Annotated in this window: 99 protein-coding genes and 5 pseudogenes (1 of these 104 cut by a window edge); 80 read left to right on the top strand and 24 right to left on the bottom strand. The window is 49.9% G+C overall.

All coding sequences use genetic code 11. The features are described from left to right. Window positions 1–358, bottom strand: partial view of a U32 family peptidase gene (locus JZI27_RS08000; protein ID WP_251243556.1) — the 5' portion only. 2,135 nt of this gene lie to the left of the window's left edge; only the first 358 of its 2,493 coding nucleotides appear in the window; the start codon lies at window positions 356–358; its stop codon lies beyond the left edge, outside the window. Window positions 359–587: 229 nt separating this feature from the next. Next, a complete protein-coding gene (locus JZI27_RS08005; RefSeq protein WP_122908716.1) occupies window positions 588–1,181 on the bottom strand; it encodes a TetR/AcrR family transcriptional regulator in 594 nt (197 codons plus the stop codon). Window positions 1,182–1,423: 242 nt separating this feature from the next. Between JZI27_RS08005 and JZI27_RS08010 the strand changes: the two genes are divergently transcribed. From JZI27_RS08010 to JZI27_RS08045, 8 genes are all read left to right on the top strand, one after another. After that, window positions 1,424–1,897 (top strand): N-acetyltransferase, encoded by a 474-nt coding sequence (locus JZI27_RS08010; RefSeq protein WP_122908715.1) that lies wholly within the window; start codon window positions 1,424–1,426, stop codon window positions 1,895–1,897. Between the two features lie 120 nt (window positions 1,898–2,017). Then, window positions 2,018–4,117 (top strand): methyl-accepting chemotaxis protein, encoded by a 2,100-nt coding sequence (locus tag JZI27_RS08015; protein ID WP_280207232.1) that lies wholly within the window; start codon window positions 2,018–2,020, stop codon window positions 4,115–4,117. 112 nt (window positions 4,118–4,229) lie between these two features. Further along, window positions 4,230–4,961, top strand: a complete 732-nt coding sequence (locus JZI27_RS08020) for a GTP pyrophosphokinase (RefSeq protein ID WP_251243554.1) — start codon at window positions 4,230–4,232, stop codon at window positions 4,959–4,961. After that, a complete protein-coding gene (gene pepV, locus JZI27_RS08025) occupies window positions 4,945–6,384 on the top strand; it encodes a dipeptidase PepV (RefSeq protein WP_280207233.1) in 1,440 nt (479 codons plus the stop codon). The genes JZI27_RS08020 and pepV overlap by 17 nt, the downstream gene beginning before the upstream one ends. 188 nt (window positions 6,385–6,572) lie before the next feature. Next, window positions 6,573–8,051 carry a DEAD/DEAH box helicase gene (locus JZI27_RS08030; protein WP_251243552.1) on the top strand — a complete coding sequence of 493 codons (1,479 nt, stop codon included), beginning with the start codon at window positions 6,573–6,575 and terminating at the stop codon, window positions 8,049–8,051. Between the two features lie 208 nt (window positions 8,052–8,259). Beyond that, on the top strand, window positions 8,260–8,640 hold the full coding sequence (locus JZI27_RS08035; protein ID WP_280207234.1) for an Lrp/AsnC family transcriptional regulator: 381 nt from the start codon (window positions 8,260–8,262) through the stop codon (window positions 8,638–8,640). Between the two features lie 4 nt (window positions 8,641–8,644). Next, the gene (locus tag JZI27_RS08040; RefSeq protein ID WP_122908709.1) at window positions 8,645–9,262 is read left to right on the top strand and encodes a LysE family translocator; all 618 of its coding nucleotides are present in this window, start codon (window positions 8,645–8,647) and stop codon (window positions 9,260–9,262) included. A gap of 74 nt (window positions 9,263–9,336) precedes the next feature. Further along, complete coding sequence (locus JZI27_RS08045; RefSeq protein WP_251243550.1) at window positions 9,337–9,573, top strand: hypothetical protein; 237 nt, start codon at window positions 9,337–9,339, stop codon at window positions 9,571–9,573. Window positions 9,574–9,683: 110 nt separating this feature from the next. Here JZI27_RS08045 and JZI27_RS08050 read toward each other — a convergent pair whose 3' ends face one another. After that, window positions 9,684–11,096 (bottom strand): RsmB/NOP family class I SAM-dependent RNA methyltransferase, encoded by a 1,413-nt coding sequence (locus tag JZI27_RS08050; RefSeq protein ID WP_122908707.1) that lies wholly within the window; start codon window positions 11,094–11,096, stop codon window positions 9,684–9,686. Window positions 11,097–11,180: 84 nt separating this feature from the next. On the opposite strand from JZI27_RS08050, the gene JZI27_RS08055 reads away from it, so the two are divergent. The 4 genes from JZI27_RS08055 (at window position 11,181) to JZI27_RS08070 (ending at window position 13,659) form a co-directional block, all read left to right on the top strand. Next, window positions 11,181–11,942 carry a hypothetical protein gene (locus tag JZI27_RS08055; RefSeq protein ID WP_280207235.1) on the top strand — a complete coding sequence of 254 codons (762 nt, stop codon included), beginning with the start codon at window positions 11,181–11,183 and terminating at the stop codon, window positions 11,940–11,942. Window positions 11,943–11,962: 20 nt separating this feature from the next. Beyond that, window positions 11,963–12,916 (top strand): methyl-accepting chemotaxis protein, encoded by a 954-nt coding sequence (locus tag JZI27_RS08060; RefSeq protein ID WP_280207236.1) that lies wholly within the window; start codon window positions 11,963–11,965, stop codon window positions 12,914–12,916. Between the two features lie 91 nt (window positions 12,917–13,007). Further along, window positions 13,008–13,337 carry a C45 family peptidase gene (locus tag JZI27_RS08065; RefSeq protein ID WP_280207237.1) on the top strand — a complete coding sequence of 110 codons (330 nt, stop codon included), beginning with the start codon at window positions 13,008–13,010 and terminating at the stop codon, window positions 13,335–13,337. Then, entirely contained in the window at window positions 13,258–13,659 is a 402-nt protein-coding gene (locus tag JZI27_RS08070; RefSeq protein WP_280207238.1) for a carcinine hydrolase/isopenicillin-N N-acyltransferase family protein, read from the top strand. The genes JZI27_RS08065 and JZI27_RS08070 overlap by 80 nt, the downstream gene beginning before the upstream one ends. Before the next feature lie 68 nt (window positions 13,660–13,727). Here JZI27_RS08070 and JZI27_RS08075 read toward each other — a convergent pair. Next, window positions 13,728–14,616 (bottom strand): annotated as a pseudogene (locus JZI27_RS08075) (glycerophosphodiester phosphodiesterase family protein). A gap of 195 nt (window positions 14,617–14,811) precedes the next feature. Here JZI27_RS08075 and JZI27_RS08080 point away from each other — a divergent pair. Beyond that, window positions 14,812–16,236: a hypothetical protein gene (locus JZI27_RS08080; RefSeq protein ID WP_280207239.1), complete on the top strand. Its 1,425-nt coding sequence runs from the start codon at window positions 14,812–14,814 to the stop codon at window positions 16,234–16,236. A gap of 92 nt (window positions 16,237–16,328) precedes the next feature. Then, window positions 16,329–16,430: pseudogene (locus tag JZI27_RS08085) on the top strand (sigma-70 family RNA polymerase sigma factor); the annotation flags it as partial. 271 nt (window positions 16,431–16,701) lie between these two features. Here JZI27_RS08085 and JZI27_RS08090 read toward each other — a convergent pair. The 4 genes and pseudogenes from JZI27_RS08090 to JZI27_RS08105 all read right to left on the bottom strand — a co-directional run. Beyond that, entirely contained in the window at window positions 16,702–16,920 is a 219-nt protein-coding gene (locus tag JZI27_RS08090; RefSeq protein WP_280207295.1) for a YbaK/EbsC family protein, read from the bottom strand. A 62-nt stretch (window positions 16,921–16,982) separates the two neighbouring features. Beyond that, window positions 16,983–17,153, bottom strand: a complete 171-nt coding sequence (locus tag JZI27_RS08095; RefSeq protein ID WP_280207240.1) for a hypothetical protein — start codon at window positions 17,151–17,153, stop codon at window positions 16,983–16,985. Window positions 17,154–17,180: 27 nt separating this feature from the next. After that, window positions 17,181–17,867: a class I SAM-dependent methyltransferase gene (locus JZI27_RS08100; protein WP_280207241.1), complete on the bottom strand. Its 687-nt coding sequence runs from the start codon at window positions 17,865–17,867 to the stop codon at window positions 17,181–17,183. Between the two features lie 47 nt (window positions 17,868–17,914). Next, window positions 17,915–18,076 (bottom strand): annotated as a pseudogene (locus JZI27_RS08105) (suppressor of fused domain protein); the annotation flags it as partial. 221 nt (window positions 18,077–18,297) lie between these two features. On the opposite strand from JZI27_RS08105, the gene hppD reads away from it, so the two are divergent. Next, window positions 18,298–19,389 (top strand): 4-hydroxyphenylpyruvate dioxygenase, encoded by a 1,092-nt coding sequence (gene hppD, locus JZI27_RS08110; RefSeq protein WP_280207242.1) that lies wholly within the window; start codon window positions 18,298–18,300, stop codon window positions 19,387–19,389. 167 nt (window positions 19,390–19,556) lie between these two features. After that, window positions 19,557–20,171 (top strand): MerR family transcriptional regulator, encoded by a 615-nt coding sequence (locus JZI27_RS08115; protein WP_280207243.1) that lies wholly within the window; start codon window positions 19,557–19,559, stop codon window positions 20,169–20,171. Between the two features lie 69 nt (window positions 20,172–20,240). Here the strand turns inward: JZI27_RS08115 and JZI27_RS08120 are convergent, their stop codons facing one another. Then, entirely contained in the window at window positions 20,241–21,674 is a 1,434-nt protein-coding gene (locus JZI27_RS08120; RefSeq protein ID WP_280207244.1) for a sigma-54 interaction domain-containing protein, read from the bottom strand. A 268-nt stretch (window positions 21,675–21,942) separates the two neighbouring features. Here JZI27_RS08120 and JZI27_RS08125 point away from each other — a divergent pair, with 268 nt between their 5' ends. The 14 genes and pseudogenes from JZI27_RS08125 to JZI27_RS08190 all read left to right on the top strand — a co-directional run bounded on the left by JZI27_RS08125 (window position 21,943) and on the right by JZI27_RS08190 (window position 35,399). Further along, window positions 21,943–22,608 (top strand): CoA transferase subunit A, encoded by a 666-nt coding sequence (locus JZI27_RS08125; protein WP_280207245.1) that lies wholly within the window; start codon window positions 21,943–21,945, stop codon window positions 22,606–22,608. Then, window positions 22,608–23,270 (top strand): 3-oxoacid CoA-transferase subunit B, encoded by a 663-nt coding sequence (locus JZI27_RS08130; protein ID WP_280207246.1) that lies wholly within the window; start codon window positions 22,608–22,610, stop codon window positions 23,268–23,270. Before JZI27_RS08125 ends, JZI27_RS08130 begins: the two co-directional genes overlap by 1 nt. 87 nt (window positions 23,271–23,357) lie before the next feature. Continuing rightward, entirely contained in the window at window positions 23,358–24,176 is an 819-nt protein-coding gene (locus JZI27_RS08135) for a transporter substrate-binding domain-containing protein (RefSeq protein WP_280207247.1), read from the top strand. An 83-nt stretch (window positions 24,177–24,259) separates the two neighbouring features. After that, window positions 24,260–24,922, top strand: a complete 663-nt coding sequence (locus JZI27_RS08140) for an amino acid ABC transporter permease (protein ID WP_280207248.1) — start codon at window positions 24,260–24,262, stop codon at window positions 24,920–24,922. Between the two features lie 12 nt (window positions 24,923–24,934). Beyond that, window positions 24,935–25,675 (top strand): amino acid ABC transporter ATP-binding protein, encoded by a 741-nt coding sequence (locus JZI27_RS08145; protein ID WP_280207249.1) that lies wholly within the window; start codon window positions 24,935–24,937, stop codon window positions 25,673–25,675. A gap of 126 nt (window positions 25,676–25,801) precedes the next feature. Next, on the top strand, window positions 25,802–27,529 hold the full coding sequence (locus tag JZI27_RS08150; protein ID WP_280207250.1) for a LytS/YhcK type 5TM receptor domain-containing protein: 1,728 nt from the start codon (window positions 25,802–25,804) through the stop codon (window positions 27,527–27,529). After that, window positions 27,504–28,307 (top strand): LytR/AlgR family response regulator transcription factor, encoded by an 804-nt coding sequence (locus tag JZI27_RS08155; RefSeq protein WP_122908690.1) that lies wholly within the window; start codon window positions 27,504–27,506, stop codon window positions 28,305–28,307. Before JZI27_RS08150 ends, JZI27_RS08155 begins: the two co-directional genes overlap by 26 nt. A gap of 34 nt (window positions 28,308–28,341) precedes the next feature. After that, on the top strand, window positions 28,342–28,518 hold the full coding sequence (locus JZI27_RS08160; protein ID WP_280207251.1) for a hypothetical protein: 177 nt from the start codon (window positions 28,342–28,344) through the stop codon (window positions 28,516–28,518). Window positions 28,519–28,672: 154 nt separating this feature from the next. Continuing rightward, the gene (locus tag JZI27_RS08165) at window positions 28,673–30,763 is read left to right on the top strand and encodes a carbon starvation CstA family protein (RefSeq protein ID WP_122908688.1); all 2,091 of its coding nucleotides are present in this window, start codon (window positions 28,673–28,675) and stop codon (window positions 30,761–30,763) included. Next, entirely contained in the window at window positions 30,760–30,972 is a 213-nt protein-coding gene (locus JZI27_RS08170) for a CstA-like transporter-associated (seleno)protein (protein WP_122908687.1), read from the top strand. The genes JZI27_RS08165 and JZI27_RS08170 overlap by 4 nt, the downstream gene beginning before the upstream one ends. 189 nt (window positions 30,973–31,161) lie before the next feature. Beyond that, window positions 31,162–31,983 carry an inositol monophosphatase family protein gene (locus JZI27_RS08175; RefSeq protein WP_280207252.1) on the top strand — a complete coding sequence of 274 codons (822 nt, stop codon included), beginning with the start codon at window positions 31,162–31,164 and terminating at the stop codon, window positions 31,981–31,983. A 96-nt stretch (window positions 31,984–32,079) separates the two neighbouring features. Continuing rightward, complete coding sequence (locus JZI27_RS08180) at window positions 32,080–33,171, top strand: glycoside hydrolase family 15 protein (RefSeq protein WP_280207253.1); 1,092 nt, start codon at window positions 32,080–32,082, stop codon at window positions 33,169–33,171. A gap of 159 nt (window positions 33,172–33,330) precedes the next feature. Further along, a pseudogene (locus tag JZI27_RS08185) lies at window positions 33,331–34,702 on the top strand (peptide MFS transporter). 154 nt (window positions 34,703–34,856) lie between these two features. Continuing rightward, complete coding sequence (locus tag JZI27_RS08190) at window positions 34,857–35,399, top strand: nitroreductase family protein (RefSeq protein WP_122908683.1); 543 nt, start codon at window positions 34,857–34,859, stop codon at window positions 35,397–35,399. A gap of 511 nt (window positions 35,400–35,910) precedes the next feature. On the opposite strand, the gene JZI27_RS08195 is transcribed toward JZI27_RS08190, so the two are convergent. The 3 genes from JZI27_RS08195 to JZI27_RS08205 are packed head-to-tail and all read right to left on the bottom strand — an operon-like array spanning window position 35,911 to window position 38,202. Continuing rightward, a complete protein-coding gene (locus JZI27_RS08195; RefSeq protein WP_280207254.1) occupies window positions 35,911–36,657 on the bottom strand; it encodes an amino acid ABC transporter ATP-binding protein in 747 nt (248 codons plus the stop codon). Window positions 36,658–36,677: 20 nt separating this feature from the next. Beyond that, window positions 36,678–37,373 (bottom strand): ABC transporter permease subunit, encoded by a 696-nt coding sequence (locus JZI27_RS08200; protein ID WP_481752803.1) that lies wholly within the window; start codon window positions 37,371–37,373, stop codon window positions 36,678–36,680. After that, window positions 37,360–38,202 (bottom strand): amino acid ABC transporter substrate-binding protein, encoded by an 843-nt coding sequence (locus JZI27_RS08205; protein WP_280207256.1) that lies wholly within the window; start codon window positions 38,200–38,202, stop codon window positions 37,360–37,362. Before JZI27_RS08205 ends, JZI27_RS08200 begins: the two co-directional genes overlap by 14 nt. Window positions 38,203–38,494: 292 nt before the next feature. Between JZI27_RS08205 and JZI27_RS08210 the strand changes: the two genes are divergently transcribed. The 6 genes from JZI27_RS08210 (at window position 38,495) to JZI27_RS08235 (ending at window position 44,960) form a co-directional block, all read left to right on the top strand. Next, on the top strand, window positions 38,495–38,896 hold the full coding sequence (locus tag JZI27_RS08210; RefSeq protein ID WP_280207257.1) for a hypothetical protein: 402 nt from the start codon (window positions 38,495–38,497) through the stop codon (window positions 38,894–38,896). A 15-nt stretch (window positions 38,897–38,911) separates the two neighbouring features. Beyond that, the gene (locus JZI27_RS08215) at window positions 38,912–39,850 is read left to right on the top strand and encodes an AEC family transporter (RefSeq protein ID WP_280207258.1); all 939 of its coding nucleotides are present in this window, start codon (window positions 38,912–38,914) and stop codon (window positions 39,848–39,850) included. A gap of 186 nt (window positions 39,851–40,036) precedes the next feature. Next, entirely contained in the window at window positions 40,037–40,834 is a 798-nt protein-coding gene (locus JZI27_RS08220) for a stalk domain-containing protein (protein ID WP_122908677.1), read from the top strand. An 84-nt stretch (window positions 40,835–40,918) separates the two neighbouring features. Beyond that, window positions 40,919–41,080: an RAxF-45 family protein gene (locus JZI27_RS08225; RefSeq protein WP_183184936.1), complete on the top strand. Its 162-nt coding sequence runs from the start codon at window positions 40,919–40,921 to the stop codon at window positions 41,078–41,080. 153 nt (window positions 41,081–41,233) lie between these two features. Then, window positions 41,234–43,138 (top strand): ribosomal protection-like ABC-F family protein, encoded by a 1,905-nt coding sequence (gene abc-f / locus JZI27_RS08230; RefSeq protein WP_280207259.1) that lies wholly within the window; start codon window positions 41,234–41,236, stop codon window positions 43,136–43,138. 169 nt (window positions 43,139–43,307) lie between these two features. Beyond that, window positions 43,308–44,960: a peptide ABC transporter substrate-binding protein gene (locus JZI27_RS08235; protein ID WP_481752804.1), complete on the top strand. Its 1,653-nt coding sequence runs from the start codon at window positions 43,308–43,310 to the stop codon at window positions 44,958–44,960. Window positions 44,961–45,048: 88 nt separating this feature from the next. Here JZI27_RS08235 and JZI27_RS08240 read toward each other — a convergent pair whose 3' ends face one another. Beyond that, on the bottom strand, window positions 45,049–46,065 hold the full coding sequence (locus JZI27_RS08240) for a S66 family peptidase (protein WP_280207260.1): 1,017 nt from the start codon (window positions 46,063–46,065) through the stop codon (window positions 45,049–45,051). 124 nt (window positions 46,066–46,189) lie between these two features. Next, window positions 46,190–47,359 carry an MFS transporter gene (locus JZI27_RS08245; protein WP_280207261.1) on the bottom strand — a complete coding sequence of 390 codons (1,170 nt, stop codon included), beginning with the start codon at window positions 47,357–47,359 and terminating at the stop codon, window positions 46,190–46,192. A 258-nt stretch (window positions 47,360–47,617) separates the two neighbouring features. Here JZI27_RS08245 and JZI27_RS08250 point away from each other — a divergent pair, with 258 nt between their 5' ends. Then, on the top strand, window positions 47,618–48,016 hold the full coding sequence (locus JZI27_RS08250) for a hypothetical protein (protein WP_122908673.1): 399 nt from the start codon (window positions 47,618–47,620) through the stop codon (window positions 48,014–48,016). After that, window positions 48,013–48,213, top strand: a complete 201-nt coding sequence (locus tag JZI27_RS08255; protein WP_122908672.1) for a YqgQ family protein — start codon at window positions 48,013–48,015, stop codon at window positions 48,211–48,213. Before JZI27_RS08250 ends, JZI27_RS08255 begins: the two co-directional genes overlap by 4 nt. A gap of 71 nt (window positions 48,214–48,284) precedes the next feature. On the opposite strand, the gene JZI27_RS08260 is transcribed toward JZI27_RS08255, so the two are convergent. Continuing rightward, complete coding sequence (locus JZI27_RS08260) at window positions 48,285–48,725, bottom strand: NUDIX hydrolase (RefSeq protein WP_280207262.1); 441 nt, start codon at window positions 48,723–48,725, stop codon at window positions 48,285–48,287. Between the two features lie 13 nt (window positions 48,726–48,738). Beyond that, window positions 48,739–48,900 carry a hypothetical protein gene (locus JZI27_RS08265; protein WP_183184934.1) on the bottom strand — a complete coding sequence of 54 codons (162 nt, stop codon included), beginning with the start codon at window positions 48,898–48,900 and terminating at the stop codon, window positions 48,739–48,741. A 119-nt stretch (window positions 48,901–49,019) separates the two neighbouring features. Here JZI27_RS08265 and tkt point away from each other — a divergent pair, with 119 nt between their 5' ends. The 4 genes from tkt to def all read left to right on the top strand — a co-directional run bounded on the left by tkt (window position 49,020) and on the right by def (window position 54,934). Then, window positions 49,020–51,026 (top strand): transketolase, encoded by a 2,007-nt coding sequence (gene tkt, locus JZI27_RS08270; RefSeq protein ID WP_280207263.1) that lies wholly within the window; start codon window positions 49,020–49,022, stop codon window positions 51,024–51,026. Window positions 51,027–51,246: 220 nt separating this feature from the next. Next, window positions 51,247–53,790 carry a transglycosylase domain-containing protein gene (locus tag JZI27_RS08275; RefSeq protein WP_280207264.1) on the top strand — a complete coding sequence of 848 codons (2,544 nt, stop codon included), beginning with the start codon at window positions 51,247–51,249 and terminating at the stop codon, window positions 53,788–53,790. A gap of 99 nt (window positions 53,791–53,889) precedes the next feature. Further along, on the top strand, window positions 53,890–54,240 hold the full coding sequence (locus tag JZI27_RS08280; RefSeq protein WP_122908668.1) for a hypothetical protein: 351 nt from the start codon (window positions 53,890–53,892) through the stop codon (window positions 54,238–54,240). A gap of 115 nt (window positions 54,241–54,355) precedes the next feature. Further along, complete coding sequence (def, locus tag JZI27_RS08285; protein ID WP_280207265.1) at window positions 54,356–54,934, top strand: peptide deformylase; 579 nt, start codon at window positions 54,356–54,358, stop codon at window positions 54,932–54,934. A gap of 90 nt (window positions 54,935–55,024) precedes the next feature. On the opposite strand, the gene JZI27_RS08290 is transcribed toward def, so the two are convergent. Beyond that, window positions 55,025–56,452 (bottom strand): L,D-transpeptidase, encoded by a 1,428-nt coding sequence (locus tag JZI27_RS08290; RefSeq protein WP_122908666.1) that lies wholly within the window; start codon window positions 56,450–56,452, stop codon window positions 55,025–55,027. A gap of 123 nt (window positions 56,453–56,575) precedes the next feature. On the opposite strand from JZI27_RS08290, the gene JZI27_RS08295 reads away from it, so the two are divergent. The 4 genes from JZI27_RS08295 (at window position 56,576) to JZI27_RS08310 (ending at window position 60,197) form a co-directional block, all read left to right on the top strand. Next, window positions 56,576–57,148: an RNA polymerase sigma factor SigX gene (locus JZI27_RS08295; protein ID WP_280207266.1), complete on the top strand. Its 573-nt coding sequence runs from the start codon at window positions 56,576–56,578 to the stop codon at window positions 57,146–57,148. Beyond that, entirely contained in the window at window positions 57,145–58,317 is a 1,173-nt protein-coding gene (locus JZI27_RS08300; RefSeq protein ID WP_280207267.1) for an anti-sigma factor family protein, read from the top strand. Before JZI27_RS08295 ends, JZI27_RS08300 begins: the two co-directional genes overlap by 4 nt. Window positions 58,318–58,399: 82 nt before the next feature. After that, complete coding sequence (locus JZI27_RS08305) at window positions 58,400–59,359, top strand: ABC transporter ATP-binding protein (protein WP_280207268.1); 960 nt, start codon at window positions 58,400–58,402, stop codon at window positions 59,357–59,359. Next, window positions 59,331–60,197, top strand: coding sequence for an ABC transporter permease (locus JZI27_RS08310; protein WP_280207269.1), 867 nt, complete (start codon window positions 59,331–59,333; stop codon window positions 60,195–60,197). The genes JZI27_RS08305 and JZI27_RS08310 overlap by 29 nt, the downstream gene beginning before the upstream one ends. 163 nt (window positions 60,198–60,360) lie before the next feature. Here the strand turns inward: JZI27_RS08310 and JZI27_RS08315 are convergent, their stop codons facing one another. After that, on the bottom strand, window positions 60,361–61,812 hold the full coding sequence (locus JZI27_RS08315; protein ID WP_280207270.1) for a sensor domain-containing diguanylate cyclase: 1,452 nt from the start codon (window positions 61,810–61,812) through the stop codon (window positions 60,361–60,363). 103 nt (window positions 61,813–61,915) lie between these two features. Further along, window positions 61,916–62,560 (bottom strand): tRNA (guanosine(46)-N7)-methyltransferase TrmB, encoded by a 645-nt coding sequence (gene trmB / locus JZI27_RS08320; protein WP_122908661.1) that lies wholly within the window; start codon window positions 62,558–62,560, stop codon window positions 61,916–61,918. A gap of 406 nt (window positions 62,561–62,966) precedes the next feature. Here trmB and JZI27_RS08325 point away from each other — a divergent pair, with 406 nt between their 5' ends. Further along, on the top strand, window positions 62,967–63,473 hold the full coding sequence (locus JZI27_RS08325) for a C40 family peptidase (RefSeq protein WP_280207271.1): 507 nt from the start codon (window positions 62,967–62,969) through the stop codon (window positions 63,471–63,473). 529 nt (window positions 63,474–64,002) lie between these two features. On the opposite strand, the gene ilvD is transcribed toward JZI27_RS08325, so the two are convergent. Continuing rightward, window positions 64,003–65,682 (bottom strand): dihydroxy-acid dehydratase, encoded by a 1,680-nt coding sequence (gene ilvD / locus JZI27_RS08330; RefSeq protein WP_251243520.1) that lies wholly within the window; start codon window positions 65,680–65,682, stop codon window positions 64,003–64,005. 208 nt (window positions 65,683–65,890) lie between these two features. On the opposite strand from ilvD, the gene JZI27_RS08335 reads away from it, so the two are divergent. Continuing rightward, window positions 65,891–66,361, top strand: a complete 471-nt coding sequence (locus JZI27_RS08335; protein ID WP_122908658.1) for a PaaI family thioesterase — start codon at window positions 65,891–65,893, stop codon at window positions 66,359–66,361. Between the two features lie 70 nt (window positions 66,362–66,431). On the opposite strand, the gene JZI27_RS08340 is transcribed toward JZI27_RS08335, so the two are convergent. Continuing rightward, window positions 66,432–66,809 (bottom strand): hypothetical protein, encoded by a 378-nt coding sequence (locus JZI27_RS08340; RefSeq protein ID WP_251243518.1) that lies wholly within the window; start codon window positions 66,807–66,809, stop codon window positions 66,432–66,434. Between the two features lie 110 nt (window positions 66,810–66,919). Between JZI27_RS08340 and JZI27_RS08345 the strand changes: the two genes are divergently transcribed. Further along, the gene (locus tag JZI27_RS08345) at window positions 66,920–67,696 is read left to right on the top strand and encodes an inositol monophosphatase family protein (protein ID WP_348521357.1); all 777 of its coding nucleotides are present in this window, start codon (window positions 66,920–66,922) and stop codon (window positions 67,694–67,696) included. 66 nt (window positions 67,697–67,762) lie between these two features. Here JZI27_RS08345 and JZI27_RS08350 read toward each other — a convergent pair whose 3' ends face one another. Then, window positions 67,763–69,052, bottom strand: coding sequence for a hypothetical protein (locus JZI27_RS08350; protein ID WP_280207273.1), 1,290 nt, complete (start codon window positions 69,050–69,052; stop codon window positions 67,763–67,765). Between the two features lie 165 nt (window positions 69,053–69,217). Between JZI27_RS08350 and JZI27_RS08355 the strand changes: the two genes are divergently transcribed. The 16 genes from JZI27_RS08355 (at window position 69,218) to JZI27_RS08430 (ending at window position 88,463) form a co-directional block, all read left to right on the top strand. Further along, window positions 69,218–72,091 (top strand): DNA translocase FtsK, encoded by a 2,874-nt coding sequence (locus tag JZI27_RS08355; protein WP_280207274.1) that lies wholly within the window; start codon window positions 69,218–69,220, stop codon window positions 72,089–72,091. 167 nt (window positions 72,092–72,258) lie between these two features. Continuing rightward, the gene (locus JZI27_RS08360; RefSeq protein ID WP_251243514.1) at window positions 72,259–72,660 is read left to right on the top strand and encodes a hypothetical protein; all 402 of its coding nucleotides are present in this window, start codon (window positions 72,259–72,261) and stop codon (window positions 72,658–72,660) included. Between the two features lie 184 nt (window positions 72,661–72,844). Then, window positions 72,845–73,846 carry an LCP family glycopolymer transferase gene (locus tag JZI27_RS08365; RefSeq protein WP_245996733.1) on the top strand — a complete coding sequence of 334 codons (1,002 nt, stop codon included), beginning with the start codon at window positions 72,845–72,847 and terminating at the stop codon, window positions 73,844–73,846. Window positions 73,847–73,998: 152 nt separating this feature from the next. Beyond that, window positions 73,999–74,769, top strand: a complete 771-nt coding sequence (locus JZI27_RS08370; protein ID WP_280207275.1) for a YveK family protein — start codon at window positions 73,999–74,001, stop codon at window positions 74,767–74,769. After that, a complete protein-coding gene (galU, locus tag JZI27_RS08375) occupies window positions 74,766–75,668 on the top strand; it encodes a UTP--glucose-1-phosphate uridylyltransferase GalU (RefSeq protein WP_280207276.1) in 903 nt (300 codons plus the stop codon). Before JZI27_RS08370 ends, galU begins: the two co-directional genes overlap by 4 nt. Window positions 75,669–75,675: 7 nt before the next feature. Beyond that, window positions 75,676–76,287 carry a sugar transferase gene (locus JZI27_RS08380; protein WP_251243511.1) on the top strand — a complete coding sequence of 204 codons (612 nt, stop codon included), beginning with the start codon at window positions 75,676–75,678 and terminating at the stop codon, window positions 76,285–76,287. Between the two features lie 8 nt (window positions 76,288–76,295). Beyond that, complete coding sequence (locus JZI27_RS08385; protein WP_183184930.1) at window positions 76,296–77,630, top strand: oligosaccharide flippase family protein; 1,335 nt, start codon at window positions 76,296–76,298, stop codon at window positions 77,628–77,630. Then, window positions 77,608–78,936 carry an O-antigen ligase family protein gene (locus tag JZI27_RS08390; RefSeq protein WP_251243510.1) on the top strand — a complete coding sequence of 443 codons (1,329 nt, stop codon included), beginning with the start codon at window positions 77,608–77,610 and terminating at the stop codon, window positions 78,934–78,936. Before JZI27_RS08385 ends, JZI27_RS08390 begins: the two co-directional genes overlap by 23 nt. Next, window positions 78,933–79,859: a glycosyltransferase family 2 protein gene (locus tag JZI27_RS08395; protein WP_251243509.1), complete on the top strand. Its 927-nt coding sequence runs from the start codon at window positions 78,933–78,935 to the stop codon at window positions 79,857–79,859. Before JZI27_RS08390 ends, JZI27_RS08395 begins: the two co-directional genes overlap by 4 nt. A gap of 42 nt (window positions 79,860–79,901) precedes the next feature. Beyond that, window positions 79,902–80,867, top strand: a complete 966-nt coding sequence (locus JZI27_RS08400) for a GDP-mannose 4,6-dehydratase (RefSeq protein ID WP_251243508.1) — start codon at window positions 79,902–79,904, stop codon at window positions 80,865–80,867. A 20-nt stretch (window positions 80,868–80,887) separates the two neighbouring features. Beyond that, window positions 80,888–82,294 (top strand): UDP-glucose dehydrogenase family protein, encoded by a 1,407-nt coding sequence (locus JZI27_RS08405; RefSeq protein ID WP_280207277.1) that lies wholly within the window; start codon window positions 80,888–80,890, stop codon window positions 82,292–82,294. Further along, on the top strand, window positions 82,291–83,874 hold the full coding sequence (locus tag JZI27_RS08410) for a N,N-dimethylformamidase beta subunit family domain-containing protein (RefSeq protein WP_251243506.1): 1,584 nt from the start codon (window positions 82,291–82,293) through the stop codon (window positions 83,872–83,874). Before JZI27_RS08405 ends, JZI27_RS08410 begins: the two co-directional genes overlap by 4 nt. Further along, window positions 83,874–85,397 carry an asparagine synthetase B family protein gene (locus JZI27_RS08415; RefSeq protein WP_280207278.1) on the top strand — a complete coding sequence of 508 codons (1,524 nt, stop codon included), beginning with the start codon at window positions 83,874–83,876 and terminating at the stop codon, window positions 85,395–85,397. Before JZI27_RS08410 ends, JZI27_RS08415 begins: the two co-directional genes overlap by 1 nt. Beyond that, window positions 85,394–86,596, top strand: coding sequence for a glycosyltransferase family 4 protein (locus JZI27_RS08420; RefSeq protein ID WP_280207279.1), 1,203 nt, complete (start codon window positions 85,394–85,396; stop codon window positions 86,594–86,596). The genes JZI27_RS08415 and JZI27_RS08420 overlap by 4 nt, the downstream gene beginning before the upstream one ends. Beyond that, entirely contained in the window at window positions 86,584–87,660 is a 1,077-nt protein-coding gene (locus JZI27_RS08425) for an NAD-dependent epimerase/dehydratase family protein (RefSeq protein WP_251243503.1), read from the top strand. Before JZI27_RS08420 ends, JZI27_RS08425 begins: the two co-directional genes overlap by 13 nt. Then, the gene (locus JZI27_RS08430; protein ID WP_280207280.1) at window positions 87,657–88,463 is read left to right on the top strand and encodes a WecB/TagA/CpsF family glycosyltransferase; all 807 of its coding nucleotides are present in this window, start codon (window positions 87,657–87,659) and stop codon (window positions 88,461–88,463) included. The genes JZI27_RS08425 and JZI27_RS08430 overlap by 4 nt, the downstream gene beginning before the upstream one ends. A 102-nt stretch (window positions 88,464–88,565) precedes the next feature. Here the strand turns inward: JZI27_RS08430 and JZI27_RS08435 are convergent, their stop codons facing one another. Further along, window positions 88,566–90,914, bottom strand: a complete 2,349-nt coding sequence (locus JZI27_RS08435; RefSeq protein ID WP_280207281.1) for a GH39 family glycosyl hydrolase — start codon at window positions 90,912–90,914, stop codon at window positions 88,566–88,568. Between the two features lie 132 nt (window positions 90,915–91,046). On the opposite strand from JZI27_RS08435, the gene JZI27_RS08440 reads away from it, so the two are divergent. The 6 genes from JZI27_RS08440 to JZI27_RS08465 all read left to right on the top strand — a co-directional run bounded on the left by JZI27_RS08440 (window position 91,047) and on the right by JZI27_RS08465 (window position 99,267). After that, a complete protein-coding gene (locus JZI27_RS08440) occupies window positions 91,047–92,267 on the top strand; it encodes a glycosyltransferase family 4 protein (protein ID WP_280207282.1) in 1,221 nt (406 codons plus the stop codon). Continuing rightward, on the top strand, window positions 92,261–93,982 hold the full coding sequence (locus tag JZI27_RS08445; RefSeq protein ID WP_280207283.1) for a glycoside hydrolase family 9 protein: 1,722 nt from the start codon (window positions 92,261–92,263) through the stop codon (window positions 93,980–93,982). Before JZI27_RS08440 ends, JZI27_RS08445 begins: the two co-directional genes overlap by 7 nt. A 220-nt stretch (window positions 93,983–94,202) precedes the next feature. Then, window positions 94,203–95,480, top strand: coding sequence for a diaminopropionate ammonia-lyase (gene dpaL / locus JZI27_RS08450; RefSeq protein ID WP_280207284.1), 1,278 nt, complete (start codon window positions 94,203–94,205; stop codon window positions 95,478–95,480). Then, the gene (locus tag JZI27_RS08455) at window positions 95,477–96,634 is read left to right on the top strand and encodes an ArgE/DapE family deacylase (protein ID WP_280207285.1); all 1,158 of its coding nucleotides are present in this window, start codon (window positions 95,477–95,479) and stop codon (window positions 96,632–96,634) included. Before dpaL ends, JZI27_RS08455 begins: the two co-directional genes overlap by 4 nt. Window positions 96,635–96,707: 73 nt before the next feature. Next, window positions 96,708–98,492 (top strand): sigma-54-dependent Fis family transcriptional regulator, encoded by a 1,785-nt coding sequence (locus tag JZI27_RS08460; RefSeq protein WP_280207286.1) that lies wholly within the window; start codon window positions 96,708–96,710, stop codon window positions 98,490–98,492. A 40-nt stretch (window positions 98,493–98,532) separates the two neighbouring features. Beyond that, on the top strand, window positions 98,533–99,267 hold the full coding sequence (locus JZI27_RS08465) for a hypothetical protein (RefSeq protein ID WP_280207287.1): 735 nt from the start codon (window positions 98,533–98,535) through the stop codon (window positions 99,265–99,267). Here the strand turns inward: JZI27_RS08465 and JZI27_RS08470 are convergent. After that, on the bottom strand, window positions 99,260–99,481 hold the full coding sequence (locus JZI27_RS08470; RefSeq protein WP_280207297.1) for a sensor histidine kinase: 222 nt from the start codon (window positions 99,479–99,481) through the stop codon (window positions 99,260–99,262). The two genes, JZI27_RS08465 and JZI27_RS08470, sit on opposite strands and share 8 nt — an antisense overlap. Before the next feature lie 206 nt (window positions 99,482–99,687). Between JZI27_RS08470 and lepB the strand changes: the two genes are divergently transcribed. The 9 genes and pseudogenes from lepB (at window position 99,688) to JZI27_RS08515 (ending at window position 109,307) form a co-directional block, all read left to right on the top strand. Next, the gene (gene lepB, locus JZI27_RS08475; protein WP_122908632.1) at window positions 99,688–100,248 is read left to right on the top strand and encodes a signal peptidase I; all 561 of its coding nucleotides are present in this window, start codon (window positions 99,688–99,690) and stop codon (window positions 100,246–100,248) included. Between the two features lie 83 nt (window positions 100,249–100,331). After that, window positions 100,332–101,864 carry a response regulator transcription factor gene (locus tag JZI27_RS08480; RefSeq protein WP_280207288.1) on the top strand — a complete coding sequence of 511 codons (1,533 nt, stop codon included), beginning with the start codon at window positions 100,332–100,334 and terminating at the stop codon, window positions 101,862–101,864. Window positions 101,865–101,994: 130 nt separating this feature from the next. Next, on the top strand, window positions 101,995–103,665 hold the full coding sequence (gene hutU / locus JZI27_RS08485) for a urocanate hydratase (RefSeq protein ID WP_280207289.1): 1,671 nt from the start codon (window positions 101,995–101,997) through the stop codon (window positions 103,663–103,665). 7 nt (window positions 103,666–103,672) lie between these two features. Next, entirely contained in the window at window positions 103,673–104,959 is a 1,287-nt protein-coding gene (gene hutI, locus JZI27_RS08490) for an imidazolonepropionase (protein ID WP_280207290.1), read from the top strand. A 453-nt stretch (window positions 104,960–105,412) separates the two neighbouring features. Further along, window positions 105,413–106,015 carry a hypothetical protein gene (locus JZI27_RS08495; RefSeq protein WP_122908628.1) on the top strand — a complete coding sequence of 201 codons (603 nt, stop codon included), beginning with the start codon at window positions 105,413–105,415 and terminating at the stop codon, window positions 106,013–106,015. Window positions 106,016–106,029: 14 nt separating this feature from the next. Beyond that, window positions 106,030–106,647, top strand: coding sequence for a hypothetical protein (locus tag JZI27_RS08500; protein WP_280207291.1), 618 nt, complete (start codon window positions 106,030–106,032; stop codon window positions 106,645–106,647). A 95-nt stretch (window positions 106,648–106,742) separates the two neighbouring features. Next, window positions 106,743–107,501, top strand: coding sequence for a hypothetical protein (locus JZI27_RS08505; protein ID WP_122908626.1), 759 nt, complete (start codon window positions 106,743–106,745; stop codon window positions 107,499–107,501). 105 nt (window positions 107,502–107,606) lie between these two features. Then, window positions 107,607–108,065 (top strand): annotated as a pseudogene (locus tag JZI27_RS08510) (amidohydrolase family protein); the annotation flags it as partial. 849 nt (window positions 108,066–108,914) lie between these two features. After that, window positions 108,915–109,307, top strand: a complete 393-nt coding sequence (locus JZI27_RS08515; protein ID WP_280207292.1) for a hypothetical protein — start codon at window positions 108,915–108,917, stop codon at window positions 109,305–109,307. Window positions 109,308–109,389: the final 82 nt, after the last annotated feature.

Genomic DNA, 109,389 nt, shown 5'->3' on the forward strand with positions numbered 1-109,389 from the left:
GGATCGGGAAGTCAGGAGACATTTCACGGATCAGTTTGACCAGACCGAGGTCCTGGACGATGACGGCATCCACACCCGCGTTTATACAGGCGTCGATCAGCTCCTGTGCGTCCTTCAGTTCATTTTCAAATACGAGAATATTAAAGGTCAAAAACCCTTTCACACCGTACATGTGCAGGTAGGACATGATCTCTGGCAGATCAGCCATATGAAAGTTCTCGGCGCGCGCACGAGCGTTGAACTTCTCTACTCCAAAAAAAATGGCGTTGGCTCCATTGGCTACAGCGGCTTTTAAGCAGTCCCAGTTCCCAGCGGGTGCCAGCAATTCAATATCTTCACGTTTGATTCCATTTCGCATCTGAATGACATTACCTCCAAGGTCTACAAACAAGCTACCTACATCATAGGGAATTGTGCAAGTGACCGCAAGCGAAATCCAGACTGGCAGATGTTGAAAATGCAGGATTTAGACTGGTGGGATGAATGTGGGGCAGCAGTTGATGGACACCGAATGGTACCAGGAGGGGAGGAGGGGCAGTATGTGGGGAAAAGGGCATGGAAGAACTGCAAAGGGCTGATCACGAGAATTAATCTGCGTGCAGCCCTTCGAATACGATCGAAACCTTTTCTTCCATTATTTCTTCCAATGCCCATGCTCCTTCGCTTCGTACCCAATCGTACAAGGCGTTGTAGTAGATATTCTCCAGCATGTTGGCGGCGACCAGCGGGTTGAACTTGGCTTTCAGCTGTCCTTTGTCCTGCGCATCCTCGATCAGATCCGCGAAGAGCTGACGAAGCTCGAAATACATGTTTTTCTCCGATTCGAGCACTTTGCGGTGCTTCATGGAAGATTCGACTACTACTTTGATGAAATCAAAGTTCGTGATGGTTACTTCGTTCATGATTTTATAAATCCGAAGAACCTTTGCTTTGCAGTCATCGTCGATGTCCCACTCGTCACGGCGTTCCTCTATTTCATGCAGACGCTCATAACCCCAATTTGCTAAAATCGCTTCCTTGGAAGTGAAATGGAGGAAAATCGTACCGCGTGCTACATCGGCTTCTTCCGAAATCATATCGATCGTGGTCCCTTCAAAGCCATGCGACTTGAACAGCTTGATCGCTGCATTGAAGATTTTTTCCCGTGTTTCCCGCTTTTTGCGTTCTCTGCGTGTTGTCAAATAGTTGGCACCTCCACTGTGAAGCCTTGAATATATAAGGCCTTGAATTTCGTTACGTGACGAATCTCCTTCTTTAATTATAGCATAACTACTTCGATCGAAAGAATTCAATTGAATGAAAGTGGACGAGAGTGCGAAAAAAGGGATAGACTTCTGCGAAAGTCGATTGTATATTTATATACTATAATGAATAATTATGATATCGTACCAGGCTTCCTAAGCGTGGAGTGGAGGAGTGTAAGATGAGTGTCACGAAAGCTCTGACAGTACGTCAGGCGACTATGAAAGACGTAGATGCGATGCTGGAGATCGTTAATGAATATGCACGGCAAGGGTTGATGCTGCCAAGGACGAAATTGTCGATGTGCGAGCACCTGCAATCTTTTATCGTCGCGCATGACGGGGACACGGTAGTGGGCGTGGCTGGTTTGCATATTTTGTGGGAGGACCTGGCGGAAATCCGCTCCCTGGCCATCTCCGAGAAGGCAAAAGGGATGGGCGTTGGAAAACATCTCGTCCTGCATCTGGTCGATCAATGCCGCACACTGGGCATCAATCGCGTGCTCGCCTTGACCTATCAAAAGGCCTTTTTTGAAAAATGCGGATTTTGGGTCGTAGCAAAGGAATCCCTGCCGCAAAAAGTATGGAAAGACTGTATCAACTGCTCCAAATTACCTATGTGCGATGAAATTGCCATGATATTTGAAACGGCCTAACTGCAGATTGGTATAGCCTTCCTTTTTTCTTTTCTGGTACTATATTCATAGAAATCATAGAAATAGAGATTATATGGATTTTGAAGCCGGAGAGAAAGATTGGATTATGGGGGGCTGTACATGAAGCTGGGGGCACGTGTGCTGATTGCTTTATTGCTGGCCGGAATTGTACCGTTGACGGCTGCGGGTGTGTTTTCGTACTACGAAACCAAAGAAGAATTGTTGAACAGCAGTGCCGCCACCTTAGAGTCCTTACGTAACAGCAACAAAGAACAAGTCGAGAACTACTTCCGAGAGCGTACGCGCAATGTGGAGACGTTGGCTGCATCTGGAACAATCATCACGGCGATCCAGGCATTTGACCAGGTGTGGAGACAAGGGAAGGACCATCCAGCGTATCAGGAAGCAGAGTCGGCTCATACGAAAGAAATCAAGATGGAGTCCGCCCGTTATGGCTTCACCAACGCATCCTTGATCAGTGAGCAGGGGGATGTTATCTATCAGATCAAGCCGCAGGCTGATTTGGGGACGAATCTCCTATCGGGTCCATATGCAAGCTCGGTTCTGGGTCAGACTGTGCAGAAGGTAGCCAAGCTGCAGAGTACGGAAATGTCTGACCTGGGACGGTATGAAGCATCAGGCAACCAGCCTGGAGTCTTTATTTCGGTTCCCATCTATGAGAGAGGCGTTGTCATTGGTCAATTAGCAGTGGAGGTTTCCCTGGAGTATATCTCGCGCCAGCTGAATCGTCGTGAAGGGCTGGGAGAGACGGGGAAAATCTACATGGTTGGCGCAGACAAGCTGATGAGGTCGGAGCTGGGGAGTGAGCAGAATACCTTGCTCAACCAGCAGGTCGACACAGAGATTGTGAAAGAAGCCCTTTTCTCCCCGCAATCGACAGGTACAAAGCAGAGCATCGATTATTTGGGCAAGGAAGTGCTCGTCTCCTACGACAAGGTCACGGTAGGCAAACACAACTGGGTCATTCTCGCTGAAATCGACATGACTGAGATCATGAAGGGCCCGAACCAGATCATGCAAACCATGATCCTCTTCAATGGAATTGTGCTGCTTTTAATCGTCATCATTTCTACCTATACAGCCAATTGGCTCAACCAGTCCTTCCAGGGAATGCTCGATGTAGCAGCACGTATTGGCAAAGGTGATTTTGCCAGCATGTTTCCTCCGAAATTGCTGAAGCGCAAGGATGAACTGGGGCAGCTCGCTCGTTCCCTCTATGAGATGCGCCAGCAGCTTCACGCCATTTTGCAGCAGGTGCGCCAGGCTTCCACGTCCGTTACAGACTCTGTCCGCAACATTCATGGCAATACGGGTGAAATCGCTGCTTCCAGCCAGCAGATCGTGCAGGTGGTAGACAGTGTGGCCGTCTCGGCTGACAATCAGTTGGATAAAATGGGTGAGACGCTTCATCTGGCGGAAGAATTGACCCGAGATGTCGCGGGTGTGACCGAAAACGTACAGCGGGTTTCCGTATCTTCACAGGAGATGAAACAGCACGCTGAGCAGGGGAGAGAGGCGGTGACCGCAGTCATCGTCAGCATGGAGGAGATCAATCGCTCCGTGGATGCAGCCAAGGAAGTGATCCATGCCCTGGAGCAGCGCTCGCAGGATATTTCGCGGATTATTGCCGTCATTACCGAGATCGCGCGCCAGACGAATCTGCTGGCTCTCAACGCTGCGATCGAAGCTGCACGCGCAGGTGAAAATGGAAAGGGATTTGCTGTCGTTGCCGGAGAGGTGCGCAAGCTCGCTGAAGGCACGAATGAAGCAGCCCAACAAATCGTCAAGATGATCAGTGCTATTCAGAAGGATACAAAAGCTGCCGTTGAGCGGATGGAAGAAGGGGCAGGAACGACAGCGCGTGGCATGAGCACTGCACGCAGATCCGGAGAAATGTTCCAGAGCATCGAGCAAAATATCTGGCGCGTGTCTCAGGAGATGGAGAGTGTGAGCAAGGCTTTCGGCAGGATGGCACCACAAGCCCAGCAGGTCGTCGCTGTGGCCCACGAGGTTTCCGCAGCTTCCAGTGAAGCTGCTACAGGTGTCCAGACGATCTCCGCTGCCGTAGAGGAGCAAAGCTCGTCGATGGAGCTAATCGTTCATTCGGCTGACCATTTGGCTACTCTGGCCGAGGAGCTGCGGTCGTCTTTATCATCGTTTGTATTGTCTGAATCATCTGAATTAACTCAAACAGGATAAGTTCAGATCGAGAGACCGGAATTCGCGGTCTCTTTTTCCATTTTGGAAGGATATCCGAAACAAAATGTTGAATGATAAAGATGTTGGAGTAACCGGCCGGAGGGACGAAAGCGTGCACAAACTAGACTGGGAATTATATCTGCTGCCGTTCGAGCAAGCTGTAGAAGAGATCAAGGTAAAACTGAAAAATATACGCAACGAGCTGCGTAAACGAAAGGAACACTCTCCAATCGAGTTCGCTATGGGGCGGGTCAAATCGATCCCGAGCATTTATAACAAGGCCAATCGCCTGCAGTTCCCCATCGACGAAAACATCTGCTGGGAGATTCGGGACATCGCTGGTGTACGCGTCATCTGCCAGTTTATCGAGGATATTCCAGCCGTGGTCGAAATGATTCGCAAACGCGGGGACATGCGCGTTTATCTGGAAAAGGATTATGTCTCAACCCCCAAGGAGAGCGGCTACAGAGGGTACCATTTGGCAGTCGAGTACCCGCTGATGATGGCAGATGGACAAGTAACCATTCCTGTAGAAATTCAAATTCGTACACTCGGAATGAATTTTTGGGCGACGATCGAGCACTCATTGAATTACAAATACGAGGGAATTATCCCTTCCAATGTACGTCAACGCTTGTTCGAGGCAGCCAAGGCCTCCTACAAGCTGGATAGCGAGATGAACAACATCCGCGACGAAATCAAGGAAGCGCAAGCAGAATTTACCCAGAAAGAAGTGCCGATGGAATCCTTGATTTCATTGGTGGAGATTGATCTGGACATCGATGCGGGAATCGAGGATATGAGCCAAAACGAAGGGATCGAAAAGAATGACGACAACCATTAACTGGCTGGAGGAAACAAAGAAAAGACAAGAGGAGCTGCTAGCGACGACGCAGGCTTTCTTGCGAATCAAAAGCGTGCTTGACCCCGAGACGATTCAAGATGGAGCGCCTTTTGGAAAAGGAATTCGCGAGGCTCTCGATTTTGCTGTGGATGTGTGCAAAGAGTCCGGCATGACGATCAAAGATATCGATGGATATGCAGCTCACGCCGAATTTGGTGCAGGTGAAGAAATCATCGGCATTTTGAGTCACGTCGACGTCGTTCCTGAGGGAGATGGCTGGAGCACTCCGCCATATGCGGCCGAGATCGTCGATGGCAAGATCGTTGCTCGTGGCGCGATCGATGACAAAGGGCCAACGATGGCAGCCATTTTCGCAGCCAAACTCGTATTGGAGCTGGGACTTCCGCTTTCCAAGCGCGTTCGGCTGATTTTCGGGACCGATGAAGAATCCAGCTGGCAGTGCGTGAAGCGATACTTCGAGAGCGAAGAAATGCCAACCATGGGCTTCACCCCTGATGCTGATTTTCCTTTGATCTATGCGGAAAAGGGACTGACCGATCTGACGCTGCGTCAAACCAGTGAAGCTTATCGCGCCCAGCAGCTGCCTGCAGCATCGCGAGCAGATGCGAGGCTCGTCTCGTTTGCGGCTGGTCTTCGAATGAATATGGTACCAGACAAGGGACAGGCAATTCTGGAGCCAGCGGGACAGACGCATGAGCAGCTAGTGGAGCGTTTCCAGCAATATCTAAAGGATTCAGGAATGAACGGGCATGCTGAAGAAAAAGATGGGCGGGTTGCTCTCCAGATGGAGGGCGTATCCGTGCACGGCATGGACCCAGGAAAAGGTGTGAATGCGGGAACAGAACTGATTCATTTCCTGCGCACACTCCAATTGGATGAACGCGCTGATCAATACACGTCGTTCGCTGACCGCTATCTGTACAGACAGCACTACGGCGAGACGATTGGTATTGCCCATGAGGATGCCGAAATGGGTGCGCTGACCCTTAACACCGGCGTATTGGAATACGAAGCAGATGGAGACGCTTTGTTTCGGGTGAACATTCGCTATCCGCATTCGGTTTCGTATGATCAGTGGTCGAAGATCTTGGAAGAGCGCCTGCAGGAAGCTGCCTTTTCTCTCGAAGTCGTTGAGCATCTCCCGCCGCACCGTGTAGATCCGAAGCATCCGCTCGTGACTACCTTGCAGCGTGTCTACACCGAACAGACGGGAGAAGAAGCGGGTATCATCGCTATCGGCGGTGCTACCTACGGTCGTTCCCTCGATGTGGGCGTTGCCTTTGGCCCGTTGTTCCCAGGAAGACCGGACAGTGCGCACCAGCGTGACGAGTACATCCTGGTAGAGGATCTGGTCAAGGCAACGGCCATCTACGCCCAGGCGATCTACGAATTGGCGAAGTAACGACAGGAAGGAAGGCAGTTGGAGAGGCATTCCCTTATCTCTCAGGCTGCCTTCAGTTGTGTTTTTGCATCCACTCATTTAGTATAGGTAGGATGGCGTTTAAGGTAGCTGATGGATTGTCCACCCCTTTTTGTCCATGCATGATGGGATGGCAAGAATCGGCACGCTTGTGAAAGGAAGTGGAAGGAATGGCAAAATCATTTGCATCTTTTGGTTTTCGACCTGAGCTGATGCGAGGGATTCAAGACCTGTACTATAAAGAACCAACTCCGATCCAGGAGGAAGCGATTCCGCTCATTCTGGAAGGAAAAGACGTGATCGGACAAGCACAGACCGGAACAGGAAAAACAGCGGCATTCATGCTGCCGATCCTCAATGGCTTGCAGGAGGGTAAAAGGGATATTCAAGCTTTGATCCTGACTCCTACACGCGAGCTGTCGATCCAGATCGCCAAAGAAGTAGAGAAGCTGGGCAAGCATCTGAACGTCAACGTTCTCTCCTTGCACGGTGGAACAGATATCGATCGACAGCTGTCCAAACTGAAGGAGACCGTTCACATTGTCGTAGGAACGCCCGGACGTGTGCTGGACCACATGAAGCGCGGCTCCCTGCACTTTGGCCGCATCTCTACGCTCGTCCTCGATGAAGCAGACAAGATGATGGAGATGGGCTTTCTCGAAGACGTAGAGCAAGTCATCGTGGGTACTCCTTCCCAGCGTCAGGTGCTGCTGTTCTCCGCGACGATGCCGGATCTCGTAAAAAAGCTGGCTCATCGATTTATGAAGCAGCCGCCTCATTTGAAAATCGAAGGTAAACAAAAGACTGTCGAGCAAATCGAGCAGTTTTACTATGTAGTGAACCAAAGTGACAAGACGGACGCGCTGGTAGACGTGCTGGAGCAGGAGCAGCCGTACCTGACGATCGTCTTTGCCAATACGCAGGTTCGCGTCCAACAGCTCACGGCACGCTTGCAGGAGAACGGTTTGACCGCTCAAGCCCTGTATGGAGACTTATCGCAAAACAAGCGAGAACAGCTGATGAAGCAGTTCCGCGAGATCCGCTTTCAATATCTGATCGCGACGGATATCGCTGCGCGCGGTCTGGATGTGGAAGGCGTCACACACGTGATCAACTACGACCTGCCTAACGACGTGGAGAGCTATATCCACCGCGTGGGACGTACGGGTCGCGCTGGGCAAAAGGGGAAAGCGATCTCCTTGATCTCTCCACGTCAGAAGAACCTGATGGGACGCTTTGCGAAAACGACCAAGGCGTCGATCGAGGAGCGGATTTTGCAGGCGGGGCGCCATCTGGATGCTGGTCGTCGTCAACGTGCGGAGGAGCGCGAGGCCCACTTCATCGAGCTGCGCAAGCAACAGCAGCAAGAACAGAAGAAGGAAAAAGATAAAGAGTTCGCGCCAGTTCGGGAAGCAATCAAGAAAAAGGCAAAGGTCAAGCCCGGCTACAAGAAAAAGCTGGCTCGCGAGCTGGATGAGCTGCAAACCAAGTACGAGCAAAACCGCAGACGCGCAGAAGCGATCGCGGCTCGCAAGGCGGGCAAGAGCGCGAAGCCAGGTACAGCAGCTGGCAAAGGCGGAAGCAATCGTGCTGGCAACACTGGCAAGCCAAACCGCCCGTCGAACGGCAAAGGTAGATCCAGAGGTTAAATTTCAATCGCGAACAACTGTCCATTCATCCATCAGGGGAGTGGGCAGTTTTTTTGTGCATTAATATTTTTCGAATAGCCAGAAGCATTACTTGATAATCAGAAAAAAATAAACTTTTTAATGTGATTTCGTAAATATTTTCGTTGATTTAGATAAACACCCTAATTAATTTAGTAATTTCGTATAATAGGGAAAAGGAGGGATTCGAGTGGATCGGATCGACGAAGAAATCTTGAAATTACTAAAGGAAAACGGGCGGATGACCAGTTCAGAGATTAGCAAGCACGTACATTTGTCTGTACCTGCCGTTTCGGAACGGATTCGCAAGCTGGAGGAAGGGCAGGTTGCCTTCATCATGGTCCAGCTGGAAAAGCCGGAGCACGTGGCGGGCTTCCGAACGATGATCGTACAGACGCCAAGCGTGTTGGAATGTCATCATCTCGCCGGAGAGTATGACTATCTGTTGAAGGTGGCGCTGAAAAGCACGGGGGAATTGGAACAGCTCATCTCCGAACAGATCAAGCGGTTAGAAGGAGTATCCAAAACGAATACGATGATCGTTCTTTCGACCATGAAAGAGGAGATGTGAGGGGATGGCCATATGGGAAGGCTTGCTGTTTGGGATGCTGCTTCAATTATCCGTAGGGCCCGTATGCATGGCCGTATGGCAGCGTTCGATCAAGGAAGGCATACGAGAGGCGCTGAAGATGATTGTCGGGGTTGCCAGTGTGGATGCTGCTTATATGATCGCAGCCATCGGGGGACTTTCCTTGCTTTTGCAGATTCCCCTAGTCAAAGGTGTGGTTTTGATAGGAGGCGCCGCCATCCTGGTCTGGTTTGGCGTCAGCAGTCTGCGCTCGAAGCCCGTAGAGCATACACCGGAGCGGAATAGTCAAACAGAGAAGAATGGAAGGGGGGGCTTTTGGTACGGTGTCATGCTGACGCTGACCAATCCGCTAACCATCCTGTTTTGGTCTGGAGTTTTTGGTTCTCTCATGGCCTCCCATACCCTCCCTGACAGTATGTCGCTGGCTGGCTTTGTCGTAGGGTGCCTGCTGTCAACCTTCATGTTTCTGACTGGAATAGCAGTGCTTGGTCAGTGGATGTCCAGATTCCTGAATCCGCTCTGGATCAATCGTTTGGACAAGATGGTGGGAGTCTTTTTGATCGGATTTGCCATAATCTTGTTGCAAAAAGGAATTATGAGCTGAAATCATGTTTCCCCCATACCCCAAACTGGGTAGAATAGAAGGAGAACAAGTACAAGGTATGAGGAGAAACGTTGATGACAGATGCTTGTCTGAAGTGCGGTAGTCCAATGAACCCCAGAGAACTGATCTGTTCCGTGTGCGGACAGAATGATCGAGAAGAATACCAGCTGATCCGCAATTACGTCAGAAGCTATCCCAATTCCAATGCCATGCAGATTGCGAATGCAACGGGTGTCTCCGTCTCCAAAATTTTGCGTTTTATCAGGGACGGTTCCTTGACCGTAGTCGATCAGGATACTCACAGAAGATAAATGAGATGAAAAAATAGCCCACTGCCCAAGCAAAACGTGCTGATGGGCATGTGGACATTTTTTTAAGTCGCTCCCTGTGGAAATAGCCTCGTTAGGAGTATCTCAATGGCTTAGACCCAGCGCAGGCCTTTTGGATAATGGTTCTTCAATTGCCCATCTGCTTGCTTACCCCATCCGATGGAAAAACCGTCTACGGTAACGAGTGTCCAACCAGGTTCACCTTCCCGAAGAAGTGCTTCGCCGCGCAAATAGCGCATGACTTCTTGGTCATCAGCCTTAAAATTTGCGTGGCCGACCACTTCTTCGGGAGACAAGACGAGAGCGAGAGCATGACCCGGCTCAAATCTGTTCTTTTTTACGGTGCCCAGGTGTAGACCTACCCGGAGTACTTTTAAGCCATCCCAATTGAGGGTTGGAGCAGGAGAGTAGAATAGCTGGTCGCCAAACAGCAAAAAGGCAGATTCATCAGAAAGGCGTTTTGCTGTATACGGAATGACTTCGACAGCAAATTTCTGCCAGGCAGCAATCGCTTCTTTGCGGCCGGCGGGCAGTGACTTGGACGCGCGTTTTTCCTTTCTTTTCGGAGGCTCCTGATCATTTTGACTGTCCTCTTTTTTACGCAATTTGGCGAGATAATGCCCTTCTCCCTCCAGCAGATGGGGCCATAGTCTTGCGGTCAGGCGCAAATCATCGGTCTGTGGCTTTGCCCATGCGGGTTGACCTGGAGCGAACCACTCGGGATGAGGCAAAGGGATCAGCTCGAACTCCGGATGGCGCGTGAGGAACGTGGTGATGCTTTGTTCATTTTCCAACGGAGCAAAGGTGCAAGTCGAGTAGACCAGGGTACCGCCGGGCGCAAGCATTCGGGCAGCAGCATCGAGGATATCCAGCTGCATGTGGTGACATTCTGTGACCTTTTCCGGGGACCAGTCTTCGATTGCCTCTGGCAGCTTTCGGAACATGCCTTCCCCTGAGCAGGGAGCGTCTACCAGAATGCGATCAAAGAACAGAGGGAAGCGTTCCATCAGTCGTTCTGGCGTTTCATTGGTTACGACGGCATTTTGTACAGCACAACGTTCCAGATTCTCCGATAGGGCACGGGCTCGCTGCGGATGGATTTCGTTGGCGATCAGAAGTCCTTCACCCTGCAGAGCGGCAGCCAGCTGCGTCGATTTTCCCCCAGGGGCGGCACACAAATCGAGAATGCGCTCACCGGGTTGTGCGCCAAGAGCTTCAGCGGGAGACATGGCACTAGGCTCTTGCAGGTAGTAAAGACCGCATGCATGATAGGGGTGTTTGCCTGGACGAGCTCCGTCTGGATAACGGAAGCCCTCTGGACACCAGGGGATGCTCTCCAGCTCAAAGGGAGAGAGCGTGATAAAAGCATCCCGATCGATCTTTAATGGATTGACTCGTAGACCGTGGGAGATGCTTTTGCGGTAGGATTCTAGAAATGCTTCAAAATCCTGGTGGAGCAAGGATTGCATGCGTTCTGTAAAAGCAGCAGGCAGAGTTGATGTCATGAAAGCCTCCTTGTCAGATTTTGGCCCATAATAAAGGGAAAAGGTAGAATGATGGCGAATCATAGCATTTGAGGTGAGAATGTTATGAAAGGAACCCGTGCGGAACGGTATCGCTCCCGGCGGAGAAACGACTCAGATGTCAGCCGGTTTTGGATCATGGGGTTGCTTTTCTCACTGTTGGTGCTTGCCTTCGAGTTCTTGATCGAGATTCCCGTGGATGCTGTCTGGCTGCAAGAGATGGAAATGGCCCTGTTTTCAGCCAGCTTTACGCTGCTTGCCTTCTATCTGCTCGGACTGACCTTTGTCTTTTCACGCCAGCAAAGGGCAGGGGCGATCAATCACCAGGTCATCATCTACGTATGGCTAGGAGCCATTTTGTTTCACTTGTTCCTGCTGATCAGCAACCTGAACAATCAGCATGTGTACAAAGCAGGGATTATCTTATTTTTGGGCCCTTTATTTTTAACTGTCTACCATTTTATCACGTACTTGTCTGCTTTGCGCGAACAGCGTGAAGAGGAAGAGGCGGCTTCTTTGGCCTCGCGGGAACGGACTGCCTATCAAATGATCTTAGAGGGCAGCAAAGTGTACGCGGAAATCAATCGTCTAAAGACGTTGTACCCTGAAGTCGAACAAATGATACGCGCCAATGATTTCCACGACAAGCTCGAGCGCTATGCCTGGGAAATGCAGCAGTACTTGCAGGCCAAGCATTTTGAACGCAAGGACGTGGAAATTTTGGAGGGCCATTATTATTTTCTAGAGAACCTGCTTTTATTGGCGAAACAACACCCGGGAATCATGGAATCACGCACATTTGCCTATCGAGTAGACAAACCTTTGTAGAGAGAAGGAGAGGATTGGAGATGTTTTGGCGAAAGAACAAAGGGAACGTGGAAAATGAGGTTGCAGCGACATCTGTTGCAACACTGGACGTACCGGAAGAGAAGCAAGAGGAAGCAGCCCTGCAGGAAGAATTGCAAGCTATTTATGAGAAGCTGGGCAACATCCTGGCACAAAATGCATCACTGAACACCCAGCAAGCGCAAATCGAACAGCTGGGCCAACAGATGCATCAGATCGTGGAAAACATACAACGAATCAATGAAAATGACGATGAGTCAGCAGGACAGCTCCATACGCGTGGAGAACGGCTACGAACGATTTGCCTCCAATCTGTTGGACAAGTCGAAGGTGGCATGAAAGCCATGAACGATGTAGTGAACGTCATGTCGCAGCTGGAACAGGAGTCAACCAATACCTCTCTGTCCATGAGCAGACTGGAGGAGCGCTCCTCAGAGATCACGAGCATCGTACAGGTGATCAGCGATATCGCCAACCAGACCAATCTCTTGGCACTCAACGCGGCGATTGAGGCTGCACGTGCAGGTGAACAGGGCAGAGGCTTCGCGGTTGTGGCGGACGAGGTGCGCAAGCTTGCTGAGATGACTGCCAATTCCACGAAAAATATTGCCGAATTGATTGGCAAAATTCAGGAGGAAACCAAAGAGGCGCTGTCCAATAGTGAAAAGAACAGCGACGCCATCAAGAGCGGGCTCTCCATCAGCAAGGAAGCATCGAAAAAGATGGAAGGCATCGTAAGTTCCTTCCAGGATGTACAGGAAGAAGTTTCGGGAGTCATGCAAATTATCGATCATCAAAAGCAATTTGCAGACGAAGTAGCGCGTGAGGTTACGCAAGCGAAGCAAATGCTGGACCATTTGCAGGAGCAAATGGGGCTTCTGGTGCAGCAAGCTGATCTGGTCGAAGGTCAAGTAGAAGAGAGCGTGCAGGTAGTGAAAAAGCTATTGCCATCATAAGCTGATACATATACGTAACGACTGACAAAAAAGCGACAAGGAGAACTTCCTTGTCCTTTTTTCACTCTAGGGGGAAAGAGGGAGTATGGCGATGTCAAACTTTCAGGTGCAGGTCCTGCAGTTGAGAGATTCAGCATACCAAAATGGTCTTGTGCTAGGACAGCAATTGCGTAGCAATCCTATTGTCAGAACATTCGAGATGATCACCAGAGAAGAGATTGACGTGCAGGAAATGGCCGCGATTTACCGTGCCTATGCACCGCATTTGCTGGATGAGCTGCAAGGAATTAGCGAAGGGCTCGGGATTTCGTGGGAAAAGGCAGCAGCCTTGTTTGGCGGCTATGACGTGCCAAAAACAGACGCAATGGGTTGTTCTGCCATGTCCAGAGCAATTGTCTTGTGTCAATCACTTCCAGGTTGATCAGCTTGCAGAAAAAAATAGATCGGTCATTACAGGCTCATTGAAGCGCCAGGCTTATTTTCAAAGCTTGCGGGACAAGGCGCATAACCATGAGGAGATGTTTGCTCTCTTCAAGGACGTACAGTCCCCTCTCTTTTTTACTGACTATGCCGATTTGTTCGGCACCTTGCATACTTTTTCCTACGCCTACGAGAATGCAAAAATCATGACGTCCGTTGCCAGGGGCAGCCAGATCCTCGCCATTGATTTCGCAGATTGGGTGAGGGGCAACAATATCGAGACACAGTTCCTGAAAGGCATCATTGAGGAAAATAAGAAATAACTGTATGAACGAACGAAAGGGCTGTCCCGGATGTCTGACCGCAGACAAAGGGACAGCCCTTTTTTTACCTATTCCTGTTTATAGATTGGAGCTATACGATCTATGCGATTGGTCCAGATGCCTCCTGTATAGGAAGCGGGCAATCGTTGGACGTCCTCTAGTGAATCGAAGCCGCTGGAAAAATCACTGCCGTCTCCACCCACGATAATGCCCCGCGTATCGGCCTGATCCATTCTGTTCTGGAACCGATTTGGAAAGCCCCACAGCCACGGAGCAATTTTCTCCGGTATATGCAGCTGTGTGTGCTGCAAGGATTCAGGGACATAGCCTGTCCAGCCGATCAGGATGTACGGTATCAAACCTGCTTTCAACGTTGCCATCGACATGACCCTGACCTGTGGAAGAGATTCCTTCAAGGAAGCAATCGGCTCGTCTCCTCCGTAAACCGTTAGTTGGTTCAACCGCTCTTCCGGCAGTTTTGCGAGATAATCGGCTAGCTGCACGCCTTCTGCAGGATCATTGCTCTTGATATGAATCAGGAAAGACTTGTCAGGAAAGTGGGTAAGCACTTCATCCATCGAAGGCATCAAACCAACTCCTTTACCGCGAAAAGGATAGGTTTTTCCCTGATCAGCGGTATACCCGTAACCGACATCCAGCTCTTTCAGCGATATCAAATTCCACAATATCCGCTCCTGCCTGGAAGGCTGCTTCCATTGAAGGAATCGTGTTTTCCAGAAAGGGATGCTCAGGCTCATAAATTCGTTGAGCCGTACAGGTGTCGTTTTCTACACCTTCCAAAGAGAAGGTTTGGGCTAGTCCTCGATGTGCGAGAAGGACCGGCGAATCGTTCTTCGGTGAGGCCAGCAGTGAGCTGTTATTCACGTAGACAAAAGCCACGAATGCCAGGAAAATCAGGAACCATTTACGCTTGGATTTTTTCTTGTATTTGTACATAATTCCTCCTTCCATACAGGTATTCTAATGCAAGAACAGCCCAGACGAAAACATGAATTGAAACATTATGCACAATTGAGTCGTCCTTACTAATGTCTGAAGCTCCCCACATTGCGCGGGCAGTTCGGTCAGAAGGCTTATGCCGACGAGAAAAGCAAGACAGGCCAACTTACTCTAAGAAAATAGGGGGATGACATGTCGAGACGTATACTACCTTTGCTCGCTCTGCTTGCTGTTCTGGTTACGGGACTGTTTACTTCCGATGTTCCGACCAACACTAACTCTAAAATGCCCATTCAGAAAGATACACTGGACATCATGGGCGGGTCCATTTTGAAAAAGAGGGAATTCAGGTTTGAAGATGGCGATACATACTGGATGAATCAAGTTTCAGCAGACTACAATGACCAGCCTTACGTCATCACGATTCCGCTTCGAGAAGAGTTTGCTACATTTCGTTATCGAGAATTCTCTCAGGGAGAAGACAAAAAGCCTTACTGGAATATAGTCAACCTGCGTGACGTAACTACCCTTCCTGTGGCACCTGGGTTTATCGAGACTTCAGGCAAATACATCTGGATCGGTGAGCCGATCGTCTATAAAGAACTGGGGAATGGAACGGTAGAGACGTTCCCTGGGATGGAGCTTCCGATCGAAGTCGTGCAGACATCACGGGGGATCAATTTAGAGATTCGCCTGCCTCAAAGAGCGGGATACGTCAGTGAAATCTGGGCGATGGAGTCGAGAGAGCCGCTCGTGAGATGGGGCGAATACTCTTTGGACCAGGTCTGGCTTTCTCTGGATCTTACACAAAATGCGAAGTGGCTGTACAATGGCTACCATTACAAAAGTCCAACAACCTATGAACCGACAGCAGAAAACGGGTACTGGCGCATTCCGGAAAACTATATCCTCCGTTCCTTCCTCTTTACAGGAGGTAGCAAGGCGGCAAGCAATATGGGGTACGTCATGCTGAAGACCAGTTTGGAGCAGCAGGAGGAGGATGGCCATTGGAAAACACTGCCACTCTCTCAATGGCTGCGTGATGATTACGGGATACCGGATGGATTTTACGATACGCGTTTTAATACGGGAGCGGCCAATCTGATGCTGAAAGGCTGTACCCTGTATGAGGATGGGGATTTCTGTGAGTCAGCCCTCCAATACGCGGATTATTTTCAGCGTCATGCCAAAGCCAATCATTATGTGATAGAAGGGCCGCGAACAGGCTGGCTGGTGGAGGATTATGCTTCAACTACACCACATCTTCGCACACATGTATCGCTCAATCACCAGCTGGCAGAAGTCAATTACTTGTACAGCTTGTACCAGAAGTTCGGCAGGCCGCAAGACAAGGAGCTGGCCGATACGATGCTGGCAGGTGCGACCAACCTGGGAGAAAAATGGATTTTGGAGAACGGCGATCTGCACTACGCCTACTTCCCGGATGGTACTTTTGCCCGTGCTGACTATCCGTATCTGACCTATAACGATTTACTGGAGACGCAGCGACTCTACAAGGCTTTGTACGGCTGGGAAGAGCCGACGCTCGCCCGTTTGATCGAAAGTAAATGGGGCTGGATTCAGCGCAACAACATTCCTTATGTAAAAGTGCAATAACTCAAGCATGCAACAAGCAGGCATTCAAAGTGCCTGCTTGTTTTTTCGTATCCAAACTATGGGGCGTGGTATTTCTCAGGAGGGCCCTCTGAATGGAAAGTAAATATATGTACCAATTACTCACAAAAATGAAAGATGGTGATCAACAGGCATTTCATACGCTGTATGATGCCACCTATCAGGACATCTACCAGATATGAACCGTCCTTTCCACTTCTGTGGAGATGTTCTTAAAAGCAATCAGTCAGATGAACAACTGTTAAAAGCTATTGAACCCAAAGTATTACAAGTTATTGAATACAAATCTGAAACACCACAGAAGAAATAACAAAGAGAGTAATAGAAAATTGAAGTGATTGCTCGGAATGCCTTGCTCCAAATGGTATGACGTTTTGAAGATAAAATTCGAGAGTGAGGTCAAGGTCGCCAATCCTTGAATATCGTAATAGATGAAAAGCGTGTTTGTCATTCAGGCAGAGCTGGTAAAAAAGCAATCACTTGATTGAGCTTTTCAAGATCGGCTGGCTTGATTTTAAGGGTGTTGGTACCGACTCCAGTACCGCCGTAGATCGAGGCGTGGCGATACAGCTCCCGATCGAGGATCGTAGGGAGAGCGTGACCTGCGAGTGGCACACTGCCCACCGTGTATCCGGTAATCTGCTCCACCTCGTGGGGAGGGGCCATTTTCAACTGGGTGCAGCCTACCAGCTCGGCTACCGACTTGAGTTCTATACGACCGCGGGAGCCTAGAGAATCAAGGCCATGTACCCTTTCTCCGATTTGAGCACCAGCGTAGGGGCAGTTTGGCCCACTTCAATGCCCAGCATAGCGGCCCCTTCCTGTGCTGTACGAATTGGCCGATTGTGGCTGATCCATTCATAGTGGACATCGTTTTTCTGCAGCAATACCTTGAGCATATCCATTCATCCATCACCGCAATTCAATCAGTCTTGTCTTTTCAAGGCAAACAGCGTCAAGAAGCTCAATGCCTCCTGCAAGTCTTCAGGAAGGCGCTCTGCCAGTTCGGACGGAACACCTTCCTTGTACACCGGTTCCTCATCTATCAGGACAAAGCCGTTTTCCTGAGCCAGCTTTTTGGCTTCCCAAGGCATCATGGTATTCTGGATCGTCGTCTCGTCATAGAGTCTGCGATAACTGTGATTGCGTGGACCGGCTGTAGGACCCAAAATGCCCAGAACGAGAACACCTCCTGGCTTCAGGAGACGGTGAAGCTCCATGAGTGATTTCAGAGGGGAAGGGGTGAATTCTACCACGTTGATCGACAGGATCCCTGCAAAGGTTTGATCGGCGAACGGCAGCTGGCTGATATCGCCTGTCTGGAAATGGACATGTACGCCATGTTTTTCTGCCCGTGCCTGGGCAAGCCGAATCATTTCCCCGGCAATGTCTACACCTTCGACCTGATAGCCTGCGCCGGCTAGCTTGCAGCTGGCGTACCCATCCCCGCAACCGGCATCCAATACTGGACCTTGCTGTGGTGCTACCTGACGGGTCAAGAAGGGGAGGATTGTCTTGCGGCTTCCTGTTTCCCACATCGAATCGCTTTTTTGGTTCCATTCTTCTGCCATGTTGTCGAATGCTTTCGCTGTTTTTTCATTCCATTGACTCATCTGGTACGTCCTCCTGGATCCGAATTTTCCCCGATGATTGCATGCTCTTAAAAATCCAGATACTCCTTCTCACGTGCCATATCCGTGATGAGATCCGGATTGTCCTGCTGCATCACTTTGACAAAACGCTCACGTTCTTCTCTGCTTTTTCCTTTTATGGCCTGCAGCTCTTTTTCCGTAATCCCGACAAGTTGCAAGAAATCGAGTCTGCCATGTACGGTGTCTCTGCCCCTTTCCTCCCATCTATACTGCCCTTATTGTACCAGAGGTTTGGAAAAATCCAGCACTTTAAGCTATGAAAGCGTTGTAGCGTTTTCGCGGTGGTTGGTGTTCTTGCGAGGGAAAGCGTTTTCAATATATTCTCTAAGTAACGACAAAATCATACCAATTATCCCAAAAGTGTAAAAAACAAGTAAACGGAGGGTTAATGATGGGCAACACTGATTTTTTCCCGATTCAGGATTGGGACTACCTGGAGTTTTATACCGGAAACGCCAAACAGGCGATGCACTACTTTACCAAGGCATTTGGTTTTCAAGCAGTTGCCTATGCAGGTTTGGAAACCGGATCTCGGGAAAAAGTATCCTATGTACTCAAGCAAAAACATATGACATTTGTGATTAGTGGAGCTTTGACGCCGGATCACCCGGTTGCAGCATTCGTGAACAAGCACGGAGACGGTGTAAAAGACGTGGCATTGCGTGTAGAGGACTGTGAGCAGGCATATCGAGAAGCGATTTCCCGAGGGGCTATTCCAATCATGGAGCCGACTGAATTTTCCGATGAGTTCGGAACGGTGAAGAAAGCTGTGATTGGTACTTATGGAGAAAATGTTCACTCGTTTATTGAACGCAAAAACTACAACGGGCCGTTCTTACCTGGCTATGTCGCCTACGAATCATCGATTACCAGCGAAAGCACAGGCTTGATCGGGATCGATCATATCGTCGGCAACGTAGAAGTGATGGATGAATGGGTTTCTTACTATGAAAAAGTAATGGGCTTCACAGCCGTTCAAAACTTTAGCGATGACGATATCTCGACGGAATACTCTGCGCTGATGTCCAAAGTGATGCAGAGCGGTACAGGGAGAATCAAGTTCCCGATCAATGAACCAGCGGAAGGACGCCGCAAGTCGCAAATCCAGGAGTTCCTGGAGTTCTACAAAGGTCCGGGAGTCCAGCATATCGCTATTTTGACCAATGACATCATCGATACGGTCTCCAAGCTCCGTGCCAATGGTGTGGATTTCCTCTCCGTGCCGGACGCGTACTACGATGAATTGAAGGATCGCGTTGGTGAGATCGACGAGGATATTGAAACATTGAAAAAGCTGAAAGTCCTGGTGGACAAAGATGATGAAGGCTATTTGCTGCAGCTGTTCAGCAAACCGATTGTCGACCGTCCTACTTTGTTCATTGAGATTATCCAGCGTAAAGGGGCACGCGGTTTCGGCAACGGCAATTTCAAGGCCTTGTTCGAAGCGCTGGAGCGTGAGCAGGAGCTGCGCGGAAATCTGTAAAAGAAGACTAGAAACCCATTCGGCACATTGGATGTCGGTGGGTTTCTTTTTTGCGCCTTCAAAAAGAGAATTTAGTTAACGCTATATAAGAAGGAAAAAAGGCTGGAGAACGTGTTGACATTGACATTACGTCAATGTGTACAGTGAGGTTGTCGGGAGGTGAGCAGATGGAATACACCGTGCAAAAGCTGGGCCTACCGCTTGAACAGATCAAGGAGCTGGTGAATTCGCCAGCTTTTGATGATGCGAAAGCGCTGCGCGAGCATCGCGAGCAGCTCTTGGAAAAGAGAAAACAGTTGGATGTATTGATTGCCAACGTGGAAAAGACAATGGCACAAAAAGAGGGGAGAATGACGATGACAGACCGTGAGAAATTTGAAGGCTTCAAGCAAAGCTTGATCGACGAAAATGAACAGAAATACGGAAAAGAAATTCGGGAGAAATACGGAGACGAGGTCGTCGAACGCTCCAATGAAAAGCTGAGGGGGATGACCCCGGAGCAATATGAAGCGATGAAGCGATTGGAAGAGGAAGTCATGACAATGCTGGCGCAAGCGTTTCAACAGGGCGATCCAGCAGGGGAGCTTGCCCAAAAAGCCGCAGAGCTCCATCGGCAGTGGCTCTCCTTTTCGTGGAATGCGTACAGCAAGGAGGCTCACGCTGGCATCGTCCAGATGTACGTAGAGGACGAACGATTCAAGGCTTATTACGATAAGCATCAGGCTGGTATGGCAGAGTTTTTGCGGGATGCGGTATGGATATATACGAGTAACAAGTCATAATACGGATAAAAGGATGGACTGAAGCTTCGGCGACAGTCCATCCTTTCCTTTTTTGTGAGTGAAGAATACTCATCCGATGTTCTCTGTCTCGGGATCTAGCTGAATCTCGTATTTTTTAATTCTGCGCATGAGCAAGGATTGTGTGATGCCTAGGGCAGAGGCTGTTTTTCTTGTGGTCTTGTGCAGCTTCAGTGCGTTCGTAATAATTTCGATCTCGATCTTCTCCATTCGTTCATTCAGGGAGAGGTGTCCACCTAGTGTCAGGATGTTCTCATCAAGTTCATTGATACTGCGCAGCTCCTCTGGCAGGTCCGTGACTAGGATCTCGTCTGTCTTTGCGGTGATGACGATGCGTTCTACGAGATTCTCCAGCTCACGCACATTGCCTGGCCATTCGTAATGGTGCAGGAGATCCAGCACATCTGCGGAAAAACGGCGCTTTTGATTGTGCTTGGTATTGAATTTCTGCAGGTTGTGATGGAGCAGGGGGAAGATATCTTCCTTTCGTTCACGAAGTGGCGGTACATTCATCGGTAAAATATTGAGGCGATAGTAAAGGTCATGCCGGAATTTTCCCTGACGAACCAGTTCCAGTAGGTTGGCATTGGTAGCAGCGATGATGCGAATGTCTGCTGTATAGGTCTTGGTACCACCGATCGGCATGAAGGTTTTATTCTGCAAGAGCAGCAGCAGCTTGGATTGCAGGTGATAGGGCAGATCACTGATCTCGTCCAAGAAAAGCGTACCGTGATCCGCCATCTTGACCAGACCCATCTTTCCGGAATGATTGGCTCCCGTAAAAGCACCCTTTTGATACCCAAACAGCTCCGATTCAATGAGCGATTCCGGAATAGCACTACAGTTGACGTGGACAAAAGGAGCGCCACAGCGCTCGCTTAGCTGGTGAATCTGTTCAGCCAAATAGGTTTTCCCGACCCCTGTCTCGCCAGTGATCAGGACAGTCGTGTCTGCAACGGCCACTTTTTTGATCAGATCGAGCAGGGCGAGGAAAGTGCGGCTATTGCCGATCATGACGGTGGACAGGTTTTGATTGGCTTCTCGCTTCATGAGCTGAATCTCTTCGCTGTACCGCTTCAGGAGAGCGACTGTTTCCTCCAGCTGCGAGCTGGCCCGCGCTGCTTCGGTAATATCCCGGGAATGGGAAACAATCAGCTCCGGGTTTCCTTGATCGTCTGTGATCAGGTGTCCGGTAACGAGAAATTTCCCCTTTTTATTGACCAACTGGATGGTCGTAGTCGATTTTCCAGACTCCATGACGAGACGAGTGACGGAAGGATTGAATATCCCCATTGATTCCAGATCAGCGACATTTTGTCCAATGAGCTGGGATTTGGGCAAGCCGCACAAATTTTCGCTGGCATTGTTCAGCCAGATTGTGGTTCCTTGAGCGTCAGAGATGTAGATTCCGTCAGCCAAAGCGTTGAAAATATCGATGAAACGGCTTGTTTGAAACAAGGCAAGAATTTCTGCATCTCTCTCCATGATGAAAGATCCTCCATCTATTTCATGAATTTTCAGTAAGCAAATTGTAAACTGAATCGATTTTGATGACAAGTGAATCGATATCGATTCGATTGAAAAGAGGTATTTTTCAGAAAAGTGCATGGTTTTGAATCGGAATCGATTCAAGAACGTATCGAGAGTTGTCGAAAAAGCTGCAATCTCCGTGTTGTACCGTTTGGCATGATGTTTGCAATAAAAAAGAGCGATGGAGCCCAAATAGAAAGAAGAAGGGTAAGGAATAGCCGCAATGGTTTCAAAATTAATCACGATGGATGAGGCTGCAGACCTGGTGCAGGATGGTATTCGCTTGATGTACGGCGGATTTGGGGGGATGGGAACTCCTGATCAGTTGATCGACCAGATTTTGGACAAAGGGGTTCGTGACCTGACGTTGATTGGCAATGATGCGGGCTTCTCGAATCGAGGGATCGGCAAGCTCATTACGCAAGAACGGGTGAAGAAAATGCTCACTACCCACATCGGCTCGAATCCTCAGGCGGGACGGCAGATGATGGAGGGCAAGCTGGAGGTCATCTTTTTTCCGCAGGGAATTCTGGTCGAAAAAATCAGGGCTGGTGGAGTCGGCATCCCGGCGATTCTAGTAGAGCCGGGCATGGGTGTCGTGACCGCCAAGAAAGAACAGCTCATCGTATACGCTGGTGAAAAATATCTCGTGGAACCTGCACTGACAGCAGATGTGGGCATCGTCTATGCGAAGCAGGCGGATACTTACGGAAATCTGATTTACGAAAAAGCGGCTCGAAATGTCAATCCTCTGGTAGCGATGGCTGCGAAGACTACGATAGCCGAAGTGGAGGAGATCGTTCCAGTGGGTGAGCTGGACCCGGAGAGCATCGTCACTCCTGGTATTTTCGTCGATTACATCGTACTGACTCGCGGAGGGAATGACTAATGGTTCTGGACATCAATCATCGCAACATGATTGCACGCCGTGCCGCGCGAGAGATCTACCCGGGCATGGCCGTAAACCTGGGAATCGGAATCCCGGAGCTGGTAGCTGATTTTCTCCCGACAGAATGGAATGTGATGTTCCATTCGGTCAACGGCATCCTGGGGGTTGGTCCCACTCCTACAAAAGGGGAAGAGGATGTGCACCTCTTCAATGCAGGTGGTGCACCCGTCACGATCCATTCGGGGGCATCGTTTTTCGACAGCTCCATAGCCTATGGCATGGTTCGAAAGGGAAAGCTGGACGTGGCTTTTTTGGGAGCCCTGCAGGTGAGCCGCAAAGGTGACCTGGCGAACTGGATTGTGCCTGGTCAGCGTGTTTATGGCATTGGTGGGGGCGTTGAACTAGCACGCTACGCGAAAAAAGTCATCGTCCTGATGAGTCACCTGAATGAAAGGGATGAACCCAAAATCTGCAGAGAATGTACATTGCCGCTGACTGCCAAGAGCTGCGTTGACATGATCATCACGGAGAGGGCAGTGATCGAGGTTACCGAGGGAGGCTTGTACCTGGCAGAAGTGATGTATCCCTTCACATTGGAGGAAGTCATTACCAAGACGGATGCGCCGCTGATTATATCTGAAAATTTACAAATGTATGATTAGTGTCAGTCGAAGGGAGGTGGGAATGCGAGAGGCGTTTTTTGATAGGTAAACCAAACCGAACTGATTCCAAATAGGGGGAAAGAAAAAATGAAAAAGAAAATTAGCGGGTTAGCTGTCTTGATGCTTTCGATGTCATTACTGGTAGTGGGATGTGGTCAGTCTGCCGCACCAGCTGGAGGAAATGGTGGACAAGCCAGCGCGCCAGCAGCAAGCGGTTCTTCCATGACCAAAGAAGCGGGCACGTTCATTTACGCAGCATCGGGTGAGTATCAGCCATTCAGCTACTTCAAGGATGGTCAATTGACTGGCTTTGACATCGAGATCGGAGATGAAATCGCAAAACGTCTGGGCCTGGAACCGAAGCCAGTAACCTCTCCGTTCTCCGGCATCATCGCTGGGGTAAAAGAAGGGCGATACGATGCGGCCATCGCCAGCCATGCGATCACAGACGAGCGCAGAGAGCAGGTCGATTTTGCCGATCCTTACTACCTGTCTGGCGGACAGCTCTTCACACGTCCTGACGGAGATATCAGCACTCTGGAGGGATTGAAAGGCAAGGAAGTGGCTGTTGCTTTGGGGACCACACATGAGAAAATGGCACGCGAATATACAGACAACATCAAGACCTACGACAGTGATGTGACAGCCATGCGCGCGCTGGAGCAAGGCAAGCATGACGTAGTGATTACAGATAGCGTAGTTGGTGAAATTGCTATTCAGCAAGGTCTGAAGATCAAAAAGAGCGGTGCTGCCCTCACAGAAGTGCAGCATGGGATTGCAGTGCGCAAAGGCAACGAGGAACTGCTGAACAAAATCAATGAGGTGCTGAAACAAATGCACGAGGATGGCACCTACCTGAAGCTGAGCGAAAAGTACTTCCAACGCGACATCAGCAAAAAAGACTAAATCGTCCATGATCCAAATAACCTACCAAACTTTTTTTGCGAGAGTTTGGTAGGTTCATTCCATGACAAGCGAGGGGTGGCAAGGTGCCTAGTATCTCACATCTGATCGAAGAGTTTATCCGGACATTCCCGTTTTTCTTAAAGCCGTTGCTGTTGACGTTTGAATTGACGTTTGCTTCTGTGCTCGTCGGAACGGTGATCGGCTTGTTCATCGCGCTTTTAAAAGTATCCAGATTTTCACTCGCTCAAATGATTGCAAATGTATACATCACGGTGATTCGCGGTACGCCTCTGATCGTTCAAATCTTTGTTCTCTACTTCGGGTTTTATAAAGTGGTTGATTTGGGACAATTCTGGTCAGCCGCTCTCGCTCTTGCGGTTCACAGTGGTGCGTACATCGCAGAAATCTTTCGAGGCGCCATCCAATCCATCGACAAAGGACAGATGGAAGCCGGGCTTTCGCTGGGAATGTCTCCTGCCCAAACCATGCGTCGAATCATCCTGCCTCAGGCTTTGAAGCGCTCGATTCCACCGCTGGGCAATCAGTTTATTCTCTCACTGAAGGAATCTTCTCTCGCGGCGTTTATTGCAATGGACGAGCTTTTCTCGATGGCCCGCCGCTTATCAGCAGAGACCTTTGATGAAATGACGTTTTTCTTGATCGTAGCGGTATATTACCTGGTGATCGTGATGCTGTTCACATATCTGGTCAACAAATTAGAAAAGCGTATGGCAAAAGGGGACTAGAGGAGGGATACCATGAGCGGGAAACATGAGATGATTCGCGTCAGAAACCTGAAGAAAAGCTTCGGAGAGGTTGAGGTGTTGAAAGACATTAACCTGGAAGTGAACAAAGGAGAAGTGGTGGTGCTGATTGGCGCCAGCGGATCGGGAAAGAGCACCTTGATTCGATGCATCAATTTTCTGGAGATCAAGAACGGCGGAGAAATTCTGATCGAAGGAAACAGCATTGACCCGAAAAAGGATGATTTGTCCAAGATCAGGCAAAAGGTAGGGATGGTCTTTCAACACTTCAACCTGTTTCCGCACAAGACGGTGTTGGAAAATGTCATCGAAGCTCCCCTCATCGTCCGCAAGGCGAACCGGGAAGAAGCCAAAAAGGAAGCTATGCAGCTCCTGAAAAAAGTAGGCTTGGAAGAAAAGGCAAATGTCTATCCGTCCAGTCTCTCTGGGGGACAGAAGCAGCGTGTGGCGATTGCTCGTGCCTTGGCGATGAAGCCGGAGATTATGCTGTTTGATGAACCTACGTCAGCGCTCGATCCGGAATTGGTCGGGGAGGTTCTGGAGACGATGAAGCAGCTGGCCAAGGAAGGAATGACCATGATCATCGTGACGCATGAGATGGGCTTCGCCAAGGAAGTAGCGGATTGGGTGGCCTTCATGGATAGCGGAAGAATTTTGGAGCTGGCGCCACCGGAAGATATCTTCAACAACCCGAAAGAGGATCGCACGCGCGAATTTTTAATGCGTGTCCTATAAAAACAAGCATAGATGCAATGAAAAGCGGTGGTTTGATCTGTCGCTTTTTTTTGCGTTTACTTGACCAAATCTTCATTTCTTCACAATAATGAGAGATAGTGGAAGTTCGTGGAGGTGTGAAGGCCCGTGAATCTGGAATTGATGATCCCTTTGGCGGAGCGGACCGCTGTTCTGATCGTGGCGGCTCTGTTGTTTACGCGTGTTCGCGCTTTTCGGAGTATTTTGAATCAACGGGCGACACGCAAGGAAAATGCAATCATGGTATTGATTTTTTCGACCATTTCAATCATGGGAACCTACAATGGCATCTGGTATCAGGACGCTATCGCCAACTCCAGGGTGATCGGTACGGTTGTGGCAGGGCTTTTGGCAGGACCTTGGGTTGGCCTGCTGACAGGACTGATCGCCGGTATTCACCGTTATTCACTGGGCGGCTTTACCGATCTGGCCTGTGCGATCTCGACCATCAGTGAAGGGGTGATCGCGGGTTTAGTCTACCAGTATCGTCGGAACCGCAACCAGGAAATTGGGTGGACAACCGCTTTGATCGTCGGTTTTGTAGCCGAGTGGATGCAGATGGGGATCATCCTGCTGGTAGCGCGTCCGTATGCCGATGCTCTGGCGCTCGTACAGTCGATCAGCGTACCCATGTCCGTCGTCAACTCGGTGGGAATCGCCATCTTGATTATCATTATTGATCTGGCTAAAAAAGAGGAGGACCGCGTAGGGGCCCTTCAGGCACAGCGGACCATGCAGGTGGCGGACAAAACGCTCTCCTATCTGCGCCAAGGATTGACCTACGAGTCTGCACGAAAAGTAGCAGAGGAGATTTTGCGCACGACACGGGTTGCTGCCGTCGCTATCACGGATACAAAAACGGTGCTGGCACACGTCGGATCAGGGGCATCTCATCACGTCGTCGGTCAGGGGATCACGACGAAAGCGACGAGAGAGGTACTCGATACCAAGCAGGTGCTGATCGCCCGCAATAAAGAGGAGATCGGCTGCAGGGAACAAAACTGCGCGCTACGCTCCGCAATTTTAGTTCCTCTTCTGCGCAAACGGGAGACAGTAGGTGTTTTGAAGCTATACCAGGATCGTTCACGCAAGCTGTCTGCCGTCGATCTGGAGCTGGTTCGAGGCTTGGGCAACCTGATCTCGACTCAGCTGGAGCTGGCCGAGCTGGAAAAGCAGTCCCGCCTTTTGGCAGATGCGGAAATCAAAGCTTTGCACGCACAGATCAATCCGCATTTTTTATTTAATGCCTTGAATACGATCGTTTCGTTCATCCGCTTCCGGCCCGAACAGGCACGTGAGCTGTTGATTCATTTGAGCGAATACTTCCGCAGAAACCTGCATGACTCCGGGGGATTTGTGACTCTGTCGGAGGAGCTGGAGCACATTGAGGCGTATCTGTCGATTGAGCGTGCCCGTTTTGGAGAGAAGCTGCAAGTCGTCTACGAGGTTGAGCGAGGGATTGAGCGATGTGTCGTTCCAGGGCTGATCCTGCAGCCTCTGGTGGAAAATGCAGTCAAGCACGGATTGCTACCCAAAAAAGAAGGAGGGGTCGTGACCATCTCGGCTCGCCGCCTGGAAAATCAAGTGCTGGAGCTGACTGTCGCCGACAACGGGGTAGGCATGACCGAGCAGGAAATCCACCATCCGCAGCAGCAAAAAGACGGAAAGAGGCGCCTTTCCGGAATCGGACTGACCAATGTTAAAAGCCGTATCCAATCCATCTATGGACCTCCACATGGCATTACCATTAAGAGCGAGCCAAACCACGGAACGACCTGTGTCATACAACTTCCTGTAGGAGTGAATGTGAGTGCTAAGAGTATTCATCGTGGATGATGAAGCGCCTGCTCGAGCAGAGCTTCGATTTTTACTGGAGCAATTCTCAGACGTCTTGGTGATTGGCGAGGCGAGCAATGGCGAGGAAGCGATGGAGCAGGTCATGATCATGAATCCAGATGCCATTTTTTTAGACATTCACTTGCACGATCGGGACGGGGTAGACCTCGGCCAGGAGCTGTTGGAATCGATGCACAAGCCACCTGTGATCATCTTTGCCAGTGCGTATGAAATCCACGCAGTACGCGCATTTGAGACGGAGGCAGTCGACTACATCGTCAAGCCGTTCAGCGAGGAGAGGCTGGAAAAAACGATGAATCGGCTGCGGAGGCTGATGGGTACTAGGGAAGGAAAGCCCAATCCAGCATCGTCGGAAGCGCAGCCTGCGGAAAATCTGGAAGAGAGACTGCATCATTTGCTGCAAAACGTGCTGACCGAACAAAATCCACGCCGCGTACCCGTCGAAAAAAATGGCAAGATCATGCTGATCGACCCCAACGAGATCGTATACGCAACGCTGGAAGGGCGCTATGCCAGCATTTACACCGTTTGCGAGCAATACGCGACCTCCTTTACCTTGCAGGAGCTGGAGAATCGACTATCACCACACCAGTTTTTCCGTACCCATCGCGCTTACATAGTCAACCTTGGAAAGACGGCCGAGCTGGTGCCATGGTTCAAAGGGGCGATCCACCTGGTCATGCAGGATCAGCGGAATACGGCAATTCCTGTTAGCCGCAATGTCGTGAAGGAATTGAAGCGCAGACTGGGATTTTGATGCAATCAGCTAGCAAGTGAAAGGAGTGGAGCACATGCTGAAATCACTGATCGTCGGCTGTATACTTCAGGCTGGCATTTGGCTGATCAGCTTTTTCATGCAGGATCTTACCTGGGCAGATACCTTATCGTTTTATCTGGTGGGATCATGCATCCTGCTCGCAGCCCTTCCAAGCCTTATCGTCTATCTGCTCATGCTCTATGTGTTCTAGGATTTATTATGAATCCGCTTACATCCATGTCCCGTCTGCTACCGTTCGTGCCCCATTTTCTACCATTCATCCACTTTCCCTATGGTCTGTCCCCTCGCTATGATACCTTCGATTCAGGTGAATTGCCTGAATATTGAAGCGAGGAGGAGAATGAATGAAGAAATGGCTTCTCTCAGTCCTAATCTGGGGCGGGATCGCCGCGCTAGGGGCCGTCGGTTTTGGTGTGTTGGCCCTGTCACGCGGTGAATCAGTCAACTCATTCTGGCTGCTGACTGCTGCTGTCTGCACTTATGCCGTTGCTTATCGTTTTTACAGCCGTTACATTGCCAAGAAAATCATGGGTCTCGATGACAATCGGGCCACACCTGCAGAGGTGAACAACGACGGGAAGGACTTCGTGCCGACGAACAAATGGGTTTTGTTCGGACACCACTTTGCTGCGATTGCCGGTGCAGGACCGCTCGTAGGTCCGACACTCGCCGCCCAGATGGGGTATTTGCCGGGCGCGATCTGGATCATTGTGGGGGTCGTGATCGGCGGTGCTGTGCAGGACTTCATCATTCTGTTTGGTTCGATGCGCCGCAATGGAAAAACATTGGGGCAGATCGCCAAGGAAGAGATAGGACCCGTAGGTGGAGCACTTGCGTTGGTTGGTATTATTGCGATTATGATCATCCTGATTGCCGTACTGGCAATGGTTGTGGTCAACGCACTTGCAGAGTCTCCTTGGGCTACCTTTACGATCTTCATGACCTTGCCGATTGCGATATTGATGGGATTGTACATGCGATACATCCGGCCTGGACGAGTCGTGGAAGGCTCCCTGATCGGACTTGCGCTCCTGTTTCTGTCTCTCTGGTGGGGTCAGGCGGTAGCGGCTTCACCGACATGGGGACCTGCTTTTACCTTCTCCAAAGTACAGCTGGCCTGGATGATTATCGTCTACGGCTTTGTTGCATCCGTGCTGCCAGTCTGGCTGTTGCTGGCGCCTCGTGACTATCTCAGCTCATTCCTCAAGGTAGGGACGATTGCGGTGCTGGCCGTAGGGATTATTCTGACTCTGCCACCAATGCAAATGCCTGCCCTGACCAAGTTTATCGATGGTACCGGACCTGTATTTGCGGGCAATCTGTTCCCGTTCCTGTTTATCACGATCGCCTGCGGGGCCGTATCTGGTTTCCATGCCCTCGTCTCATCGGGAACGACGCCGAAGATGATCGCCAAGGAATCACATGCTCCGCTGATCGGTTATGGCGGCATGCTGATGGAGTCCGGAGTCGCGGTCATGGCTTTGATCGCGGCGTGTGTATTGACGCCAGGTATCTATTTTGCGATCAACTCACCGGGAGCCGTAATTGGTGCGGATGCGGTCGCCGCAGCGCAAACCATTTCCAGCTGGGGCTATACGATTACGCCTGACATGATCACGACCCTGGCTGATGACATTCAGGAGAAGACGATTCTCTCCCGCACAGGTGGCGCACCATCACTAGCGATCGGGATGGCAACGATATTCTCGGGAATTTTGGGCGGTAAGGCACTGATGGCTTTCTGGTACCATTTTGCGATCCTTTTTGAAGCCGTTTTCATTCTGACGACGATTGACGCAGGTACACGTGTAGGGCGTTTCATGGTGCAAGACATGCTGGGCAACGTGATCCCGAAAATGAAGCAGGTAAATTGGCTGCCGGGCAATCTCATCGGTTCTGCCATTATCACGATTGGCTGGGGGTACTTCCTCTTGCAAGGGGTCATGGACCCGCTTGGAGGTATTTACACACTGTGGCCACTCTTCGGAATTGCCAACCAGATGCTTGCAGCCATTGCTTTTACCGTGGGAACCACGATTATTTTCAAAATGGGCAAGGCGCGTTATTCCTGGGTAACACTCGTACCGATGGCTTGGTTGACAGCGGCTACGCTCACGGCAGGCTGGCAGAAGCTGTTCCATGCTGATCCGAAAATCGGCTTCCTCGCACACGCAGATGTGTTCCAGAAAGCATTGGATGCAGGAACACTTCCGGCAGGGGTGAAATCAGTGGAAGCCGCGCAAAAAATGATCTTGAACGACCAGATTGACGCTGTGGTGTGTGCGATCTTTATGATCATCACGATCGGCATCATCGCAGATGGCATACGGTTGTGGACCAGCATCATTCGGGGCAAAAAATACCAGCTGCAAGAATCCCCCTATATCCAGTCCAAAGGGGATATCCTGGATGGAACGGGACATCACGTAGCATGAGGAAAAAGTGGAGAGCGATTCGCAAGTCCTTGCGCCGTGTGAGTTCCGCGATCAAGACGATCTTTGGCATGCCGGACTACGATCGTTATCTGCAGCACTGGTATATCACACATGCTTCGCCGGGAGTTTTCCCGATGACAGAGCGCGAATACTACATCTATGCTTTGCGTGAGCGTTATGAAAAAGGCGGAGTTACACGTTGTTGCTAGAGAGCTTTCGTAAAGGGGGAGGTCCGAGGAAAAGATCGGATCTCCCTCTTATCGTGCAAGTTAATCCAGCCGTAGTGGTGGGAAGGAAACAGGGCGACCACCTTTCTAGCCTACTGCCTCTAGTCAGGGTGTAACAGGAGGTAAAGTATGGTACACTAGAGGCAAAGTCATGTTTGGGTGGCGATAAGTGTGCAATCATCATCACTGGCGGCGTTAAAGGAGCTGGCTCTGCATTGTGCCCGATCAGCGGGACAATTGAGTCTGGCACGTATGAGAGAGCCGTTTACCGTAGAATACAAGACATCTGCCTCCGACCTGGTTACGGCTGTAGATAAAGAAGTCGAGCAGCACGTAATCAATCTGATTCTCGAGCGCTTTCCGGATCACGGAATTTTGGGGGAGGAACGGACCTTTGTCGGAGATCCAGGTCAGTACGATACATTGTGGGTAATAGACCCCATCGACGGAACGACCAATTTCGTCCATCAGCAAATCAATTTTTCCGTCTCTATTGCCGTTTATCACAAAGGTGAGGGTTTGGTCGGAGCGGTTTACGATCCTTCACGCGACGAGTTGTTCTATGCGGTAAAAGGAGAAGGAGCATTTCTGAACGACCGACTGCTGCGCTTGGAACGGCATGTTCGACTAGAAGAGGCCTTGCTGTGCACCAGTGTCTTCTGGAATGAACGGGCTGAGCAGATGGGCATTGATCTGATCGTGAAAAAGCTGGCAGGCAAAGTGCGCGGCATGCGACTTTTGGGCAGTGCAGCCCTGGAGATGGCGTATGTCGCGGCAGGGAGATTGGATGGCTATGTCAGCCTTTCCCTGAACGCTTGGGATTTTGGCGCAGGAAGAATTATTGTGGAAGAGGCAGGCGGACGTGTCACCTCGATGGCAGGTACTCCATTGCCGTTCGACCAGAAAAGCAGCGTTATGGCATGCAACCCTGCCTTCTATGAAGAGCTTCAACACTACCTCAGCCTTTCGGAAAGTACAGACAAGGATTCATAATGACACAGGAAACTCCACTTGTCGCCTAAGACGGTGGAGTTTTTCCTTTTTCTATATGCAAGCGCACAAGCATAGGGTAGCAATAGAGAGAGGGGGATGGTTGTAACGAAGGAGAATCTCATTGCGAAGAGCATTCAGCTGATCAAGCAAAATCAGGCCAAGACAGGCGCATACCTGGCTTCTCCCGGGTTTGCCAACTATCGCTATGCCTGGCTGCGTGACGGGGCATTTACAGCGTATGCCATGAACCGCGTCAGTCAGCATGAGAGCGCTCGCCGGTTTTACCAATGGTGTGATGGGGTCATTCAAAAGCATGCTGGTAAAGCGCATCATGCGATTGCCTATGTACGGCAGCATGAGGGAGAAGTCCACTGGAACGACTTGTTTTTACATACCCGCTACACTGTAGAGGGGGATGAGGTAGCGGGCGAGTGGGGCAGCTTCCAACTGGATGGCTACGGTACCTGGCTGTGGGGACTTGCCGAGCATGTCCGCATGAGTGGCGAGCGAGAATGGATTCAAGCCTTCGCACCCTCAATCGAGCTGACGCTGGATTATTTGGCGGCGTGCTGGCGCTTGCCCAACTTCGACTGCTGGGAGGAAGCGGGAGACAAGCTGCATCCGACAACACTCGCTGCATTGTATGCGGGAATCAAGGCAATGGAGCCACATGTTCCCCAGCGTGCCGATGAATGCGCCAGCTTGGCAGCTGAAATCCGGCAGTTTGTTCGGGAAAAAGGCGTGCTGGGTAATCGCTTTGTAAAATCGCTGGGAAATCCCGCAGTAGATGCAAGCTCGCTGTGGATTGGCTTGCCCTTTGGCTTGGTTTGTATCGATGATCCCCTGTTGGCTGGGACTGTGGCGCAAATTGAGCGGGAGCTTCTGACTGGAAACGGGGTTCACCGCTATGCTGCTGACACGTATTACGGAGGAGGGCAGTGGCCGCTTTTAACCGCTTGGCTGGGCTGGTATTACGTTCAAGTCGGCAGACGCAAAGAGGCAGAGGAGCTCTTGGTATGGATCGCGACCAAAGACCAGCCTGCGGGCTTGCCGGAGCAGGTACAGGAGCACCTGCTTGCGCCAGAAGACTATCATCGCTGGCTGGAAAGCGAAGGGCCACCTGCTGTACCGCTGCTCTGGTCGCACGCCATGTTTCTCGTGCTGGCAGATGAATTGGGGTTTGTCTAACGCTAAATAGGGACGACAACATACGGTACCTCTATGAGAGGGCCGTATGTTGTTTTTCCAAGGGAGCGTTCCGGATGAGGCATAAAAAGAGCGTTCTGACAAATAGTAAATCGGGTAAGGTGCAATCGGTCCAGCCGAATGAAAAAGGGGGGAGATGGGATGAATGCAACCCTGAGCAAACAGGGGAGACAAAAACACCCACCGGGTCTGTACCTTCTGTTCCTGACAGAGATGTGGGAGCGGTTTAGCTATTATGGCATGAGAGCGCTCTTGACGCTGTATTTGACAACAGCTTTTATCAGCGGGGGGCTGGGCTTTGAAAAGGGTGCAGCTATGAGCCTGTACGGTTTTTTTACGGGTGCCGTCTATTTTACGCCACTAGCAGGCGGTTATTTGTCAGATCGTTTCCTTGGCCGCAGACTGGCGATTACGATCGGCGGAGTAGCGATGGCGTTAGGCAATTTCATGCTGTTTGCCCAACATAGCCTGGTAGGGCTGTATTCAGGTCTTGGTTTGTTGATCATTGGAAACGGCTTTTTCAAACCAAACATCTCGACACTGGTCGGTGAGCTGTATTCGGATCAGGATCAGCGCAAGGATGCAGCGTTCACCATTTTTTATATGGGAATCAATGTAGGTGCTTTCATCGCACCACTGGTTTGCGGCTACTTGGCAGAGGATCTCTTTAAAACGACGGTGGAAGGGGTTGTCCATTACGGCTATCGCTACGGCTTCCTCGCAGCGTCCATCGGGATGGTGATTGGCCAGATCCTGTTTAATTCATTGGGAGATCGATACCTGGGGGACATTGGTAAAAGACCTGTCGGCAAATCACCAGATCCGCAAGAAGCAGCAGCAGCACATGCACCGCTGACCAAGAAGGAGAAACAACGTACGGCCGTCATCATTATCATCACCTGCTTTGTCGTTTTTTTTTTGGGCTGGCTTTGAACAGGCGGGCAGCTCCTTGACGCTCTATACGGATATATTTGTGGACAAGCATGTATTCGGCTGGGAAGTGCCTACAGCTTGGTTTCAGTCACTCAATCCGATGTTTATCGTCATTTTTGCGCCAATCTTGTCTTCGGTATGGATCAAGCTGGCTGCCTCGAAAAAAGGAGATCTGAGTATTCCCACCAAAATGGGGATCGGCATGATCATGCTGGGAATCGGCTACATGATAGTGATACTGGCTGTCCTGCAAACGGGAAGTGACGAACAGAATGTGGTAGTGAAATCGAATATCCTGTTCATTGTCCTTACCTATTTCATGCACACACTAGGAGAGTTGTTTCTCTCACCAGTCGGGCTTTCGATGGTAAGCAAGCTGGCCCCGATCAAGCTCGCTTCCTTGCTGATGGGGGTATGGCTGGCGAGCACGGGCGTTGCCAATATTCTGGGTGGGAAATTGGCCGCTTTTACGCAGTCATTGGGTTACTTTGAGGTATTCAGCCTGATCGGTGCAATTTCCATTGTGATGGGAGCCATCCTGTTGCTCGTCTCTCGAAAACTGGTACAGATGATGGACTAACACATTAGATATAAATCAACCCGGGCAAAAAGTCCGGGTTTTTGTCTATGCATGTTTTACTTGATTTTCTAGCAGGTAAAGGATAATATATGAAAATGATAACCATTATCAAAACAAACGGTCTGCGACTACTTTTACATAAGAGGTGAATGATGTGTCGATTGCTTCCATTATTCGAGAACGACGCTCCATAAAAAAAGGATACAAGCCTGACCCGGTTCCTGAAGAGCTGGTTCTTGAGCTGCTCAACGATGCGGTGTACGCACCCAATCACGGATTAAGAGAGCCATGGAGATTTTTATTCGTCTCCAGTGAAAAAAAGGCTGATTTTATCGAACGCATGATGCCAGCGTTCGCAGCAGATCAACAGGAAAAGCGTCGCGGTCTGTTTAGCGAGCCTTCCGCCTTTCTGATCGTCATCATGAACGAGGACCCGCGACAAAAACAGTGGGAAGAGGACTTCTGCGCGACCAGTGCGTTGATTCAAAATTTTCAGCTGCTCGCTTGGGAGAAGGACCTCGGCGTAGTGTGGAAAACCAACCCGCACAACCTGGATCCGAAGGCCCGCCAAATTCTTGGCGTCCAGCCAGGAGAAAAGATCGTCGGGTTCCTGCACCTCGGATTTTTTGATCGTGCAGAAGCACCGCAAGCAGCGCCCCGAACACCAGCTGAACAAAAATTCTCGCGGTTCGAATAAGTAGAAGAAGGATAAGAGGATGCTCACAAGTGGTGAATCAACTTGTGGTGCATCCTCTTTTGGTGGAAAAAATCCGCCCGCAATAGGGGGCGAAACGGGCGGAAAAACGGGGACGTCATGTCCATCGTTTAGCTGACATCTTTTATACTAAAGATTGGATGTTAAGCAGGCGTATAGCTAGTTTGAAGTCATTGTTAATTTATCGCCAATGTGATCCGGCAATCACCCGTTTTTAGAGATTTAGGCTTTTGTATAGACAGGCATCCACGCGGACGGGACCCCCTGTTCATAGATTGATAAGTGAAACGCTGCTTTTCCGTATAAGGCAGCGCCTTCCAATCATGACTGAAAGGAGAGAGTCGAATGGGGCGTGGTTTTGGCTTTGACGGAGGTTTTTGGTGGATTATCATTATTATTTTGCTGGTGCTGTGCTTCTGCGATGATTGAGAATCGTCTTGATTGAGAGAAGCCCCTCTGTTCGATGATACATGGACAGAGGGGCTTTTCACATTCAGGCATCCTTCGCTTGCAGGTGCTGTAAAAACTGACGTGTACGTTCTTCACGAGGGTTGCGGAACAACTGCTCAGGCGTTCCCTGCTCCACGATGACCCCCTGATCCATAAAAATCACTTCGTCTGCCACTTCCTTGGCAAAGCTCATTTCATGGGTGACCACGACCATCGTCATTCCTTCCTGCGCCAGCTCCTTCATCACTTTCAATACTTCACCGACCAGCTCCGGATCGAGAGCAGAGGTAGGCTCGTCGAACAGCATCACCTGGGGGTCCATCGCTAAGGCACGGGCTATGCCTACACGCTGTTGCTGACCGCCAGACAATTGAGCGGGGTAATGCGCCTCCTTATCAGCCAGCCCTACTTTTGCCAGTACAGCCGAAGCCTTTGCCCGCGCTTTTTGTGGCTCCACTTTTTTCACAGTCACCGGGCCTTCCATGACGTTTTGCAGAGCTGTCATGTGTGGAAAGAGGTTGTAGCTTTGGAAGACCATCCCCGTCTGTCGGCGCAACTGTTGAATGCGGGCACGATCGACTTTTTGAGCGAAGTCGAGCTTTACTTCCCCGATCTGGACCGTACCGCTGTTGGGTTGCTCTAGAGCATTAAGACATCGCAGCAGCGTAGTCTTCCCTGAACCGGAAGGGCCGATGATCACCACGACCTTCCCTTTGGGGACAGAAAGAGAGAGGCCTTTTAAGACCTGCAAGGAGTGAAACTGCTTATATAAATCTCGGACGAGAATCATCGTAACTATTCACCTGCTTTTTAGACATAACGATCCAGTCTGTTTTCGATGCGGTCCTGCAAGATGGAGAGCACAAAGCAGATCATCCAGTAGATAAAAGCTGCTTCGACGTACAGGAGCAGTGGCTCATAGGTGGATGCGACCAGCTCTTGCGCCTTGCGAAACATCTCGGGGACGAGAATGGCAGCAGCCAGCGAGGTATCCTTCACCAAGCTGATAAAGGAGTTGGACAAAGGCGGGATACTGACCCGAGCTGCTTGGGGGAGAATCACCCGTTTCAATGCCTGCCAGTACGTCATCCCGATCGAATAGGCAGCTTCCCACTGTCCTTTTGGGATAGACAGGATCGCAGCCCGAACCACCTCGGAGGAATAAGCTCCCACACTCAAGGAAAAGCCGATGATGGCGGAGGGAATCGGGTCGATCATCACACCGATGCTGGGCAAGCCGTAAAAAATGATGAACAGCTGCACGAGCAATGGGGTACCGCGAATGATCGAAACGTAGATGCGAGCGAGCGCTACAAGCGGACGAATCCCGGAAATCCGGGCGAGAGCGGTCAGGATCGCGAGTATCAGGCCGATAAAAAAGGAAATGATGGCCAAGGTGAGAGAATAGAGCAAGGCTCCTTTCACCAGAGGGAGAAAGGAGCTTTGCGCAATATCAATCAATCGGTTCAATCGATCTGGGTTATCAAACCAATCATTTGGAAACATCTTCATTAAACCATTTCTCGGAGATTTGTTTCAGGGTACCGTCGTTGCTCATCTCGTCCAAAGCCTTGTTGAAGGCATCGACCAGATCTGTGCTGCCTTTGCGGAAAAGGAAGCCGTTTTTCGCCACGTTCGGATCTTTTGCGATGATCTTGATCGGTGTGTCTGGTTTTTGCTTCAGGAAATCAAGCAAGGACAGACCGTCGTTGATCGTCACATCGACACGCTTGGAGACGAGCAGGTCGATCGCTTGATTAAAGCCTTCAACGCCAACAATTTCCGCACCATTGTTTCTCGCGATATCGGTCAGGTTGCTAGTCAGGGTTTGTGCGGCTTTCAGTCCTTTGATGTCTGCAAAGTCTTTCACAGTAGTATTATCCTTGTGAGTCACCAGAACAGCCGTAGATACGGTGTACGGATTGGAAAAATCATATTTTTCCTGGCGATCAGGACGAATGCCTACCTGATTGGCCACGACGTCAAATCTCTTCGCATCCAAACCTGCAAAAATCGCATCCCACTGGGTCTCTTGGAAGACAGGCTCAACGCCAATCCGTTTCGCCACCTCTGTCACTACCTCAATATCGTAGCCAGTCAGTTTACCGGACTGGTCATGGAATGTAAATGGAGCGTAGGTTCCCTCTGTACCGATCACCAGTTTGCCTTCCGCTTTTACTTTGTCCAGCAAGGATTGCTCTTGTGTTCCTTCTGCTGGAGCGGGACTAGGGGCAGCCGGAGTTTGTGGGGCAGTAGAACCGGAACCCGAAGTACCGCAGCCCGTAATTCCGATGAGCAAACTAGCAAATAACAGTGAGAAAACAGCCTTCTTCATGAATAAAACCCCTTTAACTTGATCTGATTTTATGAATATATGGTATGGTTCGCTATACCATTTGTCAATAACAAAAGCGTTAAATCTCATTAACTTACTTGGTATTGGGATTCCTTTCATTTTTCCTATAGTGTACGCGGATGGCCGTCAGGGTATGTCTATGCCTGAAGAGGGGGGGGTTTGACAGTTGAGCAACCTGGGAAAGAAGCGTACAATGAGTACGGTATGAAAGAAACGATTCTTGCAATCCTTGCAGGTAATACAACAGAAGTTGATAAAGGAGTCTTCGCACATGTTAAACGATTGGCGTGTCTATATGGATGGAACGGCTGAAGAACAAAAACACGTAGCCTGGCATGAAGTGTTAAAAGGAATCGCGCAGTTGAATGGCATATCCCACACGCTGGTTCATGCTGCTTACGGGGATCACGTGGACCTTGTGGTTGCCGGCGGCAATCAAGGGAAGGTCCTGGTGCAATGGAAGGAGCATGAGCCGGTCGAACGCCATTTCGTTCTTGCGACAGACAAGCTGTCGGCCTTGATGTCCAATTTGGTGATCGAGGGAGAAGAGATCGCATTTCCGGCAAATTGGTGTGTGCCGCTCGAACTAGTGGTGCCCATCTGTGGAGATTTGCTGCGGTCCTGTGAAAAAGGCGAGCCTGACAAGCTGATGTGGCTCCCCGTGGAACCATAGGTCGGAGGATAGAGCGTGGAATTCCAAACGTTGCTGCAATCGATCCTCATTATGGCTGTCATTATCGGCATCGGCGGATTCATTGGCTTCAGGCAGCCGCTGACGAATGATTCGAGACAGCTTGTCATTACGATAATTGTCAATGTAGCTTTGCCGTGCATCATCCTGGATGGTATCTTTCAAACTCCGATTGATGACCAGCTTTGGACGCAAATCGTAACCACATTCTTCATTTCTGTTCTTCTGAATTGCTTCGGCATTTTTATGGGCTGGCTCGGCGCTCGTGCGCTGCCCGTAGATGAGAAAAAAAGAAGACAGATCGCCATTTTGTCTGGCTTGGGAAATACCGGATTTATCGGGATTCCGCTCTGTGCTGCATTATTTGGTCCAAAAGGCGCTCTTTTGGCAGCCATTTTCGATGCGGGTGTTGATATCGTCTTGTGGACGGTCGGAGTCATGATGCTGCAAGGAAGAGGGGCCTTCTCTCTGAGGGGATTAAAATCCTTGATCAACATCCCGATGCTTGCGATTGTTGGTGGACTTACTTTCGCTTTGATCGGATTTGTTCCCCCCGAGCCAGCCAAGCAAATTTTCGGGACGTTGTCCAAGCTGGCTTCCCCTCTCGCGATGCTGTATATCGGGATGCTGATGCCTCATTTTTTACAGGCCAAACGCCTTGTACCTATCCGGTTGATCAGTGTTCCGATCATTTTCAAGCTGTTTTTGTTTCCTTTGCTGACAGCGCTCTTGCTATCCGTGTACCCGATTGATGCGGAGATTGCCAGCATCACCTTGATTCAGGTAGCGATGCCTACCTTGACATTGGCTTCGATCTTGTTTGCGCGTTATGCAGGCGATGAAGAGATGGGGGCGATGACGACATTAATCTCCACCCTGCTTGCGCTGCTCACCATCCCGGCTGTCGTCTACATGGGAAGCCTGCTGCAACATTAATCAAACTGTTTGAAATGATCAAAAAGCTTAATGAAGATGTTCAAAATAGCCGAATCCTTTAATAAGAAGGATTCGGCTATTTAGGTTTTCTTACTAGGCTACAGGATATGAAACGAATTGAATCGAACACTAGTCTTACAGGGTAGAACCGGCAAGAATGAACAGAATGAATGGAGGTTGGCATTAATGAAGGGCAAGACCGTCTTAGCGATAGTTCTGGGATTGCAGATCGGATTTTCTTCGATGACATTACCGGCTGAAGCTACATTCCAAGTGAATGCTCCTATCCCTGCGACCTTAATGGTGAACGGACAATTGAAAAATTTGACTAAGGAACCCATCCTTATACAGGAAAAAACGTACATTGTCGCTCAAGACGCAGCGAAGGTCCTCCAAGCGACATGGAACCGGAACGGAAATACAGGCACGCTGGAAATAGGGGAGAGCCGCTTGCTGACCTTCCTGCTTGATCAGGAACAGGTCACCGTGAACGGTCAAAAGCAGGAAAACGGAGAGCATGCCGTGCTGCGGGATCAAGAAGTCTATCTGCCCCTTAGATGGGTTGTTGAACAGGCTGGACATGAGATTTCTTGGAACGCTCAGCAAAAGAAAATCGAGATCATAACGGTCCTCAAAGAGGGCGGTTTGACTTTGCTGGAACCGGATAGCTTGACAGCGGAAGAGCAGAAGTTCGTCGAATCGGTCAAAATGAACCAGGGCATTCACCAGCAGGGAAATTTGTTCGTCATTGCACGTGGCGAGTCGCCAAATCCAGGCTATGGCTTGAAGGTAACCGGTACGCAATGGACCTGGGAGCAGCTCATCGTCTCTGTCAAACTGACTTCTCCTGATCCGGATAAAATGTATCCGCAGGTCATCACTTACCCCTATGTCGTGGCGAAAGCGGAGCTACCTCCCTATACGACCGTTGTTTTCGTCGATGCGGATACGAACAAGGTGCTCTTTTCCAAGGAACAGGAGTAACATTCTCTGTTGAAATTCCTTTGCGCTTGCTGTATAGTCTAAACATATTCCATTTTTTCTCTTTTGAAAGGGAGGTGTAGGTACGTGGTTGGAGCCGTTCACGCTTGGTTTGTGGTAGAGACTACCAGTATGACACATGATTTTACTGTCAACGGGATCAGTCTGCCCTTTTTTAACCAAACAACTGAACGGAAAACCAGAGGCGTACCAACCATCGATCGGGGAGAACTTGTTAGTGCGAGCTAGCAAGGATTACGTGACGTGCAAAGCGTGATTTTTGTGCTTTGACGAAAACGAATGGATCACGAATGATGCTGCGGGTAGATGCCTGCAGCTTTTTTGCGTTCTTTACCGGAAATACCGATCCGATGCAACCCCATTTCTAGGAGGAAATCAAACATGATTATCGTGGCTACCAAACAATTGCAAAAATCATACGGAGCAGATCCTGTTCTGCAGGATGTGACCCTCGAAATAAAAGCAGGTGAACGCGTAGGGATCGTAGGACCGAATGGCGCGGGCAAGACGACATTGTGTAAGGTGCTGGCAGGAGTGGAGGCGCCAGATGCAGGAGAGCTATACCGTGCAAAAGGCAGCGTATGGGCCTATCTGCCGCAAACGCCACAATACGATCCAGCCTGGTCTGCGCGCGATGTGATCGCGGAGGCATTCGCTGAAGTCGGGAAGATCCAGAAGCAGATGCGCGTGCTGGAAGAGCAGATGAGCGCTGCCTTCGACTCGGAAAAAGAGCTGGAGCTACTCATGCAGCGCTACCAGAAGCTGCAGGAAGAATTTGAGCTGCTGGATGGCTACCAGTGGGAGACCCGTATGGCACAGGTAACAGAGGGGCTGGGCATGTCACCCGAATTTTTGAATACGTCCTTTGCGCAGCTAAGCGGCGGAGAGAAGACGAAAACTGGCCTGGCGCGCCTGTTATGCCAGCGAAGCGACGTTCTGCTGCTGGATGAGCCGACCAACCACTTGGATGTCGAGTCGATGGAATGGTTGGAGACCTTCCTGAAGAGCTATCCGGGAACCGTGCTGATTATCTCGCACGACCGTTACTTCCTCGATGCTGTCGTGACGTCGATTTATCACGTAGACGGCGGTGAAGCAGAGTTTTACATCGGCAACTACAGTGCGTTCGTCAAGGAGCGGGAGGAAAGGCTGCTTCGCCAGTTCGCTGCCTACCAGGAGCAGCAGAAGCAAATCAAGAAAATGAAAGAAGCCATCAAGCGCCTAAAAGAATGGGGCAACCGCTCGAATCCTCCGAATGAAGCTTTTCATCGTCGTGCGAAAAGCATGGAAAAGGCACTGGCGAGAATCGAACGGATCGACAAGCCGAGGCTGGAAGCAGACCGGATGGGACTGCAATTTCAAAAAACGGAGCGCAGTGGTCAGGACGTGCTGGTGGCAACGGGTGTGCACAAGAAATTTGGCGCAAAAGAGCTGTTTGTAGACGCCAGCTTTTTGCTTCGATACGGCGAGCGCAAGGCTCTGCTTGGCCCGAATGGCTGCGGTAAATCCACCTTGATCAAAATGCTCCTGGGCGATGTGACCCCTGATCAGGGGACTTTGACGATCGGCAGCAGTGTCAAAGTGGGGTATCTCTCTCAGCAGGCACTGGAAGGCGATCAGAATCGAAGGGTCATTGAAGTTTTTCGAGAAGTGGCCACAGTGACAGAAGCAGAGGCGCGACATCTTCTTGCTCGTTTTCTGTTTTACGGTGAGCAGGTGTTTAAGCGTTTATGCCAATTGAGCGGTGGTGAGCGAATGCGCTTGCGTTTGGCTCAGATGATGCATCAGGAAATCAATCTGTTGATTCTGGACGAACCGACCAACCATCTCGACATCGAAGCCCGTGAAACACTGGAGGAAGCCCTGGCAGATTTTCGTGGCTCGCTGTTCATTGTCTCCCATGACCGCTATTTCCTGCAAAAAATGGTGGATGGCGTCTACTGGGTGGAGGATGCCAGACTCCTGCACGATGTTGGTTCGTATGAAGAGGCACGAGATAAACGCAAGCAGCGAGAGTTCGCCAAAGCTAGCGTGCCAGCTCCAAAAGAGGTCGCTGTAGTCCAAGAAACAAAGCCAGCTGTGAAAAAGGCGAACCCCTATAAGCTGGCTGAACTGGAGCGGGAGATTGCTCAACTGGAAGCAGGACGGGATGAGCGCAGGCAATGGCTCGAACAAGGACATGAAAGCTATCAGCAGCTCCTCGCATGGCAGCAGGAAGTAGATCGCATGCAGGTTAGGATTGACGAGCTAAGCCTAGCGTGGATCGACATGCAGGAGAGTGAATAGGAGATTAGGGTACGGATGGTTATTTTTGTTAATCATTCTTTAGGACTTTAAATAAAGCAGAATAGAAACAAAATTTAAATAAATTGAAATAAAATCTATACCAGAACCCTTCAAGCCTCCTATTTCGGTGCGTTATAGTAATGGCAACTGGAAAAAAGGGGGAATTCGATTGATTAGAAAATTACCAGTATTAACCAGTTCCGTTGTGCTGATGGCCAGTGTGTTAACAGCTTGTTCTGGAAATGCACCTACCTCTGCGGATCCTGCGACTACGACCAGCCCATCCAGCTCGACCGCTCCTGCTTCCTCGGAAACCAAAGGAGAAAAGGTGTTTCGCATCAACATCGGGTCTGAGCCATCTACGGCTGACCCAGGCTTGTCAGATGATACGACTTCTAGCATGGTAGTCTCTACTCTCTTTGATGGCTTGACGAGAAAAGGCACAGACGAAAAAATTCACAATGCGGTTGCCGAAAAAATCGATATTTCTGAAGATGGCTTGACGTATACTTTCCATCTGAGGGATTCCAAATGGAGCAATGGCGACCCCGTCACGGCACAAGATTTTGAATATGCATGGAAACGCGCGCTGGACCCAAAATTTGCTTCCAGCTATGCGTATCAGCTGTTCCATATTAAAAACGCAGAAGCCTACAATACAGGGAAAGCAACGCCTGAGGATGTCGGCGTAAAAGCAATAGACGATAAAACGCTCGAAGTCCAATTAATTAACCCGACACCGTTTTTCTTGGAGCTGACCGCGTTTTCCACCTATTTCCCGGTCAATAAGAAGGTGGCGGAGGCCAATCCCAACTGGGCCATGGAAGCTGACACTCATGTAGGAAACGGACCTTACACATTAGCGAAATGGGAACATAAAAACTCCATCACTTACCTGAAAAACGACCATTATTGGGATAAAGAGAACGTCAAGGTAGATCGTATCGAAGTAGCGATGATCGAAGATAACAATACGGCCTTGTCGATGTTTGAAAATGGGGAGCTGGATTGGGCAGGCGCTCCGACAATCAGCTTGCCAACCGATGCCATACCGGCATTAAAGGACTCCGGGAAGATGATTACCAAACCGACAGCATCCACGTACTATTACGGCTTCAACATTGAGAAGCCGCCATTCAACAATGTGAAAATCCGGAAGGCGTTCAGCTACGCGATTGATCGTCAACAGATCGTAGAAAATATCATGCAGACCGGACAGGTACCTGCGCTAGGCTTCCTGCCACCAACGATGGCAGTAAATCCGAATGGATACTTCAAGGATCATGATACGGCTCTTGCCAAACAGTTGCTTGAAGAAGGCATGAAGGAGCTGGGGATTAGCAAGCTACCGCCGATCGAGGTGATCTTTAATACCAGCGATGGACATAAAAAGATCGCTGAAGCTATTCAGGACCAGTGGAAACAGACACTCGGCGCTGATGTCAAAATATCCAATTTGGAGTTTAAGGTATTCCTGGACACGGTAGACGAGACCAATTATCAAGTTTCCCGCAGAGGGTGGCAGGGTGATTTTAACGACCCCGTCAACTTCCTGGATATTTTCCGTGAGAAAAAAGGAAACAACAGTACAAACTGGATGAGCCCGAAATACAACGAGCTACTGGAGCAAGCAAGCAAAGAGCTGGATCCTGCGAAAAGAATGCAGCTGTTTGGCCAGGCAGAGCAAATATTGATGGATGAAATGCCTGTAGCTCCCATCTATTTCTATACAGACAGCTGGCTGCAGGGCGAAAACGTGAAACAAGGCATCTACATGGATTCATTGGGCAACGGTGATTTGAAATATGTAGAGATGAAGTAATAAACGCTAGATCTTAAATCAATCAAGGCTAGGGACGCAGCTAAGCTGTTTCTCTAGCCTTTTCTCATGCTGCTTCTTCTGGTGAGTCCTATGGAAGAAAGCTCTGCCGAATCGTTCCCTTGTTTTGCTTCACGGTTACTTCAGCAAAGGAACCATTAATCAAGGTCACCTGCGGCGGTACATGGCCACAATCGATATCATAAACGATCGGGAGCATGAGCTCTGTGGAAAGATCATGATACACATCTTCGGCGGTGTAATCCTGAACAGGCTGATTGGCTGGACTGCGGCCAAACAAAATGCCCGAGCAATGATCAAACCAGCCAGCCAATTTCATCTGCACGAGCGAGCGGCGCAGGTCTGCCGTTTTCAGCTCGCAATTTTCGAAATACCAGAGGATGGGTTCGTCTTGAATGAATCGCTTTTGAAAATGTTTCACGTTCCCATACGGTGTACCAATCAGATGACGAATGACATCGATACAGCCACCAAGAAGCCGTCCCTGTATGTGTACGTCGGCTTGGGAGACCGTTTTCCAGGAAGTAGGCTCCGTCAAATGAAAGACACATGGTGACGGGTTTTCAAAGTCCCATTCCTTTTGATAGAGCTGCGAGGAATGTTGGAGGAACGATTCGCCTGCTTTCATCGCTAGTAACGATTCCCACATGGAGGTTGTGTCGTCCGAGTATTCGCCGCGCAGATCGATCAGATTGGTTCCGTGAGCAGTGGCAAGTCCGTTTTTTAATGTGACCGCGAGGAGAATCACGCTGGTATCCGAATAGCCTAGAATCCACTTGTCTTTCAGCGTCTCAAAATCGAGGTATTCCAGCATTTCGATGCAAAGCTCCCCACCCCAGGGCGGAAAGATCAGGTGGATGGAATCGTCTGTCATCATCGACTGAAATTCACGGGCTCGCACGACGGCAGGAGCTGATTTTGCCTTGTGCTGTTGCCAGGCCGTATCTTTGCAGATCACCTGGTAGCCTTTTTGCTTCATGCGCTCACAAGAGAGCTGGAGCAGGTGATGCAAATTGACAGGTACCCCGGATGAAGGAGCAGTGACACCTATGGTGGCTCCCTTTTGCAAGATTGGATATCGAATCATCTTTCGCTCTCCTCCCGTATTTTCGGCTATTATACCAAGCAGGACCTAGGCGGGCAAGGGAATGAATAAAAACAGCTATCTCGGATCGAGATAGCTGACTTGCAAGCGGTGAAAAATATTCTAACTATGCTTCTACACTAGGCTCAGGCAACCGTTGGTGGCGACTGCGGAACCAGAACAGCACGATTACCATCAGAACACCACCCAGGATGAAGGGACCGCTCGCCGTGAACTGGTAGACTGCGCCTCCAGCCAACGGGCCCAGAATGCGTCCCAAGCTGTCCATTGAACTGATCGCACCGGTGGTGACGCCTTGGCCAATCGTGGTGCGCTGTGTGATCATTGCATTGGCAGTAGCCCGGATCATGCCTTGTCCAGCCCCAAACAACGCGAGAATGAGCGAAAATGCCCAGAAGTTGCCGGAAACGGGAATCGTGAAAAAGCCGATTCCGTAAAGGCACATGCCGATGAACAGCACTTTGCCTTCACCCCAACGATTGACCATCTTGCCAATCATGCCGCCTTGTACAAAGGCAGCAATGATTCCCATGATGAGAAACATGTAGCCGAGATCACGGGAATTAAAGCCGTACAAATCGCTGATGTACAACGCGAAGGTTGTCTCCAAACCGGAAAAGGCAAACGAGACGACAAATAAAATGGTGTACAGCAAGGCGAGAGGGCCAAAAAGTGCGTTAAACGGATTTGGGGCCGACCTTTTTTGGGCATGGCTCCGTTTTTCCTTGGGCAAGCTCTCGGGCAAGGCAAACAAAATAACAAAAAACGTGAGCAACGCAACTCCGCCCGAGACAAAGAACGGAACCGCTACGCCGTAACCACTCAACAATCCGCCGATTACCGGACCAAATACAAAGCTCAAGCCAATCCCTGCGCCGACGATCCCCATTCCCTTGGCGCGTTCCTTGGGCGGAAACAGATCAGCAACCATGGCATGGACGGTCGGAAGGGATGCAGCGGAAACGATGCCTCCGAGAATGCGATAGATGAGCATCTCTGTATAACTCTCTGCCAAACCAAACAGGATAAACGTGATGGCAAAGCCTAACAGGCCGAATGAAACGAGTGGCTTGCGCCCAATTCGGTCTGAAAGGGAACCCCAAATCGGCGCAAAAATAAACTGCATGATGTTGAAGCTTGCGAAAAGAATGCCGAGATCAAAGGAGGATGCCCCAAGCTTATCCGCAAAAAACGGCATAATGGGGATAATAATGCCAAAGCCCAACATGGTGAGAAATGCAATCAAGAACAGGAGGGCAAGGTGCTTCTTATTCACAGAAAATACCTCTTTCCACAATATATCTTGTACTTACGTTTCAACGTAAGCCCTCTTTGTATGTAGAAGGCTTCATTATCATTTTTTTGATTTCGTTCTTCATTAAACCCTTCAATTGTTAGCTTTTTTTACCTTACGTGAAGGATTCAGCGAAGTCAAGCTACACAATGGGCATGTGCACCAGTACGTGCTATAATGTACGAGAAAGTCGAAGCGATTTTTTCATTTCTAGTATCTTTTCATGAGGAGTTTGGAACCATGTCTACTGCGATGATGTACTACCTAGCCTGGCATGAGGATGATTGGCTGGATGAGATGCTCGACCGTTTCCCTGAAGTGAATGCGGTGGTGCCGACGGCCAAGACATTTGAGATGCTGGCAGAGCAACGGAAATCAGGAGAAGTGAAAAGGGCGGTGCTAGTCCTGAATGCTGCGCAGGAACAGGACAGATGCCATGCGTTTATACGACAATGCATGGAAGACCCACTGTTATCTGCTGATCCTTTGTACATCGTCGGATTACGACCGGATGAGGAAAAAGCTTGGCAAGAAACGTATCCACATGCGAAGATCGTCGTAATTACCGGCTTTGCCGTCGAGTTTGACTACGATGCCGTCCTCGCGAGGATGGAAATCGATCTGGAGGGATCCGAATGAAAACTGGCCCGAACGACTTCGATTTAAATGCGTTTCTGCAGCGATTCCGTTTGCATGTGTACACGGGTGATCCCGAGGGGGATTTGCTGCTGCTCGAGGATGAAATTCGTGAGCTTTACGAGCTGAATGTCATTGATAAGGAAGAGTTTATGGAGGCTCTTGCGGCAGTCAAAAACAGAAGACGCTTACAGCGTTAAAGTATAGAATAATACGAAGAACACCCCAAACAGCCGTAGAACGTCGTTACGGCTGTTTGGGGTGTCTTTATTTATTTCTTCCAGCCAAAGCTGTCAAACCAGGTTCCCTGTTGATAGTTGCTAATAGCTTGACGAATATAGGGAATCATATTCGCAGGCAATTTCTGCATGTCCACCCAGATGAGCTCGTCACATTTGTCAGGCTCAGTGTTGACGATCTCACCCGACCAGGACGATGCAGCGAGAAAAAAGTCAATTCTCTCGTCAGATGAGTGCCGATGCATGACCCCAACGATTTGCAGGTCTTCTTCTCGGACCACGATTCCGCACTCTTCACGCGCTTCGCGAATGGCGGCGTGCTTGACTTCTTCTCCGCCGTCCATATGTCCGGCGGGAACACTGTAATTGCCGTCTTCGTAGCCGGTGTTGTATCTGCGCAGCAAAAGAATCTCCGTCCCCTTTACGAGAAAAAGATGAACGGCAACAGGCATGGTAAACCACTTTTTCCCCATACTTTAGGCTCCTCTAGGCTTCTTCACGTCGAGATTGATTTTGTTCCGTACGTTGTTTTCGCAGCTTTACCCGATTTTTTTTGAACATGGGCGAGCTGGAGAATGCAAAAATCATCATGCCAAATCCGGCCAAAGCCAGAACAATTCCGATGATTAAGGAAAGCGTAGGAGACATGTCAGAGATTAACCTCCTTTTTCTTTTCGTTGCATGATTGTAGCTAGCAACTGTGCTATAATTGGACAGTCATGTTATTACCCGAATTTTACAAGTACACACAGGGAGGATCGTGTAAGATGACTCAGCAATCAACTGTTGATCAGCTTTCCATTAATACAATCCGCACGCTGGCCATTGACGCCATCGAAAAGGCAAACTCCGGTCATCCGGGAATGCCGATGGGCGCTGCTCCTATGGCGCATGTCTTGTGGAGCCGCTTTATGAAAGTAAATCCAAGCAATCCGAGTTGGATCGACCGTGACCGCTTCGTGCTCTCGGCTGGACATGGCTCTATGCTATTATACTCGATGTTGCACCTGATGAAATATGATGTTTCACTGGAAGACCTCCATAACTTCCGTCAATGGGGAAGCAAAACACCGGGGCATCCGGAGTTCGGTCATACAGCAGGCGTAGATGCGACGACAGGTCCTTTGGGTCAAGGGATTGCAATGGCTGTCGGGATGGCAATGGCTGAAAAGCATCTGGCTGCCACCTACAACCGGGACAAGTTTGACCTCATCAACCACTATACCTACGTGATTTGCGGCGATGGCGATTTGATGGAAGGTGTGGCCAGCGAAGCTTCTTCCCTGGCGGCACATCTGAAGCTGGGCAAGCTGGTTGTCCTGTACGATTCCAATGATATTTCGCTGGACGGAGAGCTGTCTCGTTCCTTCTCGGAAAATGTGGCCGGGCGCTACGAGGCGTATGGCTGGCAGTACCTGCGTGTCGAGGATGGCAATGATCTGGGTGCAATCGAAGCGGCAATCGCTGAAGCGAAGAAGGATCTGGATCGTCCAACCCTGATCGAGGTAAAGACCATCATTGGCTTCGGAAGTCCGAACAAAGCAGGCTCCAGTGCTTCCCACGGCTCTCCTTTGGGCAAGGACGAAGCAAAGCTGGCCAAACAGAACTATGAATGGAACCATGATACGGATTTCCATGTGCCAGAAGATGTAGCTTCTTTCTACAGCGATTTGGCTGAAGCTGGTAAAAAGGCGGAAGCGGCATGGGCAGAACTGTTTGCTGACTACGCAAAGGCTTATCCAGAGCTGGCAGAGCAGTTCCAAATGGCAGTAGACGGCAAGCTGCCTGCTGGTTGGGATCAGCAACTGCCTGCGTACGAAGCAGGAGCGAAGCTGGCGACACGGGCAGCTTCCGGAAACGCGATCAACGCACTGGCAAAAACGGTTCCGTTTTTCCTGGGCGGTTCTGCTGACCTGGCAAGCTCCAACAACACGCTGATTAAAGAAGGCGGCAATTTCCTGCCTGGCAGCTTTGAAGGACGCAACATTTGGTTTGGTGTACGTGAATTCGCGATGGGTGCTGCATTGAACGGTATGGCCCTGCACGGTGGAGTAAAAGTATACGGCGGAACGTTCTTCGTATTCTCCGACTACCTGCGTCCTGCAATCCGTCTCTCCGCTCTGATGAAACAGCCAGTCGTTTACGTGTTTACGCATGACTCCATTGCGGTAGGGGAAGATGGACCTACCCATGAGCCGATCGAACAGCTGGCATCCCTGCGTGCCATGCCAGGTCTGACCATTCTGCGCCCGGCTGACGCGGCAGAGACCAACGAGGCTTGGAAATATGCCATTTCCCGTACCGATGAGCCTGTCGTTCTGGTTTTGACTCGCCAAAACCTGCCTGTGCATGCAGAAAGCATCGAGAAAGCGTCTGAAGGTGTGAGCAAGGGCGCTTACGTCCTGGCAGATGCGCCAAGCGGCAAGCCTCAGCTGATCCTGATTGCAACCGGTTCGGAGGTTTCGTTGGTGATGCAGGCTCGTGAAGCGCTGCTTGCAAAAGGAATCGAGGCGCGCGTCGTCTCCATGCCTAGCTGGAATTTGTTCGAGAGCCAAACCAAGGAGTATCGTGATGCGGTTCTGCCTCCTGAGGTCAAAGCGCGTCTTGCAGTAGAAATGGGTTCTCCATTCGGCTGGGAGCGTTATGCGGGCGATGGCGGCAAAGTGCTCGGCATCAACCAGTTCGGCGCTTCTGCACCAGGTGATAGAATCATGAAAGAGTACGGTTTTACCGTGGACAATGTAGTAGCTGAAGCGGAAAAACTGTTGAAATAAGGAATGGCAACATTAAAGGAGCGGCTACAACTCGGTGTGATACCGAGAAGTAGCCGCTCCGTTTTTTCCGTTACTAACAAAAATGGCGAACCTCTCCTATAAAGATGAAGAATACAACAAAGAGAGAACAGCTGAGAATTTACACCAATTACTAGGCAGGAAACTTTTTTTATTTGTTTTCGTCTATAATTGTGTGAGATCACGAACTAGGAGGTCAGTTATGGCAACAAAGGCTAAGAAACGGGTCAAAAAGAAAAATAAACTGCTGATGTTTACCGTTTCTTTTGTCATCTTTTTAATCCTCAGCGTTATTGGGGGTTACTTCTCCCTGTTGTATGCAGGAGAAAAGATGATCGATACTACAAAACTAGATGCTTTGAAGACAGAACCATCTATTATTTTCGATAAAAACGGTAAAGAAATCATGAGTTTAGTAAGGCAAAAAAATAGTGATTACACACCCTTCAATGAAATTTCACCGATGCTGATCGACGCTCTACTGTCTGTAGAGGATAAGCGCTTTTATGAGCACAAAGGTATTGATGTGGTCAGGATCGGTGGAGCGATTGTGAATGACATTAAAAAAGGGTCATTAGCAGAGGGTGGCAGCACCATTACGCAGCAGTTGGCGAGACGAGTATTTCTCTCTGCAGAGAAAACCTTTTGGAGAAAAACCAAGGAAATGAGTATTGCGGTCGCACTTGAACGCAACTACTCCAAGGATCAGATTGTCGAGATGTACTTGAACCAGATTTACTTTGGTGAAGGCGTCTATGGTGTTGGAGATGCAGCGAGAGTGTACTTTAATAAAAAGCCCTCCGATCTGACCATTTCGGAAGCGGCCATGCTTGCAGCTATTCCAAAGGCACCATCTGTGTATGCGCCATTCGCAAACCGGGAAAAGGCAAAAGAAAGACGAGATACGATTCTCCGTCTCATGAACGAAGATGGTCATATCACGTTGGAAGAGAAAGAAAAAGCACAAGCCGAGCCACTGCCTGAGGAGACAAAAGTGACTTCAGAAAGTGGATTTAAAAAAGGCAATCGTGCGTTCATTGATTACGTATTTCGTGAAGCGGAAGCCAAGTACGATGTGACAGAAGAAGAGCTGTATCGCGGAGGCTGGTACGTTTACACCACGCTTGATTCCAATATGCAGGACGCGATGGTAAACCAGTACAGCAATCCGAAAAACTTTCCGAAAGACGGCGCACAGCGTGGTGTCGAATCCGCGATGATCGTGGTCGACTCCAAAAACGGCGGGATCGCTGGTATGATCGGTGGACGTAATTACGTAGCCAAGGGCTTTAACTACGCGACACAAATGCAGCGTCAGCCGGGCTCGACCTTCAAGCCACTGGCTGTTTACGCCCCGGCGATTGATATGAACGGCAAGAAATGGGGAAGAAATTCCTCGCTGAGCAACAAGAAGCAGAGCTTCAACGGCTATGAGCCACGCAACTACAACAACAAGTACAGTGATTCTGTAAGCATGAACCGCGCCTTGATTGACTCACTCAACGTACCTGCTGTATGGCTGTTGAACGAGATTGGCGTAGGCGAAAGCTTGAAGTACCTGAAGAATTTCGGAATTGATCTCTCGCCTGAGGACCGAAATCTGGCGATCGCACTGGGTGGTTTGGACAAAGGGACGTCTCCATTGAAGATGGCTCAGGCGTATACGGCATTTGCCAATGGCGGGGTTGTCTCCGAGGCATTTTCCATCAGCAAGATTGAAAACAGGAGCCTCGGCGTAGCGCATGTCCATGAAGTGAAGCAGACGAGTGTGCTGAAGCCGGAAGCATCCTGGGAAGTGCACACCATGCTGGAGCGAGCCGTGCAAGAAGGTACGGGTAAGGCTGCCCGCATTTCTGGTCGTCCTGTAGCAGGAAAAACAGGTACGACACAATCGATGGCAGGCGGCAGCAATGTGAATAAGGACGCCTGGTTCGTCGGCTATACGCCTGAGTACGTGGCCGCAGTCTGGATGGGCTTTGAGCCTGAGGACAAACAGCATTTGATGACCCAGGGAAGCAGCATGACGGCGGGTATGTTCTCCAAAGTGCTTGGAGAAGGATTGAAAGGCGTCAAGTCCGGGCAGTTCGTTCAACCTGCTGGCTTGCGTGATCAGGAGGAGGAGGAAGAGACCGTACCTCCGATTGATTTGGCCGCAGATATGACGCTGGATAATGACAAAGTGGTCGTCGTACTGAGCTGGATTGGCGGTCTGCCGGATTACACGTATGATGTGTACCGCATCAAGCCAAGCGGAGAACGCGTCCTGATCGCTAAAGATCTGGCAGAAAGCCAATACGTTGACGTGTTAGACAGCACGACGTTGTACCAATATATGGTAGTTCCGAAAACGGCGGATGGAGAGGAAAAAACGCCTTCCAAAATGGTCGATGTGAACACCAAGGAGCTGGAAAAGCTGTTTGAGGGAGCGGAACAGCACCACGAGGATGGTACGGAATTCCCGATCGAGGGAGATGGACAGCAGCCGGGAGACTGGTCGGATGGAGGAACTTCTGAGCAGCCAGGTGGTGGATTTCCAGGAAACGCAGGGAACCATGGCAATAATGGAAATAACGGAAATAATGGAAACAACGGGAATGGAGGAAATTCTGGGAATGGTGAGAATTCAGGAGAAATACCGGTGACGCCGCCAGACATCTTCACGCCTGATCCTGGTACAACTTCGCCAGGTATTGAGCTTCCGCCACCACCGACAGAAGAGACTCAGTCCAATGACACACACGGCTGATGAATTGAATAGATAAGGTAAGCAAACACTTTCAGCTATTTGCACATCTTTCTTGGCGTGGTACAATACCTATAAATCGGGAGACAGGAGGGAAAGTCTATGTCTGACTTCGCAAAAACAGATTTACCCCCATTTTTCATGGAGCAATTACGACGAGCCAAGGTGAATTTTGAGCGAGCTCTCGACTGTAAACACACCGATTTTGATGATCTCTACCCATACATGAACGAGCAGCCTCAATTTTTCTGGTATAAACGCTATGTCGCTTGGTCAGAATTGTTGACAGTAGTGCGTTTGGCCAAGGAGCTTGGCATTGAGTGGACCGCTGATTTTAGCGAGCAGCAAGTGAAGTTCATCGAGGGAAAAGTCCTGCAAGGAAAGGTGCTCGACTACTGGAATCCAGAAGCCGAGACAGAAGAAACAATCAGCCAATTGGAAGAAGAAAAATAAATGCAAAAGCGCGTTCTCCTCTTGGGGGGCGCGTTTTTGCCGTCCTTGCATGTTTACAAGCGGTAGTCAGCCATTCAAAATAGGAACTAGGGAAATAGGAACGAGGTGCTAGAAATTGAGCAAGTTCAACAGGGAATACACGATCCGAATGAAGGATATCGTACGTGAAGGCGCCAAAATCCTGCGAAAAGTGACCGAGGAAGTGAGCCTGCCGCCGGGGGAAGAAGTGGTGGAGGAGCTGCATTGCATGATGCAGTATCTCAAGAACAGCCAGGACCCCGAGCTCTCCAAGCAGTACCGCTTGCGTCCGGGCGTAGGGCTGTCCGCCAATCAAATCGGCCTGGATAAGCGGATGTTCGTCGCATACTTCACAGACGAATACGGGGATCAGCACGAATACATGCTGATCAATCCAAAGATTATCAGTCATTCGGTTGGGATCATCTATCTGTCAGAAGGAGAAGGCTGTCTTTCTGTGGATCGACCTGTTAAAGGGTATGTGCCGCGCTATCAAAGGATCAAAGTGAGAGCCTACGATATGGATGGAAATGAAGTGCTTCTGGCATTTAAAGGGTACAGTTCGATTGTCATGCAGCATGAGATCGATCATTTGAACGGAATCATGTTTTATGATTACATCGATAAAAAAGACCCCTACAAGCTGCCCGGAAATGTACCGATCGAGCGTTTATAGAAAAAAGCGTGTTCCTCTGGAAAATGGAGGACACGCTTTTTTTGCGGAACGTAACTTTTTTGATCTTGCATCGTCCTGTCTAGCGATTGATCAATGCAGCCATTTGTAGACCACATGAGGAGTTTCTTCCTCTGGGCCTGGCTCCAGAATGAAAGGCGGCGGATTGCTCCAGGCAGCGCCGGCATTCGGCAGAGCAGAGATGATCACTTCAGTGCCGAGGGAGACAAAGCTGTACAATTCCTCGACTGCCTCATTGAGGAGGCGCACACAGCCCAGAGAAGCGTATTCTCCGATACTGCTCGGATCATTAGTCCCGTGAATGGCGTAGCCCTCCTGGATGAATACCAGGCCGCGTGTACCGTATATATTGTCATGGCCACGGGGCTTGCTGATTTTTTGCAGGATCGTGAAATACCCATCTGGCGTGGAGCTGTTTTTCCCGAGTCCAATCGGATAGCTGCGAATCAGATGGGAGCCACTTCTCAACTCCATCCTGTGAGCTTCCTGAAACAGATGGATCTGCATTGGCTCAAGGGGCTGAGCAGGCTCCGGATAGCCAGGCAGAGGCAGCACTTCACGCAACGAATCCCATGCCTGGGCAGGATCGAAGCGTTCCGGATGATACGGATATGCAGCCAGTCCCAGATCAGCTGGAGGCAGCGGGATTTGTGGCAAGCTGTTGCCGGGATAGGCGCCTGCCAGATCGGACAGTCGTGCTGGGAGCCCACCCTTTAGTTGAACATGGCGATAAAGAGCATTGCGCAACGTGATGATGTGCTGCAAAACAGACTGTTCTTGGACAAATGCATCCTTCGTTTCTTTCAAAGATGGCTCTTGTGTGTAGCTGACTGGCGTTGGAAACCATTTTTCACTGACGACGCTTCTTGTGAGAGGATTGTACCTGAGCACGCCGAGAACTTCTTTTGGCTGATAGAAGAGCAGCGGTGTAAACGGCTGCAGGAGCGGGGCCTGCGGAACCACCAGAAGTGTGTACGGCTGCGATAAGGATGGGCGTCGCGCTCCCAAATAGCGCCTTACCTGTTCTTGCATTTCGGACAGACTAAGAGATGGTGGTACTGCAATCACTTCGACATGGGGCTGCTCTTCACCAGGCTGTTGCGTCAATTCGGACGCAGCGGATGCAGGTGCAAGGGCAGGGAACGGGTCCGTCAGCAAGCCCGGCGAAAATACGAATTGCAGATAGAAAAACAATAGCGAGCCAAGCAAGAGTCGGGAACGTTTTTTCCATGTATCTTTTTGTTTGGCACGCAGTAAATCCTGGTACGCTTGCCTTGCTTCTTCAAAATAAGGCCCGGGCTTGGCATGCAGGGCGCGCCGGTGGGCAGCAATCGCCAGCTCCTGTTCGCCGCGGGCTTCTCTTTCTCGCCCCAGGTGATACCAGCCGATCGCTTCCTGCGGGTGTTGTTCGGTAAACCATCGATAGAAGGCGAGGTCGCTTTGCTCCGGGTATTTCATATGAAATGAGCTTTTTTCTTGAAGAAAGGAAACCTTGTTCACATAGACTCCCCCCTATAGGGTGTATCGGAAAAGATTGGAGTGATAGTGAGTGCGACCGAAAAAAAGTTTTCAAGAAAAATGGATACAGGGTGTCACAAAAATCGATTTGGCGGTTTCTATAGGATGAACGAAGCGAAAGGAGGGAAAGAAGTGGAGATGCAGGCAAAGCTGGCGATTCACTCAATCGGGTTGAAGGCAGAGTCAAACAGCTTTCAGGAATTGTTTACGGCCTATTATCCTTTTGTGGTCCGCCAAATCATGCGGATTGTAAAAGACCAGCAGACTGCCGAGGATCTAGCCCAGGATGTTTTCCTCTCGTTTTATCATACCGATCGATCTGTCATAGAACATATTCCAGCTTGGCTGTCAAAAGCCTCTGTATACGCAGCCTATAACTATCTGCGGTCGGAAAAACGCAGAAGCGAGCGACAAGAATGGGTAGCCGCTGAGCAAGATCGATCGACCCCTTCCTCCGAAGAGATGTGGTTGGAAAAAGAGGAAATCGAAAGCGTGCGAGAAGTGTTGGCAGAGCTGGACGAACGAGATCGAACCATTCTGGTCATGAAATATTCCGGCTTTCCTTACGCGGAGTTGGCAAAAGCGACAGGCGTTGAAGTCGGGTCGATAGGTACGATTCTGTCACGCGCCAAGAAGAAGTTTCGGAGCATCTACAAGCAGATGAGGGGGGACGCATGATGAAATGCATGGATGAAGGCTTTATCCAGGCGTATCTGGATGGAGAATGCAGTCACGAAGAGTTCCAGCGTTTCTCAAGTCATCTGGAGACATGTCAGTCGTGTCTGGAGCATTTTATCGAGTTGGCTGAGCTAGAGAGCTGGACAAAAGGAAAGGTCGAGCAAACCTTCTTCCCGTCTCCCCAATCGATGCAGGTAGATACAGACGCTGCGTGGCAAGCATTCTCTGCTCAGGTGAACAAGGGCAAGCAAGGAACGACAGGTAGTCATGTGGATCAAAACAGTCGAATGAAAAAGAGGAGCTGGGCGAATATGAACAAACGTACAAAGCAATGGATGGCAGGAGTATCGGCGGCGGCAGTCGTCGTGACAGCACTTTCGTTCCCGCAAGTGCAAGCGGCAGCCAAAGATCTCTTGTCCATTTTCCGGGTAGATAAAGTAGCCTTTGTAAAACTGACACAAGAAGATCTGCAGCATGCGGAATCGTGGCTATCCTCTGGCAACGCAGGGGAGCTGGAGCTGAATGGGATCGGCAAGCTGAGCATTGATGAGTCAGACAAGGAATCCATGGGCTCCGTCTGGTACGAGACGAAGGAAGAGGCGGTGGAAGCAGGTGTCGAGCTGCCCGCTTTGCCTGAGGACGTCAAGATCAACGGTCTGGATGTACACGGTGCCCATACGGTGCATTTTGAGATCAACACAGAGAAGGCAAACAGCCTGCTTGCCCAAATCGGAGTGGAGAATCGCTTTGATGACAAGCTGAACGGTGAACGCTTCTCGCTGAAAGTCCCGCAAAGCATCAACATGTATTTGAAATCCGAAGATGGGGAATTTACCTATAATGTAGTCGACAGCTTGCAGCTGCAAGCACCGCAGGATGTTGACCTGGCAGAGCTTCGCGACACCGTGCTGGCACTGCCCTTCATCCCGGATCATGTGAGAAAACAGATGGTAGACATCGAGGATTGGCAGTCTACATTGCCGATGCCATATGTTGAAGACAAGGACAATCAGGTCAAGGAAGTGAAGGTCAACGGTCAGCCTGGTCTGCTCGTCGATTCCGAGCACCGCTCCTACCTGATGTGGCAGCATGACGGTTCGATTCACATGCTGGACGGTGCAGCGCAATCTGGAGATCAATTGCTGGCTTTGGCTAAAAAACTGAAGTAAATAGAAGTCGGAATGGCAGAGCCTTCCACCAATCACTGGTGGGCTCTGCTTTCTCCCGTTTAAGCCGTTAGAGGAGGTAAGCATGTCTGACAATGTAATTGAAACCTGGGGGCTTTCCAAACAGTACGATGGCAAAGGCGGATGCAAGGAGATTACCCTGCAAGTCCCACGTGGTACCGTCTTTGGATTTCTCGGGCAGAATGGTGCCGGGAAAAGCACCTTTGTACGCACGATGCTCGGCTTGTTGCATCCTACAGAAGGGAAGGCGACAATGCTGGGGCAGCCGATCGGGACGGAGGCGTCTCGAAGAAAAGTAGGATACTTGCCCGAATTGTTCCGTTATCCAGATTGGCTGACGGGAAGACAATTGCTGGAGCATCACGGAGAAATATGCGGACTTACGAGAAGCGAGCGAAAACGAATCATCCACGAAGTCGTAGAACGCGTCGGTCTGTCCGGACGAGTCGATGAGCGTATTCGCGGATATTCCAAAGGCATGCAGCAGCGGATCGGTCTGGCATGCGCGCTTCTTTCTGATCCGGACTTGATTTTTCTGGATGAGCCGACATCAGCCTTGGACCCGATCGGAAGAAAAGAGGTCAGGGAATTGATCGCGCAGCTGCGTGATCAGGGTAAAACGATCTTTCTCAATAGTCACTTGCTCAGTGAAATGGAAACGGTATGTGACCACGTGGGCATTATTCACCGCAGCGAGCTTGTGGTGCATGGGGAGTGGCGCAAACTGAGCGCAGTCAAGCCTCAGATCGAGATTACCCTGGAGCAGGCTAGCCAAAACTGGCATGAACTCTTGCCGTTCGTGACCGAAAATCGCTTGTTGAGAGACGTGGAGGGTCAGACGACCTGGCTCGTCACGCTGGATCGGGATGGGCGTGTTCCTGCCTTGTTGGAAGGGTTAATCGCAAGCGGTGCGGCTGTTCATGAAGTCGTACGCAAGCAGCAATCTCTGGAGGATGTATTTTTGTACTGGGTCCAGCAAAAGGAGAGAGAAGCGCATGTGGCCAATCATCAAAATCACGTATAGGGAAATGATCTCCAAGCGTATTTTTACGATTACGATCTTGATGTCCCTTGCCTTCATGATTCTTTTTGGCGTAGCGACCTGGTTCGCAGCACGAGAAGTGAATGACATGATGGGGCGTATTGGGAGCGATGGCGTGATGATGAAGGGCTTCTTCTCTACGCAATTGCTGGGCATGGGACTCTACTTTGGCTCCATCATTACGGCTTTGCTGGCTATTCTCAGCAGCGTCGGCAGCATTGCCTCAGAGATCGAGAGCCACCAGATCGATACGTGGCTTGCCCGTTCCTTGACACGCAAACAATATATGCTCGGCAAATTTTTAGGCTTATCGAGTATGTTGATTCTGTATGCAGCACTCTTGTTTCTGGGGTTGCTCGCAATCAACCAGTGGGTAGGGGGTGGCTTGGTGGCTGTGCAGGTGAGCGCGGGCCAGCTGTTGTCCGGATTAGGCTATTTTGTCTTGCTGCCCGTCATCCTGGTCAGTGTCTCTCTCTTGATGAGCAGCATGACCACGACCGTGACAGGTGGAATCATTCTGATCATCCTGTACGGGATCAGCTTCATTGGCGGTTTTGTCGAACAGCTGGGCTCCTTGATTGACCAGGAATCGCTGATCAATATCGGGATCGTATCCAGTCTGCTGTTCCCGACAGACTCTCTGTTCAGGCTTACCACGCTTTCCTTGTTTGAGACAGTGGACAATCCGATTTCCTTTGCGTCTCAAGGGATTTTTGGCACCTCCTCACCCCCGAGCACGGCGATGATTTACTATACGATAGGGTACGGGCTGGTCGCCTTGCTGCTGGCAATCCGCGTCTTTCAAAAAAGAGATGTATAGAAAAAAGAGAACGGCATCTACTCCTGCCGTTCTCTTTCTTTTAGAAGGTGGATGAGCGCATCCAGCTTATCATTGCGTTCTCGGTCGTGTACGGTTTTTTGCTTCATAAAACGTAGACATGCTTTGCCCCCAATCTTGTCTATTCAGCCAAGTTGATCCTTCCCTATTTTACCACACTTTTCATCCTCAGCTTTTCCTTATACATTTCCTGATCAGCCAGATGAATGATTTCGTCAAGAGAGACGTTCCTGCTTGGGTCGTATGGATAATATCCATGACTAGCGGAAAGCGAATAAGGTTTTCCTGAAGTGCGATTGTATGCTTCGGCCGCATGCTGGATCGCATCCCAGATTCGCTGTGCCTCTTGAAGCCCTTTCTGGTAAAAAAGAATGATGAACTCGTCCCCGCCATAGCGGAAAAAGACATCCTCGGGGCTCAACTGCTGCTTGACCACTGCGCAGAAATCCTTGATCATATCATCTCCGGCCTGATGACCGTAGTGATCGTTAACCGCTTTCAAATTGTTCAAATCGACAAAGCAGATGATGGACTCCCTATGCTCCACATGGGTCTGAGAAAGGGCACTATGCATCAGGGCAATGCCGCTTCTGCGATTCAAGATTCCCGTCAGCACGTCTGTGGAAGCGTGTTGGGTCAGATCCTCCTCCATCTTTTTCATCTGGGTGATATCAGTAACGCCCGATAAGATACAGGTCTCATGGTCGTACTCGATCAGCTCATAATTCACCATCACCCATCTCGTAAAGTCCGGAGTAAGCTCTTGCTTGAGGGTATAGTTTTTGATGCTGCCTTGTTGTTGCAGTTGGTCTGTGAGTGCGTGACGCTCTTGGGGGTTGTTAAATACAAATTGAAGATCTGTCAGGGAAGAGCCTTCTTTGATATGTGGGTTCTGATTTACAGCAGTCTTATTCATCAGAAGGATTTCACCATCATGAAGTCGGGAAAGAAAGAGTGGATAAGGATTGATTTCAAAAAGCGTACGGAAATTCTTTTGCATCTCGAGCTGTTTTTTTCCATGAAAGAAGTCTTTTTTTAACGATGAGTAGAATGTGAGCAAGACGATCAAAGAGATAAAGACAGCAAGCGTTGTATTGATTTGTTTGGATATGAGAAGAGATGAGTCGTCGATTAGCGTACTCAGACCGAATAGAAAGAAACTGTGAACCAGTATGAGAATGGTTAGAAAATGCTTGGGGCGGATGGGCAGCATGACCGCAACCCCATAAGGAATCATCAAGTATGCATCATGATTACCGGTCATTTTATAACTGTTTAGGGATGCAAGTGCACTGGAACCGATGTACAAGGTGACATAGAAGAGAATAATCCAAGTAGGCCAAGTCGAGTGAAGGAAACGATCGTTATTTTTGGTGACAGCATGCAAATACAGATAGAGGAGAGAAGCCACAAATCCCGTTGTATGCGTTACCAATAAGGTCGTGTGAAAGGAGGTGCCAAATACATCCTGGTAGAGTACGAAATCGACATATAAATAGAATGCATAAAATAGAAGCAAGCCAAAAGAGATAATTTTCAAACGATGCAGCAAAAGGGATGTGTGGGATAAATAGAAATCGTGATTTAATCCTTTCATTGGCGCATTCTTCAGCCTTTCACACGGATTTCAACCTATCGAATATCAAGAGACTCCTCCAAGGCATGCAAGCGATCCCTTGGAGGAGTCTAGCGTAAGCGCTTTATTGGATTTGGCAGCTAGCCTCTACACGATAGATTCGTTGACCTCTTGAAGAAAAACGTTCTTCGTATTCGGTCATCACATTGTCTGCAGCCAACTTGGATTGATGGAGGTCAAAGGTGATGTTGCGCATTTGAAAACGCTCTGCGGCAAATTGGTTGAGCGAGAACTCAAACAATTTTTCATTATCTGTTTTGAGATGAATTTCACCGTCTGCTTTCAGCACCTGGCGATAGGTGTTCAGAAAGCTGGAATAGGTGAGACGACGTTTCGCGTGACGTGTTTTGGGCCACGGATCGCTGAAATTGAGATAGAGTCGGGAGATTTCCTGGTCAGCGAACAGCTCTGTAAGAACTGCCGCATTATATTGAACAAAGGCAAGATTGGGGATCTTGCGGTACTCTGTCCGTTGCACGGCTCTCAGGACGACCTCGGCTTTCAATTCTACCGCAATAAAATTGATGTCAGGGTGTCGCTCAGCCAGTGTATTAATGAAGCGCCCTTTTCCGCAGCCGATCTCCACATGGATGGGGTTGTCATTGCCGAAACGTTCACGCCACTTTCCCTTGTACGAAACCGGGTTGTCCACGAACGTCGGATATTCTCTCAGGGCCGACTCGGCGCCTGGGATATTACGTAGTCGCATATGTGCCTCCTTGAAAACGAACTCCTATTAACTTTACGATGAGTCCTCGCATGTTGCAAGTAGCTAGAACAACGAGAAGCTAGTGTTCCAGTAAAGACCAAGCTGTTTTCAGGGTGGTAGGGATTTTTTACAAGGATACATAGGAGAAAACTCACAGGATATGCGAAAGGAGCAATATTAGTGGGGGAAAAAATTGGAGTAAAACGGAGGAACATGTTGGTAATAAAATTAACTGAAAATTTGACAAATGCCTATAAAACCGCGCTTTAGGGCGTCAAGTGGAAATCTTGTCCTAAAGTGGATACGGCATTTGGTAACTTTTTGCCAATTTCATAGAGAAGATAGGGGTGGTAGAGTAGAAAACATCAGAAGTCAGCCAAACTTTTCAAAAGGGAGGATGAACCACATGAAAGTAAGAAAAACACTAGTAAGCATCCTGATGGGAGTTACGTTGGGGATAACTGCGATGGTAGCCCCGATTCCAGGAGACCCCGGAGTGGGAGTAGCCCATGCCGCCTGGAGTCAGAGCAAGGCAGACAAGGTGATCAATACTGGGAAAAAATATTTGGGAAGGCCCTATAAATTTGGTGCCAGCAAAAGTACGACTGCTGTGTTTGATTGCTCTTCTTTTACGCAACGTGTATTTAGAGAGGCGATCGGCAAGGAATTGCCGCGTTATTCTCGTTCACAAGCAAAAAAAGGATCCAGTGTGTCCAAAAGCAATCTGAAAAAAGGAGACCTGGTATTCTTCAAGTCGAGCACGACGACGTCATCCAAAAGAATCACGCATGTCGCGATTTATGCTGGAAATAACAAACTCTTACATACATACGGGAAACCGGGTGTGACCTTCACCAGTTTTAAAGGCACGTCCTGGGAAAAGCGCTTCGTTTCAGCGCGTAGGGTGATGTAGTCCCCTAGCTTAGGTTTTTTGCGATTCTATAGGTAAGACGCCTGAGTGATGAAATAGTTTCAATATCATAGAAAAGCAAATTCTGTTAAAACAGGAAATAGTCATTGAGGACCTCTCATTTCGTCGCATTCAGACGGTGAGAGGTCTTTTGTACTCCGTTTATCTTAAATAGTTGATCCGACCGTAGTGGTGGGCAGGAAACAGGAGAAAACGCTCCAGATTCTTGGGCTACCAGCGAAGGGGTTTCCCTTTTTTCACGGAGCTGGACAGGGATGACCCCCAGCAGGAATCCCAAGAACTTGGAGGGTTTTCTTCTTTTTTCTCTCCTCCACCCAAGCACGACTATCTACGGGGGTTCCCTTTTTTCAGCACAGGTATTTTTCCGCCAAAAACGATACGACACCTTCCTGAACAAGCCGCGGCAAGGGACTATTGATACAGTAGATGGGAGAGGAGAAAACAAGAAGGGAGCCTCCTCTCGTTGGATAAACGATGAGAAGCTCCCTTATAAAAGTGGCTATCCGAACAACTAGATTTTCAGAATGCCGCCCATGCTGGCGTTCGTAACCATTTTGGAGTAACGAGCCAGGTAGCCTGTTTTCACTTTTGGCTCGAATTCTTTCCAGTTGGCTTCTTTACGACGAGCCAGCTCGGCTTCATCGACGTGCAATTCGATCGTGCGTGCTTCCAGATCGATGGAGATGATGTCGCCGTCTTCAACGAAAGCGATCGGTCCACCTTCAGCTGCTTCAGGTGACACGTGGCCGATACTGATTCCGCGAGAAGCTCCAGAGAAGCGTCCATCTGTGACGAGAGCCACTTCTTTGCCGAGACCCATACCGACGATCTGAGAAGTTGGTGCGAGCATCTCAGGCATGCCAGGACCGCCTTTAGGGCCTTCGTAGCGGATTACAACGACATGGCCAGATTTGATCTTGCCTGCAGCGATCCCGGCGAGGCAATCTTCCTGGGAGTCGAAGCAGATGGCAGGGCCTTCGTGTCTCTTGATGGAAGGATCGACGCCGCCTGTTTTGATGATCGCGCCTTGCTCTGCGATGTTTCCGAAGAGGACGGACAGACCGCCAGACTCGCTGTAAGGATTGTCCAGACGACGAATGACCTTGTCGTTCTTGATTTCAGCTTCTGCAAAGTTCTCGCCGAGCGTTTTTCCTGTAACCGTGATGCGGTCAGGATGGATCGCGCCAGGCTTTTTCGCGATTTCCTTCAGAATGGCGGAAACGCCGCCTGCCTCGTGGCAATCCTCGATGTGATAATCAGAGGAAGGAGCCAGCTTGCAGATGTTTGGAATGCGTTTGGCTACCTCATTGATGCGCTCGATCGAGTACTCGATGCCAGCTTCCTGAGCGATTGCCAGGGTGTGCAATACAGTATTGGTAGAACCGCCCATTGCCATATCGAGGGCAAAAGCGTCGTCGATTGCTTCTTGGGTCACGATATCGCGCGGTTTGATATCGCGTTCGATCAGATGCTTCAGTGTTTCAGCAGATGCTTTAACCAGCTCCTTGCGCTCTGGAGAGACAGCGAGGACAGTACCATTGCCCGGCATAGCGAGACCGATAGCCTCGAGCAGGCAGTTCATCGAGTTTGCGGTAAACATACCGGAACAGGAGCCGCAAGTAGGACATCCGTATTGCTCCAGCTCGTCCAGCTGCTTGTCATCAATCAGGCCAGCTTGGTAAGCCCCTACACCTTCAAATACGGAAGAAAGGGAAATCGCACGTCCGTCGCTGGTCTTTCCGGCTTTCATCGGTCCACCAGTAACGAAAACTGTCGGAATGTTCACGCGAAGAGCGCCCATGATCATCCCAGGAGTAATTTTGTCACAGTTTGGAATACAGATCATGCCGTCGAACCAGTGAGCGGAAACCACTGTTTCCAAGCTGTCTGCGATAATTTCACGGCTCGGGAGGGAATAGCGCATTCCGATGTGACCCATCGCAATCCCGTCATCGACACCGATGGTATTAAATTCAAACGGAACCATTCCTGCTGCACGAACAGCTTCCTTCACGATTTTCCCAAATTCCTGCAAGTGCACATGCCCTGGAATAATGTCGATGTACGAGTTGCAGATCGCGATAAACGGTTTGTCAAAATCCTCATCCTTAACGCCTGCAGCACGCAGCAAGCTGCGATGTGGAGCGCGGTCAAAGCCTTTTTTAATCATGTCACTTCTGAGTCTAGCCACTTGAAAATCTCTCCCTTCCTAATAGAAAAACCTGCGTTCTATTTTGCACTATCTTAACACTTTTCCCTAAATAGAAACAACCGTAAAAGTCTGAACATTGGCTCGGAATGGAGGGTTTTCAAGCACACACAGCAGTCTGGCGGCGTGGAAAAAAGCGATAGATTGCTCTACAATAAAGGAAGTGACAATTTTAGGGTGGAGTGAAAAAATGATAGAAGAATTAAAAAACATCTTGGATGAAGGGAGCGACGAGGAACGTCAAATCCTCGAATTGGCTCTTCAGTCCATTCGTCAGAAGAGAGAGAGGAAAAGCGCCTTTTTATCCGGATTTTTAGGATTGAAGGGACAATTTCTCGATGAGCGCACCTATTCCTTCGAGATTCCGATCACACCGTTCATGCACAATTCGACTGGAGCGGTTCATGGCGGCATACTGGCTACACTGATTGATTCTACGATGGGATCGCTGATCAACCGTTCCCTGCCTGAGGACAAGTATGCGGTGACGACGGAATTGAAGGTGAACTACCTGCGTCCAGCAAAAGGAACGCGATTGCGCTCGGAAGCGACGTTTTTACATCGCGGTCAAACGTTGGTGGTGATGGATACCAGTATCTACGACGAGCGCAACAAGCGAGTCGCACACGGAACGGGGACATTTATCGTCCTGAAGAAGTAAATCGGATGGATGAATAGGAAAGCCTCTATTTTCGCCGAGTCGGAAAATAGAGGCTTTTGCCGGACATGATTCAACGGATGAGAACCAGACCGCTGTATTGCGAAATGTACGACAGCATCTTGGAGGAGATTGGAACGATGAACTCCATGTTTTCTTTCTCCACGATACCAGAACGGGATACGACTCGTGCCCATTTGGCAACCAGCTTGTAGGTTTGGGAGTCGAAAAAAGGGCGCTGGTTAGCCGAGTTTTTGCGAAAGGGCACAGGGATCGCTTCCTGGTTGACCGGGATCATACTCACGATGTCGTGCAAAAACAGATGGTAAGTCAAATGAGGTTTAAAGAACACCAGTTCTTTGCTGGTAATTGAGCAGCCGACGTTCTTGTTCATCTGGGACAGCTTCAATTCGCCTTCCAGATGCTTCAGACGGATGAAATCACTGTTCATCTGGTATCCCCTCCCTATTCGGGTAGTAAAGGTATCTCTCTATCATAGTTATGGTACCCGCTAGGTGCAAGCAAAAACGCGATGGATACGTGAAAGAGGTGTTGGAAAAAATGCTGGAGATTGCCAAAGAAGCAGCAAAATTGGCAGGGGACTTTTTACAGGAACGTTTTTTGGAGCAGCTCGTTCCGGATGCAGAATTGCATAATGACGTCAAATTGCCGGAAGACAAAGAGAGCGAAAGGCGCATCATCGAGGTGTTGCACCGCCATTTTCCTACCCATACGATCTTTTCGGAAGAGGTGGGACTGGTAGAGCGAGAAGCGGAATATCTGTGGATTGTCGATCCACTCGACGGAACCAACAATTACTTCATTGGGTTTCCTTATTTTTCCATCTCGATTGCTTTGCAAGTTCAAAACGAACTGGTGCTGGGTGTCGTCTACAATCCCGTCGCAGGTCAAATGTTCTGGGCTGAAAAAGGGAAGGGCGCTTATTTAAATGGAAAAAGAATATCAGTCAATCAGCGAACAGATCGGACGCGAGCAGTAGGCACGTATATTCGCGGGCGTCATTCCATCACGAAAGAAGAAGAGCTGGCCTTTACCAAGCCATTTGTCATGGAAACCAAGCGCCTTCTGCGCAATGTGGCTCCTGCTCTGGACTGGTGTCTGCTCGCCAATGGCTGGCTCGATTACGTGGTGATGCAGAGATCCAGTATAATGGACGTGGCCGCAGGGATTGTCATCGCCAGGGAAGCCGGTGCCACGATTACGGATTGGCAGGGAGTACCCTATCGTCACAAAGCTTTTCGGGTGGAGGAGCTGGCATCTCTAGTGGCTACCAATGGACAGCTGCATGAGACGATTCGCGGATATATACAGGACTAGAGGGAAAGAAAAAAGCACGATGCCGTATGATGGCATCGTGCTTTTCACATTTCCTCGTGTTGAGGATTATGCAGCAGGTTCTTCAACCGCTTCTGTTTCCTCTACGTCTTCCCACTCAGACCATTCCGCTTCCCACTCTTTTTGAGCTTTGTAGGAATCGAGGGTGCTTTGTACGAAGAGGCGGAAGAAGCCTTTGTCACTAAAGCTGTCGATTGCTTTTTCATCGTTGTACAGCTGTTCCACGGTCACACCTTCGCTAGCAGCCGGGATTGCGTACTTGGTTGCATTGCCGAAGTTGTAAGCGTATTGGTCAGCTTCGAGGCCAATCGTCAGTGCTTCTTTCATTTCTTCTACTTGGAAGGTAACATTCAGAGCACTTTTTTGTTGTACAGGCATTTTATCCTTGTCGATGTAGAAGTCGAGATTCCAGTTCAATCCGTGGAAGCCAGCAGTTTTCATTTCTTCTACGATCTTGTCAACTGTGTAGGTTTTGCCTACTTCATCCAGCCAAACTTTCGCTTCAGCCAGGCCAGCCGTTACAGCGGCTTCAGCCATTGTACGCTTTTCAGCGTCAGTCGTGCGGCCATCCTCTGGGAACATTTCTTCCTGCAGAGAAGTAGAGAGAACCATCATATCGATTGCAAATGCTTTGACATCTTGGCTGGCTACTGCATCGTTAGCCGTGTAGAAGAACATGTTTACCAGCTCTTTTGCGTCCAACTGGATCGCGATATGAGTGGTTTCTACTTTTTCACCATTCGGCAGCTCTACGGTTGCAGCGCCCAGGTTTTTCACGTTGTTCAGCTTGTAGCCGTATTTTGCAACGTATTTTTTGATAAAGGAAATCGTCAGGTCGTTCATTTTTTCCTGATATTCTTTCAGTTTGGCAGGGTTGACACCTTCACTTGCGCCAAGACCTGTCAAATCTCCCGAAATATCAGCACTCATCACCAGATATTTGCTATCCAGCGGGGATTTCACGAAGAAAGAATCCTTGTTGACCAACAGCTCTACAGAAGCTTTTTTGTCTCCTGTCCACAAGTTGTTGTCGCGAAGCAATTTGTCGTCGTTAACCTCAATCACAGCCTTGGTATTTTCCAGGTCAAGCTGTGAACCTTTGACGGTTACGCCGGCTTTCAGAGCAGCCAGAAGAGCTGTTCCCTGAGCATCTGGTGTCTCTCCCAATGCTGCTGGCAGCTTGTCGAAATCACCAGTCAATTTCAGTGTACCTTCGTAATCGTAGTTGGGTTTATCCAAGGATTGCACAATGGAGTCACGCACCATCGATGCTTCGCCAGCACATCCAGTCAAGACGAGCATACCCGCTAATAGAAGGGCACTACTTTTCTTCCACATCCTGTCTTCCTCCCTATGAACTATTTTTTCAGTTCTCCTACTATTTACGCATTAGAGCTGTGAAAAGTTTCGCAAATACGAAAAAATAATAATTGAACGAAATCAAGACCTATTTCGTGGTAAAATAAAAGGGAAATGAAGGTAAGTGAGAAAGGGCGTTGCAACATGTGGTCGTGGCTTCAAAAGCTGATGAGTTTTTTCCGGGGTGAAGATGAACAGGTTGAAACGGATGAAGTGCGTCCATCCGGCAGTTCCAATCCCCGTCAGCTCCAGGCGAAGACAAAAAGCATCTACCCGAGAGAGCGGGAAACCGATCGGACAAATGATGAGTTCAGTCTGAATCAACAACGGTATTTCCGATTCCCGGTTGTTCCTGATCACTATCCGGAACGAAAAAACAGTGAACGAGAAATACGAGAAGAGACGAACAAGGCTCAAGCATACATACCGCCCCAAAACGAGCGGAAGTCAAAGCGACGAGACGAATTGACAGATTTTCAGGAACGTGCACAGGTGTCAAAGGAAAAATCAAGCGTGCATACACAGCAGCCAAAACAGCCGGAGATTCCAAGAACTGCGAATAAAAGACAGGCTGAAAAACCGACAACTCCACCAGTGCCCAATCCATCGCGTTTAGCGGGTGTGGAAAAACGCACCTATCAGCCGTCTGATATTGTTTCGCCCGTTTACGGGAAAATCACTCCGGCTACCAAAGAGGAGGAGCATCGCATCCATACGACGGCGGGAATCGTGTATCCGCGTCAGGAACAGGAAGAGAATCTCAAACAGCTCAAGAGATGGGATCAATTGAAAAAAGAAGAAGCGCAAAGCAAGGATGGCGCGGTAGAACGTTCTGATGGCACGGAAGTACAGGCAAAGAATGAGGAGCCGTTGTTCCTTTTTACCCGAGAGCAGCAACCTGCACTCGCGGATGAAATGAGTGATTTACAGCCAGCAGAATCTTCTTTGCAGACAGCGTCCACGGTGCCGGTAGAGGACCTGTACGAAGCTGAGTTACATACAAATGAAGTGGCAGTCACGATCGAGACTGTACTGGTGGACGAGCCTGCTGGAACCATCACGCATACGGACCAGCGTGAGGCAGATGGTGCCGATGACGTGCAGAGCTTCGAGAGTGAATGGAAAGAAGAAGAACTCGCATGGCATAGTGACGAGTCGCAGAACATTTCTGACATGACTCACGAGGAGCAGGTGGACGACGCCACAGCGCACGACTACCCATGGCAGGCAAGCGCAAGCCAAACCGAAGAGCCTGCGACAAATGTAGAGTCGATAGAAGCGGATGAAGAGCTGGAAGAATCAGCACCGGCTATAATGGAAGAAATAAAGCTGACACAGGTGCAGGAGGACGACAGCCTCTCCCTCGACGAGGATGAAAGCGACGATGAACAGCCAGTCATGGAGAGTGTTCAAGAAGATGCTTCCCCGACTTCAGTGGTTGTCCAACCGTGGAGAAGTCCTGAATTGACGCGGCTTTTGGAGCGAGCAGAGGCAAAGGAAACGGAATTGAACCTCTCTGCACAAGAACCAGAGCATTCCGACACTCCAGCAAGCGAATCCAGCGCCACAGTCGAACCGACTGAACAGGTGGAGGAGCTGGAAGAACCAACATATCAATTGCCAGCGTTGGAGCTGCTTAATCCGAGCCCTGAGCCAACAGGGGATGATGACGAGCATACGCAGCTGCAAAAGCTGCTGTTGGAAGAGACCTTGGCTAATTTCAACGTCAGTGCTCAGGTGGTAGGGATCGTAAAAGGACCATCCGTTACCCGATTTGAACTACAGCCGGCACCGGGCGTGAAGGTGAATAAAATTACCGGATTGATTGACGACATCAAGCTGAACCTGGCAGCCAAGGACATCCGGATCGAAGCCCCGATACCTGGTCGAAATGCAATCGGGATTGAGGTGCCCAATCTGTCCAGTCAGCCAGTTCTGATCGAGAAGATCATCGGCTCGGAAAAATTCCAGCAGCATTCCTCCCCGCTTGCCGTGGCACTAGGGATGGACATCGGTGGAGAACCCATCATCGCGGATATCAAAAAAATGCCGCATGGACTGATCGCTGGTTCCACTGGTTCCGGTAAAAGCGTCTGTATCAATTCGATTATTGTCAGTCTTTTGTTCAAAGCGACTCCTGAACAGGTGCGCCTGCTTTTGATCGATCCAAAAATGGTAGAGCTAGCTCCGTACAACAACTTGCCGCACCTGGTAACTCCGGTCGTTACGGAAGCGAAGCAAGCGACAGCAGCACTCAAATGGGCAGTCGAAGAGATGGAAAAGCGATACGCATTGTTTGTGGATGCTGGAGTGCGCGATATTGACCGCTACAACCAAACGACTGACGATGTCCTGCCGTTTATCGTGATCGTGATTGACGAGTTGGCTGACCTGATGATGGTATCTCCACAGGACGTAGAGGATTGCATCATTCGGATCGCGCAGAAGGCAAGGGCTTGCGGAATTCATCTTTTGCTGGCAACCCAGCGTCCTTCCGTCGATGTCATCACAGGCAACATCAAAGCCAATGTACCGACGCGTCTTGCGTTCGCTGTCTTTTCCCAGGTTGATTCCCGGACGATACTTGATCAGTCTGGAGCAGAGCGGTTGTTGGGAAGAGGGGATATGCTCTTTTTGGAGAGCGGAACGACCCCTGTGCGCCTGCAAGGGAACTTTGTCTCGGATGATGAGATCGAACGCATAACGCACGTGATCAAAAAGCAAAGAAAGCCTTCCTTCCTTTTCAGCAAGGAAGATTTGGAGCATCAGGTGCAGTCATACGATGCAGGAGATGACCCTCTCTATCTGGAGGCGCTCATGTATGTAGCCGAGCAGGGACAAGCCTCTGCATCTGGACTTCAGCGCAGATTCAGGGTAGGTTACAACCGGGCAGCGCGCTTGATCGAGATGATGGAAGCGGATGGCTATGTCGCGGGTCAAAGCGGAGGAAAAGCCAGAGCGGTGCTGATCTCTCTCGAGGATGCGCAAGCCGTCGTAGACGGTTCTACCCTGGTCTAAAATCAAGTGAACGAAAACAAGCAGTGGGCCTTGCCAACAGACGGCAGGGCCTTTTTTCTCTGCCTGAAAAAGCCTTTGCGTATCGTTGTGCAGCGCAGAAGTTGCGTGAAAGTTCGGAAAGATAGTATGCTATACACAATGCCAAGCAACCTGTGAGGAGGCCCAACATGGAAGTGAATCCCCTGATTAAAAAGTACAAGGTAATCAATGAGCAGGTCGTATTGTTTAACGAAGAATATTATTTGAGCGTGAGTCATGCAGATATCTCTTCTTTGGATTCTGGAACGCGGGAACAGCTGTTCAACCATCTGTATGCATTCGACTCGAACGATATGGAGCTGGAGATCGATGTTTCAGAGGAAGAGGAAGGCAAATGGTACTTGCAGCTCCTGGTCCCGCACGTGCTTACATTGCCGGAAGCGGCTATTCGTCGCATCGACAAAGGGACGGAGCAGCTTTTAGCCCATCTCGGTGAAAAACAGGAGGTTTTTACCTGTACGTTACTGCGCGGTAATGAAATATTTGAATACGTGAAGCGCTACAATCCGGATCTGGATCCCATTTCCTAAAGAGACCTACGGATTAGATCGATACGCCCCCTTTTCTTTTGCGAGAAGAGGGGGTTTTGTATTTTTGGGGAAAGAAAAGCGCTAAAGGGTAATACCTTGGTAATGGGACTGATTTGGGATTGATTTGACACCGGGTTGGGACTAATTAGAATGCTCATGAGCATGGACCAGGAGATGCATGGGGATGAAGCGACGATTCTGGCAAATCACGATAGCCATTGCGCTGGTCGGCACGAGTGTAATCGCCTTTTCTTTTTATCAGCTGTGGCAGAATGTTCGCGAGACGGCTTCTATCATTTATGAACCCTTGCCACCCCCTGCGCACCCTGTACAGGTCAGCGAAAAAAAGGAAGACATGGAGTTGACCGTGACTCCAGAAGTCGTGCCAAAGGAACCAAAACGCCCACTTACGATGCTGTTGTTTGGAGTAGACAAAAGGGGAGCTGATCCAGGTCGAACCGACACCCTGATTTTTCTAGCTGTCCATCCTGAAAAGCATGAGACGCTCATGTTCAGCATCCCGCGTGATACCCGCACCACGATCATATCCAACGGCAAGGAGGACAAGATCAATCACGCATACAGTGCGGGTGGCATCCCCTCGACGGTTCGAACGGTAGAACACTTTTTGGACATCCCTATCGACTATTACGTAAAAGTAGAGATGGAGGGCTTTTCCGCTATCGTCGACACGCTTGGCGGCGTCACGGTAGAGAATGCGTTTGCGTTTGACTATGAAGGCTATCATTTTCCCAAAGGAAGCATCTCGATGGATGGAAACAAGGCACTCGCCTATGCGCGAATGCGCTATGAGGATCCGGAAGGGGATTTTGGCCGCAACAAAAGGCAGCAGCAGATTATCCGGGAGCTGATGAGCAAGGGAAAGCAGGTGAGTACCGTAGGCAAACTGGACACCATACTGGCCAATGTCGGAAACAGTATCAAGACCAACCTCGCGCTCACCGATATGCAGGAGCTGATGCTGGATTACAAAAGTGCGCTGGAGGAGCTTGAGGTATTAAGCATCCGTGGAGAAGGCGGAATGATAGGCGGAATCTATTATTACCTCGTCACGGATCAGGAGCGAAAAAGACTCAAGGAGGAAATCGAGCAGTTTTTGAAAAAACCGGTTTCCGAGGCTGCGGACCTGCAAGAAAAAAAGGGTTCGACACTTCTGGGAACATGACATATATCCCGAAGCTTTGTACATATACTGGCACTAAAGTTTAGGGAAATTGGACTACCTGTGCCGTGTTGCCTGTCGGGAAAAATGGGGCAATCATAACGTTCGCAAGAGGTGATTTGCATGAAACGAATGAAAAAGGAGTCCTTTTACACATGAATGTAGAGTTTGTCCTGCTGGTTCTTCAGGCCATGCGCAGGCGCTGGATTCTGATGGTCCTGATACCTTTGCTGTGCGTGATGGGAGCTGGTTACCTGAGCTACTTTGTACTGACGCCCACTTATTCTGCTACTACCACGATGCTTGTCAAACCGCAGGATTTGGACAGACAGGATCTTTACAACAGTATCTTGAGCAACCAGCAACTGATAAAGACCTACAGCAGCCTGATTCAAACCCGACGAATGGCACAGGATGTGATCCGCAAGCTGGAATTATCCCGTACCCCGGAAGAACTGCTGGAGCAATTGGAAGTCGAAACCTCAAACATCTCGTTCATTATCACCGTTACCTACACCGACCATGACCCCCTTCTAGCTATCCAAATCGCAAACGAAGTCTCCCGTTCATTTTCACAAAATATCAACCTGTTTATGAATGTCGACAACGTCATGATCGTCGACGAGGCAGAGTACGAAGCTGGCATGGAACCCGTCTTTCCCAAACCGCTGCTCAATATGTCACTGGCTTTTGTACTGGGACTGGTGCTTATGGTATGCGTACTGATCTGGGTCGAAGCACTAGCCGCGATCCGGAAGAAGCCGAGGAGAAAGCGAATGAGCCTGGAGCAGGCAGAGCCGAAGCAGGAGGCGATAGCTGAGCTGAAGCTGGAATCGGAGCCGAAGCTAGGACCAATGCCGGAACAAAGACCCGTACATGAGTGGGAACCGTTGGAACGTAACGATACGAATGAGGTGAGGGTATGAAGAAGCAGATCAAAAAGGCAGTGATTCCTGCCGCAGGCCTGGGTACCCGGTTCCTTCCAGCCACAAAAGCGATGCCCAAGGAAATGCTTCCTATCGTAGATAAGCCGACGATTCAGTACATCGTCGAAGAGGCTGTAAACTCTGGTATCGAAGACATCATCATTGTCACCGGGCGCAGCAAGCGAGCCATCGAGGATCACTTTGACAAAAATTACGAGCTGGAAATCAATCTCAGGGAGCGCGCGAAAAACGATTTGTACGAAATCGTAGAAGGACTCACCAATCTGGTCGAAATCCATTACATCCGACAAAAGGAAGCATTGGGGTTGGGGCATGCCATCTGGTGCGCCCGCAAATTCATCGGGGATGAGCCATTTGCGGTTTTGCTGGGGGACATGGTGATCGACAGCGAGGTGCCTTGCTTGAAACAGATGATGGACCTATACCATCACCATCAGAACAGCATCATCGCGGTAGAAGCAGTCGATTGGGACGACGTGAGTAAATACGGTGTCATTGACGGGGTGGCAATCGGGGAGCGTCTGGACATGATCCACAATCTGATCGAAAAGCCGCAAAGCACGCCGCCTTCCAATCTGGCCATTATCGGCAGGTATATCCTCGACCCGCGCATTTTTGAGATTCTCGCGCAGATCGAGCCGGGTGTAGGAGGCGAAATCCAATTGACAGATGCTCTGCAGACCCTGGCCAGAGAGCAGGATTTGTTGGCTTACCGCTATGAAGGCACGCTGTATGACGTAGGCAGCAAGTTTGGTTTTTTGAAAGCAACGGTCGAATTTGCCATGAAAAATGAAGAACTCAATAAGGATTTTGGACTGTACCTGGCGCAAGTGAAGGACAAATACTTGCAAAATCATTGGAAGCTACCCGTAGGATGATGAGCATATGGACTATATCCCTGTTACTAGACCCAGAGTCAACACTTCCCTTTATGCGACTTGCTTGAAAGGCATCCTCGATTTCACTTTTGCTGCGATTCTGCTTCTCCTGTTCAGTCCGCTCTTTCTCCTGCTTGCTGTACTGATCTACCTGGATTCTCCAGGCTGTGTGCTTTTTCGCCAGGTTCGCGTGGGCAAGAACGGTAAAGACTTCAACATCTACAAGTTTCGCACGATGTACACACATGCGCCGACAGAAGGATTTTCGCCGACTACTGAGCTCGACCCAAGGATCACGAGAGTAGGGCGAATTCTCCGAAAGACGAGCATGGACGAATTGCCACAGCTCCTGAATATTCTTCGAGGGGAAATGAGCTTTGTCGGTCCACGTCCCGAACAAAAAATGATCGTGGAAGAGGTGTACACCTTCCATGAAAAACAGCGTTGGCTGGTAAAGCCGGGAATTACGGGTCTTTGGCAGATCAGCCCGGATCGAAACAGGCCGATTCATGAAAATCTGCAGCACGATTTTACTTATATCCAGCAAATTTCCTTCTGTACAGATGTCAAAATCATTTGTCAGACGATACGTGTGGTCGTTCGGAGCAATACATGCTGAAGGCGCGGATGAGTTGGAAAGAACAGTTGCTTGTATGGCGCCAGCATTGGAACAGCCTGCTGATGCGCAATACGTTGTGGATGCTGATGGGCGAAGGAGTCAAGCTGGTCCTGCAGATGGCATACTTCGTGATCATCGCGAGAACCCTCGGAGCACACGGCTATGGATTATTCATGGGAGTCGTCACACTAGTCGCGATCATGGCCCCCTTTTCCAGTTTGGGACGAGGAGAGCTTTTGGTCATGAACGTCTCGCGCGACAAGACTGTTTTTCGCGAGTATCTGGGCAATGCCTTGTTAATGACACTCATTTCGGGAATTGTGCTGACGGCCGTCACTGTAACGCTGGGCAGACTCTTTCTTCCCGATACGATCAATCCGCTGGTGATTCTCTGGGTCGCTTTGTCTGATCTGATCTGTTATCGCGTGTTTAACATTAGCGGGCAATCGTATCAAGCTTTCGAGCGATTAAAACGCACAGCACAATTAAATATGCTGATGGGCGGAGTGCGGCTGTCGGGTGCGGCTACACTCGCATGGATGAATACCGAGCAAAACATTGAATTATGGGGATTCCTTTACCTGATGACGACACTCGTGATGATGCTCGCAGCACTGATCCTGGTGATCAAGGAATTGGGCAGGCCTGTCATGAACATCCGCAAGCTGATCAGAGAAGTCAAAGAAGGAGCATATTTTTCAATCAGCATGTCCTCGCTTGTTGTCTATTCCGACATCGGTAAAACCATGCTGGTGAGATATGGCTCAGCCGATCATGCTGGCATTTATGCAGCAGCCAGTCGGATCGTGGATGTAGCCTTGACGCCGATTTACTCCTTGATGAGCGCATCCTTCTCCCGCTTTTTTCAGGAAGGGAAGAATGGGATCGCACGCAGCGTCGGGTATGCCAAACGACTCATTCCGTTCGCATTGATCTATGCGGCAATTGCCTGGCTGATCCTTTACTTGATGGCACCGATTCTGCCTTGGATTTTGGGAGAGGATTATCTGTTCGCAGTCGAGGCCATTCGCTGGATGGCTGTTGTTCCCTTGTTTAAGGGAATTCATATCTTTGCCGCTGATGCCCTGACAGGAGCCGGATTTCAGGGATGGCGCTCCAGCATTCAGGTCATGGTTGCCGTCATTGTGGCAGTCCTGCACATGCTCATCGTGCCGCTCTATTCCTGGAAGGGGGCAATCGTAGTCAGCATTGTGGGAGATATCATGCTCTGCTGCTGCTACTGGTTGATTATTGGCTATCTGCTGCGGCGGGAGCGAGTGGTGCGGATGGAGGGACAGCTGACCCATGAGGAGGCGAAGCTTGCACAATGGAGTGATCGTTGAGACGAGGGTAGAGGCCCGAAAAAGGAAAGAGCAGTCATCCCAGCGATGGAGACGCTTTGAGCAGGTCTATGTCATCATCACTCTCCTATTATTTGCGCAGGCCTTCTTTCCGTTTTTTCAGGCCGGGCAAATGGACAGCGTGGCCGATGGCAATGCTTTGCTACAGACGATTTGGAAGCTGATCTACGTTATAGCAGCTGTGCTGATCTACATCCATCGAAAACACGTGATGAAAATAATATCCAGGGACAAACTTACGCTCGTTCTTCTGCTGATGATAGTACTCTCGTCTCTTTGGTCAGCTGCGCCGGAGATTACGATGCGCAGAAGCATCGCCTTTGTAGGAACCAATCTGTTCGCCATCTATCTGGCAACCAGATTCAGCCTGCGCGAGTTGTTTCAATTGATCGCATGGGCACTGCTTGCGGGGGCGGTATGCAGCTTGATTGTCACCATTCTGTTTCCCGAGCTCGGGACGATGCTGTATCAGGGCAGCTCAGCCTGGAGAGGGATCTTTTCACACAAAAATCAGTTGGGCAGGATCATGTCCCTGGCAGCCATCGTATTCTTCCTCCTGATCCTGATGAAGCAGTGGCCACGTTGGTTGACCGTGGGAGGCTTTCTGCTCAGTGTGTTGATGCTTGCCATGTCGGAATCAAAAACGGCGATGATCGTCTTGTTGATCACGATGGGATGCATTCCATTTCTCACGACCTTGCGATGGAATCCATACGCCCGGATTTTATTCTGGCTGCCAGCTAGCCTCGTCTTCATAGGGCTATGTCTTGCCATTTTCCCTCATATGGAAGCCCTGCTCAGATATTTTGGGCGAGACATAACGCTGACAGGACGAACTGGATTGTGGGACATCGTGCTCGAAATGATTCAGGTTCACCCTTGGCTGGGATATGGCTACAGTGGATTTTGGCTGGGCTGGGAAGGGGAGTCGGCGTATGTCTGGATGGTTACCACGTGGGAGCCGCCGAATTCCCACAACGGTTTTCTGGATGCCGCTCTCGATGTTGGCTTGATCGGGCTGTGTCTGATTCTATTTAGCTTCGTGAGCCGTTTATACAAAGCGATGCGCTACCATGTATCCTCCCACAGATGGGAAAACCTCTGGCCGCTGCTCTATCTGATCTATCTCGTGCTGTGCAATCTGACCGAGACCACCTTGCTAGATCACAACAGCTTTTTTTGGACGCTCTTCATCACGCTCGGATTCTCCCTTCCGCATAAAAAGAGAGCTGAGCAAAGAGGGCGTGTACGGAGCCGTCTCAGAACGACGAGGAGGGTGGAGGGATGAAGCTAGCGATCTGTGTGCTGACGTACAAACGGCCAGAAGGGCTGCGGCAGCTGTTGGCAAGCCTGGCAAAGCTGGACTTCACACATAGTCACGCACCTGAGATTCACGTGCTGGTGATTGACAATGATCCGGAGTCGAGTGCGTCTGTTATCTGCTCCAGGCTACAAGACGGTTATCGCTGGACCTTGAGGTTATTTCACGAACCGCGAAGGGGCATATCCCATGCTCGTAACGCTGCGATCCAGCTCACAAAGGACACGTATGATTTCATGGCTTTCATCGACGATGACGAAGTCCCTGATCCGAGATGGCTGGATGCTTTGATGCTTGTGCAGCGCACGTACCAGGTGGACGTGGTGACAGGCCCAGTCCTGCCGGTATTCGGGTGTGCCGCACCTGTATGGAGTGTAAAGGGTGGATTTTACGAGCGATCCCGCCACCCGACAGGCTACCACATGGAGTTGGCGAGAACGGGAAATGTACTCATTCATACGCAGGTGTTTGCTCGTGAAGATAACCGATTCGATCCGCGCTACGCCTTGACTGGCGGAGAAGACACACATTTTTTTCTGCGAATCAGCAAACAAGGCCATCAAATCATCTGGGCCGATGAGGCAGTCGTGTACGAGACTGTACCAGAAAGTCGCTTGAAGCTGGGCTGGATCCTGCAAAGAGCCTATCGCGCCGGGAACACCTATGCCCTGTGCGAACGTGACATCCAGCTGCCGTCGCGAAAATTGCTGCTTCGTGCTCTGAAGGGATTCGTGCGCATCACGATGGGGACCATCCTCATCGTACCTGCCGTTGTGATGGGGAGAATTCGGTTGTACAAGGCTCTCCAGCAAATCAGTCTGGGTGCGGGCATGGTCATGGGCCTTGCTGGAAGGCGCTATGAGGAGTACAAACAGACGCATGGCGCATAAAAAATGGGATGTTTGCTTTCATAGGGGCAGGAGGAGCTGTTTATGAAAACGCTGATAACAGGTGTGGCTGGGTTCCTGGGTTCCCATCTGTTGAAAACACTGCTGGAACAGGGGAAGCACGTAATCGGACTGGATAACCTGTCCACTGGTCGCATGCAAAATATAGAGTCGGCGAGTCATCATCCGAGCTTTCAATTTTGTCGATTTGACGTATCCGATCCTGCTGTTCTCCAACTCGACTTGCTCATGGATGTCTCGGAGATTTATCATCTCGCGTCTCCTGCATCACCGAAATTTTATCAGCATGAACCCTTTGCTACGATCTCTGTCAATACCATCGGCACCCAGCACATGCTGGAACTGGCGCGTATGAACAACGCCAAGCTGCTGTATGCGAGCACGAGTGAAGCGTATGGAGATCCTGTCATGCATCCACAGCCCGAGGAGTATTGCGGCAATGTCAACACATGGGGGCCGAGGGCTTGCTACGATGAGGCAAAGCGTCTAGGCGAAGTGCTCTGCTACGAGTATTTTCAACGCTTTGGCGTCCAGGTAAAGGTGGCGAGGATTTTCAATACGTACTCAGCGGGATTGCGCAACGACGATGGACGCGTCATCTCCAACTTTGTCACGCAGGCATTGACGGGAGCAGATATCACCGTGTATGGAGACGGAAAGCAGACGCGTTCTTTCTGCTATGTCGATGACAATATTCGCGCACTGCAGCTCATGATGGATAGACAGGAGGCGACCGGAGAGATCATCAACATCGGAAATCCCAGCGAATATCAAATCCTGGATGTGGCCGTCATGGTGAAGCGCATGTGCGAATCGCGCAGCACCATCACTTTCCATCCACTGCCGCAAGATGATCCCAAGGTGCGGCGCCCCGTTATTGAGAAAGCGAAAAATCTGCTAGATTGGCAGCCGCATGTAAATCTGGAGGAAGGGCTTCGCCGTACGATCAAAGCGTACAGAGGGCAGATGATAGAACGCGTCCAGTCGTGAGTGTAGAGGGGGAAAACGGTATGAAGGTCGTTTGCATCGGAGCAGGATATGTCGGTAGTGTGACGGGAACCGCGTTGGCAGCGAACGGTCACCAGACAACGGTAGTCGATATTGACCCGGATAAAATGGATCGGTTGAATCGGGGAGAGAGTCCGATCTTCGAGCCAGGAATGGATACTCTGGTACCGGAGCTGATCGGAAAAAGCCTGTTTGCGACTAACTCGTACGATCCAGTGGCGGATGCAGAGATCATCTTCATCGCAGTGGGAACACCGTCAGGCGCAGACGGGTCTGCTGATCTGCGCTATATCAAAGCGACTGCCAAACAGATCGGGAAGCACTTGTCGTCAGACCGTTTTACCGTGATTGCCATGAAATCGACGGTGCCGGTCGGAACGGCAGACCTGGTCACTGCGATACTGGCTGAAGCGTCGGGGCTGACTGCCGAAACTCATTTTACCGTCGTCAGCAATCCGGAGTTTTTGCGAGAAGGCTATGCGTTGGAGGATGTTTTTTTTCCGGATCGCATCGTGATTGGGAGTGTTCATCCACAGGGCTTGAAGCAGATGAGGCAGCTGTACCAGAATCTCGTCGCGAGGGAAGGGTACGAGCGTCTCACTCCACACTTCGCGTTTCAGTATGATCTGAACGCACCCCGGGCGAACTATTTTGAGACGGATACCAAGAGTGCGGAGCTGATCAAGTACGCATCGAATGCGTTTCTGGCAGTAAAAATCAGCTATATCAACGAGGTAGCCCGATTGTGCGAGGTGATCGGCGGCAACGTACAGGACATCGCTGCGGGCATGGGGATGGATAGCCGCATCGGTCATAAGTTTCTGCAGGTATCCAGCGGCTGGAGCGGCAGTTGTTTTCCAAAGGATACAGCCGAAATCCTCTCAACCAGTGAAAAGTACGGGAGTGAATTGATGGTGGTCAAGGCTGCTGTCGCTTCCAATGAACGGATGCACATGCATGTGGTGGAAAAGCTGATTCGACGGTTGAAATCCCTCAACGGCAAACGAATCGGCATTTTGGGACTCTCGTTTAAGCCGAACACAGATGATGCGCGAAAAACGCAGGCTTCATTCATCATAGAAAAGCTGCTCGAGCGGGGGGCGCTGGTCCGGGTGCATGATCCCCAGGGAATGAGCATGTTCCGTGCTTTGAACCCTGATTTCCCGATCGAGTACTGTCATGATCCCATTCAGACAGGGCGCCTGGCTGACGCCGTATTGCTGCTGACACATTGGCAGGAGTATCAGGAAATCGATTGGCATCAGCTCGCTAGTCTGATGCGTCAGCCTTATGTACTGGATACACGCAACTTTTTGAACCCGACTGAAATTCAAAAGGCGAACATTCATTATGAGGGAATGGGTGTGTCGGAGCAACCGATCTCCCCAGTCGGTGTGATCGGCCAATGAACGAAGAAAAAGATCGGATTACAAGGCGGGCGTTTTTGAAGTATACGATGCTTTCGGGGGTCCTGCTGACACTGGGAAATATCCCGGTGCTTCATAAAAAGTGGATGCTGGCGACAGCGGCACCTGCTTTTGCCATGCCTGAACGCAAAAAGTACCCCAGAAAATCTTTCATAGCAGAGGAAAATGCAAAGCCCGGTCATGCAGACTGGAAGGTCACCAGGCCGGCTGCAGGAGAAATTCAGGGTTACGCATCCGTGACGAGTGTGGTAGCAGGGGAGAAGCTGGGACTGCATATCAGCACGAAGACGAGCGGGCACAGGTACAAGCTGGAAGTTTTTCGGTTGGGCTATTACCAAGGCAAGGGAGCGAGGCTTGTCTTCTCCAAGACAGGCCTGATCGGGCAAGCACAGGGATGGTGGTCCAAGCAGTCTGGGAGAAACGGCCTGCCTGAACCAGATCCGAAGACAAAGCTATTGGATCTGAACTGGAAGCAATCTTTCGAACTGACGATCCAGGAGGATTGGGTGACAGGCTACTACATCGTCAGACTGACGGAAGAAGAAGGATTTCAAAACTATATTCCGTTCTTGGTGCGCGATGAGACATACGAGCATGATCTGATGGTTCAGTCTTCCGTGACGACCTGGCATGCCTACAGCGCTTGGGGAGGGTACGGGTACTACGGGCATTACGACGATCAGACAGGCGCATACATCGAGTATGACGATGATCCCAAGAATACGGCTGTCGTCATTTCCTACAACCGCCCGTACGAACAATACTACGGCTCAGGAGATTTGTATCTGGAGTACCCCACTGTTTACTGGCTGGAATCCAAGGGCTATGACATCGGTTATGTGACGAATATGGACACCCATCTGGGACGGGTTAAATGGATACCCAAAGGCTTTGTTTCCATTGGACACGATGAGTATTACTCACGTCAAATGAGACAGTATGTGGAGCGATTGCGAGATATGGGGGTCAACCTGGCATTTTTCGGTGCAAACGACCTGTACTGGCAAATTCGCTTAGATGGGCCCTCTGGGGAAAAAGCGGAGCCGCGCATTCAGACCTGCTATAAATACAGAGCGATAGAGGAAGATCCTGTTCTTCAGCGCAAACTGATGAGCACCGAATGGCGGAATATCGACGAACCGGAAAGTCAGGTTTTGGGTCAAATGTATGAAGGAATCGTCGATCATCCGCATGACTGGATTATCGACAACCCGAAGCATTGGCTATTTGAAGGTCTCAACGTCAAGCAGGGAGATATGGTGAAAGGATTGGTTGGTTGGGAGTACGACACCGTGGCCGATGATATTTTTACACCCGCCAATCTGGAAATAATTGCTGCCTCCCCCCTGATCAATACGCAGGGAGAAAAGGCAGTGGCACATACGACTATTTATCGCTACTGGACGAATTCGCTCGTCTTTGATGCAGGGACGATTTATTGGTGCTTTGGTTTGGCCAATCCCTGGGAAGATGAACGGGGGACGGTAAGTGAGATCACCCAAGGGGTAACAGCCAATCTCCTGAACAGATTTGTCCAAGCGAATCCAAAGGAGTCTACGTGATGATCCCCAATACGGAACGGCTCGTTTTTCGCCGTCAATTTATAATCGGTTCCCGAATTTTCGAACGGGATGACTGGGTTCACCTGCCACTCGATGATCGATTGTTCCTCTCTGTCCACCCAGACTTGCAAATTACCCAATCCTTCCGACAAAACAGCCAGTTGATCCTGCTCGGGTATCTGATCGATCCGGAGCATCCTGACTGGTCCAACGAAGAGATCTTGCAGGACATCCATCAGCAATGCTCGTCCTTTGAACAATTGCTGCAAGGCATGGATCACTGCGGGGGGCGCTGGATCATTCTTTACAAGGACGGGAAGCAGCTTAAGCTTTTTCATGATGCGTGCGGCATGCGACAGGTGTTTTATACGGTTCAGCCAGAAGGCATGTGGTGTGCGTCTCAGGCGAGCACACTCGCAGATCATCTCGGAATTGAACTTGATGAGAATGAGGACCTGCAGACGTTTCTGCACTCACCCCAGTATCATCATTCTGAAAATTTTTGGCCTGGGGATGGCTCGCCTTATTGCGGAATCAAGCATCTGACTCCCAATCACTATCTGGATTTGCACAGTGGGAAAACAGCACGCTACTGGCCCAGAGCCAGACTGCAACCCATTGCCTTGCGTGAGGCCGTTCAGCAAGCGAGTAACATGCTCATCGGCTCGATGAAGGCCATAGCCAACCGCTCCGAAGTGATGCTGCCCGTCACCGCGGGATGGGACAGCCGCATCTTATTGGCTGCAAGCCGCCATGTGAGCAGCCATGTGTTCTATTACATTTCCTTGCATCCCGGATTGAAGAAAGACTCGACGGACGTCACCATACCGTCCAGATTGCTCGCACGTCTCGGCCTTCCTTTTCACGTTCTGCCGTCCATCGAGCAATTGGATGGGAGCTTTGTCAGCTTGAACAAGCAAAACACCCAAATGCGGGATTTGGCCAAATCGAGCATCATCTATCAGCACTTTTTGCGTTCCCAGGGCAAGGTGAACATCACAGGCAATCATAGCGAAATCGCTCGAGAAGCGTACTACGATTATCATCCGAAACGAGAAGTAACGGGCAGTTTTCTGGCCAAGCATGCCAGGCTGGGCAAACAGCCTTATGTCATAGATAGCTTCGAGCATTGGTCGAAGGGGATCAGAGATGCAAAGGAAAAATGGGACATCAATCCGCTGACGCTGTTTGAGTGGGAACAAATTTCCGGGAATTGGGGCGCAATTTATGTATCTGAACAAGATATTGCCATAGATGAATTCAGCCCATTCAATAATCGCAAGCTGCTGATCACCGTGCTGTCCGTCAAGCATAGCTATGGTTTGCGAAATGAGCTGTACCGGGAGATGATCCGGGAAATGTGGCCGGAGACCTTGCAGATGCCGATCAACCCTCTGCCTTTTCCGAAACTGCTCAAAGATCTCTGCAAGGAAACATTGCGAGGAGGACTGTATTACAGCTACCGGGTACTGCAAAAGGGAAGAGGACGGGGAGTTCGCAAGCGGAAGGAGGAAACGACTTGAAGAAGCCAAAAAGACGTCCCCGCGTAGCCATTGTATACAAGTCGCTCCCTCAGTATCGGCGCCGTTTTTACGAATTGCTGAAGAGTCGTTTAGAAGAGCTGGGAATCGAATTTGTCCTGATCTACGGACAGCCGGGCCATTCGGAGGCGAGCAAAAAAGATTCGATCGAGCTGCCCTGGGCGCACAAGATCAAGAACAGCATTTTTCGATTGGGGTCAAGAGAGCTGTACTGGCAGCCCTGCACACGCCTGTTGAAAGATACGGATTTGGTGATTGTGGAACAAGCAAGCAAGCTGTTGTTGAATTACTGGCTCATGCTTCAAAGCTTTTTTGGCAGAAGAAAAATGGCTTTTTGGGGGCATGGCCGCAATTTTCAGGATCACAACGCCAGCAGGTTAGGGGAATGGGTAAAGGCGTGGATGTCTCGCCGGGTGTTCTGGTGGTTTTCCTACAATGAGCGGAGTGCCAAAGTGGTAAAGGAGCTGGGCTTTCCAGCAGAGAGGATCACCGCTGTGCAAAACGCTATCGATACGCGTCAGCTCGTTCAGGCAAAAGAAACGTGGTCCCGGGAAAAGCTTATGGCGTTTAAGCGGTCGCTGGGCATCTCAAGTGATCATATAGGGCTGTATACGGGCGGAATGTATCCGGAAAAAAGGCTGCCTTTTCTCTTGGAGGCGTGTGAGCGGATTCGCAAGGCTGTCCCGGAATTTCACATGATCTTTATTGGAGCAGGTGTTGAGGATGGACGGATCAAAGAGGCGGCCAGCCGCCATGGCTGGATCCATTATGTCGGACCGAAATTTGAAGAGGAAAAAGTCCCGTACTTTATGATTTCCAAGCTGTTTCTCATGCCCGGTCTCGTGGGGCTGGCCGTCCTCGATACCTTTGCGCTTGGTGTTCCCCTCGTCACCACCAATGTCCCTTATCACAGTCCGGAGATCGAATATCTGCGGGATCAGGAAAATGGTGTCATGCTGGAAGATCCGGAAGATGTAGAGGGCTATGCTGAAAAGGTCATTGAGCTTTTGACCGATGATCAACGCCTCATGACATTACAGCAAGGGTGTGCTCGAGCCAGCCTGACTTACACGATCGAAGAAATGGCTGAGCGGTTTGCCCAAGGAATTTGTCAGGCAATGGACGCCGCCTATCCGAACAGAGCGGCGGCAGATAGGGGAGAGAATATATGGCAGTCGTAGTCGTCACAGGATCGGCGGGCTTGATCGGCTCGGAAGCAGCAGCCTTTTACGCGGCTAGAGGCTATCATGTGGTAGGAATTGACAACAATATGCGGCAGACCTTTTTTGGAGAAGAAGGATCGACGCTATGGAATCGTACGCAGCTGATCCAGGAATTCGGACATAGCTATGAACACCATGACGTAGATATACGCGATGGCGAGGAGCTGGATCGGATCTTCGCCCGTTTCGGCCAAGCGATTTCCCTGATCATTCATACAGCCGCCCAGCCTTCGCATGATTGGGCCGCAAGTCATCCGATCATGGATTTCACGGTGAATGCCAATGGCACCCTGCATCTTCTGGAAGCGGCGAGAAGCCATTGTCCGGATGCGGTCTTTGTCTTTACCTCGACCAACAAAGTATACGGTGACGCACCCAACCGATTGCCGCTGGTGGAAAAAGCAACAAGGTGGGAAGTGGAGGAGTCGCACCCGTATCACCTGGGAATCAAAGAGGATATGAGTGTCGATCAGAATATGCACTCTCTTTTCGGAGCTTCCAAGCTGGCTGCCGATATCTTGGTTCAGGAGTATGGACGATACTTCGGGCTTCGGACAGTCTGCTTTCGAGGCGGAGTATTGAGCGGCTCCAGGCAGGCTGGTGTACCCTTGCACGGGTTTATCAACTATCTGATGAAATGTGCAATGACCGGGACGGCTTATACGATTCTGGGCTACAAAGGCAAGCAGGTGCGCGATGTGATCCACGCCAAGGACGTCATCGGAGCAATCGACGCTGTGTTTACCCGACCGCCTAATCCGGGAGAGGTGTACAACCTCGGTGGCGGCATCTATTCCAATATCTCCATGCTCGAAGCGATCAAGCTGACGGAAAAGATTACCGGCCGGACAGTGGATTATCAATACCGTGATCAGCACAGGGCCGGTGATCATATCTGGTACGTAAGCGACATCCAAAAGCTGATGGACCATTATCCGGAGTGGCGCATCAGCTATTCCATCTCCATGATCATGGAAGAGATTCATGAGCAAAACAGGGAACGATGGAGCTTGGCGCGATGATCAATCAAGGCAAACATTCCGTGTTGGGCGTCCAAATATCGGCGGTGGATTACGAGTATGCCGTAGAAGAGATCATCGCACATGCACAAGAGGGAAGAGCTTTTGGTGTCTCGGCACTTGCCGTGCACGGTGTGATGACGGGTGCATTGGATGAGATACAGCGTAGAAGATTAAACGGTCTCGATCTCCTGGTGCCAGATGGTCAGCCTGTAAGATGGGGACTGCGCATCCTGCATCAGATTCGTTTGCCGGATCGTGTATATGGTCCAGAGCTGACCTTGCGCGTCATGCAGGCCACTGCGGCCAGGAAGATTCCCGTCTACCTTTACGGAAGTACTTCTGAGACGATACGCACGTTGTCGTTCAAGCTGTCGCAACGATTCCCGGAGCTGTGTATCGCAGGGGCATCTCCGTCTCGTTTTCGCAGGCTGTCTCCAGCAGAGAAGCAGGAGGTCATCCACGAGATCCAGGAGAGTGGAGCCAGGATCGTGTTTGTCGGACTTGGCTGCCCGCGTCAGGAAACCTGGGTGTATGAATACCGCAACCAGCTCCAGATGCCCTTGCTGGCTGTAGGAGCGGCGTTTGATTTTCACGCCGGACACTTGCCACAGGCTCCAGCGTGGATGCAACGCAGCGGTCTGGAATGGCTGTTTCGGCTCATTCAAGAGCCCAAAAGGCTGTGGAGGCGCTACCTGTACCTGAATCCGCTCTACCTGCTCTCCCTGTTTGCCCAGGCTGTAGGGGTGCGCAATATCCCTGTCTTGTTTCCCGATCAGCAGGTTCGTGAAGAGTCTTTTGGCTAGGCAGGCTAGCAAGCAAGCTGTAGTTTCCGTTAATCCTTTAGCCCATTAGGGCGGATATACTTTCAGATCATACAAAAAAAGCGCCTGGGAGGCGCTCATTTGCTAGCGAGGGACGACCGTTATCTGCGGGGCGGAGGAATACGTGATACGAATTCGATCTCCTGCGGACAACGTGACCATTCCTCTGGTCAATCCTGTATCATACCAAGTCGTTCCATTTCGACTCCATTCCAAGAGGGAGACGTTTCCTTTGGCGACCATGATGTCTACCGGATACGATTGTGTATTTTGGTACACGTAGGGGCTGCGTCCGGCGGTTTGGGTAGCAGGTGCGGGCAGTGCCGCTTGAGCAGTCTTTGCCAGCGGAATAAAGACAGGAGGTACGTAGGAGACGCTTTGATTTTGTTGGGAGCTTCTCGCCACACTTCCCAGTTCATAACGAGTCCCGTTCTGCTGGTAGGATACCAGATACACGTTGGTATCATTGCCCACCTTCACATAATCACCGACGTGCAGGGAATTGGCACGACTGACGACGAGAATGTGGCTGCCGCTGGTCAAGGTCCCGCTCACTCCACTCAGTGTGCCGTAGGTTCCCGAGGAAACGCAGACCCAGCCCATCCCCTCTGTTGCGATCAGATTGGCATCCGTAAAATGGATCTGATCATGGACAGAGAAGGAACCGGACATGGGTTTGACCGGTGAGTAGATCAGGTTGTAGGTGTGTGGATCGATGTTCCCGCTCTCGCTGATTTTCGTCAGCGAAATACGGGTGATATACAGCGGCTGCTTTTGTCCGGTTGGCGCCATATTCACGATGGAAATTCGCAGGTCGGGAGACGGATCGGGGTCTTCATAGCCGTAGTAAAAGGTGATTTCTCTGGTTTGAAAGGCATCCTGGGCAGGGAGTGGCATAAAGGCCTTCTCTATCAGAGGTGTCCCCATTGCGCTAACGTCCAGTCCCATCGTCCATTTGCCCGTTATTGGTGAAGAGGGCAGCTTGTAGGTAATCGACATTTTGTACAGGCTGCCTTTCGCCAGTGGCTTTCGCAGTCGTTGAACCATCTGATCGTATTGGGCGGCAGGTGTGAGGGTGATCGTCGTCTGATTGGGTGGAGCGTCTGCCCCTGCATATTTGCTCACGCTCAAATTGCCTGTCGACCAGCCAAGTGGAAAGGAATTGTCTGACATTCGCATGGAAAAATCGCCATTGTAGAGCAATTCTGTTTGGGTTTCACTATTGGGAACAATCTCGGGAAGGGTCAGATGATCATCGTATTTCTTCAGGTAGAGGGGCATGGAGGTGATCGTCACAGTTTCTGTTGCAGGGACTTGCTTTCCGTCCGCAGTTTGCATCTGACTGAGGGCAAGCTCTGGTGAGAGTTGGATCGTCGCCGTACGGTCATCATCGGTCCAGAGCACATAGCCGGAGCGCCCATCCGCGTACAGGAGCGAAATCGTGTGTAACCCTTTGGAGGAAAACGAGTACTGATGCATGGATGCACCGGTCAGCCAGTCCACTATTCGCTGATAAGCCTGGCCAGTGACGGCGACATTCGGGAGATTTTTCAGGTCTAACAAGCGAATGCGCGACCAAGGCTGATCCATTCCGTAAAACACAGCGCGCTCCATTCCAGCGATCCAGTTGCACAAAAACATGCGGTGAATGTAGGAAATAGCCAAATCGTCAGGCATTTGGATGGAGTAATCGTTTTCATCGCTTCCGTACAGGACTCCTTTGTAATAGTAGCTGTTCCAGCTGCTTTCCGTATTCCAGACAGGGAGATGACCAACACCTGCTTGCGTGACGACCTGTCGGTATTGATTGGCGAGAGTGAGCATGTCTTCTGGCGGTTTCGGATAGCCATAGAGATGAATTCCGACGATATCTATCCAGTTTTTTCCTCCTGCACGTAAAAAATCTCCCATACCGGCAACGCCATTCTCGGTCGTGTAGGTGGGGCTGATGATCTGGATTTGCGGATCAATGGCTTTCAGTACTTTATTTGCCTCCATCGTCAATTCCACCAGCTTGGCCAGGCTGCCGGAGTAAAAGCCGCTCAGATTCGGCTCATTCCACACCTCGTAGTAGCGAATTTTTCCTTTGTACTTTTGTCCCAATGCCGTCACATAATTTCGCCAATCCTGGATGTTGTAAGGCGGAATGCTGTTGAACAGATTGCCGTACGGGGAAGATGAAATTCCGCCAGTTGCCCAGTTCGGGGGCTGACCCAACTGCATGATGACATCCAAATTTTGTTGCTGTGCAAAGGCGACATACTGATCGATTTCGCCAAAAGTAAACTTCCCCTTTTCTCGTTCGATCTGACGCCAGGTGGTACCTACGCGCATCGTGCCAAATCCAAGAGGACGCATATTGCGAACATCCTGAATTTGAATCCCGAAAAATGAGCGATCTATCGGCGAGGTCACCAAAATGTTATTTTTCATGTGATTGTCCAAAACCTCCTTGTTAGCACGTGAACTTTTGCTCTCTCCATCCTATGAAAATGAGAGCATGCTTGTATCAGCGATTGTTTGATTTTTCGCAAAAAGACATCGGATTGGAGGGCAGGAAAAGCAATGAAAATACTGCTGTCTGCTTTTGCCTGTGAGCCGGATCGCGGCTCGGAGCCTGGCTTTGGATGGAATTGTGCGATAGAGCTGGCACGTCAAGGAAATGAAGTGTGGATCCTGACCAGACCGGAGGGACGCAGGGCGATCGAGGAAAGGCTGTCAAGAGAGTCGCTGCCTCATTTGCACTTCGTCATCGTGGACGACTTTCCACAGATTCGCAAGGTGATAAAAGGGAATTCGGGCTATTTTCTCAATTATTTTTATTGGCAGTATCAGGCTTACCGAACGGCCAAGCGATTAGAGAAGGAAGTATCATTTGACATCATTCATCACATCACGTTGGGAAGCCTGCAGGGAGGCTCCTGGCTGTGGCGTCTTGGAAAGCCGATGGTATTTGGTCCAGTAGGTGGCGGACAGACCGCTCCGGAAGCGTTTAAACAGTATTTTGGCGGGGAGTGGAGACAGGAAGCTGCGCGATCTTTGTTTCGATGCAAAATGGCAGCGTGGAATCCCGTCCTGCGCGGAACGATCCGTCATGCCAGCGCGACGCTTGCGACCAATCAGGATACGCTGGCAATCGCCCGGCGCATGGGCGGGAAAAATCTCTCCTTGTTTCTCGATACTTCGCTGCCACATGATTTTTTTCCGGACAACCTCCCGCAAAGAAAGGCGGATACAAGTCTGAAATTGCTCTGGGTCGGTCGTCTCATGCCGCGCAAAGCTTTGCAAATCGCCCTGGAGGCTGTGGCAAAGGTGAACCCCGAGCTTTCGATCAAGCTCTGTATCGTAGGAGGAGGACAGCTGGAGAGCCACGTTGAGAAGTGGATACAGCAATACGAGGTCGAGGATCGAGTGGAGTTTCATGGGCAGCTTCCCTGGGAGCAGGTCAAGCAGCATTATTTGACGAGCGACGTCTTTCTCTTTACCAGCTTGCGTGATTCCTTCGGGGCACAGGTGCTGGAGGCGATGGCCTATGGCTTGCCCGTGATTGTGCTGGATCATCACGGTGTACGTGATTTTGTGCCAACCACGGCGGGAATCAAGATCCCTGTCACATCTCCTGAGCAGGTGACCTCCGATATGGCAGCAGCGATCGAAGTGCTCTATCAGCAGCCGGAGGAACGAGCGCGCATGGGGTGTGCTGGCTATGATTTTGCCAAGGAACACACCTGGGAATCGTTCGGTAAAAAAATGGAGCACGTCTACAGGAAGATTCAGCCATGGTAAAGGGGATGGTGCATCTCCTGCGATGGAGATGGCTTCTCCTGCTGCTTGCCTTGATTATAGCCGGACTTTTCCTGATCCAGGGGCAGAGGCAGGAGCCTCCTCCGATGGTCGCACCGCTGCCAGTGACCAGAGAGATCAGTGTCAATCAGGTGGGCTATGCGCCAGATGCCATCAAAATGGCTTCAACTACGCTGCCAGCTTCAGAATTTACCCTCGTCGATCTCGCGGATCATCGGGTTGTGTACAGAGGGGTGCCAAAAAGCGGACCTCAGGATGGACAGACGGGGAAGCCGGTGTACCAGCTGGATTTTTCAACATTTCAAAAGCCTGGAACGTATCAGATTCATTTATCCAACGGACTGGGAAGTGCTCCCTTTCAGATTTCAGACAACGTCTTTGAAAGCATCTTCAGAATGGCGATGCGCTCCTATGAACTACAGCGTTGCGGGGTTGCAATTGACGATCCCATCTCACACGTCAATCACGAGGCGTGCCATACACTGCCTGCCATTCTATCCGCGGATGGAGGGGGAGTGCGAGATGTGACAGGTGGTTGGCATGATGCCGGGGATTACGGCAAGTACATGCCCAATGCCGGAATGACTGTCGCTTCGCTGCTGCTGCTGCAAGAGCTGACCCCGGGCACGCTGAAGCATTCCTCGCTCTCCTTGCATCGTGAAAAGAGGGATGAGCCAGACGTGCTGGCAGTCATCCGGGTAGAGCTGGATTGGATGAGGAAGATGCAAAGAGAGGACGGGGCTGTTTACCACAGTGTCAAAACAGCAGAGTTTCCTGGCATGATCAGACCGGAGGAGGATCAGGAGATTCAGTATGTAGAGCCGATCGCGACGCCGGATACGGCGATTTATGCAGCGGCGATGGCAAGAGCTGCACGCGTGTATCAAGCTTATGACGCAGATTACGCCAAGATTCTGCTGAATGCTTCGATGCAAGCATGGCGGTTTCTGGAAGGGAACGAAGAGATACTGGTTCCTGGCAAAGATCAGGCCTACCGCAGCAAAAGCGATAGTCAATCGCGTGTCTGGGCAGCAGCTGAGCTGTATGTAACGACGAGTCTGCCATTGTTTCGCAAGTATGTAGAGGAGCATTACAGCGTGTTGGAATTGCGTCCGAAGAAAATGTTCCCCGCCTATTGGCAAAACACTTCAGCTATGACCATTCTGACGCTGGCTCTGAATGATCAGTCGGATTGGGAGCTGCCTGCACTGATGCGCCAGCGCCTGATCCAGCATGCGGATCGGGTGGCAGCTACAATCGAGCAGAGGGCTTACGGGACGATTTTGAACAAAGCGGATGACTTCGATTGGGCTTCTGCCAAGAACACGCTTGGATATGGCGTACATCTGGCGTCAGCGCACAAGCTGGAACCAAAGCCCGCCTACATTCACGCGATCATCCGACAATTGGACTGGGTATTGGGAAGCAACGCACTTTCTCAGTCATTTGTCACTGGCATGGGCATGTTTTCGCCTGTCGAGCCTCATCATCGTTACACGGTTGCCAGTGGAATTCTCATTCCCGGACTTCTGGTCGGCGGTCCCAATTCACATGCCAATGACGGCATTGCACCGAAACGGCAGGGGGCGCTCAGCTATGTAGATGATCATCGTTCATATGCGACGAATGAATACGCCATTGATTACAATGCACCACTCGTTATCGTAGCGAGCTATTTGAACGAAGTGTACAATTAGCGTGTATCAAAGCCAGCAACGAACTGACGAGATTGTTAGTATCGAATTGATACAAGCAATCTCTTTTTGATACTTTTTTATCTCAAATCGATACTCATCCAGATAGTGAGCCAATTACCCTCGCGTCCAGCATCAGCGAAAGACTGGCACATTCCTTGCTTTATCTTATTTGGCAGTACGTAAAAAGATGGATACAAAAAAGCTAGGAGGATGAAAGTGTATGTCGGATATGGTTCACAAAGAAATTCGCGTAGCTATGAACAGGATGAGTCGCAAGCCATTATCCAGAGAGGGTCATTCGTTGCCCAAATATTTGTCTACACAAGCCAGTCTGTCAGCAAAAGCCTTCCATAAATCCTTTCCGAACTATCAGCCCACTCCACTCGTCAGTCTGCCGGGTTTAGCCAGCAAATGCGGGATTCGCCAGCTATACGTAAAGGACGAGTCTCATCGCTTTGGTCTGAATGCTTTTAAGGTTCTGGGAGCTTCCTATGCGATGGCTCGCTATATCTGTGAACGATTGGGCCGCTCCGTCGAAGAAGTCGATTTTGAATCGCTACGCTCAGCAGAGATTCGTCGTCAGCTCGGAGAGATCACCTTCGTTACGGCAACCGATGGCAATCACGGGAGGGCCGTCGCCTGGGCGGCTTCTCGATTGGGGCAAAAGGCGGTCGTCTTGCTGCCGAAGGGGACAGCTGTTCAAAGGGTAGAAGCGATTCGGCAGACAGGTGCTCATGCCCATGTGATCAACGGAAACTACGATGAGGCCGTCCGGCTATCCAATCAAATGGCCGAGGAGCGAGGCTGGCAGGTAATACAGGATACGGCGTGGGAAGGGTATACGACGATTCCGCAGTGGATCATGCAGGGATACACGACGATGGCGGCCGAGGCGATCGAGCAATTGGCTGATCAGGCTCCTTCATGCAAACCGACGCATCTGTTCCTGCAGGCTGGTGTGGGATCGATGGCAGCAGCGGTACTTGGACATTTTGTCCAGGCTGATCAAGGGAATGATCTCATCACGGTGATCGTAGAGCCTCATGCGGCGAACTGCATGTATCTATCAGCAGCGGCTGGAGACGGGCAGGCTCAGGTGGCGACCGGGGAGCTACAGACGATCATGGCAGGGCTTGCTTGTGGGGAGCCCAATCCGATGGCATGGCAGATCTTGCGGGATTATGCAGATGCATTTGTCAGCTGTCCGGATGACATCGCAGCCAATGGCATGCGACTGCTGGCATCACCAACAGATGAAGATGCGGCGGTTGTCAGCGGAGAGAGCGGTGCAGTCGGGATCGGACTTCTCGCAGCGATTATGCAAAAGGAAGAGCTGGCACATCTGCGAAAACAGCTGAAGCTGGATGATCATTCCGTCGTGCTTTGCTTCAGCACAGAGGGCGATACGGATCGCGAAACGTACGAGCGGATTGTCATGCACAGCGCCTATTCGGACAAATCTACACCTGCACAGGTGAGAGGAGCGTTGGAGGAATGAACATGTTGATTGAGCGTGATGCAATCGTCAGTCTGGTCCAGGAGCTGGTCCGCATCGATTCGGTCAATCCCTATCTCGATGCGGATGGTCATGGGGAACGCCAGATCGCGCGCTTTATTCGTGAACGTCTGGTAGCGAGCGGTCTGGAAGTCAACATGCAGCCAATCAATGAGACAGCGGTCAATGTCATAGCCGTATTGCGTGGAAGTGGTGGCGGCAAATCCCTTATGCTGAACGGACACATGGATACCGTCAGTGCCAAGCGGATGGAGATCCCCCCGTTTGAGCCGACCTATCAGGATGGAAACATTTACGGACGCGGAAGTCTCGATATGAAAGGAAGCCTTGGTGCGATGATTGCGGCGGTGGAGGCAATCAGCAAGGCGCAAATGACTTTGGCTGGCGACGTGATCCTGGCGTTTGTGGCGGATGAAGAATACAAGAGCATCGGCACAGAAGAGCTGGTGAAAGAGTACCGTGCTGATGCTGCGATTGTTTGTGAGCCGACAGATTTGGCGATCGGCATCGTGCACAAAGGCTTTGGCTGGGTCCGCTGCGAGGTAGAAGGAAAAGCGGCGCACGGCAGCCGACCGGCTGAAGGAGTAGACGCCATCGTACGGGCAGGCAGGGTCCTACAGGAGCTTGAGCGACTATCAGAGAACCTTGGCACAAGCAAGCACCCGATCGTAGGCGCGGCATCCGTCCACGCTTCCCTGATTCAGGGCGGGACGGAGCTGTCTACGTACCCGGACTATTGTCGTCTGGAGTGGGAGCGTAGAACCATCCCTGGAGAAACACAGCATGCGGTGGAGCAGGAAATCCAAGCGATTTTGCAAAAACTGCGGCAGGAAGACGAGTCCTTTCGCGCAGAAGCAGAGCTCTTCTTCTGGCGCGAGCCGTTCGAGGTATCGACGGATGAGCCGATTTTTCGCGCGATGCACGCGGCTTTCGAACGAAAAATGCAGCGTTCACCGGAGATTTCCGGCTTTTCCGGTTGGGCTGATTCAGCATTGCTACAGGGAGCGGGCATTCCCACCTTGCTCTTCGGGCCTGTCGGAGTAGGCTTGCACGCAGCGGTTGAATATGTGGAAGCAGACAGCCTCGTGGACATGGCTCACATCCTGGTCGAGACGATCTGTGATTTCTGCGGATAACGCCAGGGATTGTCATCGCTCTCTTGCCTCGCAAGGTATAATGGAGACAAAGCAAGCGGAGAGGGGAATCCATATGCCTTTGCGCGAAATTCAGGAGAGCGTCCAGCAGATTGCCGAAGCAGTTGCTTCCGTATTACGTGTGGAAGTGGAGATCGCTGATCATCATTTGTTGCGCATAGCTGGAACAGGTCAGACACAACCAGGTGTCTTGCGGACGATGGCAGGGGAGGATCACGTGTACCGATCCTCTCTGTTCGCTGGACAGCCGGTGGTCATCACGCACCCTGGGGAAGATGATCGCTGCAAACCTTGCATGCACTATGGAAACTGTGCCGAGACGGGAGAGATTTGCTGCCCGATCCAGATGGATGGGAAAAATGTGGGGGTCATCGGACTACTGGCTTTTGATCCATCACAGCGCGAGCGTTTGTTTACAGATGTGGACTCCATTCTCAACTTTCTGCAAAAGATTGCGGAGCTGATCGCAAGCAAGCTGAAGGAACATCTGATGTACGTAGAGCAGCAGCTGACACTGGAAAAGCTGCGCGTGCTGATGGATGAGCTGGACAAGGCCATGTTGATCGTGGATCAGTCAGACCGGATCGTACAAGCCAATCAACGTGCCAGACAGTACTTGCAGCTGCAAACATTCGCAACGGAAGGCAGTGCAAGAGCGAAAGAATGGATCACAGCGATACGCAAGGTCGACAGCTCCGGGATCACGCCGAAAAAAGTCATGCTTGCGGTGGGGGAAGAGGAAAAGGAATTCTTGTTTGCGATCAAGCCCATTCAACTGGAAGGGACTACGAGAGAATGGGTCATCACGATCGATGATGTCCGGGAAGTGGTTGAGATAGCTCGACAGGTAGGTGGCTTCGAACGACAGGATGCCTTTTCTCGCATCGTGGGCAATAGTCCCGCCATTGCGCAGGCAAAAGAAGTGGCTAGGCGTGTCGCGGACAGCGAGTCTACGGTGTTGCTGTATGGGGAGAGTGGAACTGGCAAGGAGCTGTTTGCCAAGGCTGTTCATCAGGAAAGCCAGCGTCGCAATCTGCCTTTTGTCTCGATCAATTGTGCGGCCATCCCGGAGCATTTGCTCGAAAGTGAGTTGTTCGGCTACGAAGATGGCTCTTTTACGGGTGCCCGCAGGGGAGGAAAAATCGGACTTCTGGAAGCAGCGAGTAGGGGGACTATTTTTCTGGATGAGATTGGTGACATGCCGCTGCACGTGCAAGGTAAGCTCCTCCGCGTTCTACAGGAGAGAGAAATCATGCGGGTAGGGTCGACAGGCAGAACCATCCCGCTGAAAGCCCGGATCATCGCGGCCACCCATCATGATTTGCGGAGTCGTGTAGAGCAAGGAGCATTTCGCATGGACTTGTTCTACCGTCTCTATGTAATTCCGATCTTCCTCCCATCCTTAAAGGAGCGACGCGAAGACATTTTGATCATCGCAAATGACTGTCTGCAGCGCTGCTCTCAAAGATTGGGCAAAAACGTTATCGGGTTCTCACAAGAAACGCAAGCCATTCTCTTTCATTATGACTGGCCTGGAAATGTCCGAGAGCTGGCAAACGCGATCGAATACGCTGTCAATATGGAGACATCGGCGTTGATTGAGACCAAAAGCCTGCCGCTAGAACTGCGAGAAAAGCGGGAACGGGTGGAGGTTTCAGGCAGGACAAGCACGTCGGATATGAACCTCCCGCTCAACCTCAAGGAGCTGGAGCGAGCGGCCATTCAACAGGCTTTGAGTCAAGTAGAACAGACTAGGGGACGCAAGGAGGACGCGGCTGAATGGCTTGGGATCAGCAGGGCAACCCTTTTTCGGAAAATCAAGGAATACGGGTTATCATAGGGGCAAGCGATAAGTGGAATACGAGAATAGGGGAATGCGGATGTTAGGTAACACGGTGATACCGGATCTATTACAAAGCATCATCCAGTGGGAGAAAGACATTGCACCTGAAGTCCCTTATCTAGATACTCCCACGGGCTTCTACTTAACGTTCAATGAAAACGATAACGGCGGATATCGCTGTTCACCAGTAGATTCGATCATGTTTGCAGGTACGGGCTATGACGGTATCCGCGACTTTTTTAGGCTTCATTTCTTCGGTCATGAAGGTTTGCTGCTGCTAGATTTTGAGTCGAAAGAGGAGTATATGCATTATCTCCAAAGCCAAGACGACGCACAAGCCTCCGAACATTTTGACCGTGAAAAATGGGATCGCCAAAGAGCGATAGTCCGGGAAGAAGCAGTGAAGGCTTTCAACCTCGAACCGATTGAGGACGGATTTGCGTATGTTCAGGAGCTGCAGGCCCAGCGCAAAACAGATAGAGTCTTGAAAACAGCAGACGGTTTGGGGATTGTTCCGTTGGGGGAAAGGGAAGAGACGAAGGTGTACATCCCTCATCCATGGCGAAGAATAGATTTGTCTGATGTGAATTTGAACGATTTAAAAGCCTTTGTTCATGATGCGGAGATGGAAACCCTGCTGGCATTCATACGAGATTGTCAATCGCAGTATTTCAATCATTCGGAAGTGATGCAGCTCCTGTACAACAGACTGGATCAGTATGGTTTTCATCTGGAAGCCAAACGGTTGTTGTACTGTATCGATGTCAGCTAGACGTAACGCTTATCAGCTTCCATCGGGTCAAAACGATACCGCCTTTTCCCTTTCTTGTTGGACTCAGCAATTGATTGACTACCTCCTGCTCCATTCCTTTTCCATCATCGTGTACCTCAATGAGTGTAAAATCGTTCTGCCGCGCAATCCGAATAAGGACTGTGCCGCCTTTGGACTGACGAAGGAGACCGTGCTTGACTGCATTTTCTACCAGCGGTTGGCAGAAAGATACAGGGAGGACGTTGGTCCTTGGACCGAGTAATTAGGGATTTTAAAAAAGAGATGATCATCGTGAACACGGGTTTTGATCTTTTTTTTAGATCGCCTCGCGGAGCCTTCTCCCCTTTTTTGGTTTGGACGATGTTTGTGGTATGATAGCAACTGACAGGATGTATTCGGAGGAAGGAGTGACGTTTAAACGTGAAAGAGATTTTCGGATGGGTTCGTTCGATTGGCTTTGCCATCGTACTGGCCTTGGCTTTGGGAATTTTCGTCTTTCAACCGTACAAGGTCGATGGACAATCGATGAGTCCAACTTTGCAGGATGAGCAGCGCGTTTTTGTGTCCAAACTATCGCATACCTTTTCCTATTTGCCTGAATACGGCGACATCGTTGTGATTGATAGCCGCGTGAAAAGAGATCGAACCCTGATGGATGATATGACCGGCCATCCTTTGGTGCGCATGGTTCTGGGTCAAAAAGAGGACAAATCCATGTACATCAAGAGAGTGATCGGAAAGCCTGGAGATGTGCTGGAATTTAAAGATCATCAGGTATTTCGCAATGGCGTAGCTTTAGAAGAACCGTACATCAAGGAAAAAATGGAGTACGTGTCAGACGAAATCTTGACGGTTCCTGACAACCACGTCTTTGTCATGGGCGATAATCGCAATGACAGCACGGATTCCCGAGAGCTTGGCTTTATTCCGCTCGAACACATCATGGGTTCCATGATTGAGAATCCATTTTCCTCTAAATGAATGAAGCGAGAGATGTCCCTGCTGGGGACATCTTCCTTTACGTGGTAGCGTCAGAATATTCTGTGATAAAAGAGGGGATGTACATGCCGAGCATCATGATTGCCGATCGCGACCCCAACGAACGCTCCGGGATCAGCTGGCTGCTCAACAGTTGGCAAATTCCCTACGATCATGTATACAAGGCAGGAACGATGGAGGACGTCTTTCAGGTGCTGGAAGACCATGTGCCAGATGTCATCTGTATCGAGCTGGACATGGTAGCTAGAAGCAACTGGGAGCGACTCAAGCTGTTAGTCGAGCAGTTTCGTCCCATTGTTCTGGTGATGACGGCAGAGGCTACGTTCGAGAAAGCGATGCTTGCGATCGAGCTGCGCGCACGTGACCTATGGCTGAAGCCGCAAACACCTGAGGTGATCAGACGTGTCCTGACCCGATGCTCTCAGGAGATTGTCGAGGCTCGAAACGGGGGGCGAGATGTACGTGTAGCGGGCAGTTGGTCAGAGGGAGAAGGGGTGACGTATCGCGAGCTCTTTGTTCCTGATTCGCAGAACCACAGAGAGCAAACCCTTTTGCTGGCGCAACTGGAGGAGACCAGACATCATCCTGCGCTGCTCACCTTTTTACAGGAGTTCCCGTTTCGTCAAAAACCCGTGCTGCTGCCTCTGGCAGATGTCATCGTCGGGGTTTTCGACACACAGCAGGGAAAAGAATCACTTGCGTCCATGCAGCAGCTGGCGAGAAGAATCTTGATCGAGTGGGAGGCGAAGCATGACTCCCCGCTGTTTCTCGTCGTCTACGAGGCGCAGGATCAGCAAAAAAGCTTGAGCGAAAAATATCAGGATGCGAGTCAGGCATTGCAAATCCGCTTCTTCACAGGATATCGGCAAGTATCCGTCGCAGAAAATGTGATCAATTGGAAAACGATAGACCCGTTCTTGACTCCCGCCGAACAGCGTGCATGGGTAGATATGCTGCACGAGGGAGACAGAGATGGATTAAAGCAGTGGATGTATACGCAATTTTCCTTTCAAAAAGGGCCTTTTCCAGAGCCGGGCCTGCTTCGCATTCGGCTGACCAGCATCTTGGCACAGGTCAGACGCTATATGAAGTCGCATGGCTTGGACGGTACGAATGTGGAGGAGGACTACCATCGGGTCTTTGAGATCATCCTGTACGCGCCGATTCTTTATCGCATCATTCAAGAGCTGCTGTTATTTATCTACAAGCTCATGGATGTCGTGCAAAGGCAGCGTGGTGCAGCGGGTGTCGATGTGATCGAGCTGGCTCTTCGCTTTATGGAGGGGAGATTCTCAGATTCCTCCCTACGTCTGGAGGATGTCGCAGGCTATGTGGATCGGAGTCCCGCCTATTTCAGCACACTGGTCAGCAGCAGTCTGGGCATTACGTTTCGGCAGCTGCTGACGAACATGCGACTGAAGGAAGCAGAGCAACTGATTGCCGAAACGTCTTTGAGTATTCATGAGGTAGCGGAGCGAAGCGGCTTTGCCAATGCCAACTACTTCAGCAAAGTGTTCAAGGAAAAGCTGGGAACAACCCCGCGGATGTATCGCAATCAAAAGAAAGGAGTAGAATCGAAAAAAAATACCTATTTGTAGCTTTTCCCAGCGAATAGGCAAAAACAAACCGATAGTAGGGGCACCAAATCAAAAGCCTGGTGCCTTTTTTTGTTTTCCACCCATTTTTATACTGAACAAAAGAACCTTGAAGAAAAGCAGGTGGGAAATAATGGCGACTACGCAGACGATTGAACAGTTGATTCAGCAATATTCGGGTGCACAGCTCCATACCAAGGGATGGGTACAGGAAGCAGCTTTGCGGATGCTGCTGAACAACCTGAACCCGCAGGTAGCGGAACGGACAGAAGATCTGGTCGTCTATGGCGGGATCGGCAAAGCAGCTCGCAACTGGGAATGCTTTGAGGCGATTGTGGAGACATTGAAGCAGCTGGATAGCGACGAGACGCTGCTGATCCAATCGGGCAAGCCAGTCGCTGTTTTTCGGACGCATACAGATGCTCCACGCATTCTGTTAGCCAACTCCAATCTGGTACCGGCATGGGCAAACTGGGAGCATTTCCACGAGCTGGACAAAAAAGGGCTGATGATGTACGGACAGATGACAGCGGGAAGCTGGATCTATATCGGCAGCCAGGGCATTGTGCAAGGCACGTATGAAACCTTCGCCGAGTGTGCGCGGCAGCATTTTGAAGGAACGTTGGCTGGGACGATTACCGTGACGGCTGGCTTGGGAGGCATGGGTGCCGCCCAACCCTTGGCGGTTTCGCTCAACGGCGGTGTAAGCATCAATATTGAAGTAGATCCGGCCCGTATTCAGCGCAGATTGGATACAAAGTACCTGGATGTGATGACGAGCAGTCTGGATGAGGCTCTTACCATTGCACAGGAGATGAAGCTTGCCAAAAAAGGCGTCTCGATCGGGCTGGTGGGCAATGCACCAGAAGTGCTGCGTGAGATGCTGAATCGCGGCTTTATCCCGGATGTGCTGACGGACCAAACCTCCGCTCACGATCCATTAAATGGCTATATCCCGACAGGCATGTCTTTATCCGACGCGCAGGAGCTTCGTCTCCGTGATCCGAAAAGCTATGAAGTCCGAGCGAAAGCGAGTATTGCCGAGCACGTTCTCGCCATGCTGGCGATGCAGGCGCGCGGAGCAGTGACCTTTGACTACGGGAACAACATTCGACAGGTGGCAAAGGATGAAGGGGTAGAGGATGCCTTCCGCTTTCCGGGATTTGTTCCTGCCTATATTCGTCCGCAATTTTGCGAGGGCAAGGGACCGTTTCGCTGGGTAGCGCTATCGGGTGATCCGGAAGACATCTACAAGACCGATGAAGTGATTTTGCGGGAATTCGCCACGAACACCCATTTGTGCAACTGGATTCGCATGGCTCAGGAGCGCATTCAGTTTCAAGGTCTGCCTTCTCGTATCTGCTGGCTGGGATACGGTGAACGCGCCCGCTTTGGTCACATCATCAATGAGATGGTGGCCAGAGGCGAACTGAAAGCCCCGATCGTGATAGGACGCGATCATCTGGACTCTGGATCGGTCGCTTCCCCCAATCGGGAAACAGAAGCCATGATGGACGGAAGTGACGCGGTGGCTGACTGGCCAATCTTAAACGCGCTGGTCAATGCAGTCGGTGGAGCGAGCTGGGTATCGGTGCATCACGGTGGAGGAGTCGGCATGGGGTATTCCTTGCACGCGGGGATGGTCATCGTAGCAGACGGTACGGAAGAAGCGGCACGCCGTTTGGAACGAGTGCTGACGACTGATCCGGGCATGGGTATCGTCCGTCATACAGATGCTGGCTACGAGCTGGCTAGACGCACTGCCAAGGAAAAAGGTGTCCACATTCCCATGATAAAGGAGTAGACGCGCGATGAAGCATCAGCCGTTATGGATTCGCCACGCTAGCCAGCTCGTCACCTTGGCGGGAACCTCACAGGCACCTGTCACGGGTGCAGGAATGAATCAGCTCTCCTTCATCGAGAATGGCAGTGTCTGGCTGGAAGACGGGAAGATCGTTCACGTCGGTAAAGACGAGGAGCTCGAAGCGATATTCGGGTCACGTCGGGATGAAGCAAGAATCATTGATGCTACAGGCAAGCTGGTCACACCCGGCTTGATCGATCCGCATACGCATCTGGTGCATGCCGGAAGCAGGCAGAATGAGTTCAACATGCGACTCCACGGCGCTACTTACATGGAGATCATGAACAACGGTGGTGGAATCCACGCGACGACCTCGGCTACCCGAGTGGCTACTCACGATCAGCTGTTTGCGGAAAGCAAAAAGCGGCTCGATCAGTTCCTCCTGCACGGGGTTACAACGGTGGAAGCCAAAAGCGGCTATGGCATGACACTAGACGTAGAACTCAAGCAGCTGGAGGTAGCAAAGCGGCTTCACGAGGAGCATCCGGTCGATATCGTCAGTACCTTTATGGGTGCACATGCAGTTCCTCGCGAGTATCGGGATCATCCAGACGATTTTGTGGAGCTGTTGATCAGGGAGATGATCCCGGAAGTAGCGCGCCGCGGACTTGCCGTATTCAACGATGTTTTCTGCGAGCGCGGGGTATTTACACCAGAGCAGTCCAGACGCATTCTGGAAGCTGGCAAGGAGTACGGACTCCTGCCCAAAATACATGCAGATGAAATCGAACCATACGAGGGAGCGGAGCTTGCCGCAGAGATCGGGGCCGTATCTGCTGATCACCTGCTGCGGGCATCGGAACATGGTATTGAACGGATGGCACAGTCTGGCGTCATCGCTGTTCTGCTGCCTGGAACCGCCTTTTTCCTGATGGCAGAGTCAGCGAACGGCCGCAAGATGATCGATGCCGGAGTCGCAGTCGCGATCTCCACGGATTGCAACCCTGGTTCTTCGCCTACCGTCTCCATGCCGCTCATCATGAATCTGGGCTGCCTGAAAATGGGTATGACCCCAGCGGAGGTCCTGACCGCAGCGACCATCAATGCGGCACACGCCATCCGTTGCGCGGATCGGATCGGCAGCATCGAGACTGGCAAGCAGGCGGATATCACCATTTTTGAAGTGCCCGACTACATGACCCTGCAGTATCGATACGGAGTGAATCATGTTCATACCGTGATCAAAAGAGGAACGGTAGTCGTGTCGGATGGCAGGTTGATAGAGGAGTTTTAGTATTCACAAGAGGCTGTCACAAAAGGTTAATCTCGATTTACTGAATCCCAAAAAAGAGTGATAAAACATCCCGATTCACTATCGAAAGTGGGTCGGGATGCTTATGTTTGGCATGAATTTGTTGTTAAAGTGGGGACTCAAGATTGAAAAATGACTTTTGAGACTGAAAGGTACGTGAATCATTAACGAATAGGGAGTAGAAGAAAGAAACAATTCTTACAGGCTGTTGGGAATAAGGAGGTGGCTAGTTCAAAGTAACAAACCATTTAGAAATGACTAGTTCCAGTACTAGAGAAAGTCAAGAGGTCGACGAATAAGGAACTAAGTACTCGCTGCCTTTATTATCAAAGGTAAGATTCTATTTAGAATATTTAGGTGTGAAAAAACGAGATTGTATTTACATTTTTTGTTTTTTTATGTATTATTTTGTTTAAATGCAAAGGAGGTATATAAATGAAAAAAAGTAAATATTTTACTATCATTTCGTTTCTCTCTTTAACTTTAGCATTAAGTGGTGTAGCTTCTGCTGCGGGCGAGTTGAAAGATGCTAATGCATTTTATTACAATGGTGGTTTTAAGGATATTTCAGTTACAGAAAACATGAAGTATTATATACCATCATACACATGGGACCAATTCGGTGATTATATCGATGATTCATTTTCTGATTTTTCCTCTATATCAGGTGTCAACTTTGGATTTGAAGAAGTTTCCTGGCTTGAAGATGCAGACTTGTTTATTGTCGACACTGACGAAGATGGAACCTATGATGGACTACCTGGGATTATGATTCCTTGTAATTGGTCTGGTTCTACTTGTAATAAAGTGAGTTACAATTCAAGGTGGGAATTGGCTGCAGTATTTTTATTACCAGATAACATGGAGAGAGAAGATTTTAGTTCTATTAACAGGCACAAGACTGTTTTACATGAAATTGGCCATGCATATGCATTAGAACATCAGCCTAAAGGTGTTAATTCAGTAATGGTACCAGGAAAGTTAACTATTACAAGCCCAACCTCTCTAGATATTAGTAACTTAAAATGGAAATATTAAGGAGTGTTGATAGCATGGTCAAGAATAGATTCTCTATCAATGCAACCATTCTAGTTTTATCCTTAGGTTTAATGTTTTTTACCGCAAATTTAATTACAGCAAAAGCTAATAATGAGGAAAAAATAATTTCCTACCCTGGCCATGTAATACCTTATGATGATCTAAGAGAACTTGAAAAAGTTTCTCCGATAATCGTGCAGGCATCGTTTACTGGCGAACGTGAAACTGTATATCCCAATATAACAGAAGGTAAACTGTTCCGGTCAGATTCTCTCGTTGAAATTCACAATGTTTTTAAAGGTGACCTTGAAAATCAGGACAAAATTATAGTTTATGAACCAGCGATAATAGACGAAGACAATAATTATGTAACGATCGATGGTTACAAGCTGATGGACGAAAACGGGACATATACTCTATTTTTAAAACCAGTAAAAAATAAAGAAGGCTATGCAATTTCTGGAATGTATCAGGGGAAATATAATAATAACATTCAGAAAAATGGAAAAAACGTGACAAGGAGTTTAGACTATGAGGCTTTGAGTGAAGTCGATTACTTCGGTGAAAATATTGACCATTTTAAGAGGTTAAAAGAGAAAGTTGTAGAGAAATATGAAGTATTGTCTGATTAAAAAATTTAAATCCGAATGGGTATATTCCCCAAACGGATTTTTTTTTCCTTGATCTTTTGATTTATTTTTATGAAGAATCAATAAGAGGTGTTATTATGAAATTCACGATAATTCCCCTGACATTTCTCCTGTTATTGGACATCACATCTTCTTATCCCCCCATCGATACCATCAAAGAAGAGAGTGAACTTCACACCAATGCTCAGTTTACTGGTGACTGTGACTTTAAGATAGATGAATATAATCCTGCCTTGAAGTGGAATAACCTCAGGTACAAAAAAAACTATGAGTCGGATACAAAATTATTGGAGCGAGGAGAAAAGATCGGTGAGGTTCAGTTCAAAGTAAATGGAAATGTTTGCCTTGGATATCGAATGGAAAATGGTGACGCAACCTGGGCACCGATTGGAACCCCGATATACAAAATAAAGGGATACTCAGAGAAATTCAGGCTTTTATTGGGAGATGAACTGTTTGAAGTATCTGAAATTCCGGACGCAAAAAAAATAGGTGACTTTTATGACATAACAGGAAAAGTTATGAAGATTTCAATAGAATACCCGATTGAAAACTCTCCTTCAGTAGATTTTTCAATGGAAGAGACGATACAGTTCATCGATGAATACTTACAACAAGATTATGTCCCGTTCAATGAAATTTTTAAAGGCATTCCAATTAACAGTAACAAATATTTCTTAAGGGTTCATCTAAATGATGACTCTAAAGTTATAATTGGTTATTGGATAGACGAAAATGCATTTTTATTAGGATATGGGAATGATGTCATCAAGAATATTGTCACGAAAAATGCCGAAAGGCTCACCACTCATTACCCAAGAACTAATAACAACTAATTTTGTAATTTTATGAACGCAATTTTCGCTGCGAACTAGCTTTAGTTGACAAGGATAGCAGGTGAGGCTGTACCAGAAATAAAGCTAATGAGCTCGGAGCTTGATACTGATCACCTGCTGCGTGCATCGGAACACGGCATTGAGCGAATGGCACAGTCTGGCGTCATAGCTGTTCTGTTGCCTGGAACCGCCTTTTTCCTGATGGCAGAGTCAGCGAGTGGGCGCAAGATGATCGATGCCGGAGTCGCAGTCGCGATCTCCACGGATTGCAACCCGGGTTCTTCGCCTACCGTCTCCATGCCGCTCATCATGAATCTGGGCTGCCTGAAAATGGGCATGACCCCGGCGGAGGTCCTGACCGCAGCGACCATCAATGCGGCACACGCCATCCGCTGCGCGGATCAGATCGGCAGCATCGAGTCTGGCAAGCAGGCGGACATCACCATTTTTGACGTGCCCGACTATATGACCCTGCAGTATCAATACGGAGTGAATCATGTTCATACCGTGATCAAAAGAGGAGAGGTGGTTGTATCAGGTGGGAGATTGATAGAGGAGTTTTAGTATTCACAAGAGACTGTCTAAAAAAATAAAGAAGCTGGAGAAAATCGTTTCATTTCCCTCCAGCTTCTTTTTTGTCCCTATTGGTTCAAAGAAAATGGCTGGGCGGTTGCCCGCGATTTTCATTAAGTTATGTGCTATTGCCACAATTTCGAACTCGATATATTTTGTCGAGCCCACGCAAGGAAAAGCGGCGGAAACGACCGATTGCCCTTGATGTGACCGAATGCACTTTCTACTTCCACCTTTTGTCGCTTATAGAAAGTGGCTTTGTCCTTACATTCAAGGGCTACTTTTGCCTATGTGCATAAAAATGCTCGTATTGAGTCATTTCACAGTTTTTTGGGGACAGAATGTTTGCAACGAAATGAAATTCAGAGCTATCAAGAAGTGCAGTTTGTATGACATATCACCAGTAGAATTCGGCAAGGCTTTTGCACTGCAACATAAAAAACCGTTTTATCGTGACAGTATTGCGAGGCAATGAAGCACTCAAAAACATTCTTAAACCTAACTGTCTAGCAGGACGGGAAAAGTCTGGAGAGTCAAGCGTACGCTCTATCGATAGATTTTTCCCGTCCCACAATCACAAGCCGTTTAAGAAAAAGAATCATATGAAAATGCGAGAATAAGGGAGAACGACTCTATTTATGAGGAGGTTAAACCGGTATCAGCCCACCAAATAGTTAAGAATACGCAAGAGCGATGTGTTAAATGTTAAGTGAAAATGTGAATACTACCTGCTACTCAAAATAAAGTACTATTTTCCGAATTGTAACTTTTTTGTAATTTATAAATATATAAATATACTAAAATGTAAATTATATCAAAAAAATAAATAAGTAGGACTTTATGAAGAAACTAGCTAAATTAGCAGTTATATCAGCTTCCCTATCAATTGCTTTGTTATCATCAAGCGCTTACGCAAACGATATCCTTGGAACAGGTGAAGATTATAACTTTTCAGGATATGGATCATATATTCATGATAGAACAGCCACAACTGCATATTTATGGGCATATACTGAAGGAGAAGGAGCAGATAGAAATAAGGTTCGGGTAGAGTCCGATTTTTACATGAATGGTTCACTGGTAAAAAGTACCGGAGCCAACAGAGTCACTTATATTGATTTAGACTATGATGCGAAAGCTACGAGAATAAACTCACTCAAAGTTACTTCAAACCAATATGTGTACAATAAAGTAAACGAGTATAAGAGAAAGACTTCTCAGGATTCATGGTAAAGATAAAAAAGGAGCCATTCCTGTAATGAATGAATTTGGGGTTTGAATAAAAAAAGCACCTTCTGTAAACTGGGAAACGTTC

The sequence above is a fragment of the Brevibacillus sp. AY1 genome (assembly GCF_029870785.1).
GTDB lineage: Bacteria > Bacillota > Bacilli > Brevibacillales > Brevibacillaceae > Brevibacillus > Brevibacillus invocatus.

Coding starts and splice junctions, on each gene's coding strand:
- pepV (WP_280207233.1), top strand. CDS start 4,945: ATGACGACAACCATTAACTGGCTGGAGGAAACAAAGAAAAGACAAGAG.
- JZI27_RS08445 (WP_280207283.1), top strand. CDS start 92,261: ATGGTAAAGGGGATGGTGCATCTCCTGCGATGGAGATGGCTTCTCCTG.
- JZI27_RS08180 (WP_280207253.1), top strand. CDS start 32,080: ATGGTTGTAACGAAGGAGAATCTCATTGCGAAGAGCATTCAGCTGATC.
- JZI27_RS08360 (WP_251243514.1), top strand. CDS start 72,259: ATGGAAGTGAATCCCCTGATTAAAAAGTACAAGGTAATCAATGAGCAG.
- JZI27_RS08100 (WP_280207241.1), bottom strand. CDS start 17,867: ATGAGTCAATGGAATGAAAAAACAGCGAAAGCATTCGACAACATGGCA.
- JZI27_RS08275 (WP_280207264.1), top strand. CDS start 51,247: ATGGCAACAAAGGCTAAGAAACGGGTCAAAAAGAAAAATAAACTGCTG.
- JZI27_RS08415 (WP_280207278.1), top strand. CDS start 83,874: ATGATCCCCAATACGGAACGGCTCGTTTTTCGCCGTCAATTTATAATC.
- JZI27_RS08410 (WP_251243506.1), top strand. CDS start 82,291: ATGAACGAAGAAAAAGATCGGATTACAAGGCGGGCGTTTTTGAAGTAT.
- JZI27_RS08065 (WP_280207237.1), top strand. CDS start 13,008: ATGTCAAACTTTCAGGTGCAGGTCCTGCAGTTGAGAGATTCAGCATAC.
- JZI27_RS08205 (WP_280207256.1), bottom strand. CDS start 38,202: ATGAAGAAGGCTGTTTTCTCACTGTTATTTGCTAGTTTGCTCATCGGA.
- JZI27_RS08030 (WP_251243552.1), top strand. CDS start 6,573: ATGGCAAAATCATTTGCATCTTTTGGTTTTCGACCTGAGCTGATGCGA.
- JZI27_RS08010 (WP_122908715.1), top strand. CDS start 1,424: ATGAGTGTCACGAAAGCTCTGACAGTACGTCAGGCGACTATGAAAGAC.
- trmB (WP_122908661.1), bottom strand. CDS start 62,560: ATGCGACTACGTAATATCCCAGGCGCCGAGTCGGCCCTGAGAGAATAT.
- JZI27_RS08135 (WP_280207247.1), top strand. CDS start 23,358: ATGAAAAAGAAAATTAGCGGGTTAGCTGTCTTGATGCTTTCGATGTCA.
- JZI27_RS08055 (WP_280207235.1), top strand. CDS start 11,181: ATGAAAGGAACCCGTGCGGAACGGTATCGCTCCCGGCGGAGAAACGAC.
- JZI27_RS08365 (WP_245996733.1), top strand. CDS start 72,845: ATGAAGCGACGATTCTGGCAAATCACGATAGCCATTGCGCTGGTCGGC.
- JZI27_RS08130 (WP_280207246.1), top strand. CDS start 22,608: ATGGTTCTGGACATCAATCATCGCAACATGATTGCACGCCGTGCCGCG.
- JZI27_RS08160 (WP_280207251.1), top strand. CDS start 28,342: ATGCTGAAATCACTGATCGTCGGCTGTATACTTCAGGCTGGCATTTGG.
- JZI27_RS08210 (WP_280207257.1), top strand. CDS start 38,495: ATGTTAAACGATTGGCGTGTCTATATGGATGGAACGGCTGAAGAACAA.
- JZI27_RS08385 (WP_183184930.1), top strand. CDS start 76,296: ATGAGTTGGAAAGAACAGTTGCTTGTATGGCGCCAGCATTGGAACAGC.
- JZI27_RS08400 (WP_251243508.1), top strand. CDS start 79,902: ATGAAAACGCTGATAACAGGTGTGGCTGGGTTCCTGGGTTCCCATCTG.
- JZI27_RS08495 (WP_122908628.1), top strand. CDS start 105,413: ATGAAAAAAAGTAAATATTTTACTATCATTTCGTTTCTCTCTTTAACT.
- JZI27_RS08465 (WP_280207287.1), top strand. CDS start 98,533: ATGTTAGGTAACACGGTGATACCGGATCTATTACAAAGCATCATCCAG.
- JZI27_RS08040 (WP_122908709.1), top strand. CDS start 8,645: ATGGCCATATGGGAAGGCTTGCTGTTTGGGATGCTGCTTCAATTATCC.
- JZI27_RS08200 (WP_481752803.1), bottom strand. CDS start 37,373: ATGTTTCCAAATGATTGGTTTGATAACCCAGATCGATTGAACCGATTG.
- JZI27_RS08255 (WP_122908672.1), top strand. CDS start 48,013: ATGAAAACTGGCCCGAACGACTTCGATTTAAATGCGTTTCTGCAGCGA.
- hutU (WP_280207289.1), top strand. CDS start 101,995: ATGGCGACTACGCAGACGATTGAACAGTTGATTCAGCAATATTCGGGT.
- JZI27_RS08350 (WP_280207273.1), bottom strand. CDS start 69,052: ATGTGGAAGAAAAGTAGTGCCCTTCTATTAGCGGGTATGCTCGTCTTG.
- JZI27_RS08220 (WP_122908677.1), top strand. CDS start 40,037: ATGAAGGGCAAGACCGTCTTAGCGATAGTTCTGGGATTGCAGATCGGA.
- JZI27_RS08310 (WP_280207269.1), top strand. CDS start 59,331: ATGTGGCCAATCATCAAAATCACGTATAGGGAAATGATCTCCAAGCGT.
- hutI (WP_280207290.1), top strand. CDS start 103,673: ATGAAGCATCAGCCGTTATGGATTCGCCACGCTAGCCAGCTCGTCACC.
- JZI27_RS08300 (WP_280207267.1), top strand. CDS start 57,145: ATGATGAAATGCATGGATGAAGGCTTTATCCAGGCGTATCTGGATGGA.
- JZI27_RS08165 (WP_122908688.1), top strand. CDS start 28,673: ATGAAGAAATGGCTTCTCTCAGTCCTAATCTGGGGCGGGATCGCCGCG.
- JZI27_RS08095 (WP_280207240.1), bottom strand. CDS start 17,153: ATGCTCAAGGTATTGCTGCAGAAAAACGATGTCCACTATGAATGGATC.
- JZI27_RS08050 (WP_122908707.1), bottom strand. CDS start 11,096: ATGACATCAACTCTGCCTGCTGCTTTTACAGAACGCATGCAATCCTTG.
- JZI27_RS08295 (WP_280207266.1), top strand. CDS start 56,576: ATGAACGAAGCGAAAGGAGGGAAAGAAGTGGAGATGCAGGCAAAGCTG.
- JZI27_RS08440 (WP_280207282.1), top strand. CDS start 91,047: ATGAAAATACTGCTGTCTGCTTTTGCCTGTGAGCCGGATCGCGGCTCG.
- JZI27_RS08260 (WP_280207262.1), bottom strand. CDS start 48,725: ATGGGGAAAAAGTGGTTTACCATGCCTGTTGCCGTTCATCTTTTTCTC.
- JZI27_RS08505 (WP_122908626.1), top strand. CDS start 106,743: ATGAAATTCACGATAATTCCCCTGACATTTCTCCTGTTATTGGACATC.
- JZI27_RS08345 (WP_348521357.1), top strand. CDS start 66,920: ATGCTGGAGATTGCCAAAGAAGCAGCAAAATTGGCAGGGGACTTTTTA.
- JZI27_RS08395 (WP_251243509.1), top strand. CDS start 78,933: ATGAAGCTAGCGATCTGTGTGCTGACGTACAAACGGCCAGAAGGGCTG.
- JZI27_RS08455 (WP_280207285.1), top strand. CDS start 95,477: ATGAACATGTTGATTGAGCGTGATGCAATCGTCAGTCTGGTCCAGGAG.
- JZI27_RS08355 (WP_280207274.1), top strand. CDS start 69,218: ATGTGGTCGTGGCTTCAAAAGCTGATGAGTTTTTTCCGGGGTGAAGAT.
- JZI27_RS08335 (WP_122908658.1), top strand. CDS start 65,891: ATGATAGAAGAATTAAAAAACATCTTGGATGAAGGGAGCGACGAGGAA.
- JZI27_RS08435 (WP_280207281.1), bottom strand. CDS start 90,914: ATGAAAAATAACATTTTGGTGACCTCGCCGATAGATCGCTCATTTTTC.
- JZI27_RS08280 (WP_122908668.1), top strand. CDS start 53,890: ATGTCTGACTTCGCAAAAACAGATTTACCCCCATTTTTCATGGAGCAA.
- galU (WP_280207276.1), top strand. CDS start 74,766: ATGAAGAAGCAGATCAAAAAGGCAGTGATTCCTGCCGCAGGCCTGGGT.
- JZI27_RS08090 (WP_280207295.1), bottom strand. CDS start 16,920: ATGGCCCCTCCCCACGAGGTGGAGCAGATTACCGGATACACGGTGGGC.
- JZI27_RS08265 (WP_183184934.1), bottom strand. CDS start 48,900: ATGTCTCCTACGCTTTCCTTAATCATCGGAATTGTTCTGGCTTTGGCC.
- JZI27_RS08015 (WP_280207232.1), top strand. CDS start 2,018: ATGAAGCTGGGGGCACGTGTGCTGATTGCTTTATTGCTGGCCGGAATT.
- JZI27_RS08240 (WP_280207260.1), bottom strand. CDS start 46,065: ATGATTCGATATCCAATCTTGCAAAAGGGAGCCACCATAGGTGTCACT.
- JZI27_RS08120 (WP_280207244.1), bottom strand. CDS start 21,674: ATGGAGAGAGATGCAGAAATTCTTGCCTTGTTTCAAACAAGCCGTTTC.
- JZI27_RS08315 (WP_280207270.1), bottom strand. CDS start 61,812: ATGAAAGGATTAAATCACGATTTCTATTTATCCCACACATCCCTTTTG.
- dpaL (WP_280207284.1), top strand. CDS start 94,203: ATGTCGGATATGGTTCACAAAGAAATTCGCGTAGCTATGAACAGGATG.
- JZI27_RS08325 (WP_280207271.1), top strand. CDS start 62,967: ATGAAAGTAAGAAAAACACTAGTAAGCATCCTGATGGGAGTTACGTTG.
- JZI27_RS08460 (WP_280207286.1), top strand. CDS start 96,708: ATGCCTTTGCGCGAAATTCAGGAGAGCGTCCAGCAGATTGCCGAAGCA.
- JZI27_RS08500 (WP_280207291.1), top strand. CDS start 106,030: ATGGTCAAGAATAGATTCTCTATCAATGCAACCATTCTAGTTTTATCC.
- JZI27_RS08515 (WP_280207292.1), top strand. CDS start 108,915: ATGAAGAAACTAGCTAAATTAGCAGTTATATCAGCTTCCCTATCAATT.
- JZI27_RS08250 (WP_122908673.1), top strand. CDS start 47,618: ATGTCTACTGCGATGATGTACTACCTAGCCTGGCATGAGGATGATTGG.
- JZI27_RS08115 (WP_280207243.1), top strand. CDS start 19,557: ATGGAATACACCGTGCAAAAGCTGGGCCTACCGCTTGAACAGATCAAG.
- JZI27_RS08430 (WP_280207280.1), top strand. CDS start 87,657: ATGATCAATCAAGGCAAACATTCCGTGTTGGGCGTCCAAATATCGGCG.
- hppD (WP_280207242.1), top strand. CDS start 18,298: ATGGGCAACACTGATTTTTTCCCGATTCAGGATTGGGACTACCTGGAG.
- JZI27_RS08425 (WP_251243503.1), top strand. CDS start 86,584: ATGGCAGTCGTAGTCGTCACAGGATCGGCGGGCTTGATCGGCTCGGAA.
- abc-f (WP_280207259.1), top strand. CDS start 41,234: ATGATTATCGTGGCTACCAAACAATTGCAAAAATCATACGGAGCAGAT.
- JZI27_RS08340 (WP_251243518.1), bottom strand. CDS start 66,809: ATGAACAGTGATTTCATCCGTCTGAAGCATCTGGAAGGCGAATTGAAG.
- JZI27_RS08080 (WP_280207239.1), top strand. CDS start 14,812: ATGTCGAGACGTATACTACCTTTGCTCGCTCTGCTTGCTGTTCTGGTT.
- JZI27_RS08045 (WP_251243550.1), top strand. CDS start 9,337: ATGACAGATGCTTGTCTGAAGTGCGGTAGTCCAATGAACCCCAGAGAA.
- JZI27_RS08070 (WP_280207238.1), top strand. CDS start 13,258: ATGACGTGCCAAAAACAGACGCAATGGGTTGTTCTGCCATGTCCAGAG.
- tkt (WP_280207263.1), top strand. CDS start 49,020: ATGACTCAGCAATCAACTGTTGATCAGCTTTCCATTAATACAATCCGC.
- JZI27_RS08145 (WP_280207249.1), top strand. CDS start 24,935: ATGAGCGGGAAACATGAGATGATTCGCGTCAGAAACCTGAAGAAAAGC.
- JZI27_RS08305 (WP_280207268.1), top strand. CDS start 58,400: ATGTCTGACAATGTAATTGAAACCTGGGGGCTTTCCAAACAGTACGAT.
- JZI27_RS08405 (WP_280207277.1), top strand. CDS start 80,888: ATGAAGGTCGTTTGCATCGGAGCAGGATATGTCGGTAGTGTGACGGGA.
- JZI27_RS08125 (WP_280207245.1), top strand. CDS start 21,943: ATGGTTTCAAAATTAATCACGATGGATGAGGCTGCAGACCTGGTGCAG.
- JZI27_RS08195 (WP_280207254.1), bottom strand. CDS start 36,657: ATGATTCTCGTCCGAGATTTATATAAGCAGTTTCACTCCTTGCAGGTC.
- JZI27_RS08170 (WP_122908687.1), top strand. CDS start 30,760: ATGAGGAAAAAGTGGAGAGCGATTCGCAAGTCCTTGCGCCGTGTGAGT.
- JZI27_RS08480 (WP_280207288.1), top strand. CDS start 100,332: ATGCCGAGCATCATGATTGCCGATCGCGACCCCAACGAACGCTCCGGG.
- JZI27_RS08380 (WP_251243511.1), top strand. CDS start 75,676: ATGGACTATATCCCTGTTACTAGACCCAGAGTCAACACTTCCCTTTAT.
- JZI27_RS08060 (WP_280207236.1), top strand. CDS start 11,963: ATGTTTTGGCGAAAGAACAAAGGGAACGTGGAAAATGAGGTTGCAGCG.
- JZI27_RS08370 (WP_280207275.1), top strand. CDS start 73,999: ATGAATGTAGAGTTTGTCCTGCTGGTTCTTCAGGCCATGCGCAGGCGC.